The organism is Desulfovibrio sp. JY, assembly GCA_021730285.1.
In the GTDB taxonomy this organism is placed as follows: Bacteria; Desulfobacterota; Desulfovibrionia; order Desulfovibrionales; family Desulfovibrionaceae; genus Solidesulfovibrio.
On the sequence record CP082962.1, the window covers coordinates 930,001 to 1,045,343 of the forward strand.

Here is a 115,343-nt window from a genome sequence, read left to right on the forward strand (position 1 = left end):
TCAAGACCCGCTTAGCGCAGGCTCTTTTCAAACTCCTCGAATGTGCGCCGGGCCGTCTCGTCCCAGGAAAATTCCCGGGACCGCGCAAGCCCAAGCGCCCCCTTCTCCCGTCGCAAGGCGGCGTCGCCGGCCACCCGGGAAAGCACCCGGGCCATGCCCTCGGCGTCGGACGGATCGTCGAGATAGATCCCGGCCTCCCCCGCCACCTCGGGCAGACTCGAAAGCTTCGAGGTCACCACCGGACAGCCGCAGGCCATGGCCTCCAGCACCGGCAGGCCGAAGCCCTCGTAGATGCTGGGATACACCAGGGCCAACGCCTTGGTGTAGAGCGCGGCCAGGGTCGCGTCGTCGGTGTAGCCGAGTTCGATGGGCGGGACACCTTCCAGCCGTTCCCGGGACCAGCCCGTCCAGCCGGCCGTGACCAGGGGCACGTCCAGCCCCGACCGGGCCAAGGCCCGGGGGATCACATGCATGTTCTTGCGCGGGTCATAGGTGCCCACGAACAAAAAGTACCGCTCCGGCACCGCCGAGGGCAAGGGCGTCTCCAGCGGATGAAAGACCTCCGGCTCGTGGGCGTTCCAGGTCACCCGTATGCGGTCCCGGTCGATGCCGAGCACCCGGACCATCTCGTCCCGGGTAAAGCCCGACACGGCCAGAAACCGCGAAACCCAGGCCAGCCTGCGGAAGAAAAACATCCGGAAATAGCGCACCCGCTCGGCCGGATGATGCTCGGGAAAGGTCAGCAGGGACAGGTCATGCACGGTGAACACCGTCCTGACGCCCCTCGGGACCCGAAACGGGAAAAATGCCGCCTCATGATAGACGTCATAACCCCGGGCCGCCCGCCAGAATGCCCATTCCCGCTGATAATGCCGGGCCAGCCGCACCCCGAGCGCCACCGTCGGCGGCAGCTTCCAGAGCAGATCGGTCAACCGCGACCGGGCGGCCAGATTCTCCGGCGGCTTCGGCGGCTCCCGCAGAACCCGCTTGCCGTCAAAATAGCCGATCTCCAACCGGTCGCCATAGCCCCGCTCCAACGCCCCGTACAAACAGCGCAAATAGCGGCCAATGCCCGTATTCACCGTGGCCAACGGCACGGCGTTGACGATGACGCGTAGCTTTTTCATGCGGTGTGCTGAGGAACCGGGGGAGGGAACCCCTTTTTGCAAAAAGGGGTTCCCTCCCCCGGGCCCCCTCCCTCCCCAAAAACTCTTAAAGGTACCCGTTCTTCCATGCGGCGCTTCGCCGCTGGCGCACCTTGTCGCCGCAATCGCGTCCGGCGTCGAGGCGCAACGCGCCTCGTGCCGCCGGGCCGATTGCGGCGACAAACGTTCGAGCTCCCGCTCGCCCCCCCCACCTCCACCCGCCATCCCAAGCCGGGGAAGGGGGGTCCGGGGGGCCCGTGGCCTCCCGGCGGGGGCTGGGGGGCAGAGCCCCCGCTTCTGCCGGGTCCAGGGCCGCGCCCTGGCCTATCCCCGCCTCACGCCATCGACCACACGCCGCATCCGCTCGACGAAAACGCCTTCACCGAATGCCTTGGCCCGAGCTTCGCAGGCCGGGCGCATGGCCAGACACCGGGCCGCGTCCAGGGCCGCAATGCCTTGCACCACGTCGCGCGGGCCGGGGTCCGGGGGCAGCAGGATGCCGGTTTCGCCGTCGAGGACGGTTTCGGTCAGCCCGCCTTCGCGCACGCCGAGCACGGGTTTGCCGGCGGCCATGGATTCCACCGGGGAAATGCCGAAGTCCTCGTCGCGCGGGATGTAGATCGTGGCCAGACAGGAGCCGACGAGACGTTTCAGATCGTCGTCGGGCGTCCAGCCGAGGATGTCGATATTGGGGCAGCCGGCGGCGAGGGCGCGCACGCGGGAAAGTTCCGAGCCGCCCGAGACCACCACCAGCCGCTTGTCGGGCATATGGCGAAAGGCCTCGACAATGACGTCCACGCGTTTGAGCACGTCCACCCGGGCCGTGGACAGGTAGAAGGGTTCCTGGGCGAGGAACCGGAAGGCGGCCGTGTCCACGGGCGGGTGCACGACCGTGGCCGGCAGGTGCAGAAAGCGCTCGATGCGGCGGCGCACGGTCTCGGAATTGGCCACGATGGCGTCCATGGCCCGGGCCGCGCGTTCGTAGGCGCGGCGGTAGCGGGCCAAAAGCAGGGCATAGAGCGGCCGGCGCAGGGCGGATTGGCGGGACAGGTAAAATTCGCGGTGATCGTAGAGGATGCGCGGCGGCGTGTGGCAGTAGAGCACCTGCGGGGCGCGGATGCGGGCGTGGGCCAGGGGAGCCAGGGAGCCGCTGTGGATGGCGAAGGGCGTTTCGGCGCGAGCGAAATTCTCGAAGGCCAGGCACATGGCCAGGGTCTTGGAGATGCGCGCGGCCAGGGGATGGTTGCGGGCCGCGTCGAGGTTATGCGGCACGGCCGGGCCGAAATAGCCGTCGGGGAAGGCGGCCGGGGCATAGGCCCCCGTAAAAAGGCCCGCTTCAAAGGCCCGGGCCAGGGTCACGGCCACCTTTTCGCCGCCGCCGGGAAAGGCGAAGGCGTCGTGGAGAACAAGGGGGCTGGCGTCGACGGAATCGGGCATGGGCTTCCTTGGCGCGTTTGGCGCGGTCGGGTGGGGATAGCGTGGCCGGCGGCGTCTGGCAATGGGGGAAAATCTCCCGGCGCGCTTGTCAGAATCGCAAATTGTCTTACAAGAGACAAAAAGCGCCCTGTCGCGCCAAGGAGTTCTGCCATGGCTTTCAGTGAAACGGTGATTCTGGGCGGCGTGGAATGCGACTATGACCCCGAAACCCATATCGCCCTGGTCTACTGCTCCAACTGTTCCGAGCGCAATGAAGTGGAAGTGTACCTCGACGAGAACGGCGTGCCCGAATACGCCGGGTTCGTCTGCGCCAAGTGCGGCACTTTCAACAGTCCGGAAGGCTGAGCCGATGTTGCCGCTCGCGCCCGCCTCGGCTACACATCTTCCCAGAGGCGCATGGCAACGCGCCCGGGAGTTTTACCGCCATGGGAAACCTTGCCCATTATCTGGAAATGGTCAACAAAGCCCAAAGTTATCAAGATCTTGTCTTTCTGCGCAACAGGATTTTCGACGCTATGGAAGCGGAGTTGACCGAAGACGAAGTGGAGACGATCAAACGGACCTGGACCGACCGGGCCAAGGATGAAAGCGTGCCCGTGGTGCCCGCTGGCCAGATTCGGGAAAGGTGAAGTCAGTGCGAGAGGGGCACCCCTTTTGAAAAAGGGGTGCCCCTCTCGCGCTCTCCCCTCCCTAAAACTTTCAACGGTTACGGGTGATGTAACGGTATCGCCCCGTAACTATCGAAAGTCTTTGGAAGGGGGGCCGGGGGGAGAACCTTTCTGCAAGAAAGGTTTCCCCCCGGTTCTTCTTCTAAAACAGACCGCGCCTCACGAACCGGGGCGGCGCTTCAAGACGAGGTTGAGCGCGGGGCCGGATTTGGGCGTGAAGACGGCGTGGGCCTCGTTGGGCCCGACAACGGTTCCCTTGAGCAGATGACCGCTGCCGTGCTGGGCGGCGAACTCGTCGCCGAGGACCACCCCGGCCACGTGGTAGGTATTGCTCCCGCCGCTGACGATATCCGGGATCACGATAACGCCCGAAATCATATCGCCCTGACGGGTAAAGCTGGCCGTGACTTCCTGGCCCAGCACCGAGGCCGTCCACTGGCCGGCGATCTCCTTCCCCCGGCCGGGAACGTCTTTTCCCGCCCGGGCCGGACCGGCGGACAGGGCCAAAAGGACCAGCAGACACCAGGCGGCCCGGACGGCCGAAAGCCGTAGAGCACCCATCACAACAACCCCTCGCGGCGCATGAAGCCCACGAATTTGGTCCGAATGTTTTTCAGTTCCAGCACGATTATTTCCAATTGATTATAGTGACTTGAAAACTTGACTGCCTGTTCCAGCTCACCCTGGCGCTTGGCCAGGCGCTGGCTGAGGTAATCCAAAAATGCCTGGGGCCCCTGCGGCCCGTCATGATCCATATTTTCCAAGGACTGCTCCTGATCGCCCGGCAACGCGGCTGTCACGAATTTTACACAGTTGCGGCCGGAGCCGCTGACCGGCTTTTAAGGCTATAATCAGGAATCGGCCGCTGTTCAAGGATGGCGGAGGGGCCGCGGCACAAAAAGCGGAAGCCGCCCAGGCCCAGGGAGTGGCCCAGACGGCTTCCTAAAAAGGCCGTGGTGGCGTGTTGGGGGAGGAGGCTAGGGGGTGGCCGCCACGGCCAGGTGATTTTGCGCGGTGTGGTTTCGGCTTTCGCCCACCGCTCTCGACTTGTTATTAGCAAATCCGGGGCCAACATCGCCTGCCACCCGCATTTGTTTTTATAGCTAAAAAAATCGGCATATTAACGCCAAGCGCCAGGGCAAAGCGGCCGGACCGGGCAAGATAGGCCTCGCGCCCCCCTTTTCTTTCGATTAGCTTTATTACAATCTTAATCGCGAGGGTCGCGGCCCACGGCCGCCGGCCAAGGCGGCCGCCGCTCCGGCCGGAAAGACGGGAGGACCGGGCACGGTGATTACGGTCAGCATCGACGACGTCAAAGACGGGATGATCGCCGCGGAAGACGTGCATGGGCAGGAGGGGTCCCTTGTCGTCCCCCAAGGCGCCGCGCTTGACCAGGAGCATATCCGGGCCATGCGGGCTTACGGCGTGCGCGACGTGCCCATCGTATCGGACGAAGCCCAGCCGGAGGATACGGCGTCGCAGTTCGCGGCGGTCGAAGCGCGCTGCCGGGAATTGCTGCGGCCGCGCTTTTCCGCTTTCGACCTCGATACGCCCTTTGGCCGAACGGTCTTCGATCTGGCCGCGGAGCGGGCCGCCACCCAGACCCTCGACGCCGGGGCCGAATGGGATGCGCTCCAATCCGCCGCCTGCCTGCTCGGGCCGCCGCCCGAACAACAACTTTTTTCCGCCTCGGCCGTCGATCCGGCCAGCCTTGTCTCGGACGAGGTGGAACTGGCCACCCTGCCCGAGGTGCACGCCCGCCTGCTCGACGCCCTGCAATCCGAAACGACCTCAAGCCAGGAGCTGGCCGCCTGCATCGGCAGCGATCCGGGACTGACGGCCAAGCTGCTGCGCCTCGTCAACAGCCCCCACTACGGCTCGCGCACCCCCATCGACTCCATCAGCCGGGCCGCGTCCATGGTCGGGCTCAATGAGCTGACCACCCTGGCCATGGGGCTGGCGGCGGTCAGCGCCTTCGACGACATCGACCCCGAACTCTGGGACATGCGCGCCTTCTGGCGGCACGCCGCCGCCTGCGGGGTGTACGCCTCGCTTCTGGCCGCGGAATGCCCGGGGACCTCGCCGGAGCGGGTTTTCGTTGGCGGCCTGCTGGCCGACATCGGCCAGCTCGTGATCCTGCGCAAGCTGCCGGCCGCCGCCGGCCGGGCCCTTTTACTGTCCCGGGTGGAAGGCCTGCCCATCGCCGTCGCGGAAGGCGTGGTGCTCGGCTTCGACCATACGGCCGTGGGCCGGGCGCTTTTGACGCGCTGGCATTTTCCCCAGGCGCTCACCGCCATGGTCGCCGACCATCTGCGGCCCGACGGGCGGCCCGAAACACGCGAAACCGCCCTTGTCCACGTTGCCGACATCCTGGCCACGGCCTGGGCCTGGCCGGCCTTTTCCGGCGAACCCGTTTCCGCCCTGTCCGAGGCGGCCTGGTTTTCCCTGGGCATCGCCGAAGAGACGCTGGAACAGGTTGCCGAGGACGGCGACGCCCGCATCCGGGGCATCGAATCCGTCTTTTTCGCTGCCGCACCTTTGCCACGCCAATAACACCACGGAGGTTCCGGGCTATGAAACCCGATACCCAGCCCACTGTTTCCCGCCGCAACCTCGTCCGCGCCCTGCTCGGCCGGGACACCTCCCCCGCCCCCCAGGCCCCGGATGCGGCCGCCGCCGCAGACCGCCATGCCACCGGGGACGCGGCCTATGCCGCCGGAGACTTTACGGCCGCCGTCGCCGCCTACCGCGCCTCGACCCGGGGCGACCTGTCCAATGCGCCGGTGCGCCTGCGCCTGGGCTACGCCCTGTACGCCCTGGGACAATACATCCAGGCCAGGGTGGAGTTCGAGCACGTGCTGCGCCTGACCGGCGGCGGCGAACCTTTGGCCCGCCTGTGTCTGGGGCTGACCCTGCTTGCGCTCGGCAAGTCGGAACGGGCGGCCACGACACTCGCCGCCTTCACCGATTCCGAACGGCCCGAGCTGGAAAAAATGACCGGGGAAGCGGCGCGACTGCTCGCCGCCGGCGAGGCGGTCGATCCGCAGTCGCTGCGACACGGCATCGAAAGCGCGGCCCGGGCAACGGCCTTTTTGCCCGAAATCGTGTCGGCGTAACGGGAAAAAGCACCGGAAACATTGCCACGATCCCCCGTGCACTGTATGGTGCACGAACTATGGCGCCCCATTCTTTCGGCGAACACCTTCGCCGCAGACGGCTGGCCCTTCTGGCCGAGGACCCTCGTTATTCCCTGCGCCGCCTGGCCGCGCGCCTGGGCATCCAGCCGTCCTACCTAAGCCGCCTGGAACGCGGCGCGGTCCCGAGCCTGTCCGAAAAGCACATCCTGGCCCTGGCCGGGGAGTTGGGCGAAAACCCCGACGCCCTGCTTGCCCTGGCCGGCAAGATCGCCTCGGACGTGCGGGAAGCCCTGCTCGCCCGGCCCGAGGCCTTTGCCAGCCTCATCCGGCGGTTGCGCGCCCGCCCCGACGCGGACGTCGCCGCCTGCGCCAACGCGGACGCGCTTTTGACCTCGTTTCGCGAAACCCAGCGCCTGGGGCGGGTGGGCAGCTTCAGCCGGGACCTCGTCACCGACGAGGCCTTCTGGTCCGAGGAATGCTTCCGCATTTTCGGCCTGCCACCGAACGGAGCGTCCTTAAGCTACGCCGACTTCCTGGCCCTGGTCCATCCCGAGGACCGGGGCAAGGTGGAGGCCGCGCGCCGACGGCTGCAAGCCAAGAGTTCCCAACTGCACTACACCTACCGCTTTCGGCGCGCCGACGGCCTGTGGCGGCATGCCCGGACCGTAGCCCGCTCCGAGGTCGATGCCGCGGGAAAGGTGGCGCGCTACCACGGCACCGTCCAGGACGTGACCACCGAACAACAGGCCCAGGAACATCTGCGTTCCATGGCCCGCTTCCCCGAGGATAACCCCTTTCCCGTCATGCGCGTGGGCCGCGACGGGCACCTTGCCTACGCCAACGCCGCCAGCGCCCCGCTGCTCGACGCCCTGGGCATGGCCGTGGGCCGGCCCGTGACGGCGGAACTCGCCGCCTGTGTGGCCAGGGCCCGGGAGACGGGGGCGCGCCAGGAACTCGACGTACCCGTCGGCGAAAATATTTTCGCCATCGTCGTGTCGCCCTCCCCGCTTTGGGGTGAGGCCAACTGCTACGGCCGCGACGTCACGGTGGAACGGCGGGTCGCCTCAGGCGCCGCCGACGGCGAGGGCTGTTGCCGGCAGCTGTTCGACGCCGCGCCCATCGGCATTTTCCGGGCTTTGGTCTCTGGCCGGCTGCTCACCGCCAACCCGGCCATGGCCACGATGTTCGGCTACGGCTCGCCAAAGGACATGTACGCCCACCTCGGGCACAACGCCGGGCTGTGCTACCGCGACCCGAAACGTCGTGACGAGATCGTGCGCCGGCTGTCCCGGGACGGCACAATCGGCAGTTTCGAGAACCCCTATCTGCGCAAGGACGGGACGGAATTCACCGGCAACCTGCACGCCCGGCTGACCGTTTCCGAGACGGGCGAGCCCGTGGTCGAGGGGTTTGTGGAGGACGCCACGGCCCGCAAGCTGGCGCGGCAGGAACTGGCGGAACGCGAGGAGCGCCTGCAAAACCACCTGCGCAACTTTCCCCTGCCCACCCTGACCTTTCGGCTGCGCGACCGGGAGCTGGTGCTCTCAAGCGCCAACAAGGCGGCCGAAGCCCTTTTCAAGGGGCGAATCGGTTCCTGTATGGAAGCACCGGCCGGGGCCATTTTCGACGAGGCCCCGGAGGTCTACCTGGCCCTTTGGAGCGCCCTGGAATCGCGCACGACCGAAAGCCGGCAACTTCTTTTCCGGCCGCCGGGCGCGACCGAGCCGGGGCTTTTCGCCATGACCTTCGTTGCCGCCGCCCCGGACACGGTCATGCTCCACGCCGAGGAAATCACCGCCCTGGCCCGCACACGCGAGGCCCTGCGGCGCGTCAACGACCAGTTGCGCGGCATTTTGGACCACGTGCCCTGCGCCGTCTATTTCAAGGACCCGCAAGGGCGCTGCATCATGGTCAACCGGGCCATGGAAGAGCTGTTCGGCCGGCCGGCCGCAGACATCGTCGGACATCCGCCCGGGCACGTGCACGTCCCGGAGGTGGCGGCGCGCATCGGCGAGGACGACCGGCGGGTCATGGAGACGGGACAGGCGCTTACTTTCGAGGAGGAAATCATCGCTAAGGGGGAGACCCGGACATTTCTCACCACCAAGGCCCCGCTTTGCGACGCCTCGGGACGGCCCTACGGGCTGTGCGGCATATCGCTGGACATCACGGCGGCCAAGGCGCTCGAACGGGACATTAATGCCGAACGCGACACCCTGGATTCGGTGCTGGCCTACGTGCCCTACGCCGCGAGCCTGGTCGGGGCCGACGGACGCACGCTTTTTCTCAACCAGCGCTTCATCGATCTGGTGGGCTACGATCTGGAAGACATTCCGGACGCGCGGGCCTGGATGCGCAAGGCCTACCCCGACCCGACGCTGCGGGCAAAGGTGGTTGCCGATTGGCAGGGGGAACTCGGCTCGAATTCCCGGCGGGTCTATCCGGTCCGTTGCGGCGACGGCGTCACCCGCAACCTCGATTTCAACGTCGTGGCCCTGCCGGACGGCCGCATGCTGCTCACCATAAACAAGGCCGAAGGCCCGGGAACGACGGAGGAAGACCAGCCTAGGCGATCCGGTTGAGCACGTCCGTGGCCGAGGCAAAATCGGCTCCGGCCGCGCGCATGGCGGTAATGGCCCGGTCGCAGTCCCCGGGCGTACTCTCCACGCCGGCGATGGCGTCGGTCACCACGGTCACGGCGAATCCCCTTTCCAGCGCGCCGAGCACGGCTTCCCTGACGCAGTACTCCGTGGCCACCCCGGCCACGTACAGGCGACCGCCGCCGGCAACCAGGCTGCGCAGCAGGACCTCGGCATGGCTGTGGGCGAAAAGCGACAGGGAATCCTTGTTGAAGACAATGTCTCCCGGGCCGGGGGTCAGAGCGTCGACCACGCGGGCCCCAGGCGTGCCCATGACGCAGTGCGACGGCCAGGTCGCGAACTCTTCGGAATCCTCGGGATGGGCGTCGTTGTCGTAGACCACGGCCTCGCCGTCGGCGCGAAAGGCGTTGCGCAAGGCGACAATGGGCGCGGTCACCGCCTGCCCCTTGGGGAAAGAAAGCTTTCCTTCCGGCAAAATGAAATCGTTGAGCATGTCGACGATAAGCAGCACGTTATCCATGACGGGTCCTTCCTTACTCCGGATTCCGCGAAAAAACGGCCTCATGACCGCCGGCGGCCGCCGGCGCGGGCGCGAGGATGGCCTTTTGCAAGAGCCCGGCCATCTCGGCGTTGAGCTTCACATTGGCGTGGGTGTCCACGCTGTTGACCACCATGTCCCCGGGATCGCGGCCGGCGAGAATCGGCGTCAGGTCCACGGTTTCCACGCCCTTGCCCTTGAAATACGCGGCCACGCGGGCGGTCATGGGCGCGGTGCCGGCCACGTCGGCAAGGCTCGGGATGATCAGCGCGATCAGCCGGACGTGGCGCAGCCGGCACCAGTCCACGATGGAGTCGAGCTCACGGGCATGCTCGTTCCAGACCGCCGGATCGGCGTAGGCCGCGCGCAGTCGGTCCCAGAACGTCCTGGCCGCGTCCTCCACATTGCCCATGCGCGCCAGCCGCCAGTAGACGAAATTGGCCAGGGCGAAATGGTCCACCAGGTACTTGGTCACCGTCCCCCTGGGAAATTGCACGGTAAACGGCAACGGGAATTTGGTTTTTTCCGCCGCCCGGTAGATGTCGTTGACGAAATAGGCCAGCACCACCACGTCCGGGGTCTGGGGATAGCTTTCCAGGGCCTTGTCCTCGTCCACGGTGTCCCAGCCGATCTTGGAGGCGTTGGCCACGCGCCAGCCCGCCCCGAGGTCCCGGCCCAGCACGTCGCCGAAGCGGTCGGCGACGTTGTCGATGCCGTGCCCGGCGGCAAAGGAATCCCCCACCACCAGCACCAGCTTTTCGCCGGGAGCCTTGGGACGCGGTTCGGCGTCACGATAGCCGAGGCTGTTGACCGGATGCCAATGGCGCGCGAACCAGTTGCGGCTGGACATGGTGATGTTGAAGCCGTCGGACTGGGCGAAAAAAAGGGCCATGGCCACTTCGAGGACAAGCAAGGCCGCCAGCATGGCGTCCAGGGCGACGAGCACGCCCATGCCGCCGGTGCGGGCGCGGCCGCGCCGCAGGCGCGAAAGCCCCCACATGACGACAAGGTTCAACGCGCAAAGCGCGACAACAGCATAAAGGATGTACATCATGGGCGTCCGGCGGGGTTAACGGCTCTTACGCCAGGACTTTTCCTGCCCGGCCACCAGCCGGGAGATGTTCTCGCGATGCTTGACGATGACCAGCACCGCCACGACCAGGGCGGCGAAGGTCAACGCGCAGGGACCAAGCCAATACAGAAGCACCGGCAGGCACACGGCCAACGTCAGCGAACCGGCGGAGACGAACCCCGTGGCCCAGATGACCAGCACGCAGGCCGCCACGGACACAAGCGCCGCAACCGGAGCCGCGCCCAGAAACACACCGATGGTGGTGGCCACGCCCTTGCCGCCCTTGCCGTACAAAAAGACCGAATACATGTGGCCGACCACGGCCACGACGATGACCAGGGTCATAAAGACCGCGCCGCCGTGCATGGCCCGGGCCACCAGCACCGGCAACAGCCCCTTGAGCAGGTCCAGGACCAGGGTCAGCACGCCGTAGCGCGTGCCGCAAAGCCGCGCCACATTGGTGGCCCCGGTGTTGCGGCTGCCGGCAAGCCTGGGGTCCACACCGCAAGAGGCCTTGGCCACGGCCAGACCGAAGGGAAAGGCCGCGACAAGGTAGGTCAGCACGAGGAAAGCAACATGCGCAATGCCCATTTCAAACTCCATCATCTCCCCAGGAAGGGAGGTTCGGTGGAAATTTCCCCAATGGGGTGGTCAAGGAGGGAGCAAAGCCCCCTTTAAAAAGTTTTTGAAGGGGATCCGGGGGAAACTTTTTTCAAAAAGTTTCCCCCGGCCGCCGGAGGCATTTCTTCCCCTCTACCTACCCTTCGGCACCCATGAAAAACGCCTCGGCGCCCTCGGGCAGCCGGGCCGGAATCTCCTCCGCGCCAAAGACGCGCAGCTCGTTCGTCAACGGATCGATCCTGCCCAGGCGTAGCGCATAGCGCTGGCCGATGTAAATCGTGTCGCCCAGGGTGTCCTTCGTGGCCCGGACATACATCTGCATGTCGGGCAGGGCCAGGGACACGAATCCGCCGCCGCCGAGATCCACCACGATGCCCTCGAAGGTGCGCTCGCGGCAGTTGCATTGCAGGTACAACAGCTTCCAGTAGCGCGGCCGGAACCGCTGCACCCGGCCCACGGCCTCGAGGCGCGACGTCAGCTCGGGCAGCCGGGCCTCAAGTTCCCCCCGGCTCCAGCGCGGCGCGCCGGTGCGCAGCAGGCTTTCGAGCTGGGCCAGGTTGATGAGGTCGCCGTAACGCCGCAGGGGCGAGGTGACCGGGGCATAGGCCGAGGCGGCCAGGGTGGCGTGGGGCCTGGGATCGGGTTCGGTCAGGGTCGGGGGCAACTCGCGCACCACCCGCTGGATCGAGGGCGGATCGCCGTGCACGCCCCGGACCTCCGGAGAAAGGGTCGCGTCCTGGGTGCGAAACAGCATGGCCGCGCCATGCGACACCGCATACTCGGCGGCGGCGGTATTGCCGAGAATCATGAACTCGCTGACCATGAGCTGGGACTTGGGATAGCTCGGGCACAGCCCCATCTCCACGGTCACGTTGTCGGGATAGCCCGAAAGCATAATGTCCGGATCGGGCCGCTCGATGATCACCGCCCCGCGCTCCAGGCGCTTTTGCCGCAGCGCGACGGCCAGGGCATGGCCCAACTTGTAGGACTGCGGCGCATCGCCGGCGTCGAGGGCCGCTTCCACGGCGGCATAGGTGGTGTTTTCGGCCAGGCGGACGAAGGTCTTGCGCATGGCGAAACCAAGCACGTCGCCTTCCTCGGAAAACTCCCACTCCATGACGAGCGAAGGCCGCACCTCGCCGGCAAGCAGGCTGTAAAGCCCGGTGCCGAGCGCCTCGGGCAGCATGTGGCTGACCCCCTCGGGCAGATAGAGGCTCGAGGCCCGGTAGGCCACAGCCCTATCGAGGGGGCCGTCGAATTCCCAGTCCAGGGCCGGATCGGCCAGGGCCAGGACCAGCCGGATGCCGCCGCCCGGGCGGGGCTCGGCGTAAAAGGCGTCGTCGATGTCGCGGGTGGTCGGGGAATCGACGCTGACAAAGGGAATGGGCTCGGGCTCCTGGCACAGGGCCGAAAGCCCGGCCCGACGCGCCTCCACCTCGGCGGCAAGCGGTTGCCACCAGTCGTCCCCGGCGGCGTAATCGGCCTGATCGAGCAGATAATTGTAGTGCGGCGGGACAATGCCCCACTGTGTGGCCAGGATGTAGGCCTGGAACGGATGATCGGGCAGGCCCTTTTTCAGCATGGCCCACAGGGTGGCGGACTCGGGGTCTTCGGCGTCGGCCATGAGCCTGTGCAGCAGTTTCTTAAGCTTCTCCGCCGCATCGGGATCGAGCTTGGCGGCCAGATTCGCACCCTTCTTGCGGTCGCCGGAAAGCCAGCCCTGCCAGAGCTCCTTGAAAAACGTCTGGCCGGCCACCACCACCTTTTCGCGTTCCTCGGCCAGGGCGGCTTCGGCCATGCGCCGCTCCACCAGCTCGGCCGGGAACACCTCGAACTTGGGCGGATGGAACTTGAAATGCGTCTTGCAGCCCAAAAGCGCCCGGCCCATGGCCGCCACGGCGTCCACGTCCGGGTCCTCGCCCACAAGCCCGGCGAACCACTCGGCCGACTCCTCGCGCACCTCGCCCTGGGCCAGCTCCCACAGCTCCAGCGGGGCAATGGCCTTGGCCGCGGCCTCGCGCCTGGCCTGATGCGCGGCCAGGATCTCCAGCATCTCGCTGCGGTCCCTGGTCCCGTCATAGCGCGGCCCCATCCAGGGCAGCACCCGGGAGGCAGCCAGCTTCTCCTCACGCTTGGTCAACGTGTAAAGCCGCAAACGGCCCGAAGATTCCTCCAACACCCAGGCGACCTGAGGCTGGTTGCCCTGCATGAACTCCACCAGGCACCCCGGCCCGGCATACCGTTCCAACGCCATGTTGTGTGTATATCCTTATTAGAGAAGAGATGAGGAACCGGGGGAGGGAACCCTTTTTTGCAAAAAAGGGTTCCCTCCCCCGGACCCCCACCCTCCCCAAAAACTTCAATGGGGGCTCTGCGTCCCCTCCTTCACGTTCTTTACATGCGGCGCTTCGCCGCCGGCGCACCTTGTCGCCGCAATTGCGTCCGGCGTCGAGGCGCAACGCGCCTCGTGCCGCCGGGCCGATTGCGGCGACAAACGTTCGAGCCTCCGCCAACCTGCCACACGCCCGCTTCGCCAAAGCCGAATCGGGGGGTCCGGGGGGCCCGTGGCCTCCCGGCGGGTCCAGGGCAGCGCCCTGGCAGGGTCCGGGGCAGCGCCCCGGCTCTCCCGGTTCCCCCGGCTCCTGCCGCTCCTGCCGCTAGTGCCGAAACGACCGCTGGCCGGTGAAGACCATGGCCACTTGCGGCGTGGCCTCGTTGCAGGCGGCGACGACTTCGGTGTCGCGGATGGAGCCGCCGGGCTGGGCGATGGCGGTCACGCCCGCGCCGATGCACAGGTCCACGCCGTCGCGGAAGGGGAAAAAGCCGTCGGACACCAGCACCGAGCCGATAAGCCCGCCGTTCGTGGCCTCGGTGCGCTTGTCGATATCTTCGAGAAGTTTGGCCGCCTCGGGATCGGTCTTGGCCTTGAGCTTCAGTTCGTAGAGCGACATTTTGCAGGCGGCGAAGGCCAGTCCGTCGGCGTACTTGGTCTTGGCCTTGTGGATGGTGAGCTCCACCACGCCGACGCGGTCCTGTTCGCCGGTGCCGATGCCCACGGTCGCGCCGTTCTTGACGAAGATGACGGAATTGGAGGTCACGCCGGCTTCCACGGCCCAGGCGAAGAGCAGGTCTTCGGCCTCGGCCGGGCTCGGAGCCCGGGCGGTGACGGTGGTGCCGGCCTTGTCGGTCGCCGTGGCCGGCAGGAAGTCCCCGGCGGCAAGGATGCGGTTGCGGAAGGAGAACTGAAGCACCATGCCGCCGTCGGCCAGGCATTTGACGTCGAGGAACGGCTGGCCCACGAGCTTTTCCAGCTGGGCCAGCCCCGGCAGCTTGAAGATGCGCAGATTCTTTTTGGACTTGAGGATTTCCAACGCCTTGGGCTCGTAGTCCGGGGCGGCCACCACTTCGAAATAAACGGCATTGATTTTTTCCGCCGTGGCCACGTCGAGGGTGCGGTTGACCACGATGGCCCCGCCGAAGGCGGCGATGCGGTCCGCGTGGAAGGCGGCCTCGAAAGCCGGGCACAACCCGTCGTCGGACCAGGCCGCGCCGCAGGGATTGTTGTGCTTCAAAATGACGGCGGCGGGCTTTCGGGTCAGGTACTGCAGGATGTTGACCCCGTTGTCCACGTCGGTCAGGTTGGTCTTGCCGGGATGTTTGCCCGATTGCAGCAGGTGCTCCTCGGTGGCGGCGCAGACAAGCCCGTCGCCCGGCCCCCGGAAGGTCACGCCGCCAAGGGTCAGCCGGCCTTCAGTCGGTGCGTAGAGGGCGGCCGGCTGGTCGGGATTTTCCCCGTAACGCAGGCCCTTTTCCTGGCCGTCGATGGTCCAGGTCCTTTTGGCGAAGGTCAGTTCGGCATCGCCCAGACGGATGACCAGTTCGGCCGGAAAAGGATCCTCCACCATAGTGGTGTACATTTTCTTCAAGTCACTCATATCGTGGCCGCTCCTTGCGCGTTATCTGCGAGCGCATGCCTAGCACAGCCGGGAAGCGGCGGCAAATTGCATTTGGAAGGCCCGGCCAATTCTGCTACGAAGGCCTGTCCGCCCGGTAAGGACGGCCGCATTTCGGGGTTAGAGGTACGATCGTGGAACAGGTTCTCTTGAAATTGGCCCGGCAGCTTCGCGCCTTCGACGAGGCATCGCTCATGGCCCTTTGGGACAAGTACGCCGAGGCGGTGAGCCACTTCGAACCGTCGCAGCGTTGGGAAGAGTCGGTCCTGGTCCTGGCCATGATCCAGGGGATGCGTTTCAAAAACCAGCTATTCAACCATCATTGGGCCGAAGGCCGCCAGCCTGGGCACCAGCCCGAGCCGGCCACGGCCGAGGCCGTGCCCACCGTCGCCACGCCCGGCGCTCCCGCCGCGACGCCGCAGACGGACACGACGCCTGCCGCCAAGCCGCGCCGGGGCAAGGTCCTGGAATTTCGACCCAAGGATGCAGGGGAGTCTTAAGGATATGGCCGAGCAGCGCAACCAGCAGGCCTCCGGCACCGGCCGGGGCATCGTCATTCACGGCGCGCAGTGGGGAGACGAGGGCAAGGGCAAGATCGTCGACCTGCTCACCGAATCCGCCAAGGCCGTAGTCCGCTTCCAGGGCGGCAACAACGCCGGCCACACCCTGGTCGTCGGCGGCGAGAAAACCATCGTCCACCTCATGCCCTCGGGTATTCTCCACCCCGGCACCGTCTGCCTCATCGGCAACGGCGTGGTGCTCGACCCCGAGGTGCTGTGCCGCGAAATGGACACCCTGGGCGAAAAGGGCGTGCACGTCACCCCCGAGCGACTGGTCATCTCCAAAAAGACCCAGATCATCATGCCCTACCACCGGCTGCTCGACGGCGCGCGCGAAACCCTGCGCGCCGGAAGCAAGATCGGCACCACCGGCCGCGGCATCGGCCCCTGCTACGAGGACAAGATGGCCCGCATCGGCATCCGCGCCGGCGACTTCGCCGACCCGGAACTGCTGGCCAAAAAGATCGCCCAGGCCCTGATCGAAAAGAACACGCTTTTCACCAAGCTCTACAACATGCCCGCCCTGGACCCCGGCGTGGTGGCCGAAGGACTGGCCCCGGTGGCGGGACGCCTGCTGCCGTACCTCGGCGACGTGTCCACGGTCATCCAGAAGACCCTGGCCGGGGGCGGCGACGTACTCTTCGAAGGCGCGCAGGGCACCCACCTCGACATCGACCACGGCACCTACCCCTTCGTCACCTCGTCCAATACCGTGGCCGGGCAGGCCGCCGCCGGCAGCGGCTGCTCGACCGCCGTTCTCGGCCGCGTCGTGGCCGTGGTCAAAGCCTACACCACCCGCGTGGGCTCGGGCCCCTTCCCCACCGAACTCTTCGGTACCATCGGCGACTACCTCCAGGAAAAAGGCGGCGAATACGGAGCCACCACCGGTCGCAAGCGCCGCTGCGGCTGGCTCGACCTGGCGCTTTTGCGCGAATCCGCCCGCCTGTCCGGCCCCACCGACATCGCGCTGACCAAGCTCGACGTCCTAAGCGGCCTCTACGAAGTCAAACTCTGCATCGGCTACCGCTACAAAGGCAAAATCCACGAGTACCCGCCCCAGGAAGAAGGCGCGCTCGAACACGTGGAGCCGATCTACGAGACCATGCCCGGCTGGGAAGAGGACATCTCCGGCATCACCGCCTGGGAGGACCTGCCCCTGGCTGCCCGCGAATACGTGTCGCGCATCGAACAGTCGCTCAAAACCACCTGTTCCATCATCTCCGTCGGCCCCGACCGCCGGCAGACGATCCTCAGAGGGTAGCCGGAGCGCCGCCCCGGCGGGCGGGGGAAAAGCCCCCGCCCGCCATGACATCCCACCATGTCCATACCCACATCCGCCTCCGCCTTCGGCGTCACCGAACGCCAAGCCCACGTGCTGGTCGGCGTCGACGCCCTGGCGCGGGCCATGCCCCAGGCGGTGATCCTCGAGGGCGGTTCGGCCGGGGAACGGGCGGCCGTGGCGCTCTACCTGGCGGCGCGGCTCAACTGCGAGGCGGCCATGCCGCCGTGCGGGGGTTGCGCCACCTGCCGGCAGATCCTGGACAAGGTTTTTTTGGATTTGCAGTATTTCGACGGCGCGGCGGAGACGATCAAGGTGGACGCCATGCGCGAGGTGCGCCGGCTGGTGGGCGAGCCGCCGCGCGGACCGGGCAAGCGTGTGATCATCCTGGCCGAGGCCCAGGGACTCACCGAAGAGGCGGCCAATGCGCTGTTAAAGGCCATGGAGGAGCCGCGCCCGGGCAATGTGTTCGTGCTGCTGACGCCCCAGCGCGAACGACTTTTTCTGACCCTGGTGTCGCGGTCGTTCACGCTGACCCTGGCCTGGCCGGACACGGCCGTGCCCTTGCCGGCCGGCGGCGAGGATGACCCGTGGCCGCTTCTGGACGCGCTCCATGGGTTCTGGCGCAGCGGCCGAGGCTGGTTTCCGGCGAACAAGGGACGGCCGTCGCGGCTTTGCGCCGAACGCGTCGTGACGGAGCTTTCGCGGGAACTGGCGGCGTTTTTTTCCGGGCGCACCGACACGGACCTGGCCAATCTGCTTTCCGGCTGCCGGGACCCGGACATTCCCCGCCGGCTGGACCTGCTGCTCTCGGAGTGCCAGGAAGCGTTGGTCCTCTCCCCCACTCCCGTCAATCCGGCCCTGGTGCTCGACCGGCTGGCGACGCGCGCCTATCTGTGGCTGCGCGGCTGACCTTCCCTCAGGAAGCCTCCTCGGCCGGATAGCAGACGACCTCGAAGCGCCGCCACGGCGGGTCGAGGGATTCCTCGAAAATCCGCGCCTCGTTGCGCAGTTCCAGCTTCAGATAGACCTCGCGCGCGGGATTCTCCCGCAAATCGATTTCAGACAATCGGCTCGTCTCGAAAGATTCGGGCGCGGCCACGTCCTTTTCCGAAGCGAATTGCAGCGTGGTGTAGCCACCGTCGCGACGCGACCAGGAAAGCTGGACGTAGCCGTTGATCGGCGGCGCGAGTTTTCGAAAAAACGTCACGGAGACCTGCGCCAGGGGCTTTTCCGATTCCACCCGCAGTATGAGCTCGCCGTTCGGGCGGCGCGTTACATCCGGTCGCAGGCCGGTTATCCGGTTGCGGCCATGTCCGATATCGATGGCCCAGGGCACGAGGTTGTCGCAACGCACGGCAGTGATGCGCACCGGGCTGTTTTGGGCCGGCAGAACGCCCTGGGGACCGAACTTCAGGCGCAGACGGACCGGATCGGCGTAATCAAACGCCTGCTGCGCCGGGGAGATCGTCACGTGCGGCCCATCGGCGGATCGCGTCACATGGATGGCGTTGGCCACGGCCATGGCCATCACGGTGTTGCCGTCGGCGCTCAGGTGGCCGTTTCGCGGCAGCAGGTAATAACGATCGACCGCCTCCCCTGACATGGCGCGCAGTTGCCGGGCCATATCGATGATGGGGATGCCGTTTTCCCGGCAAAACGGCACCAGGGCCAATGCCGGCTGATCGAGGTCCTCCCGGACCTGGGTCGCATCCGGGGCCAGGACGAAAAGAAACCGGGCGCCCGCTTCCTCAACCGCATCGCGCAGGGCCAGGAGCCCTCGGCGATAATTGTCCCACAGCCGTGAACGGGCAACATCGGGGTCGGCCGTCAGCAGGCGGCGACGATTCCCGATCAAGGCAAGTTCCGCGTCGGTCGGACGCACGTGGTACGCGGCAAACTGTCCCGTTTCGGCTCGCGAAGGACCGGAGGGAGGAAGCCCGCTTTGGACGAACCGCGCCACTTCCGGGAAATATCGCGTGAACCACCTGTTGAGACTGCGTTCCACGGATTCGCGGCCGGTTGCCCGCTCCAGCGGATTGTACCGGCCGCCCTGGCGGACCAGCAGGTCCTCGCGGAAAAACGAACCGGCCATTGCCTCAAGATCGTTGATGAAAAACTGAACGACCACGATGTCTGGCTTGAGCTTCGAACCTTTTTCGCGGAAATACGACAGTTCATCGAAGATGTCGTAAAACGGCACCCCGGCGTTTACTACCTGGACGCCCTGCTGGGGCAGTCGGCGCCGCAACAAATCCTCGAGAATCGCGGGATACGCCGCGTCGTCGTCGACGCCGACGCCGTAGGTAAACGAATCCCCCAGGCACAGCACGCGCAACGTGCCCGCCGGCTTGACGGCCGTGACCGATTCCTGCCCCCGAAATCCCTGGTCATTGGTGGTCACCGTGTAGGGCAGTCCCGCGATTTCGCGCTCCGTCACCCGAAGCCGCGGCTCCATGTCGCCAAGGACATTTACGTAGCCGCGCGGCTCGACCCGGACGGCAGGGTGGGAACCGGTGAAGGCCCAATACAGAATGATGGCAAAATGCGAGCCCAGGCACAGGCAAAAGACGAGAGAACCGGCCAAGGAGATCAAACGCCTCGCCCCCCAGGGAGCGTTGTCGTAAAGCATGCCGCCGCATAGCGGGCTTTCGGGGAAATGACAAACGCCCGCCGTCGGAAAACCGACGGCGGGCGTTTACGCTTGCGATCAGGCTGTTGCCGCTATTCGGTCGCGGCCTCTTCCTTTTTCTTCTTCTTGGGCACGCCCTGCAGGAAGATCGTCTCGTGCTCGGTGGTCACGGGACGATGCTCCTTGGTCATGGACAGGCAGCTTGTGGGGCACACCTCCACGCAGATGCCGCAGTAGACGCAGGCCATGGGATCACAGGTCCAGGTCCCGGCCTTGTTGTCCACGGTGATGCACTGGGACGGGCATTTGATCTGGCAGGTGCGGCAGAAGATGCACTCGTCGATGTTGTTGACGAGGGTGCCGCGAAACCCCTCGAAATGGCCCCGCACGGTAAACGGATACAGTCGCGTGGAGCTTTTGGTCAGCAGGTTGGCGACAACGTTTTTGGTCATGTTGAACATGGAACGCGCTCCTTTTTTACCGTTCGGTGCAGCTGATGCAGGGGTCGATGGACAGCACGAGGACCGGCACGTCGGCCAGCTCGCACCCCGGCAGCATGGCCAGAAGCGGCGGGATGTTGGCGAACGTCGGAGTGCGGATGCGCACACGGTCCATGTATTTGGAACCATTGCCCTTGAGGTAGTAGAGCAGTTCGCCGCGCGGCTGTTCCACGCGGGTAACGGCCTCGCCGTCGGGCTTGCCCTTGACCTTGACGGACACCAGCCCGCTGGGGAGGTCGAGGTTTGGCGGCGGCGCGGCCACGGTGCGGCGGCGCTTGTCACGCTTGTAGGCCTGCATCATGTCGCCGCGTTCGCCGGAGACGGGCTGCGGCGTGTCGTCGCCCATGACCCCTTCGATGTTGGTCGCGGTTTCGCCGGCGGGCATGCGGGCGATGGCCAGGCGCACGATGTCGATGGACTGGAGCGTCTCCCGGAAGCGCACGGCCGAGCGGGCGTAGGAGTCGCCGTCGTATTCGACGATGGGGTCGAAGCCGAGCTCGTCAAAGGCGGCGTAGCCGGTCTGGCGGGCGTCCTGGGCCCAGCCCGAACCGCGCAGGGTCGGGCCGACGGCGCCCAGCTGGTAGGCCTGCTCCTTGGTCAGCACGCCCTTGCCCACGGTGCGCTTTTTCACGGTATAGTCGTTTAAGATGGTGCTCGTCAGCTGCTTGAGCTCCTTTTCGGAGATGGCCAGCTGCTGTTCGATCCACTGACACTGCTCGGGGCTGAGGTCGCGGCGCGTGCCGCCGATGACATTGACCGAAACCACCACGCGGTTGCCGCAGGTGGCTTCCATGATGTCCATGATGCGCTCGCGAATCCGCCAGAACTGCATGAAAAGGCTCTCGAAGCCGAAGGCGTCGGCAAAAAGGCCCAGCCACAGCAGGTGGGAATGCATCCGGTGCAGCTCGCCCCAGATGGTGCGCAGGTACTTGGCGCGCGGCGGCACTTCGACGCCCATGATCTGTTCGACGCCCTCGCAGTAACACAGGGCGTGCAGACAGGAGCAGATGCCGCACACGCGTTCGACGATCTGGATCATCTGGTTGAAATCACGGATTTCGCACAGCTTTTCCAGGCCGCGGTGGACGTAGCCCAGGGTCGGCAGGGCCTCGACCACCGTCTCGTCCTCGATGGTGAGCTTCAAGTGCAGTGGTTCCGGCAAAACCGGATGCTGCGGTCCGAAAGGCAGTATGGTACGGGCCATAGGATTCCCTCTTTAGCTCTGTTTTTGAGCCACGCTGACCTTGCAAAAGGGCATGGCGCGCACTTCTTTTTCAAGGTACAGGGCTCCATCGAAATCGAGCACGATATCGCTGAAGCAGATGCCGAACTGGTCGCGAATCTCGTTTTCCACGAGCAAGGCGGCGAAGTAGACCGGAGAGATGCTCGGGATCACGGTGTCTTTCGGGATGGACAGCCGGTAATGCTTCATTACCAGGTCCTTGTCGTAGTGATAGATGACGTCGAAGCCGTCGTCGCCGGTCTGCACGGCGGACATGGTGACGAACCGCCAGCCGTCGTCAAGGCATTCCTTGGCGACGCCCTGCACGGCGTCACAGGTAACGGGTATGGTTTCCAGCACGGTCGTATCCTCGGATACGGGGCGATCGCACGCCCCGGTTGCATCGTTCGAACAGCGCCCTAGGCGGTCATGCCGAGCATGGTCTTGACCTTTTCCAACGCGGCCACGACGCCGTCGATGATGGCCTCGGGGCGGGCCGGGCAGCCCGGGACGTAGACGTCCACCGGGATGACCTTGTCCACGCCGCCGACCACGTTGTAGGCCTCGCGGAACACGCCGCCCGTACAGCCGCAGGCGCCGATGGCGATGACGGCCTTGGGTCCGGGCATCTGGTCGTAGATGTTTTTGAGCACGTGCTTGTTGCGTTGGTTGACGGTGCCGGTCACCAGCAGCACGTCGGCATGCTTGGGGTTGCCGACGTTTATGATGCCGAAGCGTTCGATATCGTACAGGGGCGTCAGGCAGGCCAGCGTTTCGATGTCGCAGCCGTTGCAACTGCCGCAGTCGAAGTGGACCACCCACGGGGACTTGATGCGTCCTTTATTGATCATGTTGCCGAACATGGATGCGCTCTCTTTGGTGATGGGTCGTTTTTATTGGGCGTAAAGCCACAGCATGTTGATCACGGTCAGGACCACGCCCATGCCCACGGCGGACTTGAGCATCCAGCGCCAGGTCAGGCGGGCCGTGACGTTGTCCACGATGATCTCGGCCAGATAGGTCAGAGCCACCAGGATGATCATGCCGACGACGCTCGTCGACCAAAAAAGCGCGCACAGTCCGAGAATCAGGATCACTTCGTACCAGTGGGCGATTTCAATCATGGCCAGATAGGGGCCGGAGTACTCGGTGTACACGCCGCGCACCAGTTCCTGGTGGGCATGGTGGCAGGCCGAGATGTCGAAGGGCGATTTGCGCAGCTTGATGGTGAGCGCATAGCCCAGCACGATGAACATCAGCGGGATGTCATAGAGCAGGGGGTGGTCGAGGGCGAACACGGCGCTGACCTTGAAGCTGCCGGTGACCATGGCGATGGCCGCGAAGACGAGGATCAAAAGCGGCTCGTAGGCCAGCATCTGGAGCAGTTCGCGCTGGCCGCCCACCTGGCTGTAGGGCGAGGGGGAGGCCAGGGCGCCCATGACCAGGAACACCGCGCCGACCGTCAGGACGAAGAAGATGAGCAGCAGATCGGAGCCCATGAAGAGCAGCATCACGGACAGGGCCGCGCCGGTCACGTAGACGTAGGCGCAGATGACCTGCCAGGTGTTGGTGACCATGGGCTCCTTGCCGAGCAGTTTGAACACGTCATAGATCGGCTGGAGGATGGGAGGCCCGTACCGGGACTGCAGCCAGGCGGTGACGCGACGATCCACGCCGGAAATCAGCGCTCCGGCGATGGGAGCCAGAACAAGGGCCGCAATAGCGATGATGATTTTGATGATCACAGGGCGCCTCCGAAAAGCATGATCACGAGCACGGCCAGTGCGACCACGTTGATCCACTTGGACAGCACGGCCTCGCCGAAGAACTGGTCAAGATAGTAGTTGCTGGCGGTGGCGGCCACGGGCAGGCCCAGGGGACCGAGGAAGCCGGGCTTGCCGTCGACCTTGAGCTGCTCGCCGCACATGTAGGGCGCGGCGACCTCGGCAGCGGTCACCTTGCGCGCCTGCTTGACGGCGAAGTACAGGCCCAGGCCAAGAAGGATAAAGAGCGGATAGATGATGAACACGCCCGTTGGCGAATCCAGGTTGCCCAGGTGCACGACGTAGGCCGTGCTATGGTAGTACATGGCCACGACCGGGGCCACCAGGCCGGTGTAGATCAGCGGGGAGAGCAGGCTCGCCCCGAGGGCCATGGCGGCCAGGATGACCAGCGGCAGGCGCACGGAGGGGAGCTGGACCTCGGGCTTGGGCCGGCCGAAGGGCACGGACAGCATGGTGCCGGCCCAGCGGGCCCAGAAGAGCACGGTCAGGGCCGAGCCCAGAACCAGCATGATCATGATCAGGAACTGCCCCGTGGCGGACTCGATGGCCATCCACTTGGCCATGAGCATGCCGAAAGGCGGCAGCATCAGGGTCGCGATAGCCAGGATCATGATCAGCGCCGTGCGGGGCATGACGCCATAGAGCCCGCGCATGTCCTCGATGTCACGCGAACCGATCTTCTGCTCCACCGTGCCCACGCACAAAAAGAGCAGGGCCTTGGAGATGGCGTGGAAGATGATGAGCAGGATGGCGGCGGTGATGGCCGCCGGGGTGTTGATGCCGGCGCAGGCGATGATGAGCCCCAGGTTGGAGATCGTGGAATAGGCCAGGATCTTCTTGCCGTTGGACTGCCCCACGGCCAGGGCGGCCATGCCCAGGAAGACCACCGCGCCAAAAAGCGCGATGAAGTTGCTCAAGTAGGTTCCGACGTAGATCGGGGCCAGGCGCACGATGAGGTACACGCCGGCCTTGACCATGGTCGAGGAGTGCAGCAACGCCGAGACCGGGGTCGGGGCGACCATGGCACCGGTCAGCCAGCTCTGGAACGGGGCCTGGGCGGCCTTGGTCATGCCGGCGAAGACCAGCAGGAACATGGGCACCAGGATGGCGCCGCCGGCCACGGCCAGTTCCGGCCCGCGGGCCAGGAGATCCTGGAGCGACAGGGTGCCGGTGGTCTGCTGCAACACGATGAGCGCGAAGAGGAAGGCCGCGCCGCCGAGCACGTTCATCCACAGGGCGCGTTCGGAGTTCTTGCGGGCGATCTCGGTGTCGTCATGGCCGATGAGCATGAACGAACACAGGGTGGTGCACTCCCAGAAGAAGTACATCCACAGCAGGTTGTTGGCCAGAACCAGGCCGTTCATGGCGCCCAGGAACAGCACGATGAAGAAGAAAAAGCGCGGCTGCCTGGACTTGGCCAGATGCAGGTGCTCCTCGTGCTCCTTCATGTAGCCGATGCCGTAGATGGCGATCAGCGAGCCGATGATGGAGACGATGCACACCATGATCAGGCTCAGGTCGTCGGCGAAAAAGGCCGGCGTTTTTCCATGGCCGTGGACCATGAAGAAGTCGAGCCAGAAAAGGCCGACGATCTGGGCGGCGGTGAGCCAGATGATGATCTGGTTCTTGCGTTTGAGACCCACAAACAGCACCACGAAGAGTATGACGAAGTCGCCAAGAGTGACGAGGGAGTCATACAGTGGGGCTGGCGACAGGATGAATGCTCCGCCGCGCAGCATGGCCACGGAGGCGAGGATGAGCACCCCCCCCATAACCACCAGGATGACCTTGCGCACGTTTTGCTCACGCAAAACGAGCAACATGGCTGCGACCAGAAATGGCAGCAGCACCGTCGCAAACACCAACGTGTCGAGCATAGGCACCTCGGAAAAAAGTTTAGGGACCGCCATGGACTTAACGCTCCGCCCCCGCCGCGAGGCAAGCTATCCACAAGCATTTCGGCCGCCTGCTTTGGAAAAACTCTAGGCCCCATGAGGGAGAGCGTCAAGTTTAGGCGTCTTATAAGAAATTGCCACCTTGCGCAACAGCGTGATCTGTTTCACAAGGGTCCTTTTCCAGAAAAAAAAGCCCAAGCTACAGAGGCTTGGGCTTTCCCGTCACATTTCTCCCGGTCCCTGCCGTGTCGGGGCTCGGACGCGGCGGCTCACCGCATGTGCGTGTCCAGGAAGTCCAACACCCGCCCCGTATTCTCCGGCGTCGTGAATTGTTCGCCCAAATGATCCGCGCCCTTGAGGATGTCGAGGGTTACGCCGCCCGTCCCGGCCCCTTGGCGCAGCGCCTCGGCGAAGGGAACGGGCGGGACGACGTCTTTTTTTGCCCCGCAACTCGTTTTTTTCACTCCCGCCCCTTGCCTTTCGCCGTGATGTGGTTAGATAGATTTCCGCCCGCCGCTAGCACTCGGACCAAGTGAGTGCCAGCGGCGGGTCCAACTTGCCAAACACTACTGGAGGTCATTAGGTATGAAGCTCAAACCCTTAGGCGATCGCGTGCTTGTCAAACGGCTGGAACAGGAGGAAGTCACGAAGGGTGGCATCATCATCCCCGACTCCGCCAAGGAAAAGCCCATGAAAGGCGAGGTCATCGCCGTCGGTCCGGGCAAGCTCGACGACAAGGGCTCCCACATGAAGATGCATGTCGAAAAGGGCAATCTGGTCCTTTTCAACAAGTACGCCGGCACCGAGATCAAGATCGACGACGACGAGCTCCTCGTGATGCGCGAGGACGACATCCTGGCCGTCATCGAGGCCTAAGGCCGATTGATCCCCATCTTCCGAATTTCCATTCTTAATTGAAGGAGAGCATACATGGCTGCCAAAGAGATTCTGTTCGATTCCAAAGCGCGCGAAAAGCTGAAACATGGTGTTGACAAGCTGGCCAACGCCGTAAAGGTCACCCTGGGACCCAAGGGCCGCAACGTGGTCATCGAGAAGTCCTTCGGTTCCCCGATCATCACCAAGGACGGCGTGACCGTGGCCAAGGAAGTCGAGCTTGAGGACAAGTTCGAGAACATGGGCGCCCAGATGGTCAAGGAAGTCGCTTCCAAGACCTCCGACATCGCCGGCGACGGCACCACCACCGCCACCATCCTGGCCCAGGCCATTTTCACCGAGGGCGTCAAGCTCGTGGCCGCCGGCCGCAATCCCATGGCCATCAAGCGCGGCATCGACAAGGCGGTCGCCTCCGTCGTCGCCGAGCTCGAGACCCTGGCCAAGCCCACCCGCGACCAGAAGGAAATCGCCCAGGTCGGCACGATTTCCGCCAACTCCGACGCCACCATCGGCAACATCATCGCCGAGGCCATGAACAAGGTCGGCAAGGAAGGCGTCATCACCGTCGAGGAAGCCAAGGGCATGGAAACCACCCTTGACGTCGTCGAAGGCATGCAGTTCGACCGCGGCTATCTCTCCCCCTACTTCGTCACCGATCCCGAGCGGATGGTTTGCGAGCTCGACGAGCCGCTGATCCTCATCAACGAGAAGAAAATCGCCGCCATGAAGGACCTGCTGCCTGTTCTCGAGCAGGTCGCCAAGATGTCCCGTCCCCTGCTGATCGTGGCCGAGGATATCGAGGGTGAGGCCCTGGCCACCCTGGTCGTCAACAAGCTGCGCGGCACCCTGCAGGTTTGCGCCGTCAAGGCCCCGGGCTTCGGCGACCGCCGCAAGGCCATGCTGGAAGACATCGCCATCCTCACCGGCGGCCAGGCCGTCTCCGAGGACCTCGGCGTCAAGCTGGAAAACATCACCCTGGTCGACCTCGGCAAGGCCAAGCGCGTGCTCGTCGACAAGGAAAACACCACCATCGTCGACGGCTCCGGCGACGCCGACAAGATCAAGGCCCGGGTCAAGCAGATCCGCGCCCAGATCGATGAGACCACCTCCAGCTACGACAAGGAAAAGCTCCAGGAGCGCCTGGCCAAGATCGTCGGCGGCGTTGCCGTCATCAATGTCGGCGCGGCCACCGAGACCGAGATGAAAGAGAAGAAGGCCCGCGTCGAAGACGCCCTGAACGCCACCCGCGCGGCCGTCGAGGAAGGCATCGTGCCTGGCGGCGGCGTCGCCCTGGTGCGCTGCGTCAAGAACCTGCCCGACCTCAAGCCGGCCGACGACGACGAGCGTGCCGGCATCGATATCGTGCTGCGCGCCATCGAAGAGCCGCTGCGCCAGATCGCCGGCAATGCCGGCTTCGAGGGCTCCATCGTCGTGGCCAAGGTGCGCGACGGCAAGGAAGGCTTCGGCTTCAACGCCGCCACCGGCGAGTACGAGGACCTGATCAAGGCCGGCGTCATCGACCCCAAAAAGGTCACCCGCATCGCCTTGCAGAACTCCTCCTCCGTGGCCGGCCTGCTCCTGACCACCGAGGCGGCCATCTGCGAAAAGCCCGAGCCCAAGAAAGATATGCCCCCGATGCCCGGCGGCGGCATGGGCGGCATGGGCGGCATGTACTAGGCCGACCGCTTCCATATCGTTACCGCCAAGGGGGCCGGACATCCGTCCGGCCCCCTTTTATTTGCCCGGGCAAGGCCGGCGCCCGCGTTGACCGGCCGCCCCGGCCGCGCTATCTGATGGCAGCCTCAAACCAAGGAGACTTCATGCCGGAATCCGCGCCCAAGGCCGACACGGTCCACGACGCCCCGCCCTACGACCTCAACAATCCCCAGGTGCTTCTGGCCTGGCAGCGCAACCACCTGGCCAACGAACGCACCTTCTTGGCCTGGTGCCGCACGGGGCTGGCCCTTTTCGGCTTCAGCTTCGTCATCGAGCGCTTCGACTTCTTCATCCGGCAGATCCAAAACGTGCCAATGTTCGCCGGCATGGCCCAGAAACACTTCCACACCGAGGCCATAACGCTTTCCACCTTCGCCGTGGGCGTGCTGGTCATGGTCGTGGCCACCTGGCGTTTCTGGTACATCCGGCGTTGCATCAACAAGGGGGCCAAGACCTTTTCCGTCACCCCGGACATCATTTTCACCGCCGCCGTGGTCGGCATCATCATCGGCCTTTTTTCCGTGTTCTGGCATCTGATCGTCCAAAAATGACGCGCCCCAAACCGGAGGCTGCCCTATGCGCCCTGCCATGGGTCTTTTTCCCGTCTGGTTCCTTATCGTCCTGCTGGCCGCCCTGCCCGCCCGGGCGGCCGATACCAAGCCCCTGGCCCGGGCCGTGATCCTGGAGGCCGCCGGCCGCCTCGACAGCCAGCTCGCGGCCGTTGCCGGCAGCGCCAGGGCCCTTGGCGCGGCCTATGCCGCCGTGTGGCGCGACACCCCGGCCCCGCCGCCGGAAGTGCGGGCCAAATACCTGCAAAGCTACGCCGTCAAGGACGGCGTGGTGGCCTTTCGCGACGCCACAGGGCCGTGCGGCGCCAATCCGCAAGCCATGGCCCCCTGCCAGGCGCTGCTTTTCTACGACGGCGAAAACTTCACCGACGAGACCTTCCGAACGCTTGCGGCCATGACCAGACTGGCCCCGGCCATGGCCGCCGCCCATGACGCCCTGCCCTTTTCCTGGGTCTACCTGACAACGCCGGGCCAGAACTTCGCCATCTACCCCTACCTGCCCCTCTCCCGCGCCCTGGAAAACTACCAGCCCACCCAGAAAGGCTTCTACACGGCCGCCGATTTCGAGAAGAAGGCCTGCGGCTGGGAATCGCCCTACCTCGATCTGGCCGGGGCCGGCATGATGGTCACGGCCTCGTGCCCGATCTACGACGGCGACAGGCTTCTCGGCGTGGCCTCGCGCGACGTGACCCTGGCCCAGTTGTCCAAGGACGTCATGGCCGATCTGGCCGCCATTCCCGGCGCGCAGGCCATCATCATGAACCGGCGCGGCAAGGCCATCGCGGCAAGCGACCCCAAGGTGGCGGAGTTTATCGTCTCCGAAAACGCCAAGGCCGGCGACGCGGTAGTCTACTTCCGGGCCGACCGGGGGCTGGCGGCCCTTGGCAAGGAGAAAAACGTGGAAAGCCCCGAGAGCGGGCTCAACGACGCGGCCGAAACGGTCATCGAGCGGGCCGAAACGCAACGCCAATGGCCCATCGAACTCTCCAGGGCCAAGGACACGGTGCTGGCCGCGCGGCTCAACACCACAGGCTGGTACCTGGTGCTGGTGTTGCCCCACAAGGTGGCCAAATGAGCGAGTCCTTTCCCCACGGCGGCAACCTCCGCGCCCTGGCCGAGGCCGCCGGGCGCGATCCGGCCGACATCCTCGACGCCTCGGCCAGCATCAATCCCCTCGGTCCGCCGCCCTGGCTGCGCCAGGTCCTAAGCGCCGCCACGGGCGAGCTTGTCCATTACCCGGACCCGGACGCGACCGCGCTCATCACGGCAGCCTGCGAACGCTACGGCGCGCCGGCCTCCCATTTCGTGGCCGGCGGCGGCACGAGCGAGATCCTCTACGCCCTGCCCCGCGCGACCGGCCTGGCCCGGGCCGTGATCCCCACGCCCTGCTACGCCGACTACGCCACGGCCGCCCACAAATCCGGCATGGACATCCGCCGGGTGCCGGCCGTGGAATTCGACGACTTCGCCGTCCACCTCGACCGGGTGGAAGGCGTGTTGCGCTCGCCCTCCCTGATCATCCTCGGCAGCCCCGGCAACCCCACCGGAAAGGTCATCCCCGCTGACGCCATCGTGGACATGGCCTCGCGCCATCCCCAGTGCCTGTTCCTGGTGGACGAGGCCTTCGCCGACTTCGTGCCCGGCTTCGCCTCCCTGGCCGGCGCGGACCGGCCGTACAACGTGGCCGTGCTCCTGTCGCTGACCAAATCCTTCGCCATCCCCGGCCTGCGCCTGGGGCTCCTCGCCGCCAGCCCCGACCTGGCCGGCTGGGTCCGCAGCAAGCTGCCGCCCTGGTCGGTCAACACCCTGGCCCAGGCTGTTGGCGCGCGGGGACTGGCCGATACCGAATACATGGAAGCGACCCGGCAGGCCCTGCCCGGCCTGCGCCAGCGCCTTGCCGATGGACTCACGAAACTGGGGTTTACGGTCCTGCCCGGCGCGGCCAATTTCCTTTTGGCGAGACTCCCGGCCGAAGCCTCCCCCTCGGGCGAAGTCTGCCGCCGGGTCCTGGCCGAGCACGGCGTGGCGCTTCGCGACTGCGCCAACTTCCATGCCCTGTCCGACCGCTTCATCCGGGTGGCCGTGCGCCGGGAGGACGAAACCGACCGCATCCTGGCCGCCCTGGCCGGAGTGCTCGATTCCCCCCTGGCCCCGTCCTTTGCCCCCAGGCGAGGGACGCCGGCGCTGATGGTCCAGGGGACGGCCTCCAATGCCGGCAAATCCGTGCTCTGCGCCGGGCTGTGCCGGCTGCTTGCCCGCCGGGGACTTCGGGTCGCGCCGTTTAAGTCCCAGAACATGTCGCTCAATTCCGGGGTCACGGCCGACGGGCTGGAGATGGGCCGGGCGCAGATCGTCCAGGCCCGGGCCTGCCGCCTCGCCCCGGACGTGCGCATGAACCCGGTGCTTTTAAAACCCACCTCCGACGTCGGCTCCCAGGTCATCGTGCTCGGCAAGCCCGTCGGCGTCATGCGGGTGGGCGAATACATCAACTATAAGCCCCAGGCCTTCACCGCGGCCAAGGAGGCCTACGACGCCCTGGCCGCCGAAGTGGACGTGATGGTGCTGGAGGGAGCCGGCAGCCCGGCCGAGGTCAATTTACAGGCCCACGACATGGTCAACATGGCCATGGCCGCCCATGCCGGGGCGAAGGTGCTGCTCGCGGCGGACATCGACCGGGGCGGGGCCTACGCGGCGCTGCTCGGCACCATGGAGTGCCTGGCCGAGGCGGACCGCGACCGGGTGGCCGGCTACCTGCTCAACCGCTTCCGGGGCGATCCGTCGCTGCTGTCCCCGGCCAACGATTTTTTGCGCCGGGCCACGGGCAGGGACGTCCTCGGCGTCGTGCCCTGGATCGACAACCTCGGCCTGCCGGAAGAGGATTCCGTCACCTTCAAGGACGGGGGAACGCTGCCGACCGCGCTTCCCGACGACCCGGACGTTCTCGACATCGCGGTCGTCGATCTGCCGCGCGTGTCCAACTTCACCGACCTGGACGCCCTGGCCGTGGAGCCGGATGTCCGCCTGCGCCGGGTGCGAAACGCCGGCGAGCTGGGACAGCCGGACGCCCTGATCCTGCCTGGCAGCAAGAACACCCTGGCCGATCTGGCCTGGCTTGGCGAAACGGGACTGGCCGCGGCGATCATCGCCCTGGCCGGGGAAGAAAAAACGGAGATCGTGGGGATTTGCGCCGGCCTGCAGATGCTCGGCACGGCCGTGGCCGATCCGCTGGGGCTGGAATCGGGCCGGAAACGCGAGGATGGACTGGGACTCCTTGGGATCAGCACGGAACTGGCAGCCGCCAAGACCCTGGCCGCCACCCGGGCCGTGTACGCGGACTCGGACCTGGCCCTTAACGGCTACGAGATCCACCACGGCCTGACCGTGCCCGACAACGCCGCCCCGCCCCGCATCGTCGTCACGCGTGAGGACGGCTCGCCCATGGGCTATGCCCGGCCGGACGGACGCGTCTGGGGGGCGTATCTGCACGGCATCTTCGACGCCGACGCCTTCCGACGCCATTTCCTCAATGCCCTGCGCGCACGCCGAAACCTCGCCCCCATCGCCCACGCCACGCCCTACGACCTGGAGCCGGCCCTCGACCGGCTGGCCGACGTGCTGGAGGCGCACCTCAACCTCCCCGCCCTGCTACGGCGACTCGGCCTGTAAGATTTTGAAAAGGAACCGGGGGGAAACCTTTCTTGCAGAAAGGTTCTCCCCCCGGGCCCCCTTTCCAAAGACTCTTAACAGTTACGAGGCACCACAGGCTATCCAGTTGTAACCGCTAAAAGTTTTGGGGAGGGGAGAGCGCGAGAGGGGAACCCTTTTTTCAAAAAGGGTTCCCCTCTCGCACCTTCCTCGCATCTCCTCAAAACCGCGCCGCGTCAGGAAGCGGCGCTGGAGCTTGCGGTCGAGGCGCAGGAGGAACAACCTCCGGAAGGCGCCTTGGCGCAGGAAGCGGCATCGGAAGTGGTGGTCGTGGAGGATGCGGCGGAAGAGGAGTCCCCGGAGGAGGCGTCCGCGGACTTGGCGTCATGGGCCTTGCCGCCGTTGGCGGCCTCGCCGGCGGCGCTACACCCGCCGTTACCCTTGTAATCGGTCACATACCAGCCCGTGCCCTTGAGCACGAACGAGGTGTTGGACATGATGCGATGGGCCTGCGCGCCGCACGCCTCGCAGGGCGCTTCGTCCACGTCGAAATGTTTCTGCAAGATCTCGGAAATCTTGCCGCACTTGTCGCATTTGTATTCATAGATGGGCATCGTACACTCCCCTTGAGGCCGCATTCGGCCCCGTGATCGGCCGCAACAAGTCATCTTTCGGCCCTTTTTTGTCAAGGGCCGTTCGATCGGCCGCCGCGCGGCTCGGCAGCACTCGACGAGGTCGAGCGCCAAAAAAGTAATCGGTTCCGCAGGGCAGTCAAGGGGGGCAGGCGGGGAAAAACCGCCATGGGCACGCCGCGGGCAATCCCACGGCGGCCCATGGCCAAGCGGCTCCTATCCGGCCGGCCGCCGCGTCCACAGCTGCATCTCCCGCATCTTCTTGCGCCGTTCCCGTTGCAGGGCCTTGCACACAAGCGGCATGCCCTTGGGATAGCCCCATTTCACCCGATACTCGTCCGGTGTAAGCCCGAATTTGGCCAGATGACGCTTGGTGATTATCTTGTACGGTTTGCCGGATTCCATGCACATGATGGTGCGTTCCTTGACAGCCTTCTTCGGATCGAGCGGCGTATCGCCGGACACCAGTGCACGCGCCCCGCCACCCGCAATATCGATGGATTTAATACTCCCGGCCAGTTTCGACATCATGGCCGTTATTTCATCTTCCGTCATATTGCGCACCTTGGCCTGCGCCTTCACGATATCCAGAGCAAGAGATAAATAGGTATCCATGGGACGTCTCCTCCAAACAGGAATTTTACGCCTGTTGTCACGAAAAAAGACAACGCGTCAGGTTGTCAAGTCGCGCAAACCCGGAAAAAGGTTGCACCCTATGGAAAGAGTAAATATCCCTTGGGAAAATCCACACACAAAGGAACACTCATGCCGGGAAAATCGCCCCTGCCCGCCCTGTCCCGACTGCTTGCCGTCGTTGCAATGATTCTGACCGGTTGCAGCCACGCCTACGTCAACCCCAATATCGCCAACCCGGCCGACGCCAAAAAACAATTCGCCGCCGATTCCGCCATCTGCACCCAGGAAGCCAACCAGGACGTGCCCCCGACCTACGGCATGGACCGCTTCTACTTCGACCCCACGCCAATCGCCGAAACCGAAAAATGGATGGGAAACGTGGTCGAAGACGACGACAACCTCGACGCCTACAGCGCCTGCATGCACCGCCGTGGCTGGCGCTTCAAAAAGAAGTAGACGGAGATAATCCGGCAGAAAAGGGGGGCTCTGCCCCCCAGCCCCCGCCGGGATGCCACGGGCCCCCCGGGCCCCCCATCCGGTGCGCTTTGGCCGCGCGGGAGCGGGGTTGGCTGGCGGTCAGGCGCAGGGGTGAAGATGCAGGCGGCATTTGTCGGGACGCTGCATGTCGCTTCGCGACAAGCTCGTCCCGGCAAATGCCGCCTGCACCACGCCGTCGCCCCTTCGGGGCGAAAAAAGAAAGAATGTACTGAACCGCGTTAAGTAAAGGCGTCGCGCCCCGTCACAGCTCCCCTATGAAAGTTTTTGGGGAGGGAGGGGGTCCGGGGGAGGGGACCCTTTTTTTCAAAAAAGGGTCCCCTCCCCCGGCAAACACATCGTCCTAGTGCACGGTGCCGCTGGTGGAGCCGGACGGGTTGCCGGTCGAGGCGAGGTTGGCGCTGAAGCGCTGCACGGCCGGGTCCTTGCGCCATTCGGAAAAGAGGTTGTCCCAGTCCGAGAACGACATGGTTTCCTGGTCGAGCTGGCCCTCGTGGCCGGACATCCAGACCGAGAAAAGCTGCATGAGCAGGGCCAGCGGCTTGCTGTCGAAGGCCTTGGCCACGGTGCCTATGGGGTAGTTGCCGCCTTCCATGGTCTTGAACACGAATTCTCCAACCGACCGGCGGGAGCTTTCCATATCGATGGGCTGGCCGTTGACCTCGGCGATGAAGCCGGCCAGATCCGGATGCTCCGTCCGCAAGGCCGTCAGCTCCTCTTGCGGCACATCGAGGTAGACGACGCCATCCTGCTCCACGGCGAAGTAGAACCGGGCCCAGTGTTCGACCATAAACACGCGGAAGATTTCCTCGGCGGCTTTTTCCATAACATCCATGTGGTATGCTCCTTATGTCGCGACGCGGGGGCAGCGCACGAAATGCCCCGGCGCGACCTGAGTCAGTTCGGGTTCGTCGGCGGCGCACTCGGGCACGGCCAGCGCGCAGCGGGGATGAAAGCGGCAGCCGTGGAGCGGCGCGGCCGGGTCCGGCGGATCACCGCTTATGGGAACCGGAAGCCGGTGCGCCGGATCGATGATCGGGGCCGCCGCCAGAAGCGCCCTTGTATACGGATGCAGCGGCGCGTCGTAAAGCGCCTTAGCCGGGGCCAATTCCACCACCCGGCCGAGGTACATGACGGCCACCCGGTCGCTTAAGTGCCCCACCACGGCCAGGTCGTGGGAAATGAACAAATAGGCCAGACCCAGCCGCTCCTTGAGGTCGGCCAAGAGGTTTATGACCTGGGCCTGGACCGAGACGTCGAGGGCGGAAACGGGCTCGTCGCACACGAGCAGCCGGGGCGAAAGGGCCAGCCCCCGGGCCACGGCCACCCTCTGGCGCTGGCCGCCGGAGAACTGGTGGGGAAAACGTCTGGCGTGCTCGGGCAAGAGTCCGACCAGGGAAAGCAGCTCCAGCACGCGCTCGCGGCGTTTGGCCCGGCCCATGCCCGCCGCCCGCAGCCCTTCGGCCACGGACCAGCCGATGGGGAGCCGGGGATTGAGCGAGGCGAACGGGTCCTGGAAAATCATCTGCACCAGGCCGGGGAGCTGTCGACGCGTCTCGCGGCCGCCCGCCCAGGGATCACGGCCGGCCAGGCGCACACTGCCGACGCTTGGCGGCTCGAGCCCGACGGCCAGCCGGGCCAGCGTCGACTTGCCGCAGCCCGACTCGCCCACAAGGCCCAGCGTCTCGCCCGGGGCCACGGTCAGGTCCACCCCGTCCACGGCCTTGACAGTGCGGGTCGCGGACGAAAAAAAGCCCTGGCGCGACACATAGTGCCGCCGCACGCCGGCAAGCTCCAGTACGGGGGCGGCCTCTTGGGACTTCGCGTCCTGTCCTTGAAGCGCATCCATGACAACGTCTGCCTATAACCAAGTTAACCCATTAAAAAGTTTAGGAAGGGGAGAGCGCGAGAGGGGAGAACCCTTTTCAAAGGGTTTCCCCTCTCGCACTGTCTTCTCATAATATTTACCCATACAGCCAACACCGCGCGCGGCGGCCGTTGTCCAGGGTGAAAAAGGGCGGTGCTTCGTGGGCGCACGGCGCGAAGGCCCTGGGGCAGCGGGGATGAAAATGGCAGCCCGTCGGCAGGGCGGACAGGCTCGGCACCGTGCCGGCGATGGGCGTCAGCCGGCCCCGGTCAGACAGGCGCGGCAGCGAGGCCAGAAGCCCCTGGCTGTAGGGATGGGCCGGACCGTCGAAAAAAGCCCGCACCCCGGCATATTCCACCACCCGGCCGGAATACATCACGGCCACGGCGTCGGCGGTCTGGGCCACCACGCCGAGGTTGTGGGTGATAAGCGCGATGGCCGTGCCGGAATCCCTGGTCAGGCCCAGCATGAGGTCGAGGATCTGGCGCTGCACCGTGACGTCGAGCGCCGTGGTCGGCTCGTCGGCGATGAGCAGCTCCGGGGAAAGGATGAGCGCCATGGCGATCATGACCCGCTGGCGCTGGCCGCCGGAAAGTTCGTGGGGATAGGCGGAAAGCCGTTTCGAGACGTCCGGCAGGCCCACCCGGACCAGCATGGCGGCGGCGGCGTCCTTGGCTTCCCGGCGGGAAGCTTTGCGGTGGATGCGCACCGGCTCCGACACCTGGTCGCCGATGGTGAGCACCGGATTGAGCGAGGTCATGGGCTCCTGGAAGATCATGGAGGCCCGGCTGCCGCGAATGGCCCGACGTTCCCGCTCGGGCAGGGCCAGGATGTCCCGGCCGTCGAAGATCGCCTTGCCTGTCGTCACCCGCCCCGGAGGCGGCACGAGCCCCAGCACCGAAAGGGACAGCACCGTTTTGCCGCAACCCGACTCCCCGACCACGGCCATGACCTCGCCGCGCCCGATGGCGAGATCCACGCCGTCGACGGCCGTAAGCGGCCCTCCGGGGGAGTCGAAAACCGTGGTCAGGTTTTCAACGGATAAAAGGGCTTGCTGCATGGTCATGGCGTCCTGCCCCTTCCTACCGGCTTTGCCGGTCCCCAGCAAGGCGGGGGCCGACACCAGCAGCCATTTGTTTCTTGGCAATAAACGGCAAAACCGTTAGACACGCGGCATGTCTTTCCCCCCAGGTCTGCCGCATCTCCCCTGCCCCGCCACTGCGGGCTTTCGCAGCCGCATTGGTGCATGCATCCGAACGCCACGCGCGCGGGGATTCCTCTCTCTGGCCATCGCCGTCATGCTGGTGATCGCCTGCTGTATCGGCACGGCGCACGCCACAACACCGCAAACAACAGACAGTATCACCTACAACACGCCTATTCTGTCCCTTTGGCGCGATCCGAACGCCTTTTTCGCCATTCAGACCCCCTACGGAGAATTCCATTATATCGGCGAAGCCACTGTCCATTCCGATGATGGTCAACAAACCCTGCGCTTAAACGATCCGGGCGCCGCGCTCCTCAAGGCTGTCTTCCGCGCCGCCGATGGCAACCTCGTTCGGATTCGCGTCAGCACCGTAGCCAAAGGCGTGCTCGTGGGCATCGACGACGTCTCCGCCACCCTGGAACCACTTTCCCCGGCCGCGCCGGCAAAATCCGCCCCGTGAAAACCTCCTCCACTCGCTCGCAAAATGCTTTTGCCGACTGGCCGTTATGGCTCGTACTGCTGCTTGCCGCGGCAATCCGCCTGTCGTTTCTCGACGCCATGGAACTGTGGTGGGACGAATTCGTGACGCTTGGCCGGTCGCTGCCCGCCATCCCCGCCCTGCTGTCGGGGCTTATGTACCAAAGCCCCTCGGCGGTCAGCACGGATTGCAGCCCGCCGCTGCACCACCTGCTCGTGCACGCGGCGCTCCAGTTCGGCCGGGAGGGGGCGATCATCCGGCTGCCGAGCGTTGTTTTCGGCTGCTTGTCCATCGCCAGCCTGATGGGACTGTGCAAGCGCATGTACGGCCGACGCTGCGCCTTTGCCGGCGGTCTTTTTTGCGCGCTTGCCCTCTTTCACGTCTATTACTCACGGGATATTCGCTGGTACGGCGTCTATTTCGGCTGCGCGCTGACCGCGCTTTACGCCCTGTACCGGGCAGTCACCGAAGACAAAACGTGGCAGTGGGGGCTCTTCTCCCTGGCCAGCGCCGCCGGTCTCTACGCTTCCTATGTGGCCGCTCCGGCGCTGGCCGGCGAAGGACTTTTCGTCGCCGGCATCGTGGCCGGGCAATTCGCCCGGGGGGAACGTCGCGAGGCCAAACGCCTGCTGTTGCGGGCCCTCGCCGCCTTTGGGCTGACCTTCCTGCTGTACGCGCCCTGGCTGCCGGCCCAGTATTACGCGTACCTTTCCTTTCACGGCAACGGCCGGACCAATTCCTTCGTGCTGTCGGAATTCATGCGCAATATGCGTTTTTTCCTGGAATACTTCTATCAGGGGGGCTTCAATCGGCTGGTCTTCGCCCTGCCCCTGGCGGCCGTCGGCTATCTTTTCGCCTTGCGCCGGGAAGGCAAAACCGGCGCCTGGATGATCCTGGCCTGGGGACTGCCGCCCATTGCCGCGGCCTATGTGGTCAAAACGGATTTCTCCGTCTCGCCCAAATACGTCATGAGCGGATTTTATCTGCTCGCCTTCAGCCTGGCCTTCGGGGCCGAAGCGATCGCCCGGCTGCTGGAAAAGGCCCTGGCCTTGGCCAAGCCGCGCCTTCGGGCCACGGCAGGCTGGGGCGCCGTCCTGGCCCTCATCTTGACGGCCGCCGCCGCCAATTTCCATTATACCACGTTTTACCAAGGGAAAATGGCCACGGACAAAGGCCCGCTCCGGCAGGTCGCCCTGGCACGCAACGATATCAATGCCGTGCTCTACGATAACGAGCACAATTTCGCCTTTGTCGGAAACTGGTACCTGGGCGATATCTTTCCCCAGGCCAGCGGGCGCTTCGGCCGCGCCTACAAGCGCTATTATCTGCTGAGCGTCGGCCATCTCTCCCCGGCCTGGGCCCGGCCGCTTTTCAAGACCCAATCCTTCGACGTCCTGGTCGGCGGGCTGGTCAACCGCGCCCCCATACCCGTCATCCCCGACACGGCCGGGCATTTCCGCTATGCCGACGATTTCCGCGATTTCACGCTCTTTCACGACGCCTTCGCCACGGACAACGTCACGGCCGATCTCGGCGGCGGCGGGCTGGTGCCGGCGGACATGACCCGGCCGGGGACCATCCTGTACGCCTTTTCCCTGGCCGACGCCCCCGGGGCCACGGCAGCGCGGGTCAGCCTCACGGCGTATTGCCTCAAGCGCAACGCGTTTTTCCCCGACGCTTCGGCCACGGTCCTGGCCGGAAGCGATCCCGACCACCTGTCGCCCATCGGCCGGCTGGACGCCCTGTCCCCGCCCGGGCCGCCGCAAGAAAGCGCCGGCTGGCACGGCACCTACACCCGTACGGCATCCTACGAGATCCCGGCGCGGGACCTTGGCGGCCCAATCGTCTACGTGGCCGTGACCGTTTCCGACGGCACCCGGGAAGGAATGGTCAAGACCACCGATATGGCCATCGAAATCGACTGTGCAGGACCGCCGCCCGATCCGACGACGGTCCTGCGCCGACAGTGGCGCACGATCCTGGCCAACCTCGCCCCGGACCAGCGACCGGCCGGCGGCACGGCCGTAAGCCCCGGACGGCTCGCCGCCTTTTCCCGCAATACCGACGTGTTTCCCCCGGATGCCGCTTCGGGCCTGGGGGGGCCTGACGCCCGCCAGGCCTTTCTGGCCGCCCATCCCGGACTTTCACCGGTCCACGTCATCCGCGATGCCGCCGGCGCGCCTCTCTTGGAGCTTTACGATCCCTGGCTTGCCGATCCGTACCTGCATCTGGCCGGCGACGCCCGCATGACCGTTTCGCTTCCGGCCCCCCCTCCGGGCTACAAGGCCCCGGGCGACATGCAGCCAACCCTGGCCACGCTTGACGGCACCCCCCTGCCCCTGTCCTGCGGCCTGCCGTCACAGGCCACGGCCGTCTACGCACGGCAGGGACAAAGCTCCATCATCGCCAGGGAACTTTTCGATGTCGGCCACTTCACTCCCGGCGACTTTTACGCCATGCGCGACGTGCGGATTTTGCCCGACGTGGCGTCACTGACCTGCATGGGCAAAAAAGACTGCCAGGCCACCTACCGCTTCACCGCCCCCTACCCCATGAAACGGCTGGTGGTGACGAGTTTCCCCTCCGTGTTCGGCGACGCCGCACGGCGAAACCGCTGCCACCTCTCCGTATCGGCAAACGGCGGCCCCTTCGAAACGGTCTTCACCCTGCGCAGCCAAGGCAGCGGCACATGGGAAAACGCGGGGAACCATCCCTTTGTGGATGCCGTGCCCCTGCCGCCCGGGACCACCGATGTCCGCGTCAGGCTGGGCATGGTCACCGACGGCAGCCAGTGGCAATCCAGCCCGGAGCTGCCCATGACCTTCGAGATGTCCCTGGACACCGCCGGCATGCCGCCCCTGCCCCCGGCAACCGGCACACTCGTCAACGCCACGCCCGACAACAGGCCGGCGGCACTGCTTTTTTGCGACACGCCACCCAAGACCTTCGACAGCCTGCGGCCCGGGCTGACCGTCACGCCCTGGATGCGCCCTTTTTTCAGGTGAACCGCCACCCCTTGCCTCACGCATTGCCACGCGTTATAAGCCATAAAGGACTGTTCGTCTTTCCCTAAGGAGGAAACCACATGAGCTATCCGTATCGCTCGATGCCGACGACCCAGTCGCGCGTTGAGGTTTTAAATGCCTTCATGCGTGGCGTATACGGCTGGATGTGCATGGGCCTGCTCGTCACGGCCGCCGCGTCCGCCTTCGTCGTGTCGAGCCCGGCCATCATGCAGGCCGTCTTCACCAATCAGTTGATCTACATCGGCCTGATCATCGTCGAACTCGGCATGGTCGTGGGCCTGGCCGCCGCCATCAACCGCCTGTCCGCCACCGCCGCCACGAGCATGTTCCTGCTCTACAGCGCGCTTAATGGCGTCACGCTCTCGGTCATCTTCGTCATCTACGCCAAGGCCGTCATCATCAACGCCTTCCTGGTCTCGGCCGGCATGTTCGGGGCCATGAGCCTCTACGGCCTGCTGACCAAGCGCGACCTGACCTCCCTTGGCAGCTTCATGTTCATGGGCCTTATCGGCGTCATCATCGCCTCCATCGTCAACATCTTCACCAAGAGCGCCATGATGGACTTCATCATCTCGTGCGTGGGCGTGCTGGTGTTCATTGGCCTTACCGCCTACGACACCCAGAAGCTCAAGGTGATGGGCGACATGGCTCCGGCCGACGACGCCACGGCCGTACGCCGGGGGACGATCCTCGGCGCACTGACCCTCTACCTCGACTTCATCAACCTCTTCCTTATGATGCTGCGCCTTTTCAGCGGCTCCAACCGCAACTAACAGGACAGCTTCCCGGACACGACCGCCCCGGCCGCCGGCGCTTTTGCCGCGTCGACGACCGGGGCGGACACGCTTTTTCCGTTCCCCCCCAGGCCCGCTATGATCCCTTTCCCCATGCCCACACACCACCCCGCTCGCCTTAGCCACGCCCCAAGAAGGGCCTGCCGTGCGCAACGTCCGTAAACGGCAGCCAGGGCATACCCGGCCCAATGCCATGCTTTCCCGGCTGCCCGGGAAAACCGATCTGGCCGTCGCGGCCCTGTCCGCCCTGCTTGTGCCGCCCTCGAGGCTTTGGGCCCTTGGCCGACGCCTCAAGGCGAAGCTTCACGCCATGGGCCTGTGCCGGACCTGCCGGCCCAAGGCGCTTTCGGTTGGCGTCGGCGGCATGGCGGCCGAAAGCCGGGGCCGGGTGCTTCTGACCTCGTGGCTCCTCGGCTGGGCCAGGGCCAGGGATGTGGCCGTGGCCCTGTCCGCTTCCCCGGGCGACGGCCGACCGCCGGTCGTGCCCTACCAGCTCACCCCCGGCGACGACTGCGACGTCACCGGCATCGAGGCGGCGCTGATCGCCAGTTATGCGCCGGATGCGCGCCTGATCCTCGATACCGATCCCATCCGGGCGGCCAGAACCGCCGAGCGCACCTTCGCCCCGGAAATGCTGGTGCTCCAGGACGCCCTGGCCGATCCGCGCCTGAAAAAGGACATCGAACTGGCCATCCTGACCGCCGACGATCTGGGGGCGGGCTGGGACCGGGTGTTTCCGGCCGGCCATTGGCGGCGCGACGCCTCGGCCCTGGCCCAGGCCGACGCCTTTTGCGTCTTCGCCGGTCCCCTGGGCCAGCATGCCGCCCTGGAAGCGGCAAAAAAAACGGCTGGCCCCGTTTGACAAGCCCGTCTTCGGCCTGTCCTTTAACATCTGGCGCTGGCATGGTCCGGAAAAGGCCGTGGCCGGGGAGGAACTCGCCGGCGCGCCCTATGTCGCGGTGCTGGCCGAATCCGACCGCGAATTGCTGCCGGAGATGCTGCGACGCCAGATCGGCGTCGCGCCCCGCATCATCTTCTTCGTCCACGACCGGCATCGCTTCAGCCTCCAGGATTTCGAAAACCTGCGCGCCGACGCCGCCCGGTTCAAGGCCAGAAACATCCTGACCGCGCCGCGGCTGGCCCTGAAGCTGGCCCAGCATGGCGGCGTCCTGGACGGATACGCCATGTGGACCTATGATCCAGAGGTCGTCTTCGGGCCATCCCTGACCGACGGCACCCCGTTTCTCACCTGGTGGGAGGAGGCGTTCGAGCAGGCCGCCCGCAAGCGGAACACGCCGTAAGGTCCATTCACGAACAACACAGGATGGGAAAAACTTGTCTGACGAAAGCTTCTTCCCGGTCCCCTTCCCCGTCATTTTCTTCCTGAAAAAGGAAGGGAGATCCCTGTGCCCCCATTAAAAAATTTAGGAAAGGGAGAGCGCGAGAGGGGAGAACCCTTTTCAAAGGGTTTCCCCTCTCGCATCGCCTTGCTCCCCCTTCTCCTCCTCCTATTTCTTCTCCTCACCATCGCCTGTAGCCGGGAAAAGGGGCCCGAGGTGCGCCTGGGCTTTATCGCCACCTTCAGCGGCGACGATTTCCGCACCGGCCGCGACACCCTGGAGGCGGCCCGCTTCGCGGTGGACCAGGCCAACAAGAACGGGTTCCCGACCATCGACGGCAAGCCCTGCCGCGTGACCCTGTTCGTGGCCGACGACAAGGCCACGCCCGAGCAGGCGGCAACGGCCGTGCGCGATCTGGTCGGCAAAGACCACGTCATGGCCATCATCGGCCCCTACGCCAGCGAAACGGCCAATGCCGCCGCCCTGGCCGCCGACGCGGCCGGCGTACCCCTGATCGCACCCTCGGCCACGGCCGCCGTGGTCACGGCCGGCCGGCCCCACATCTTTCGCATCGCCTTCACCGACGCCTTCCAGGGACAGGTCCTCGGCCGGCTGGCCCACAACAGCCTTGGCCTCGCCAGCGTCTCGGTCATCGCCAACCGCGACAACCTGTCGAGCATGTCCCTGACCGACGCGTTCATGCGGGCGTTTACGGCCTGTGGCGGCACGGCGCGCGTTTTTTACTACGAGGACCGCACCCGGGACTTCGGCGGCATCGTGAAACAGGCCCTGACCGACGGGCCCCAAGGCGTCTTCCTGCCCAATTCCAGCAAGGAATCGATGCTGACCGCCCTGGCGCTGCGCCGGGCCGGCTTTACGGGCACCCTTTTCGGCGGCGACGCCTGGAACGGGCCGGAAGTGTCCAGCCTCGCCGCCTTCGACGGCTCCTTTTTCGTGGACCACTGGCGCGAAGACTGCCCGCGCCCGGCCTCCAAGACCTACGCCGAGGCCTTTCGCAGCGCACGCCGCCACCCGCCCACGGAACTCGGGGCGCTGACCCAGGACGCCGTGGACGTGGTGCTGGCCGCCGTGACCCAGGCCCACTCCGTCGATCCCGAGGCCGTGACCAAGGCGCTCATGGCCCTGCCGCCACACAAGGGCGTCACCGGCACCTTCGACTTCGTGGACGACGGCAATCCGTCCAAATCCCTGCTCATCACCAAAGTCATCGGCAACGGCCAGACCAAAACCCAGGATCTTCCGCCGCCCGGGCCATGCCCCAGGCAGTGAGACGGGACAGGGAAGAAAAGGCGCCTCCGGCGGCCAGGGGGAAACTTTTTGAAAAAAGTTTCCCCCTGGACCCCCTTCAAAAACTTTCAAGGGTGATGCGGGGGGAGGGCCTCGGTGCCGAAGAAAATCTCTTCCACACGGGTGCGCAGAGAGCACGGCTTTCGACCATCCGCGTTCCTCGCAGAGATCGTTTCGAGCATGGAGTGGAGGCCTGGAATGAAGGGCTGATGCCTCTCGCATCGTTGCCAGGCATGGGACATACCTCCCGGCCGGCATGGGACGTACCTCCCAAGGGCAGCATGCGATGTACCTCCAAGGCCGGATATGGGACGTACTTCCCAAAACCGGCATGAGACACATCTCCAAGGCCGGCGGGGGGCGGGGCGGACGCGAAGGCGTATTCTTCAAATATGCGCCGCGCGCGGCTGTCCCGCCCCCCGCCGGCCAACCAGCCGAATAGCGAGCCTAAGCCTCGCGCAAGGTTACCTTCCCAATCTCATGACGCGGCCGCGTCGTCCTGCCCACAGTCCAAATCGACATACCCCGCTTCGCCCATGGCCCGCAGCAAGGCCATGCCCCCGCATTGGCGGCTGACGGCGGTCGGCGACCAGACATGGTCGGCCACGTATTTCCCGGAGGTGTAGGCCGTGGTGAAGCTCCACAGGTAGGGGCTCGGCACGCTCGGCCGACGCAGCCGATAGCCGAAGCCGTTGTAGCGCTCCAGCACATAGGCCGTGCCCGGCACCGACCAGTCATCCCAGGCGTCGAGATGCTGCAGGCAAAGCGCGTCGACGGCGCTTTCCTCCCAGGTAAATGGCGGCTCCCCGGCCGCCGGGCGGCCGCGCGGCACGCGCACCGTGCGCGAGGTCAGGGCATCACCGTTGTGCAGATGACGGTTGAAATCCTGGCCGGATTCCAGGCTGTGCAGGATGCCGACCACGTGGGCGGGAACCCCGGTCGCCGCCGACACGGCCCGGTAGCGGGCCATGGGAGCCTCGGCCCAGATGCGCGACGCCAGCCGGGAAACCAGGGCGGCCCGTTCGGGGCGGATGGCGGCCTTTGTGAAGATTGTCCGATATTCCCGAGACAATTGGTCGGTAAAAGCCGGATGCGACATGAAAACCTCTCCGGTTGCGGGTTGTGCACTGCTTCCGCAAGCCTATGAGTCCATGCCCGGGGCGCGGCGTCAAGAGGGCACAGGCGAACCTTGCCGCGAAGGACGGGGGGGAGAGCGGACAGACCGGAGAAACAGGAAAAGGAGGGAGCGGGGGAAGCCCGGGGCGGGGCTACACCGCCCAGGCGGCGCTGGCCCGGCGGCCGGCGGAAAAACGCATGGCCATCTCATAGGCCACGTTGACGTCCTTCATGGCCTCCTCGTCGCCGCCGAGGTCGGGATGGTAAATGCGGGCCATGTGGCGGTAGGCAACTTTGATCTCGTCCACGGAGCAGGGATAATCCAGGCACAGGATGTCGTAGGCGCACTTGAGGTTCATGCCGCCCCGGCGGGCCAGCGCCCTGGCCCTGGACTGCCGGTCCTCGTCCAGGCGAAATCCCTGGTTCGATCGTCTGGAGGTGGCGGCGCGGCCGGCCTGCGCCCGGCCCGGACCGGACTGGGCGGAAGCACCCGAGGCGCCGAAGCGGGTTTCGCGCCGTTCGCCGCCGTTGCCGCCCGCGGATGTGGTCCGATGGGCATTCTCGGCCCGGGGACGCTCCCGGAAGGACTCCCCGGCCGTGCCCTGGGTCCGCGAGGAAGCGGAACCGTTGCGCGACGACCAGCGGCTCTCGCCGGCCCGATCCTTGGCGTCCGAGGCGGCGGAAGCGCGAAACCGGGAGTGGGAGGCCCCGGCCTCGCTTCCGGCGCTGGCGCGGAAGGATCTTCCCTGGCCGGCCTCGGCCTTCGTTTCGCCGGCACCGGGGCGGGACCAGGAACGAAAACGCTCGGAACCGGCCGACGTGGCCCCGGCGTGGGGCTTTCCCGATGCCCCGGGGGAACCGGCCGGGCCGGACTGGCCGGGACCGGTCGCCGCGCCGGAAGCGGCGGTACGGCCATTCCCGCCCGGAGCCTTGTGTCCACCGCCGGCTGCCGCGCCCTGGGCGCGAAACGTCTGCTGCTGGGCCCTGGCCCGGGACTCGTGATGCCCGTCGCCGCCGGTCGCGCCGGCATGGGGCCGGCCGCCGTTGCGGGCCATTTTCAGATTGCGCAGGACTTCCTGCAGATGGACGAGGATTTCCTGGAGGATGGTGCGCGTGCGGTTGAGCTGCAGTTCCAGGGCCTGCCAGTCCGTGCCGCCCGGCGCGGCCCCGGCCCTGTAACTTGTCTGACCTTGCGTCTCTCTGTACATGATTGCCGCCCGCACCCCTTCGCAAATTCCGCCAACGCGCTCCGAACATTCGCATCAGGAACACGCAACGACTTGGTATATCAGATTATCCTGAATAAAAACAACAAGGTTCCCTAGTATTCCTACGCAATAGCCGCTGCCAGCGCAAGGCGTATTTCCCAGGCCTTTCGGTCACCCCGCCCGCTAGTGACAGGCGGCTTGGTTTTGAGGTAAGGCCTTACGCGATACGACATAAGCCGCCTCGCCGGCCGACAGGCCCCGCGAGCAATTCGAGGAAGCCCATGAAACCGACCGATGCCGAAGTCGCCAAGCCGTTCGTCGACGCCACCAAGCACGTCCTGACCATGATGGCCCAGCTCGACCCCAAAGCCGGCAAGCCCTATGTCAAAAAAGCCGATGCCGCGGCCGGAGACGTCTCCGCCGTGGTCGGTCTGACAGGCGATCGCAACGGCAGTATTTCCATCAGCTTCTCCAAAAAATGCGCCATTGCCGTAGTCAAGAACATGCTCGGCGACGACATCGCCGACATCATCCAGGACGCCAAGGACGCCGTGGGCGAGATCACCAACATGATCTCGGGCCAGGCCAGGGCGGGCCTCAGCCAGCTCGGCCTCAACCTGTCCTCGTCCACGCCGACCGTCATTTTCGGCGACAACCACACCATCAGCCACATCACCTCCGGACCGGTGGTGGCCATTCCGTTCACAACGGAACACGGGGATTTCACCCTGGAGTTCTGTTTCGAGTGACCCTGCCCGGCTGCCGCGCCCATCCGGCCACCCGGTCGGCAAGGCGGCCGAAGGTCGACGCCATGGTCGTCCCCGCATACGTACCGCCCAGGACACGGGCCGCGCGTCCCCTCTTCCCCACCATCATGCGTGCAAGCAAAATACGGACCCTTTTAGGCCTCCTTCTGCTGCTCTCCTGGCTGCCGTTTACGGCCGCGACAGGCCGGGCCGCCCTGCCCGATGCGGCCAAGCCCGCCGACGACCTGCTCCCGGCCAGCCTTGAAACCGCGCTCTACCGCCTGCCCAAGGACGATCCCTCCGGCAAGGTGCTGGCCGTGCTGACCCTCGTCTCCGCCCCGGGCTGGCATGCCTACGCCGTGGGTCCGGCGGCCTCCGGGCAGTCGGCCCAGGCCTCGCTTCGGGCCGGGGATGCCGCGGCCGTGGCGCTTTTCCCGCCGGGGACGCCGCAGCCCGACGCCCTGGAGCCGGATAAAAACGTGCTCGTCTACGAGGGCAGGACGTCCATCTTCGTGCCGATTTCCGAGGCCATGTTCCGCGCCCCGGCCCTGACCGGCACCATGCGGGTCTTTTCCTGCTCGGCCACGAGCTGCTGGCCGTCCACGCTGCCGGTTTCCATCCCGCTTTCCGGGCGCGACGTGGCGGCCTTGCCCCCGGCCGAATCCGCGCCCTGGTGGCCGCTGTTCTCGGCCCTGCGCAGCGCGGCCCTGGCCATGCCCTCGGCAGCCTGTCCCGAACCGTCCCATCCGGGCATCCCCAGGCACGACGCCCGCCAGGACACCACCGGGAACGCCGGCGCATCACCGAACGTCACGGATCTGACGCCGCGTTTTTTCACCCCGGCCCTGGAAGTGACGGGATTGCTCAAGGCCGCCATGCTGGCCTTTTTGGCCGGGCTCATCCTCAACTTCATGCCCTGCGTGCTGCCCGTGGTCAGCCTCAAGCTGTCGGGACTGCTGGCCATCAGCGGCGAAGAGGGCAAGGCCGAACGCCGGCGCATCCTGCGTGAGCACAATTTCTATTTCGCCCTCGGCATCGTGCTCTATTTCCTGCTCCTGAGCCTGGTGCTCGGCGCGTTCGGCCTGGCCTGGGGCGAGATGTTCCAGTCCCCGGCCCTGGCCGTGGTGGTGGCGGCGGTGCTTTTCGCCCTGTCCCTAAGCCTTTTCGGGGTGTTCCACCTGCCGGTGGTGGACCTCAAAATTTCCTCGGGCGGACGGGGGCATACCCGGCGCGGCGCGTTTCTCACCGGCATGCTGACCACGCTTCTGGCCACGCCGTGCAGCGGCCCCTTTCTGGGCGGCGTTCTGGCCTGGACCCTGCTCCAGCCGCTGCCGGTGGTCATGACCGTCTTCGCCGCCATCGGCCTTGGCATGGCCTCGCCGTACGGCGTGCTGGCCATCTGGCCCCGGCTGGTGCGCTTTCTGCCCCGGCCCGGGGCGTGGATGCAGGGGTTGGAAAAGGGCATGGCCTTTCTTCTGGCCGCGACCTGCCTGTATTTCCTGGCCCTGCTCCCGTCGCACCGCATCCTGCCGGCCCTGCTCGCGCTGTGGGCCACGGGCCTTGGCGCGTTCATCTTCGGCAAAAGCGGCCACCTGGCCCGGGGACGCCTGCAACACCTGGGCATGATCGCCGCCGCCCTGGTCATTGCCGGCGGCGGGCTGACCTTCGCCCTGACCTACACCCCGGCCTCGCAGGCCCAGTGGGTGGAGTACACGCCCGAGGCCTTTGCCGAACGCCTGGGCAAGGACAACCTGATCCTGGATTTCACCGCCGACTGGTGCCCGACCTGCAAGCTTCTGGAGCGCACGGTGCTGACGCCGGACCGGCTCACCTCGTGGTCGACCCAGAGCAAGGCGGTCTTCATGAAGGTGGACCTCACGCGCCAGACGCCGCCGGCCATGGCCCTGCTGCGGGCGCTCGGCAGCCAGTCCATCCCCGTGGCCGCCTTCTTCCCGGCCGGCAGCGACGCCAAATCGCCGCTGGTGCTGCGCGACCTCTACACGGTCCGGCAGTTCGAGCAGGCCCTGGACGAGGCTTTCGGCAATCTGACGGGGAAACGGCTCGAAGCGAAAAATCCCTGACCCGACGCGCCCCGGCGCATTTCCGCTTGCGCCCCAAGCCCCTGGCGAGGGGGCGCAATACCCAGGAAAGGCAACTCGTCTCTTTACTCCCTCGGCGTGGATCCCCTGGCGGCCCCGCCTGTGGCCTGTACCTGGGGCATGTCGCGCAAACCGATGGGGGATTGATTGTGGGCAACCAGGCGTTGGTTGGCCACAGTTTCATTGGGACAGCCATGACCGAATGCACTTTTGACAAGGATGCCTATGAAAACGCCCAATTCGACAATGTCGATCTGGCCAATGGATGCCTAGAGGATACGTACTTTTACGGCTGCTCTTTTTCGAAGTCTTTGTTGCAATCCGCTCTTTTGCAGAACTGCGTTTTCGAGAAGTGCTCCTTCGAAAGATGCAACCTGTCTCTGGCCGACATCGCCGGCTCAAAATTTATCGACACGACTTTTAACGACTCGAAGTTGTTGGGTATCAATTGGAGCAACCGAAGCGGCATCTTCAGCGTCAACTTTGCAGCCTGCATGCTCGACAACAATGTCTTTGTCGACATGAACTTAAATAAATACAAGTTCGACACATGTACTCTTGTGGATGCGTCTTTTATAAATACAAAACTGAAATACGCTCTTTTTGAAAATTGCGATCTCGAAAGATGTCAATTCAATAATGTTGATTTAAGCTTTGCGGATTTTTCGACATCCAAAAATTATTACATCAATACCACGGGCAACAAGCTGCACAAAACCGTTTTTACACTTCCGGAAGCGGCTTCCCTTCTTGCCAATTTTGATATCACCTTAAAAGAATAAGTTCTTTTTCTGAAAGACCATCCGAAGGACTGTCGTCCGCGAGAGGGGACCTGGCTTCCCCCGGCATCCCTCGCCGTCTCCCCCGGAAGTCATTACAGGCGCTTCTTGAAGCCGGCGGATTCGAAATACCCCCCGGCCGTGTAAAACGCCTGCGCATCCTCCCGACCGGGTCCGGACACGAGCATCAGGTAGAAGCAATCCCGCGCCCTGGCCCGGCGCTCGATTTCCGCAAGCAAACGCCGTCCCACGCCCCGACGCCTGTGCCGCGCGGCCACGATCACGTTTTCCACCACCATGAACGGCCGGCACGGGCCGACCACGTCCAGGCAGACCACGCCCATGAGCGCGCCCACGAGTACGCCCTCTCCGGAGACGGCCCCGAGCAGATGGTAATCGGGGCTCGCCTCCATGCGGGAGAAGACGGCGGCCATATGCGTCGTATCCTGGGGCAGCCGCGACAGGGTTTCATAAAGTCCGGCCAACGCCGGCAGTTGCTCGACAGTGATGTCCGCCACGCGCATGACAGGCCTCCGCAGGGTTTGTCCAAGGAGACCACAGCACGGGCCGAAAAAAAAGGGGAACGCCCGAAGCGTTCCCCAAAATCGTCCGGTCCGTAACCGAAATGTCTACGGCTGCGCCTGAGAGGCAGGAAGCGGCGCGGGGGTGGCGGCCAGGACCTTGGAGTCCTTGGAGGATTTCTGGGCGGTCACGATCTTGAAGCCCTTGTCCAGGAGCTTGGACGTCTCGCGCAGGCGGACGCCGGCGGTGCGCGAACCGAGAACCACCGCGATCAGCCGGGTGTCGCCGCGCTTGGCCGTGGCGACGATGTTGTAGCCCGAAGCGCACACGAACCCGGTCTTGAGGCCGTCCGCGCCCTCGTAGCGGCCGAGCAGCGCGTTGGCGTTGTGGCGCTGGCGGTTGTTGTGGGTGAAAAACTGCATGGAATGGATGGTGAGCGCCTTGGGAAACTGCTCCAGGTAGGCGCTGGCCAGGCGCAGCATATCCCGGGCCGTGGTGACCTGCCCGTCGGCCGGCAGGCCGTTGGGGTTCATGAACCGGGAACGGGTCATGCCCAGGCGCTGGGCCGAGTCGTTCATGAGGTTGACGAAGGCGTCGGCATTGCCGTTTTCCAGGTGCTCGGCCATGGCCATGCAGGCGTCGTTGGCCGAGGCCACGGCGATGCCCGTTATGAGCTCCGTGACCTTGACGGATTCGCCGGCGCGCAGGTGCATGTTGGAGCCGCCCTGGGATGCGGCGCGCTGCGACACCTCGACCACGTCCCAGGGACGCAGCTTGCCCTGACGGATGGCGTCGAAGATGATGTAGAGGGTGAGGATCTTGGTCAGGGACGCCGGGGGAATCTGGACGTCGGGATTTTGCTCGTAGAGCAGTCCGCCGGTATTCATGTCCCACAGCATGGCCGATTTGACGGTCAGCCGCGGCACGGTGCACACGCCGATGTCGCCTTCCTCGTTCTTGGATTCGCGCACGGCGGGAGCTGCGGCCTTTTTGGCCCGGCGGGATTTCTTCGATCTTTTTGTGGATACCTTGGCCGACTTCGCCGGCTTGCCGTCCTTATGCGCGGCATGGGAAGCCTGCTTGGCCAGAGCCTGGCCATCGCCGCAAAGCGGTGCGGCCACCAGGGACAGGACGGCCGCGAGGATCACCAGGAAGGTGCGAAACGAATGCTGCATGCGACGCAAGTCCTCTTAATACGCCCTGGCGCGGCCGGCGCGCCCCGGGCGCAGGGCAACACGGCAATCACGGCAGGCATAGCGTTCGCGCCTTCTACCCGCGCCGGTTTCGAATGTCAAAAGTCCGCTGCTCGGCCGTTGCGCCCGGAGCGCGCTTGCCGTAGTATCAATGGATGGCGGGGGCGAGGTCCTGACCGCGATCCGCAACCACCTGGAGCCCCGACATGGTTCGTCCGACGATTCTCCTGATTCTTTCGGCCCTTTGCCTCCTGAGCGCCTGCGCGGGGACGCAAAAGGCCTCCACCCTGGAAGTGCGTACCACGGGAGATGCCCGCATCTATGGCGTCTACACGAGCGGCTCGTACGGCGGAGCCCGGCGCTAAAAACAGACACATGACCGATCATTCCGACTTTCCCGATATCCAGGAACGCCTGCAAAAGCTCGAAGAAGCCTTTGCCGACCACAATTCCTACCAGTTTCGGAAAACCCTGGCCGAACTGCGCCGGGCAACCAAGATGCGGGCCAACGCCGTGGCCCTGTCCCGGGCCGAACTGCTGGAGGCCCACAAGGAAAACGAACGCAACCGCAAGCAGTGCGTGGACCTGCAAAACAAGCTCAAGACCGTGGTCGACCGCTTCGAGGGCAGCTTTACCGCCTTCGAGAAGTTCCGCAAGGCCATCCGCGTGGTGGAGCTCATGCGCAGCCACGAGGACCTGCCCGCCATCCTGGACCGCATCCAGGACCTCTTCGGCCTGCGGGCGGTCAGCCTCATCCTCGATGCAGCCGAATTCGCCCCCTACGACCCGCCCGGTGCCCGGCTGGCCGAACTGGACGCCATGCGCGAAGCCCTCGCCGGGCTCATGCCCGGGGTCGCCACGCCCGGCCCCTGCATGTGCTCCATACGCGCCGTGCCGGACCCGGAATTCTTCTTCGGCCGGGGATTTTGCGCCGAACGCAAGGTGCTCCTGCTCGGCTCCTGCTTCATCTCGCCCCTGCGCGACAAGTTCGGCCCCCAGCGCCTCATCGGCATCCTGAGCTTCTTCGATTCCAACCCCGACCGCTACACCAGCGAAAAAGGCTCGGAATTCGCCTCCCATTTCGCCGACATCCTCGGCTACACCATCGTCGACATCACGGACCGCAAGAAAGCCGAACGGCTGCGCGAGGACGTGGAGCGCATGACCCGCCACGACCTCAAATCGCCGCTGACCGCCGTGCTCACCCTGCCCCAACTCCTGCGCCGCGACGGCAACCTGACCGAGCGGCAGACCGACATGTTAAGCCTCATGCAGCACGCCGGCTACCGCATGCTCAACATGATCAACCAGTCCCTGGACCTCTACCGCATGGAAAGCGGCGCCTACGAGCTGACGCCGCAAAAGGTGGACCTGCTCCCCATCCTCGACAACATCATCGGGGAACTTCACAGCGTCATCGAGGAGCACGGCCTGACCCTGGACATCCTGGTGCGCGGCGAGGCGCGGGCCACCGGCGACACCTTCGTGGTGCGCGGCGAGGAAATGCTCCTGTACACCATGCTCTCGAACCTGGTGAAAAACGCCCTGGAAGCCTCCCCGCCGGAAGAACGCGTGACCGTGGAACTGACCGAGGGCAGGACACTTGCCGTGGCGATCAAAAACGCCGGCATGGTGCCGCCGCAGATCCGCTCCACCTTTTTCGAGAAATACGCCACCGCCGGGAAAAAAGACGGCACAGGCCTTGGCACCTACGGCGCGCGGCTCATCGCCGAGACCCACGGCGGCAAAATCACCATGACCACGTCCGAAGCCGCCGGCACCGTCGTCACCGTCGCGTTCCCCAAGCCCCGCATCGCCAAGGCTCCGGCCGCGCCCGCCCCCCCCACCGCCGTCAACGCCGGCGATTAGGGAGTTGTTTGGAAGAAGGAACCGGGGGGAAACCTTTCTTGCAGAAAGGTTCTCCCCCCGGCCCCCCTTTCCAAAGACTTTCAATAGTTACAGAGTACTGCCGTCACATCACCCCTAACCGTTAAAAGTTTTGGGGAGGGGAGAACGCGAGAGGGGAACCCTTTTTTCAAAAAGGGTTCCCCTCTCGCACTTTCGTTTCAGAGAAATATTCGCGCACTCACGCCTGGGCGGTGAGCATGGGAGCGGGGCGGGAGGCGGTGGTTTCGCCGTTTCGGGCGTAGGCCCGCAAGGCGCGGGTCTGGACGGTGCCGGATGTGCCCCGATCCGACGCGGACGTGGCGTTCGTGGGGGAGGCTATGTCCGCCGAAGCGGTCAGGCTCACGGCCACGGCGGCCTGGCGGGCCAGGGTCTGCCCCTGTCCGGCGAAATCGCGTCCGCCCGTGGATGCGCCGTCCTGTGAGGCATCGCCGGCCGATACCGGCCCGCTGCCGACGGCGGCGGCTTCCTGGACAGGCGGTACGGCCGCGACGGCCTGTCCGGCATCGGCTCCGGTCGCAGAGCCCGTAGCCGAGGTCGCCCGAACCGGCGGATCGGGCACGACCGGAGCCTGGGCCGCGTAAAGCCCCAGTACCCCGTAGCCGCCGCTGTCCACCGCATCGATCATGGCATTCTCCGTAAGAGGTCCGCATTACGGACGGACCAATCCTTATCCAAGGATCTTATCGGCCGCCCGCGCAATCTTCTTTAGCCCCGCCGCAAAAAAGCGTATGTGCCTCCCATGCCGCAATCGCGACCGGCCGTGTATGCCGTCACCCGAAAAGGGGCCGCCCTCGGCCGCCTTCTGGCCGCAAAACTTGACGCCGATCTTTTCGTCCCCGACCGCCTGGCCGACGAGGCCGGGGCGACGGGCTATGCCGCCCTGGGCGAGCTTGTGGCCGCAAACTTCCAGGTGCGCCCGGCCCATGTGTTCGTGTGCGCCTGCGGCATTGCCGTGCGGGCCATCGCCCCGCACCTCGGCGACAAATACAGCGATCCGGCGGTAGTCTGCCTGGACGACGCCGGCCGTTTCGCCATAAGCCTGCTGGCCGGGCATTACGGCGGGGCCAATGCCCTGGCCCGGGACGTGGCCGCCTGGGTCGGGGCCGTGCCGGTCGTCACCACGGCCACGGACGCCGCCGGCGCGCCGGCCGTGGAGATGCTGGCCCGGGAACGCGGCTTTGGCCTGGACAATCCGCAGGCCACCCGCCGCGTCAATGCCGTATTGGCGGCCGGCGGCACGGTGGCCGTGTTCGATCCGCTGGGGCTTTTTCCCGTGGACGATCCGGAAAAGGCCCGGTTTTTCGTCTGGGTGGCCGCGCCCGAGCCGCCCGAACCGGGAACGCCGCTGGTGGTCGTGGACTGGCGGCAGGGACGACCGGCTCCCGACCGGCTTTACCTGCGGCCAAGGGTGCTGGCGGTCGGGGTGGGCTGCCGGCGGGGAACCCCGGCGACCGAAATTCTTGAGCTTATCGAACGGGTGTGCCGGGAACGAAGCATTTCCCCGGCCAGCATCGGGGCGATCGCCTCCATCGAGGCCAAGCGCGACGAGGCGGGCATTCTCCAGGCCGCCGCCACGCTTGGGGCGCGGACGATTTTTTACGAAGCGGACGAACTGGCCGCCGTGGCCGTACCGCATCCGTCGGCCACGGTGGCGAAACACATGGGAACGGGAAGCGTATGCGAAGCGGCGGCGATACTGGCCTCGGGCGGGGGCAGGCTTGTGGCCCCCAAGACGGCGACGAAGCGCGCCACGGCGGCCGTGGCCGTCTGACGGTGATCGGGCTTGGCCCGGGCGACGCGGCCCTGCTCGCGCCCATGGCGGCCGAGGCCCTCGGGGCGGCCGAAATGGTGGCAGGATACGCCACCTACATCGACCTCGTGCCGCCGGAGCTGCTGGCCGGCAAGGAAGTGACGGCAACGGGCATGACCGGCGAGGTGGCCCGCTGCCGGGCGGCCCTGGAAGCGGCGGCGGCCGGCAAACGCGTGGCCCTGGTCTCGAGCGGCGACGCCGGCGTCTACGGCATGGCCGGGCTGGCCCTCGAAATGCTCGACGCCATGGGGCTGGCCGACCGGATGGATTTCGACGTCGTGCCGGGCATCCCGGCCGTGTGCGCGGCGGCGGCCCTGCTCGGCGCGCCGCTTACCCACGACTTCGCCGTGGTCAGCCTGTCGGACCTGCTCACGCCCCTGGAAGTCATCCGCCGCCGGCTGGACGCGGCCCTGGCCGCCGATTTCGTGCTGGCCCTCTACAATCCCCGCTCCCGGCGGCGCGCCGGCTACCTGGACGAGGCGCTCGGCCTGGCGGGGCGACATCGCGACCCGCAAACACCCGTCGGTATGGTCAAAAACGCCTTTCGCCCGGGCCAGGAAATCCGCGTCACCTCCCTGGCCGCAGCCGACCCGGAATTTGCCGACATGCTGACCCTGGTGGTCATCGGCAACGCCGCCACGCGCATGGCGGCCGAGCGTATGCTCACCCCGCGCGGCTATGCTGAAAAGTACACCCTGGAGGCCTAAGTTCCCTACCTTTTCGGACTGAAATCTTCCGTCTTTTCCGGGCGATGCACCTTGACAGGCTGTCGGGGCTGGTCGTACACACCCTATGTGAAAAATTATTCTTGGAAGGAGGTGTGAGGGATGAGAAAGGCGTTGTTTACGATTCTCGCTTGCATGGCGTTGGTCGGCTTCGTGGGCCTGCCCATGCTGCAAGCCGTGGAAGCTCCGGCGGACATGAAGATCAAGGCACCGGAAGGCTACGACAAAGTCACCAAGACCGAAGTGGCTTTCTCCCACAAGGGCCATGCCAAAATCGACTGCAAGATGTGCCACCACAAGGGTGAAGCCAACCAGAAGTGCTCCGCCGCCGGCTGCCACGACAGCAAGGACAGCAAGGACAAGACCAGCGAGCATTCCTTCTACAAGGCTTTTCACGACATGAAGAGCCCGCACAGCTGCATCGGCTGCCACAAGAAGGAAGCCAAGGGCCCGACCAAGTGCCCCGAGTGCCATCCGAAGGCGTAATTGTGCCTTGGCGAGGCTGGGCGCCTATCCCCCGGCCTCGCTTTCATATTTCTGACGCCGCATCAGGCCGAGGTACCCCATGCCGACCGACAAACCCCTTCCCGAAAACGACGACGACATCATCGATCTGACCGACCTCGTCGAAGAGGGGAGCGTCGGCGGCGACGCCGATAACGACGCCCCCGTGGACATGAGCTTCGAGCAGGAGCTCGAGGACCTGTTCGGCGACGCCGATCCCACCCCGACCAAACCCGCCGCGCCGGCCGCGGAAACTTCCATGGCCGCAGACGCCACCACCGCCGCCGACGACGCCATCGACCTCTCCGGCCTCGAAGTCGACGAAGCGCCCACGGCAGCGCCCGAAAAACCGGCGGCCCCCGAGGAAGCGGACGACGCCTTCGATCTCGCCGGCCTGGGCCTGGATGAACCCGAGGAGCCCGCCGCCGCGCCCGCGGCCGACGACGCCATGGCCGACCTCTTCGGCGACGATGAGGCCAAGGCCGAAGGCGATGATCTCCTGGCCCAGTTCGATGCCGAGCAGGAGCCCGTCGCCCAGGTGCCCAAAGCGTCCGGTACGGACGAAGCCCCGGCGGCCCCCGAGGAAGCCGACGACGCCCTGGATCTTTCCGACATGAGCCTGTCCGCGTTCGAGCCCGAAGCGCCGCAGTCCCAGGCCGCCGACGAAGGGCCAGGGCGCGAACCGAGCATGGACGACCTGCTCGGCGACCTGCCCCCGGCTCCGGACGAAGCCCCGGCCACGACCGGCGGCCCCGATCTGGCGGAACTCGCCGCCATCGAGGAAACGCCGGAGGCTCCGGCCGCCGCGCCCCTTGCGGCCGCAACCGCCGGAGCCATCGATCTGGCCGCCCTGGACAAGCTCATCGACACGGCCAAGGGACCGGCCCCGGAAGCCGCGAACGAGGAAGCCGCCGACACCGGCCGCATGGACGCCCTGGCCGCCCGCATCGACGCCTTGGAAACCTCCACCGCCACCCTGTGCGACAAGATCGAATCCCTGCCCACGGCCGGCGACGGCGATGCCTTGGCCGACGCCCTGTCGGTACGACTGGAAGACGCCCTGTCCGAACGCCTGGATGCTATTCTGGCCGGCCAGCCGCAGGGGCCGGACCACGAGACCCTCAAGGCCGAGATTCTCGAAGCCGCCGAGGAAAGGGCTGGAGCGGCCCGGGATGCGCTGCTGGCCGAGGTGCGCCAGTCCCTGGCCCGACTGGAATCCCTCACCCAGGATCAGCAGGGACAATTCACGGATTTCACCGCCACCATGGAAACCCGGCTGGACGCGATCACCCGCGAGCTGCCGCAGCCGGATGCCTTCGCCACCAAGGACAGCCTTGCCGCCAGCCTGGAGACGCTTGGGGAGACGCTTTCCCGCGACATCGCCGGCAAGCTCGACGAACGCCTGACCGAGTTGCGCCGGGAGCTGCGCGAGACGCTCAGCACCGAACTGGCGTCGACCCTGGACGAACGCCTGACCGAGGCCATGGAATCGGCCAAGCAGACGGCCCGGCAAGAGGTCGAGGCCCTCGGCGGTGTGCTGACCGGCCGCATCGAAACCCTGGAATCCGAACGCCAGGACTCCGAAAAGCTCGTCGCCGCCATCACCGACGACGTGACCAGCCAGGTGCGCGACGCCCTCGCCCCTTCCCTGGCCGCGCTCGAAGCCAAACCGGACCGCGCGGACATCGACGCGGCCCTGGCTCCCGCCCTCGAAGCCCTTGCGACCAAAGTGGACAAGGCGGACCTCGATGCCGCCCTGGAGCGACTCGACGCGAAACCGGATCGGGCGGACCTTGACGCGGCCGTCGACGCCGCCATCGCTCCCGCCTTGGAGGGCCTTGCGGCCAAACTGGACAGGACGGAGCTCGACACGGCCATAAACGCCCTGCGCGAGGAACTGGCGGACGAGATCAAAAAACTCGTGCCCAAGGCCGCCGCCGACGTGATCCGCGAGGAAATCACCGCCCTGGCCAAAGAATTGCTGTAGAGAAGAAAGAAAGAAGCAGGAAGCGATGCGAGAGGGGGACCCTTTTTGAAAAAAGGGTCCCCCTCTCGCGCTCTCCCCTCCCAAAAACTTTTAACGATTACATTATGTTATCATTAACAGCCTGTCACCGTTAAAAGTCTTTCCTATGTGGCCCGAAGTCAAGCCGGCTGACGCAGTCTAACCGCCCGTTTCCTATTCGCGCCCGAAGCGCCAAGTACCGATTCGGTAGTTTTCGGATTTTCGCCATTTGAGAAACGCCGCCATGCGGCCAGACTTTTCCGCGACCAATCCGAAAAATTGTTGGCTGTTAGGCTTTCAGTCTTCCCCGTTCGTTGCCACAGGTCCTTGTTGGCGCTGCAATACCCTCTTGGCGGGCGAGGAGCACGGGGCTTCCCAGAGCCGGCGTGATCCTCGCCCGCCGCCGTTTCACGCCATAACCGCCTCAAATCGGTACGCTCGTTTCTCCAGGCTCAGCCGCCACAAAATGATGGCCAGTTTTCGAGCTAAGGCTGTGATGGCCTTTTGGGCCAGGCCGCTTTTCCCCAGCAACTTGTGATACCAGGCCTGAGCCTTCGGATCGTGTGCGCGCCATTTCCAGGCCGCCTCCACTAAAAGACTTCGCAGTTTGGTCTGCCCCACGGGCCGTAACCTGGCCCGGCCCTTGCTCTCGCCGCTCTGGCGCACCATGGGCGCAAGTCCCAGATAGCTTGTCACCTCTTCGGCCCGGCTGAAACGTTCCGGCTGAAACAACTCCAGACGGAAGGTCGCGGCGATGAGCGGCCCCACACCGGGCACGGTGCGCAGGCACTTGATGACTTTGTCATGCTCTCCCTGGCGGCAAATTGTCTCAAGTTGCTGTTCAACGAGGGACAATTCGCTGGTGATGGCATGCATCTCCCGCACAAAACTTTCCAGCGTATACCGGGCAGCCTGATGCATGGGCAGTTTAAGCAGGGATGCTACAGCGACCTTGCTCCAGTATTTCAGATTGGGTGGTTCGGTAAGGCCCAAAAAAAGCAGATGGGAATGGATGCGCAGTTTCACACGACGCAGGTCGTCGGCCAGATCGTGTCGTCGGCGCTCCAGGCTCCTCTGGGCTTCTTGCTCCTCGGTCGGCACGGCGATGGGACGCAGCATCCCCTTGGCGGCGTAATCGGCCAGTTTGACGCAATCGAGCCGGTCTGTTTTTGCGCCCCAGACCACGGGGCGGGGAATCCGACTGGGAGCCGCCACGAGATTGGGAATCCCTGCCTTTGTGAGCGCTCTGGACAGGGTGAATCCGGTCGGCCCGGATTCACTGGCCGCCATGGCCACGGTGACGCCCACCGCGGCCAATTTGTCGATCAGAGCCTGCGGGCTCGCCGACATCACCAAGGTGTGGACGACTCCATCAAACCGACGTAACGCAACAAAATAACTATTTTTATGGACATCCAATCCGACAAAAAAAGATCGACCTTGTGAAGCCTCCACAAACGCTTGAAGTTGGGATAACGCTTGTCCTGCCATGTTGGTCTCCTCGCCTCGTTTGTGTCTACGAGCACATTTACTGGCACTATCAGCCAGTTTGAGGGTCGAGGCCAACATGGTATTTGAAAGGGGGTCCGGGGGGAAAATTTTCTACAGAAAAGTTTCCCCCCGGCTCTTTTCTCCCTCCCCTACACCTACACCACGAATCCCAAAGCGCCGGCCAGAGTGGCTGTGGAGCCGGCGAAAGGGCGGCATTCCCACAGCGCGTTCTGGGCGGCCCACCAGTCGGGGTGCAGGTCGAGGTCGGCGGTCCGGGCGACCAGCCGGGCCAGCTTGCGGCAGTCCGGGTCCGGCTCGGCCACGCGCCGGGCGGTTTCGGCCGCAAGCCGCGCCTCCAGGGCCGCCTTGACCGGCGAATTGCGTCCGGCCTCGATCAGAAAAAGCCGCAGCAGCGCCTCGCGCTTTGCCGGCAGCGGCAGATCGAACACCTCGTGCCACAAGAGCCCCGGCCACAGATGCAGCCACAGCGGCGCCAGATTGAGCGTATTCTGGGCTTCCTGCAGTTCGGTGACGAGTTTCCTTGCCGTCGCGGCCTGGGTCAGCATGGCGGCAAAAAAGGCGTCCTCGGCGTGGCGGGCGAAGGCGTCGGCCAGGGCTTGCCGCTTGTTGACGGGAAGGCCCACGTCGCGGAAGCACACCCCCTCCTCGGCCCCGCCCCCGGCCGGGACCATGGTCACGCAGCCGTCAAAGGGATCGGCGGTCGGGGCCGGGCGGAAGCTGATGGCGAAATCCTCGGTAGCGGTTTCCAGGTGGTAGCGGATGGAGGCCTTGCCGGGGCGCGCGCCGCCCTCGGGATCGTCCAGGCGCACGGTCACCGCCACGCCCGGCCAGCGGGCCTCGGCGCTCCCGTCGCCTGTCGGCAGGCGCTCTTCCAGGCCGAGGGTGAGCAGGACCTGGGTGACGAGGGTCTTGGGCGTTTCGCGCCTGGGCCGGACCATGTTTTCCCATATATCGCGGCCCGAACCCATTTCCGGGTCGTTGGAGCGCGCCTTGGCCAGGATATCCGTGACCTCGGGCTCGGGGTCGGCCATGCCCGTGGCCCGGGCCAATTCCGCGGCCCGCAGGGCGAAGGTCAGGCCATTTACCGGCTCGAGCCGTGAGATCTCGTCGAAAAACCAGGCGCAGCTGGCAAAGGAAGCCAGCCCCCAGGCCTGCATGGACAGTAGTTTCCAGGCCGTGCCCCGGGCCGCTTCCGGCAGTTTCGGCGCGAAATGCGCGGCCTCGAAAGCGGCCGGGGCCATGCTTGCGGCCAGGACCTTCCCGTAGGCCGCAAGCGCCCGGCGGGGATCGGCGAAAAGGGGCTTGCCGGCGGCGAAGAAATGGGCGTCCAACCGGGATTTGAGGCGGTTTAAGGCCTCGCGCAGCGGCGCGCGCCATTTCTGGTTGTAGCCGGGATGCCCGCCGTTGGTGCAACCGCAGTCCGAGCGCCAGCGCTCGACGCCGTGGGCGCAGCTCCAGGCCGAGGCCTCGCGGATACGCACAAACCGTTTGGGTGGATCGGTCTCCAGAAACGTCGCGTAATTGGTGAGCGTCAGCCCATCGCGGCCGGAGCGCGCCTGATCGAGCACGTAGGCCAGGGCCATCTCGCCGAAGGTGAAGTGGTGGCCGTAGGTCTCGCCGTCGGTGGCCAGCGACAAGAGCCCCTCCCCGGCCGCGCCGGAAAGACGGCGGAAAAACTGCTCGCCATCGGCCAGCAGGCGCTCGAAGGCCACGGCCTGGGACAGGGGTCCGTGGTAGAAAAAGACGGCCATGGGCCTGCCCGACGGCAAAAGCACCTTGTGGGGCCGGCGGATGTCCAGGGAGCCGGCGTCCACGCCATGCCAGTTTTCGCCGTCGTCGCTGACGGCCGTGGCCTGGGACGGGGCCAGGATGGTGAAGCGGATGCCGGCGGCGGCCAGGGCTTCGAGGGTCGGCGTGTCCACGGCGGTTTCGGACAGCCACATGCCTTCCGGATCGCGGCCGAAGCGGGCCCGGAAATCGTCCACCGCCCAGGCCACCTCGAGCTCCTTGTCCAGGTCCGAGGCCAGGGGCATGATGACATGGTGGTAGATCTGGGCCAGGGCGTTGCCGTGGCCCAGGCGCTTGACGCTTTCGCGGTCGGCCTCGAGCATGCGGGCGTAGGTGTCCGGGGCCGAACGGGCCATCCAGGCAAGCAGCGTCGGTCCGGCGTTGAAGCTCATCCACTCGTAGCAGTTGAGCAGTTCCACGATGCGGCCCGAGCCGTCCAGCCGCCTGGCCCTGGCCATGGGCGCGTAGGATTCGCGGCAGATGCGCTCGTTCCAATGGCGGCTCGGGGCGGCGCTGCCTTCGGGCAAAATGAGCCCGAGCCAGGGATCCTCGCGGGGGGGCTGGTAGAAATGGCCGTGGATGCAAAGGGCGCGGTCCATAGGCGGGCTTACTCCTGTCCGGGTTTGCGTTCGATGTCCTCGCCGGCGGCGTCCGGCGCGGCAAAAATCTTCTTGTCCAGAGCGTCCAGGGCCTTGGCGGCGATGCGGCCCTCGCGGTGGCGCAAGAGCGAAGCGTCCACGTAATGCACCTCCATGGGGCCGAGCTTGGGCCGCACCAGGGCGATGGACAGGCCCGGCCACGACCATTGGTGGATGACGCCGCCGTCATCGGCCGACCGCGTGTCCGGGGAACCGTATTTGGCGCTGTAGGCGGCCAGCACGCGGTTGTAGTCCGAATCCGGGCCGTCGCCGGAGGCGGCGATGGTCAGCGTCACCCCGGCCAGCCGGTCCTGGTCGTAGCCGTACAGCACGCTTGTGAGGGGAATGTCGCCGAGGCGGAGCCGTTCATCGCCGCGACGGTAATATTTGCGGCCGCGGTGGGTGTAGAGGTATTCGCCGGCTGGCAGGGCCTGGGGCGGGGAGCCGAAGGCCGCGCCGCGAAACGAGCGCGGCGGATCGCCCGGGGAAAACAGGCGGAAGCCCCCGGAAAGCGACGGCGGCGCGCCGGCGGCCGTCTCGGCGGCGTCCATGGCGGCGAGCAGCTTGGCGTCGGCGTAGCGGATGGTCACGCCGCCGGCCTCCACGTCGCGGGAAAGCGCGATCTGGGCCTCGGGCCAGCTCCAGACCAGTTCCTCCTCCAAGGTGGCGGCGATGGCGCGCGGCGGCCCGTATTTGGCGATGTAGGCCCGGCGCAGGGCCTCGAAATCCCCGCCCTCGCCGACCCGCATGACCACGGCGAAAAGCTTGCCCCGGAAAAAGCCGTACAGAATGTCGGTCAACCGCAGGTCGCCAAGTTCCAGGCTGTCCCCGGGCCGGCGGTAATAGGCGGCCGCGCCTTCGCGGTAGGCCTGGGCCAAACCGGGAATGCCGGAAATATCCCGACCGAAGCGCAGGCCCCGAAAGCCGATGGGCCCGCGCCGACGGATATCCTCGACGCTTTGCCAGACCTCGCGCTCGTCGGCGGTCAGCTCCGGCAGGTAGACGTAATCGACCACGGTCTTTCCGTCCCGGGCGAAATGGGACAGGGACACGGTGAGAAGCGGCCGCCGCCAGACCAGCCGCAAGAACCCCGGCGCGCCCTCGCGGACGGGTCGGCCGTACTTGGCGGTATAGGCGGCCACGAGATCGCCCAGGCCCTCGCAGCCCGTAAGCGTCATGCGCACGAAAAAAAGCGCCCCCCGCGAAAAGCCGTAGCGGATGTCCGTGGCGCAGGCCGCGCCCAAAAGCGGCTTTTCCTCGGACCGGCGGTAAAAGGCCGTGTCGCCGAAGCGGACCACAAGCTCCATGCCCGGCATGGAGGCCACGGGCGCGCCAAAGGACAGGCCGCGAAATCCCGGCGGGTTGGCGGATTGGGCAAAGGCCCCGGCGCAACAGCCGAGCCCCAGCAGGACGCACAAGAAACAGGCCAGACGCCGACAAGCCATGACGCGCCCTCAGCGGGCCAGGCGCCGCCCCAAGCGCCGGGCCATTTCGGTCAGGCTCGCGGCCAGTCCGCCGACCTCGTCATGGCTGCGGACATTCAGGGTCGCGGTCAGCCGGCCCTCGGCCAGATCACGGGCAAAGGCGGCGCAGCGGCGCACCGGCAAGCCGAGCAGCGCGGCCATGGCCACGGCAAAGGCCAGCCCGAAAAGCAAAATGCCCCAGCCGGCGGCGCCGAGAACAAGCCGCAAGGCGCGAAGCGATCCGGCCAGCCGGCCAGCCTCACCCGCCACCTCGGCCAAAGACGCCCCGCCCAACCGGGCGGCCCCGGCCAGGGCGGCGTGTTCGGCCTCGAGAATCTTGCGCCCCGTCTCCCGCAGCACCTTCCAGTCGGTAAGGACCGCCGTCACGGCCTGACGGTAGTCGGCCAGGGCGGCAAACACCGGGGCAAGCCGTCTGGCATCGTCGTCGGAACCGGCCCTGGCGTCGCGAAGGGCTGCCTCGGCCGCGTCGAAACGGGCCTCGGCCTCGGACAGCCGGGCCGGGTCGCGTTCGCCCCGGGCCTCACCGGCCGCGGTGGCAACATCCCGGCCGGCACGCTGCGCGACCTGGGCCAGCTTCAGGCGCCGGGCATGCTGGCGCAAGGCCTCGGGAGCCGGATAGCGGGCGGCCAGCTCCTTGTCCCACTGGGCGGTTTTCTGCCCGATGTAGTCGTCCACGGCCGCGTCATAGGCTGTGGCTGCCTCGGCCAGCCGCGCCCGGCTGGCGCCGAGCCGTTCGTTGGCCACGACCGACGATTCGGCGGCCTTTTTGTAGGCGTCCAGAAAAAAACCGATCTTGCCGGCCTCGGCGGCCAAGTCCTTCAGCTCCGGACGGGAGGCGGCCTCCTGGGCGGCATGCAGCACGTCGGCGGCCTTGGCCAGATTCCTTTTGGCCCGTTCCAGGGATTCGCGGTCGGAACTGAGGGCATAGTCCCGGATGGACTGGGAGGCCAAAAGCAACTGGCGTTCCACGGCCACGGCCAGATCGGCCCGGGGCAGGCGCGTCGTCTCCAGGGCCTTGAACCGGCCGGACAGGGTGTCGAGACGGGACACGGCAAAAAGCCCGAGGAGCAAGGCGGCCACGGCCACAACGCCGATGGCGGCGGCGATCTTGAGCGGAAAAAGAGGAAACCTCATGCCGGTGCGTCCTTTGTTGGTTACGGATGCGGCACGGGGGCGGCGGGATACGGCGGACCAGGCTCCCGAGCTATTGCCCGATCCATAGCGGGTATTGGCGCGAAATCAAAGGGGGGCGTCCGCCCCCCATCGCATCGCCTCCTGACGGAGCGGCCTTGACTCCCCGGCCGGCATCAGCCGAAGCGACCGGTGATGTAGTCCTCGGTCTGCTTCTGGGCCGGGCGGGTGAAGATGGTTTCGGTGGCGTCCACCTCGACCAGCTTGCCCATGTAGAAAAAGGCGGTGCGGTCCGAGACGCGGGCCGCCTGCTGCATGCTGTGGGTGACGATGATGATGGTGAAATTGCGTTTGAGCTCGTGGATGAGCTCTTCGATCTTCTGGGTGGCGATGGGGTCAAGCGCCGAGGCCGGCTCGTCCATGAGCAGCACTTCCGGTTCGATGGCCAGGGCCCGGGCGATGCACAGGCGCTGCTGCTGGCCGCCGGAAAGGCCCAGGGCCGAGTCGTGGATGCGATCCTTGACCTCGTCGAACAGCGCCGCGCCCTTGAGGCTTTTTTCCACCTGCTGGGAAATGTAGGTGTTGTCCCGCACCCCGCCCACGCGCAGGCCGTAGGCCACGTTTTCGAAAATGGTCTTGGGAAAGGGGTTGGGCTTCTGGAAGACCATGCCCACCCGGCGGCGCAGTTCCACCACGTCCAGGCTGGAGGCGTAGACGTTTTCGCCGTCCAGGGTGAGCTCCCCCTCCACCCGGGTGCCGGGGATGAGGTCGTTCATACGATTCAGGCAGCGCAGGAAGGTGGACTTGCCGCAGCCCGAGGGGCCGATCAGCGCCGTGACCTGCTGCTCGTAGACGGTCAGATTGATGTCCTGGAGCGCCTTGAACCGGCCGTAGTAGAAGTTGAGGCCCTTGGCGGCCATTTTCACGGTGTCGGGCATGGGAGATTCCTTTTCGTTCGGTTACGGATGCGCGGGGAAAGCCGTGCGCGCAGCCTGCATCCCAGGTGTGGAAGTTTCATGACGATTGGGTCGACGGTCCAAGACAAACCGTTGCCTGCGCCGCCTCGGCCCCGGGGCGCGCGAAAACGGGCAGGGTGAAATAAAAAGCGGCCCCGGTCATCTCGCCCCGTCCCCGGTCGGCCCATATCCTGCCGCCGTGCCGTTCCACGATATGCTTGACGATGGCCAGGCCAAGGCCGGTGCTGCCCTGGGTCTTGGAGCGGTGGCGCTCCACCCGGTAGAAGCGCTCGAACACGCGCTGGCGCTCCTCGGGGGGGATGCCCGGGCCCTGGTCCAGCACGCCGAAGGTGACGGTCTGGCCCTCGGCGTCCGGGCAGGCGGTCATGACGATGCGCGAGCCCTCGGGCGCGAACCGGGTGGCGTTTTCGAGCAGGTTGCGCCAGACCTGGGTCAACTGGCCGCCGTCGCAGCGCACGAGGAGTTCCGCCTCGGGCAGCTGGTTGTCGAAGGAAAGTTTTCTGGCGTCGGCCAGGGGCTGGCATTCGCGCACGGCGTCGGCCAGGGCGGCGGCGGCGTCGATCTTGGGCTCGGGCCGGTCGCTGGCCCGGTCATCGCCCACGCCCGGCTGTTCCTCCAGACGGGCCAGGGTGAGAATATCGTCAACCATCTTGGACATGTGGTTGGCATTTCTGAGGATCACGTCGAGGAACCGGCGTTTTTCCGGGGCCAGCTCCGGCGCGGCGGCCAGCAGGGTCTCGGCGTAGCCCTTGATGGAGGTCAGGGGGGTGCGCATCTCGTGGGTGACGTTGGCCGCGAAATCCCGCCGCACCCGGGACAGCCGCCGGGTCTCGGACACGTCGTGAAAAACCAGCACCGCGCCGTGCTCGCGCCGCCCGCCGGCAGGATCGAGCCCGAGGCGCACCAGGGACACCTCGTAATAACGCCCCGGTCCCAGCTCGATCTCCAGGGTCGAGGCCGCGGGCAGGTCCTCGCCCGCCTCGCCGAGCAGCGTGTCGCAGGCCATTTGCAGTTCCGGGCTCGGCGCGACCTCGATGGGCCGGCGGCCGACCACGTCCCCCGTCACCGGGGCGATGCGCCTCAGCGCCGGATTGGCCACCCGCACCTTGCCCGCCGCGTCGAGCACCATCACGCCTTCGCGCATGCCGTCGAGGATGGCTTCGAGCTGGGTCTTCTGGTCGGTGATGGTGCCGATGTGGGATTCGATGCGCCGGGCCATGTGATTGACGGCCTCGGCCAGGGCGGAAAATTCCCCGCCCGGGGACAGGTGGATGCGGTGGCGGTAGTCGCCGTCGCCGATGGCCCGGGCCACGGCGATGACCTCGGCCAGGGAACGCGACAGACGCCGGCCGACCAGCCAATAGACGCCGCCGGCCGCGAGAAGCGCCCCGCCGTAGGCGAACAGGCGTTCGGGCCGGGTCAGCGTGGCGGGCAAAAGGGAAAGCGCCGCCAGACAGGCGGCGGTCACGGTCAGGCAAAGCGCCGCCGCGCGCAGGCCCAAGGTGTCGGAAGCGGCCACTCCCTTACTCCTTGAACCGGTAGCCCACACCCCGGACGGTTTCGATCATGCGGGCGCAGGACCCAAGCTTCTGGCGCAACCGGCGGATGTGGGTGTCGACCGTGCGGGCATAGCCTTCAAATTCGTAGCCCCACACGGAGTTGAGCAGCCGATCGCGGGTGAGCACCCGGCCCGTGCTCTGGAACAGTTCGGCCAGCAGCCGAAATTCCGTGGCCGTCAGCGCCACTTCCTCGCCGTCGAGGGTCACCCGGTGGGCGCCGAGGTCCACGGACAGGCCGTCGCGCGAAAGCACCTGCCGGCGCTCCTGCTCCGGGGCATGGCGCTTGAGCACCGCCCGCAGGCGCAAGATGAGCTCCCTTGGGGAGAACGGCTTGACCACGTAATCGTCGGCCCCGAGCTCCAACCCCACGATGCGGTCGACTTCCTCGCCCCGGGCGGTCAGCATGATGATCGGCGCGGCGGCGGTCTTGGGATCGCGCTTGAGCTCCTTGCAGACCTCGAAACCGTCGAGTCCGGGCAGCATGAGGTCCAAAATGATGCCGGCCGGCGGCGCGCGCCGGGCCTTGGTCAGGGCGTCGTAGCCGTCCTTGGCCGTTTCGGTGGCGAAACCGGCGCTTTGCAGGTTGAAGGCGAGCAATTCGACGATATCGTCGTCATCTTCAACTATCAGGATGGAATCCTTGGACATGCGTCACCTCGGAGTTTTCGTCGCTCGAAAGAACATGACGGCTTGACGCGCGGATGAATGACGCGTGACGATTGTGTGACACCGGACACGCAATGCCGCGAAATCGCACCTCCCCCATCGCGCCCGTCTGGCGCAATCGCCCGCCAGGGCCCACACAGCGGGCCGGGTGCTCCGCCGTTGTCGTGGTTTGACGCTTGCTGCAAAACTGCCTAGAAGGCTGGTAAGCGTCAAATAAAAAACCCGGCGAAATCAAGCCAAAGGATCGGGATGATGGCGGGCAGGTTACGCACGTTCGCTTGCGCCGCCCTGATGATGGCGGGGCTTTTCCATTTCGCGGCTCCGCCCTGCCTTGCCGCCGGTGAAAAACCGTCACCCATCAGGATCGGCCTTACCGCCGGCTTCTCGGGTCCGACCCGGGCCATGGCCCTGGAACTCTACCGGGGAGCCCTGGCCGCTTTCGCGCACCGCAACCGGGAAGGCGGCATCGACGGCCACACCGTGGAACTGCTCGCCGCCGACGACCACTACGAACCCGACCCGGCCATCGAAAACATCGTCCGGTTCCTGGTCAGGGACAAGGTGCTGACCCTTTTTTCGTCCCTCGGCACGCCGACAGTCAGCCGGGAGCTGCCGGTGCTGCGGGCCCATGCCAAGCAGGGTGCGCGTCTTTTCTTCCCGGTTTCCGGGCTCCAGGCCTCCCGCGTGCCGCCCTACGTCCGCTACGTCTACAATCTGCGCGCCTCCTACCGCCAGGAGATCGAAGGGCTCGTCGCGGCCTTTGTCGCCCAGGGGCGCAGCCGTATCGCCATCTGCCACCAGGCCGACGCCTTCGGCCGCAGCGGCTGGGACGGCGCGCGACGCGCCCTGGGCAAACGCGGTCTGTCGATCTGCGGCGAAGCCACCTTCGCCCGGCTGGTCGGCGCAGGTGAGGACATGGCGCGACAGGTCGCCCTGCTCGCCGACTGCCACCCCGACGCGGTGCTCATCGTCGGCCCGGCCCCGGCCTGCGCCGCCCTGATCCGGGACATGCGCGGCCAGGGGCTGACCATGCCGGTCGGCGTGGTCTCCTTCGCCGGCGGGGAAATCCTGTTGCGCGTCCTGGCCCGCGAGGGGGAACGTTGCGGCCGAAACCTCGAGGACGGACTGGTGCTGTCCCAGGTGGCCCCGGACTGGCGCGATCCGCAACTTCCCGCCTCCCGCGACTACAGGCGCGACTTGGCCGCCCTGGCCGACGCGCCGGCCCCGCCGGGGGGATGGGACAAGCATCCGCTCGAAGGCAGCGCCACGGGATTCGAGGGCTACCTCAACGCCCGGCTGCTCATGAAGGTGCTTTCGGCCATGGCCGATCCCCTGGACCGGGGCGGGCTGGACGCGGCCGTGATCTCCCTGGGCCCCGTGGACCTCGGCATCGACGTGCCGGTCGTCCTGACCGGCCCCCACCACCAGGGCCTCGACATGGTCTATTTGTCCACCGCTTCGCGCGGCAGGCTCGTGCCGCTGACGTCCATGCGGATCGCCGCCGGAGACTGACGCCCGTGTCGAAAATATTTCGCAGAACCCTGATCGCCGTCATCCTCGTCTTCGGCGTGGCGGCCAATGCCACGGCCCTGCTTTCGGCCTGGCTCCTGCACCGTCACCTGACCGACGAATACGTCACCAAGGGGCGGGCCATCGCCATGGCCATCGCCGCCGCCAGCCCCGACGCCCTGGTGGCCGGCGACGTCGCCGCCGTCCAGGCCATGATCGACGAATTCCTGCACATCGACGGCGTGGGTTACATTTTCGTGGCCGACCAAAAGGGCACGGTGGTGGCCCATACCTTCGTCCCGGCCATGCCCAAGGCGCTGCTCAAGGCGAAAAGCGGTTCCGTCACCCAGACCCATCTGGACGGCATCGGCGACTACATCCAGGTGACCGCGCCGATCCTGGCCGGGGAGGCGGGCCATGTCGGCGTCGGCATGGACAAGGTCGGCATCTGGCGCGTCATGCGCGGGGCCGTCATGCGGCAGGAAGGGCTCATGCTGGCCATGCTGGCCGTGGCCGTGCTGGTTTTTTACGCCCTGGTCGGCAGCATCACCCGCCCCCTGGTGCAACTGGCCGGCTATGCGGTCAAGATCAGGGACCACGACTTTTCGGCCAAGCCCCCCGAAACCGGCGACGACGAGGTCGGCGTCCTGGCCCGGGCCATGGAGTCCATGGCCGCCCAGCTCTCCCTGCTCGTGTCCGACCTCAAACGGGCCGTGGCCGACACTACCCGGGACCTGGAAGATTCCCTGGCCCACACCCGGGCCATCATCGACAATCTGGCCGACGGGCTGGTGGTGCTCGACGCCGACGCCCGCATCACCCTTTTCAATCCGGCCCTTCTGGCCATGTTCGGCAAAAAGGCCGAGGAGGTGGCCGACAAGCCAGCGGCCGAAGCCTTCCCGCAAGCCCTGGCCGCCCTGGCCGGAGCCTGCCCGGCCGAAAGCCAGGTGACAGCAGCCGAAGTCCGGCTGGCCGACGGCGGCACGGGCAAGGCCGTGGCCACCGGCGTGCGCCTGGCCGGCGAGGAACGCCGCGCCACCATCATCCTGGTGCGCGACATCACCGTGGAAAAAGAGGTGGACCGGATGAAGACCGAGTTCATCTCCACCGTATCCCACGAGTTGCGCACGCCCCTGACTTCGGTCCTCGGCTTCGCCAAGATCATCCGGCGCAAGTTCGCCGACGTGGTGGCGCCGGCCCTGACCGAAGCCACGCCGAAAACCTGGCGCGGCGCGCAGCAGATCCGGGAAAACCTGGACATCATCGTGGCCGAGGGGCAGCGGCTGACCGAGCTGGTCGACGACGTGCTCGACATCGCCAAGATGGAATCCGGGCGCTGCGAATGGAACATGGTCCCGGTATCCCTGGCCGAGACGGCGGCCCACGCCGTGCGGGCCGTGGCCGGTCTGGCCGCGCGCAAGGGGCTCACCCTCGAAAACACGCTGTCCCCGAGCCTGCCCCGCATCCTGGGCGACCGGGACAGGCTGATCCAGGTGTTCGTCAACCTCCTCGGCAACGCCGTGAAATTCACCGAACAGGGGGCCATTGTCGTGGAAGGCTCCGTCGACGGCCCGGAGATCCGCGTCGCGGTGCGCGACTCCGGCTCCGGCATCGCGCCGGCGGACCTGGAGCGCATCTTCGAAAAATTCAAGCAGGCCGGCGACACCCTGACCGAAAAGCCCAAGGGCACCGGCCTCGGCCTGCCGATCTGCCGCCAGATCGTGGAGCGCCACGGCGGACACATCTGGGCCGAAAGCGAACCCGGCCAGGGCAGCGTGTTCCGCTTCACCCTACCGGTCCTGGCGGAAGCCGGCGTCACGCCGCCCGAGCCTGTCTGCCAGCCGGTCAAGGCGGCCGGTGACCTCGCGCCGACGGGCACGCGGCACATCCTGGTCGTCGACGACGACACGTCGGTGCGGCGCTACCTGGAAACACTTTTCACCGACGCCGGCTATATCGTGGCCACGGCCGTCGACGGGGCCGAAGCACTGTCTTTGGCCGCGCGCTGGCAACCCGAGTGCATCACCATGGACATGCGCATGCCGGGCATGGGCGGCAAGGAATGCATCCGCCGCCTGCGCCAGGATCCGGCCACCCGGCATATCCCGGTGGTGGTGGTGTCCGTGGTCTCCAGCCGCGAGCGGGCCGAATCCGGCGCGGACGCGACGCTGGTCAAGCCCGTGGACCAGGAGGCGCTGCTTGCCACCGTGCGCGGACTGCTCGAAGGCCAGGATTCGGGCAATACCCGGCCCTGCCTGGTCCTTTCCCGCAACGGCGGGCGCGAGGTCAGCCGACGGTTCTTCATGTGCCCGGGCGAAACCACGATTCTGGGCCAGGAAGCCGAACTGTGGCAGGCCGTGGAAGGCGGCTTCCAGGGAACGGTCTTCCTGCCCGCCTCGCTCGGCCACGCCATGGACCTCGAACGCCTGCTCGGCTTCCCGGGCCTGCATGTCATTCTCATTCCTGATTAAGGTGGGGAAGAGACTGGGGGAAACCCTTTCTGAAGAAAGGGTTTCCCCCAGACCCCCATCCCAAAGACTTTTGGCGGCAACGAATAACCACTCGTTACCTACGTATATTATTAAAAAATTTAGGAAGGGGAGAGCGCGAGAGGGGAGAACCCTTTTTAAAGGGTTTCCCCTCTCGCATTTCCTTTCCTTCAATAAATCATGATTCCACTGACGATGCTCAATTCGTACCGGGTCGCGGCGCAGGCGGCCTGTTGCCTGTTTCCCCGGACGGCGGCGGAGCTGGCCCGGGCGCTTCAGCCTGGGGGTGGGCAGGCCGTGCATGTGCTTGGCCACGGCTGCAACGTGATCCTGTCGCGGCCGTATTACGACGCCACGCACCGGTTCGTGTGCCTGCGGGATCTGGAAACGGTCATTGTCGTGGACGGGGAGCGGGTGCGGGCCGGGGCCGGGGCACGGCTGCGCGACCTGTGCCGGGCGGCGGCCAGAGCCGGGTTGTCGGGCCTGGAGAACCTGTGGGACATTCCGGGAAGCGTGGGGGGCGCGGCCTGCATGAACGCCGGGGCCTACGGGACGTCGTTTTACGATGCGGTCACGGCCGTGGAAGCGCTTTTTCCGGGTCGTGAGGGTGTGACGATGCTCTCCCGGGAGGATTGCGCGCCCGCCTATCGCACCACAGCCTTCCAGAGCGGACCGGGCGTGATCGCGGCCGTGCATCTGCGGCTTTCGCCAGACGATCCGGCCCGGATCATGGCGGCCATGGGACGCATCGGCAAGCTGCGCCGGAGCAGGCTCCCCTACGACCTGCCGAGCGCGGGCAGCGTTTTTCGCCGCCCCGAGGGCGCACCGCCGGTCGGGGTCATCATGGAGGAGGCCGGGCTCAAGGGATTTGGCATCGGCGGGGCGCGCATCTCCCGCCGCCACGCGGGGTTCATCGTCAATGCCGGCGGCGCGACCGGGGCCGACATCCTGGCCGTCGTCGAGGTCATGCGGGCCGCCGCCAGGGAACGCTACGGCGTGGAACTGAAGCTGGAGCAGGTGGTGATCTGAGCGCGCGCTATTGCAGCACCACCCACTTCTCGCCGACCTTGGTGAGCCGCAGCGTCATCTGCTTGGCCCCGCCAACGGACAGGGGACCAATGGTGGCGTCGGAAACGATGGTCACGGTCGCCCTGTAGACCCCGTCCTTGCCCTTTTCCATTTTATCCACCTGGAAGCCCTGGATATGGACGGTCTGCGACAAAAGGCCCATGAAATCGTTGCGGGCCATGGCCTCGCGAAACGCCTGCTCCACTTCGGCGTTGGTCGGACCCCTGGAACATCCCGCCGCCACGAACAAAAAAACTGCCATGATCAAGGTGACAAGGACTCGCATAATATCCCCCGCCTCCGAGGAATTGCCACAACCGCGCTGAAAATAAAAGATACCGGGGGAGAACCTTTTTGAAAAAAGGTTCTCCCCCGGCCCCCCACTCCAAAAACTTTCAACGGTTACGGAGTGTCCTCGTTACATGGTCATATTATTATAAAATTGAGGAAGGGGAGAGCGCGAGAGGGGAGAACCCTTTTTAAAGGGTTTCCCCTCTCGCACCCTCTTTTCCCCCTCCCTTCCTACTCAAACCATTCGTCGTCTTCGTCGATGGGCGTGAAGCCGCGGCGGATGGTGTTTTCCGTCACCACGCGCGGCTCCATGAATTGCAGCAGGTAATCCGGGCCGCCGGACTTGGAGCCGACGCCCGACATCCTGGAGCCGCCGAACGGCTGGCGGCCGACCATGGCCCCCACGCAGTTGCGGTTGAGGTAGAGGTTGCCCACGCGGAATTCCCGGCGCGCCTTTTCCAGGTGTCTGGGGCTGCGGGAATAGACGCCGCCGGTCAGGGCGAAGCGGGTGCTTGTGGCCCACTCCACGGCCTGATCGAAGCTTTCGGCCTTCATGACGGCAAGGATCGGCCCGAAGACCTCTTCCTGGGCCAGCCGATGCTCGGGCCGGATGCCGGCGACCACGACCAGCGGGGCGTAGTAGCCCGGTCCCGAGGTCTGCCGCTCCACCAGCACCTGTCCTTCCTCATGGGCGACTTGCAAGTATTCCTGGACCTTTTTCTGCTGGGCCGGATCGACCACCGGACCCATGGCGTTTTCCGGGTCCTCGGAGGGGCCGGTGCGCAGCGAACCGCAGGCCTCGGTCAGGCGCGAGACGAACTTGTCGTAGATGGAATCGACCACGATGACCCGGGAGCAGGCCGAGCACTTCTGGCCCTGGAAGCCGAAGGCCGAATAGACCACGCCCAGGATCGCCTCGTCGAGGTCGGCGTCGTCGTCGATGATGATGGCGTTCTTGCCGCCCATCTCGGCGATGACCTTCTTGCAGTAGGCCTGGCCGGGCTGCACCTTGGCCGCCTTTTCCTGGATGCGCAGCCCGGTTTCCATGGAGCCGGTAAAGGCGATGGTGCTGACTTTCGGATGTTCGACCAGATGGTCGCCCATGACCGAGCCCCGGCCGGGGCAGTAGTTGAAGACGCCGTCCGGCAGCCCGGCTTCCCTGAAGATTTCCGCCATGCCGTAGCCGGTGAGCGACGACAGGCTCGAGGGCTTGTAGACCACCGTGTTGCCGGCCACGATGGCGGCGGCGGTCATGCCCACGGAAATGGCCAGGGGGAAGTTCCAGGGCGCGATGACGGCGGTGACGCCTTTGGGCTCGTAGAAGAGGTGGTTTTTCTCGCCGGGCTCCCGGCCCATGCGCTTGGGGCTGCCCAGGCGCACGGCTTCGCGGGCGTAGTATTCCAGGAAGTCGATGGCCTCGCCCACGTCGTTGTAGGCCTGCCCCCACTGCTTGCCGACCTCGAGCACCTGGGTCGCGGACAGGGCCACGATGTCGCGTCGGGCAATGGCGGCGGCCTTCAGGATGATCGCGGCGCGCTCCTTGGCCGACGTGTCGCGCCAGGCCGGAAACGCGGCCTCGGCGGCGTCGATGGCCGCGTCCACTTCGTCCGTGCCGGCCTGGCAGACGCTCGCCAGGACCTCGCCCGGATCGGCCGGGTTGACGGTGGGGATGCGGTCGTCGGTCTCCACGGACTTGCCGCCGATGCGAAGCGGCAGCAGGCGGCCGGCTTCGCCGCGCACCTGGGCGATGGCCTCGGGGAAGGCCTTTCGCAGCTCGGCCACGGTGAAGTCGGCCAGGGGTTCGTTGCGGAAGGCGGTCAGGCCGTCGATGGGCGCCTGCTCGGCGGGCTTTGGCGGTGCGGCCGCCAGTTCGCGCTCCAGGGTCAGCTGGGGATTTTCCAGCAGCCGGTCCTCGGCCTCGCCGTCGGCGAAGCTCAAGCGCAGGAAGGACTCGTTGGCCGTGTTTTCCAGCAGCCGGCGCACCAGATAGGCCATGCCCGGCAGCAGTTCGCCGTAGGGACAGTAGAGCCGCACCCGGCCGGCCACCTTGAGCAGCCCCTTGCGCACGGGCTCGGCCATGCCGTAGAGCGCCTGGAATTCATAGCGGTTTTCCGGGACCTGCAACTCCGCCGCCGTCTCCATGACGTTGGAGATGGTGCGGATGTTGTGGGAGGCGCACTGGAAATAGACGAGGTCGCTGTTTTCGAGGATCAGCCGGGCGAGCTTTTCGTGGGCGATGTCGGACTCGGGTTTGCGCGTCCAGACCGGCACCGGCCAGCCCATCTGCTTGGCGATGACCGTCTCGTAGTCCCAGTACGCGCCCTTGACCAGCCGCATGCCGAACGGCAGGCCCTCGGCCCGGCCCCAGGCGATGAGGTCCTTGATGTCGTGCTCGGTCTCGCGCATGTAGGCCTGGAGCACGATGGAAAGATAGGGATAATCGCGAAATTCAGCCTCGCTGCGCAAGCGCTTGAACAGCTCGATGGTGATGTCCTTGTACTTGAGCTGCTCCATGTCGATGCACATGGCCCCGCCCATGGCCATGATCTTGCGGTAGACCGGCCGCATGCGGGCCAGGATGCCTTCCACCGAGCCCTCGAAATCCATGGGGCTGGCCTGGGAAAAAAGGGCCGACGGCTTGATCGAGGCGTTGACCTTGGGCGCGCTGCCCCAATCGAGGCCCTCCGTGCCCGCGCCGAAAGGCTTCCAGGACTTCTGCTCGGCGGCAATGGCGTCGAGGACTTCCAGATAGCCGTCGCGGTAGGCGTCGGATTCCAACTCCGAGACCGTGGCCTCGCCGAGCAGGTCCACGGTGAAGGCGAAGCCGTCCTTGCGGATTTTGCTTAAATTCTTGACCGCTTCCTTGGTCTGCTCGCCCACGATGAACTGGCGGGCCATGCCCTCGATGTTGGAGCGGATGGCCTTGCCCATGAGCTTGGCCGCGACGCCGCCGAACAGGCCGGACTTTTCCGCGCCCCACTTGAGCACGGCCGGAATGTCCCCGGCCTCGCCCCCGGCGAAATATTCCTCGATGTGGCGCGACAGGTTTCCGGAAGTGGTCAGGTAGGGCAGGACGTCCACGAACCGGAACAACTGCACCTTGAAGCCTTCGTTCTTCATGGCCCAGTCCATGACCTTGCCGGTCCAGAAGCCCTTGTTGAAGATCGAAGGCGACTCGCCGCGGATGCTGGCGAAAAAGGCCTTGCCGCGCTGGCGAATGGCCTCGTCGAGTTGGGGATTCATTTTTCCTCTCCGGATGCGGGTGGGTTGGCAAGGGGCAGCGCCCCGGTTTCCTTGACGGTTTGCAGCACCACCGTGGTATTGGTGTCGCGCACGGTGGAAAGCCTGCCGATGACCTTGAGCAACTCGGCCAGGGAGCGGGTGTCCGGAGCCCGGACCTTGATCAGGTAGGCGGCCGTGCCGGCCACGTAGTGGACTTCCTGGACCCCGGGCACGGCGGCCAGCTGCTGGCCGGTGTCGATGGCGCCCACGGGTTCGTCGGTCTTGACGAAGGTGAACGCCGTAAGGTCCAAATCCACGGCGGAAGGATCGATGCGGGCCTCGTAGCCGATGATGACGCCCTTGCGCTCGAGCTTGCGCACCCGCTCCAGCACCGCCGAGGGGGCCATGGAAACGGCCCGGGCAATGTCGGCGTTGGAGGTGCGGGCGTTGTCCTGAAGGATCATCAAAATTCGGCGGTCGATTTCGTCGATCATTCTCGTCTTCTCCTGATGTGAAGTAAAAAATTCGATTTGACCATGTCTGTCAAGCGGTTTCTTCGGTTTTTCATCCAACGAGGGCCATTACAAGGAGGAAAGGAAAACATGACGCCATTGCGACGGGTTGCGGCCTTTCTGGCCGTCACGATGTTCTGGGCCGGACTGGCCTTTGCCGGCGGGGATTTCGCGCTGACCATCCTGCACACCAACGACATCCACGCCCACCTGGCCTCGTTCGACGCGTTGGGGGCGTTTTGCTCCAAGGAGAAGGATGCGGCCGGCAAGTGCCAGGGCGGCGCGGCCCGGCTGGCCACGGCCGTCGCCCGGGAGCGCGCCAAGGGGGGCAATACGCTGCTGCTCGACGCCGGCGACCAGTTCCAGGGCACGCTCTTTTTCACCAAGTACAAGGGACAGGCCTGCGCCTTTTTCATGGACCGGCTCGGCTATGACGCCATGGCCGTGGGCAACCATGAATTCGACGACGGCCCGGCCACTTTGGCGAATTTTATTCGGGCGCTCAAGTTCCCGATTCTGGCCGCCAATGTCGACGCCACACGTTCGCCGCAACTAAAGGGACTTATCGCGCCGTACGTCGTTCGGGAGGTGGCCGGCCGCAGGATCGGCATCATCGGCGTCACCCAGCCCAAGGCGGCCCAGATTTCCAGCCCCGGACCGGACATCGCCTTTCCGGCCATCGTGCCGGCCGTCAAAAACGCCGTGGCCGCCTTGCGGGAAAAAGGCGTGGACATCGTGATCCTGCTGTCCCACGCCGGGCTTGCCGGCGACAAGAAGCTCGCGGCCAAGGTGGCCGGGCTCGACGTCATCGTCGGCGGCCACAGCCACGTGCTCCTCGGCAACGGCTATCCCGAGGCCGTGGGGCCGTGCCCCCTGGTCATCGACGCCCCGGACGGCGGCAAGACGTACATCGTCACTGCCGGCTACTGGGGCCGCTATCTCGGCGTGCTGCATGTGGATTTCGACGCGGCCGGAAAGGTGACCCGGGCGGCGGGCAACCCGGTGCGCCTGGACGCGGCCGTGCCCGAGGACCCGGCCACCCTGGCCGAGGTCGACCGCTTCGGCAAACCCCTCGAAGCGTTTCGGGCCAAGGTGCTGGGCAAAAGCGACAGGCCCATCGGCGCGGCCATGTGCCGCCAGGAGGAATGCGTCGGCGGCGACCTCATGGCCGAGGCCATGCTTGCCGGCGGGCGCTCACGCGGGGCCGTGGCCGCGATTTTCAACGGCGGCGGCGTGCGGGCCGGCATGGACGCGGGAGAGATCACCCTGGGCGATCTGCTCACCGCCTACCCCTTCCCCAACACCCTGGTCGTGCTCACCCTGACCGGCGAGGACCTGCTCGCCGTGCTGGAACACGGCGTGTCGGCCGTGGGGTTTAACGCGGGCAGCGGCCGCTTTCCCCAGGTGGCCGGCATCCGCTTCGCGCTCGACATCGCAAAGCCCGCCGGCAAACGCATCAGCGCCGTGTCCGTGGCCGACGCCACCGGACATTTCGCGCCACTCGATCCCAAGGCCGCATACCGGCTGGCGATCAGCGACTACATGGCCCGGGGCGGCGACAGCTACAGCACCTTCAAGACAAAGGGCCAGGACGTGGACGGCGACGGCGATCCGCTGGCCGACCTGCTGGCCCGCTACATCACCACCCACTCGCCCCTGTCCCTCAAACCCGACGGCCGTATTGGCCAGGGGAAGTAAGAAGAGGGGAGAAGAGGGTGCGAGAGGGGAAACCCTTTAAAAAGGGTTCTCCCCTCTCGCGCTCTCCCCTTCCTAAATTTTATAATAATATAACGAGGTAACGGGCAGCAGTCCGTTACCGTTAACAGTCTTTGGAAGGGGGGTCCGGGGGGAGAACCTTTCTTCAGAAAGGTTTCCCCCCGGGTTCCTATTTACTATCCACGCAACTTCTTGGTGATCTCGGCGGTATGGCGGCCCTGGAACCGGGCGGCGTCCAGCTCGTTTTCCGTGGGCATGCGGGAACCGTCGCCGGCGGCGATGGTGGACGCGCCATAGGGCGTGCCGCCCGTGATCTCGTCCACGCGCATCTGCCCGGCGTAGGCATAGGGCAGGCCCACCACGATCATGCCCTGGTGGAGCAGCGTCTGGATAAACGACATCAGCGTGGTTTCCTGGCCGCCATGCTGGGTGGCGGTGGAACAGAACACGCCACCCGGCTTGCCGACCAGACCGCCGCGCATCCAGATCTGGCCCGTGGCGTCGAGAAACTGGCGCATCTGGCCGCACATATTGCCGAAACGGGTCGGCGTACCGAACATGATGGCGTCGGCCTGCTCCAACTCCTCCAGGGTGCACACCGGCACGGTGGACAGGGTTTTCTGGGCATCGACGGCGTGCATTTTCTCGATGACCTCGGCCGTCAAGGTTTCCGGCACCCGGCGCAACGTGGCCGTCACGCCCTCCACCTGATGCACGCCCTCGGCCACGGCCTGGGCCATGGCCGCCACGTGGCCGTACAATGAATAGTAAACGATCAGCACGTTCATACTGCAGTGCTCCGTTTGCGGGTTGATGACGGTCCATTTTCTACGTCGACCGACGGAAAAGGGCAAGGGATCGAAGCGCCCGCCGCGGGCCTTGCCGCCCACCCGGATTTGCCCTAAGGGTCGGGAACCGGGACGTTTCGCATTTTCGACAAGCCAACAGGCCGCATTCACGGGCTTTTTCAATCACCTTCAGGCCCCGTCCCGGAACACCGGCTCATGCAGACAGCACTGACCTGCCTTCGCGCCGTGGCCGACGCCTACGGCCTGCCCTTCGACGCGGCCGGCGCGGCGGACCGCTTTGGCCTTGGCGATGCCGAACCGGGCACGGACACCCTGCTGGCCATGGCCGCCTCGGTGGGGCTTCGCGCCTGGGCCGCCGCCATGGACGTGGCGGAAATGGCCGCGCTGGCCCGGTTTCCCCTCATCGCCCGGCTGGGCAACGGCAATTCCGTGGTGGTGCTCGGCGTGCGCGAGGGTGAGGACGGGCCGCTCGTGCGCGTGGCCGATCCGCTGGCCCGCACGGCCGGCTCCTTCGAGGTGGACGCGGCGAGCTTCGACCGCAGCCACGGCGGCGAGGTGATCCTGGCCGAACCGCGCCTGGCCCAATCCGGGCTTCGCGGGCTGGCCATGATCGCCCGGCACCACGGCCTGGCCCTTTCCCATGACGGACTGGCCCATACCCATGGAGGCTCCGACGCCGAGCCCGATCCGCAGGCGCTTGTGGCCATCGCGGTCAAGGAAGGGCTCAAGGCCGAACTGCGCACCCTTTCCCCGGACGAATTTCTCGAACTCGGCGGCGCGTTTCCGCTCCTGGCTGTCCGGCGCGACGGGTCCATGGTGGTAGTAGCCGGCTGCCGGCGCGACGCCTCGGGACCCCTTGTGGACGTGGTCGACCCGACCCGGCTGCCGGTTGCGCGCGAGGCCGTGCCGCTTGGCCGGTTCGCCGAGGACTTCGACGGCCGCGTCATCCTCGTCAAACGCCCCCACAAGCTCACCGACGAAAACCAGCCCTTCGGCTTCGGCTGGTTCGTGCCGGAGATCCTGCGCCAGCGAAAGGAATTCACCGACGCGATCATCGCGGCGGTCATGCTCTACATCCTGGCCCTGGCCATGCCGATCTATTTCCAGATCGTCATCGACAAGGTGCTCACCCATCGGGGCATGGCCACGCTCCAGGTCTTAAGCTGCGGTATGCTGGCGGCGTTGGCTTTCGAGGCGGGCTTCACCTACCTGCGGGGCATTTTAGTGCTCCATGCGGCGGCGCGCATCGACGTGCGGGTGGCTTCGCGCACGTTTGCCAAACTCACCTCCCTGCCGCTGCGTTTTTTTCGGCCAAAGCCGGGTGGGCGTGCTCATCCAGCACATGCAGCAGGCCGACAAAATTCGGGAATTTCTAAGCGGCAAGCTGTTTTTCACCCTGCTCGACGGGCTGGCCCTGGTCGTCTTCATCCCGGTCCTTTTTTTCTACAGCGTGGAGCTGACCTTTCTGGTGCTGGGCTTAAGCATCGCCCTCGGCATCTTTCTGGCCGTTATCATCCCGGTGCTGCGCCGTCGGCTGCTGACGCTCTACAAGGCCGAGGGCGAGCGGCAATCGTTTCTAGTGGAGACGATCCGGGGCATGGAGACGGTCAAGGCGCTTTCCCTCGAACCCACACGGCGCCGGGGGTTCGAGGACGCGGCGGCCAGGGCCGTGGCCATGCGCTTCACCGTGGGGCGCATCGGCAACGCGGCCACGGCCGGGGTCGGGTTCCTGGAAAAAGTCATGATGCTGTGCATCCCCTGGATCGGCGTCTACCTCGTTTTCGACGGCAGCCTGACGGTCGGGGCGCTCATCGCCTTCCAGATGCTGTCCGGCCGCGTCACCCAGCCGCTGGTGCAGATCGTTTCCCTGCTCCAGGAGTACCAGGAAAAGGGGCTGGCCGTGCGGATGCTGGCCGCCATCATGAACGAGCCGCCGGAGCGGACCGGCTCGGGCGAGGGCGTGCGGCCGCGCCTGGCCGGCGAGGTGGTGTTCGACGCTGTGACCTTCCGCTACGGCTTCGACGCCGCCGCTCCGGCCGCCCTGACCAATGTCAGCGTGCGCTTCCCGGCCGGGCGCATCATCGGCGTGGCCGGGCGCAGCGGCTCGGGCAAATCGACCCTGGCCCGGCTGATCCAGGGACTTTACGCGCCAAGCGAAGGCGGCATCCGCCTGGACGGCCACGACATGCGCGAGCTCGATCTGGCCCACGCGCGCCGGCAGATCGGGGTGGTGCTCCAGGACAGCTTTCTTTTTACGGGCACGGTGCGCGACAACATCGCCATGGCCAAGTCGTCGGCCAGCATGGACGAGGTGGTCTGGGCGGCGCGGCTGTCCGGAGCCGAGGAATTCATCCGCAAGCTGCCGCGCGGCTACGACACCGAACTCGAGGAAAACGGCACCAACCTGTCCGGCGGCCAGAAGCAGCGACTGGCCATCGCCCGGGCGCTTTTGACCAACCCGCGCATCCTGATCCTGGACGAGGCGACATCCGCCCTGGACGCGGAGTCGGAAGCCATCGTGCAGGACAACATGGCGCGCATCGGCCGCGACCGCACCACCATCGTCATCAGCCACCGGCTGTCGATGCTGGCCGGGGCGGACGCTATTTTGGTGCTCGACGCGGGCAAGGTGGCCGATTATGGAACCCACGGCGAGCTGCTTTCCCGGTGCGCCATCTACCGCGACCTGTGGAACAGCCAGAACCGGCATGTCATGCACATGCCCGCCACCAAATAACCCTTGACCCTTTTGAAAAGTTTTCGGGAGGGAGGGGCGCGGGGAGGGGACCCCTTTTTCAAAAGGGGTCCCCTCCCCGCATCCTTCCCCCCGCTCTCGGAGCCTTACTCATGCCTATAGCCATCATCGGCGGCGGACTGGCCGGGTGCGAGTGCGCGTTGGCGCTCGCCCGGGCCGGCGTCGCGTCCACGATTTTCGAATGCAAGCCGGCGCATTTTTCTCCGGCCCATGTGAGCCCCGGCCTGGCCGAGCTGGTCTGTTCCAATTCCCTGCGCTCCGACGAGCCGGTCACGGCGGTCGGGCTGCTCAAGGTCGAGATGGCGGCCCTCGGCAGCGCCGTGATCGAGGTGGCGCGCGAGACGGCCGTGCCGGCGGGCAAGGCGCTGGCCGTGGACCGGGAACACTTCTCGGCGGCCATGACCGCGCGCATCGAAAACGAGCCGCTTGTGACGCTCACGCGCCGCGAGATCATGAGCCTGTCCGATCCGGCCCTGGCCGGATTCGAGAAGGTGGTGGTCGCGGCCGGGCCCCTGGCCACGGACCGGCTGGCCACGAGCCTTTGCGAGACGATCGGCCAGGAGAGCCTGTATTTTTACGACGCCATCGCGCCGATCGTGACCACCGAATCCGTGGACATGGAACAGGCGTTCTGGCAGTCGCGCTGGCAGGAGGGCGAAGGGGACTACTGCAACTGCCCCCTCGACGAGGCCCAGTACAAGGCGTTCGTGGCCGAGCTTGTGGCCGCGCGCAAGGTGCCGAGCCGCGAGTTCGAAAAGGAGCTGCATTTCGAGGGCTGCCTGCCCATCGAGGCCATGGCCGAGCGCGGCGAGCGCACCCTGGCCTTCGGCCCCATGAAGCCGATCGGGCTGACCGACCCGAAAACGGGCCGGCGACCCTATGCCGTGGTGCAGTTGCGCCCGGAAAACGTGGCCAAGAGCACCCTGAATCTGGTCGGGTTCCAGACCAAGCTGGTCTACGGCGAGCAGGAGCGGATCTTTCGCCTGATCCCGGCGCTCCATGCGGCCGAATTCACCCGGCTCGGCAGCATCCACCGCAACACCTTCGTCAACGCGCCGCGCGTCTTGAACGACCGGCTGGAGCTGCTCGCCCGGCCGGGAACGTATCTGGCCGGCCAGATCACGGGGGTGGAGGGCTATGTGGAGTCGGCGGCCTGCGGCCTGTGGCTTGGGGTGCAGCTTGGGGCGCGGCTCGGCCGGGGCGTGGAGATTTCGCCGCCGCCGGTGGTGACGGCGCTTGGGGCGCTTCTCGGGCATCTGCGCACGCCGGTCAAAAAATTCCAGCCGAGCAACGTCAATTTCGGGCTCACGCCGCCGCTCGAGGAGCGCATGAAGAAGGCGAATCGGAAGCTGGCCTATCCCCAGCGGGCCGGGGAGGCGTGGGAGCAGTGGCGTGAGCGTTTTTCTTCAATTTATTCTGACCTCCAAATTTTATAGGCAACACAATTGACAAAGACTGATATTCCGGCCAACATTGCGCCAAATAAATATGTTAATGCCGTTGAAATTTAAAAACAAAACGTTTCTGCCAAGTTATACTAGTACAATTTAATATAGAATGTAGTGTTTGCTGACACCATAGCAACAGCTTAGATCCGGCTATTTACAATGCCACTCTAAACGCGAATAATTCATAATAGGATAAACGCCATGGCTTATCGAAACGGGAATTATTCAGCTTTTTATGTTTCCGAACCATTTAATGAAAGCAACCTCAACGCGCATGCGACAAAGGATTTTGTATATTACAACTTATTGCGAGCGTGGAAAGCCAACGACGATTCCTTCCCTTTTATCGACTCACACAACAAGACGTATAGCGTACGAGACAGTAGTGACTGGGAAAAAACTTTAAAGCCACGGATACACGAACGCTTAAAAAACTCCAAAAATATTATTCTATTCCTAAGCTCGTTTACAAAAAACAGCCGCGCCCTACGAGAAGAGCTTGCCTTTGGAATTAGCACATGCGGACTACCTGTAATAGTTGTCTATCCTGAATACAAAGAAAAAAGTGACATCGCAGATTATCATTCAGGGGCAATAAAAAAGGATGTCATGGACCTATGGGAAGTACTCCCAGCCTTTCGAGATACAATGAACAGTATTCCAACACTCCATGTCCCGTATCAAAAAGAACTAATAATGAGTGCCCTAAATGATCCAGCCTTTGTGGTCAATGAAAAATGTGCGGCCGGCACCTATTTTTACAAAAAATAAACACTCTATTCCGAATTTATTATGAAGTATTTTTTCAATACTATTCTTAGCAAAACCTACTGGCAATATTTACTACTCTCAAGAACAGGAATCGAATTAATTCTTTCAATCTTTGGAGGTCTTTACTTATTTGTAGAAGCGCTCGATTTTTTTAAGATATATTCAAGAGATAAATACGCACCATACGCATTCATAATCATCCTCTTAACTTCTATTATTGGTTCCATTTTACTTAGAAGGCCAATCAACTCAATCTCCGTCCAAATTCCAAATCTTGACATTATTATTGAAGTAAAAATTGCAAATTTATTTGATAGTTGCGGTGCTATCATGATAAGCACCAACACAAAATTTGAAGCCGATGTAGCGGGTGGGAAAATAGACCCCCACAGCCTACAGGGGCAATTTACCGCTATGTATTTTACAGGAAATCAAACAGGGTTAATCGAGAAAATTAATTCTGCCCTTAAAAAATTCAACAGTCCGGCCCCGTTTCCTATGGGAACAACCATCCCAATTAATACTCATGGGAGGACATTTTATTTTACTGCCATGTCCAGCTTAAACGCACAAGGCAATGCAGAAACAACCATTGACGATCTTATATTATCACTAGAAGGTCTTTGGCAATACATAAAAGATGCAGGTGACCTACAAGAGCTTGCTATTCCAGTCATTGGAACGGGCAGAGGCCGTCTAAAACAATCAAGAAAAAAAGTTATCGCCATCATAGCAGAATCTTTTATGAAAGCTTCGGAACAAAAGAAGTTCACCGACAAACTTACAATTGTAATTTGGCCAAAAGATGCACATAATTTTGGGGTCAATTTATACGATATAAAAGACAACCTTCGTCAAATATTATATTCATAGCGCTCCACTAGCACTAAATCCTCTCACCAAGGCATCCTCACATTTCATTAAAACGTATCGCACCCACTTAACATATCCAGCCAATAATTCTGCACAATATAGATTAACAACATCTATACGACCCACTCAAGCTGAACATTTTCAATCACAAACTTAATAATCCCCATTAGCTTTACGGCAAAACAGTACTACTACGCTATATTCTTGTATCTTTGCATCCCTAACCCGACCAAAATCAGCACCAGCCCGACGAGAGTGGACGGCAAAATCTCCTCGCCCACGAAGAAATGGATGAGAATCAGCGAGCAAAAGGGCGAGAGAAAAATAAGGTTGGCCACCCGGGCGGCGTTGGCGGCGCATTTGAGCGCCGTGAGCCACGTCACAAAAGCCAGCCCCATCTCGAAAACGCCCACGTAGGCCGCGCCGCCAAGCCCGGCCAGCGATCCCGGAAACGGATCGGAAAAACACAAAACAGCCAGAAGCGTCAGCGGCAGGCTGCACAGGAAATTGGCGAGCAGCCCCACCACCGGGTCCCGGTCGTCCCTGGTCCCGGCGATCCAATAGAGCGCCCAGATGACCGTGGAGGCGAGCGCCAGGACCACCCCGGAGGGGCTGGCGAAACGCATTCCCAGAATGTCGCCGTGGGTGGAGATGACCACCACGCCGCTGTAGCTCACCACCAGCGCCAGCAGATCCCGGCCCCGCAGCTTCTGGCCAAGCAGCGGCACGGCCAGAAGCGACAGCGTGATGGCCCAGGTGTAGTTGAGCGGCTGGGCCTCCTGGGCCGGCAGCAGGTCATAGGCGGCGAAAAGAATCGTATAATAGAGAAAGGGATTGAGCGCCCCCAGGGCGAAGGACCGCCGCCACTGGGCCCGCGAAAGCCGCGCAAGCCCCCCGAGACGCCCCTGGACGGCCAGGGTCGCGGCCAGGACCAAGCAGGAGGACAGGCTGGCGTAAAGCAGCAGTTGCAGCGGGTCGAGGTGGGCCAGGGACAGCTTGAAGGCCGTGGCCACCGTGGACCACATGGCGACCGTGGCCAGGCCGTATCGGGTGGCTTTTTTCTGATCGGGCATGCCTTGTCCTTTGTCCGCGCAGGGTACGGGTGTCGCGGCCGCGGTCGGGAAAGACGCTTTTTTTTGACGCCAACAGGCTGAAATGAATATTTTTCGAGTGAGCCATAGCAAGGCCGGCCGGGAAAACCAAGGTCTTTCCGACCACTACAGTTGACAATTCTCCCAAAGCCCGTATTTTGAGGTGTTGGCGTTAGCCGGCCTAGAGGTGATGTCCCTGACGACGTGGAGAACGCTGCAAGCCCGTCGCCCCATTTTCCGGACGCTCCCCCCGGCCGCCCCCGCCACTTGCCCCGATCTTCCGATCCAGACGCGGCCCGCAGCCCCCGTTTCTCGATTCCATGATCGCCGCCGCGCGACATTCTCGGCGTGGCTACACGTTATTGCCAAAGGATATCCTTTTGAGCTTCGACTCTTTTTGCCTGCACCCGACGCTTTGCGCCAACATCGCCCGCATAGGTTACGAAACCCCGACCCCCATCCAGACCGAAGCCATTCCCCACGTGGCCGCCGGTCGTGACCTCATGGGCCTGGCGCAGACCGGCACCGGCAAGACCGCTGCCTTCCTGCTGCCCATCATCCACCGGCTCATGACCACCAAGCCGGAAAAACGGGGCGTGCGCGCGCTCATCCTCGCCCCCACCCGCGAGCTGGCCGAACAGATCTACCGCGCCGGCGTCGACCTCGGCCGGGGCACCCGCCTGCGCGCTGCCGTCATCTACGGCGGCGTGGGCATGTTCCCCCAGGTCCGCGCCCTGCGCCAGGGCCTGGACCTCGTGGTGGCCTGCCCCGGACGCCTGCTCGACCATATGAACCAGGGCAACGTCCGCTTCGACGCCCTGGAAACCCTCGTCCTCGACGAAGCCGACCACATGTTCGACATGGGCTTTCTGCCCGACCTGCGACGCATCCTGGCCGCGGTGCCGGAAAAGCGGCAGACCCTGCTCTTTTCGGCCACCATGCCCGCGGCCATCGCCGGACTGGCCGGCGAGACCCTGACCGACCCGGTCACCGTGCGCATCGGCCACCTGGCCCCGCTCTCCACGGTGGAGCACGCCATCTACCCCGTGTCCTCCGCCCAGAAGACGCCGCTTTTGCTCCATCTGCTCGGCCAGGCCGGCAAGGAGTCGGTGATCGTCTTCACCCGCACCAAGCACCGGGCCAAAAACCTGGCCCAGCAGCTGTGCCGCGCCGGACACAAGGCCACCTGCCTCCAGGGGAACCTGTCCCAGCGCCAGCGCCAGATCGCCATGGACGGCTTCCGCCGCGGCACCTTCCAGGTGCTCGTGGCCACGGACATCGCCGCCCGGGGCATCGACGTGTCCCAGGTGTCCCACGTGGTCAACTACGACATCCCGGACACCCCCGAGGCCTATACCCACCGCATCGGCCGCACCGGCCGCGCCGAACGCGACGGACAGGCCCACACCTTCGTCACCGGCGAGGACATGAGCATGGTGCGCGCCATCGAGCGCCACATGAAAAAGCCCCTGCCCCGGCGCTCGGTGGAAGGCTTCGAGCCCGATCCCAATGAGTTTCGCCGTCCGTCCGCGCCCGCGCGCTCGCCCTACCGGGGCCGCCAGGGCGGTTTCGGCGGCGCGTCCCGCTATGCCGGCTCGGGTCCCCGCCGCCAGGGCGACGGCCCCCGCTCCGATCGCCGCACGGATGGACGCGGCAACACCGAACGTCCCCGCGACGACCGCCCGCGTGCCGCCCAGCCGCGTCAGGGCGCAAGCGGCGGCCAGCCTCGTTTCAACTACGACGCGCCGGCCACTGACGCCCCGCGTCAGGGCGACCACCGCCCCCGCCGCCACGTCCAGGCCGACGCCACGGCGGCGTAGGCAGGAGGGAGCCGGCGCCTCCGGCGGCCAGGGGGAAACTTTTTGAAAAAAGTTTCCCCCTGGACCCCCTTCAAAAACTTTTCAAGGGGGGTAAGGGGAATTCCTTCGTTCTGTTGGAACAAGGACAAACGCCCTTATCGAGCCGGAAAGGACTTTCGCCATGGGCCGCGTGCCCGTAGAATGGGGAGTTGTTCCGGAGAGGAAAAACTTCCGCCGCTATGGGCCGGGTGACCTGGGCCGGGGGGAAGGGGAGCGGACGCGAAGGCGTATTCTTCAAATATGCGCCGCGCGCGGCCGCTCCCCTTCCCCCCGGCCGACTCCCAAATCCGCTCGAAAAAATCTCGAGCTGCGCGTGCAACAAGCGATTACACGCCGTCCCGGTTTCCCGGGGCGGCGTTTTTTCGTGTCAATCATGGACATCGGGCGGCGGCTGCGGCACATCCCATGGACCGGGCCAAGGCCCGGGACTATGAGGGGAAGATGCGGGAAAGTCGGCCATGAGCAGCCACAAACAGTATCGCCTGAACCTCGATCGCATCGAGGCGTCGCTGCGCGACGTGATGGCCAACTTCGACGAGGTCAACGAAACGCTGCTCATGCGGCGCGAACCGCTCACCGAGCAACACATCGGCAACCTGCTCGAGGGCTATTCCTACGTGGACTGGCTGCTGGAGGAAGGGCAGGAGCTTTTCTCGCCCAGCGGCCTCGACCATATCCTGGAACTCAACCACATCGTCTTGTGCGGCATCGACGACCGGGTGCGCATGGAATACGGCCCGCATCTGCTCGAAACACGCCGCCGCTTCGCCGAGGGCATCGACGAGATCGCCAGCTGGTACGAGCGCAAGCGCCACAAGTCCGCCTACAAGCGGGCCGCCGGCGTGTACGTGCTCTCGGTCAGCCAGCCCCAGCTTTTCCTCGAAGGCAACCACCGCACCGGGGCCCTGGTCGCCAGCTACATCCTGGTCCAGGAGGGGTTGCCGCCGTTCGTGCTGACCCGAGACAACGCCACGGCCTACTTCAACCCCTCCACCCTGATCAAATACCGGCACAAGGAAAAATTCCTGGATCGCCAGTATTACCTCAAGAAGTACCGCAAGGAGCTTCAGAAGTTCTTCGAAGAGACGCTGGACAAGCGTTTCCGCCTGGCCATCCGCCTGGACAAGGACGGGAAGGAGTAGCCGAAGACGCCGGGGGAAAACCTTGGCTTGCGAAAAGTTTTCCCCCAGACCCCCTTCCTAAAGGGTTTCCCCGCGCGCATCGCCTTGCTCCACATGCCCGGCGGCCGGCTTGGGGGCAGCCACTTGCGGCGTCACATCCCGTGCTTCCATGGCGGACCGGAAATCCCGCACCGCCTTGCCCAGGTCGTGTCCCACGTTGGCCAGTTTGCCCGGCCCGAAGATGATAAGGACCACGCCGAGGATAAGCAGCAAATGGATGGGTTCGAACAGCCCTGCGAACATGATGACGCCTCCTTTTTTCTTTTCATACCATAAAAGTCTCCTCCCAACCTTTCCCGTCCATGACAATCCGGCAAGCCGGGGGGAGATCATGGCGGCAATAGCCCGGATCCGCCGTCCGCGTCTGTCGCCTCTCCGACCCGCCATGCCGCGAAACGGACAAATCGCCGCCACGCCGAACCTCTGGCCGGAACCCGCCGATTGCGGTAGAAAGCCCCCCTATGGACGCGACATCTTCCGCCCCGGTGCTCGAGGTGACCGGGGCACGAAAGCATTTCGGCGAGTTCACGGCCGTCGACGGGGTAAGCTTTTCCGTGGCCCACGGCGAATGCTTCGGCCTGCTCGGGCCAAACGGCGCGGGCAAGACCACCACCATCCGCATGATCTACGGATTCTCGCCCTTAAGCGGCGGGTCCATCCGCGTCTTCGGCCTGGATGTGGCCACGGCCTTTCGGCGCATCCGGGCCCGCCTCGGCGTGTGCCAGCAGGCCAACACCCTGGACCCGGACTTAAGCGTGCTCGAAAACCTGCTCGTTTTCGCCGCCTACTTCCGCATCCCCAAAGGGGAGGCGCTTTCCCGGGCCGAATCGCTGCTGGCCTTTTTCGCCCTGGAAGGAAAAAAGCGCCTCAGCTACGAGGAGCTTTCCGGCGGCATGGCCAGACGGCTCATGCTCGCCCGGGCCATCATCAACAAGCCGGACCTGCTCATCCTCGACGAACCGACCACCGGCCTTGACCCCCAGTCGCGCAACACCCTCTGGGACCGGCTACTCGACCTCAAGCGCCAGGGGCTCACCATTTTGCTGACCACCCACGCCATGGAGGAGGCCGAGCGCTTCTGCGACCGGCTGTGCATCGTCGACCACGGCCGGGTGACGACCGAGGGCGATCCGCGCGGCCTCATCCTCGCCCACGCCGGCCGGCAGGTGCTGGAAGTGGAATCGCCCGGCGAGGATTTTATCGCTGCCATGACCGGCGAGGGCTGGCGCTTCGACCGTTCGGGCCGCCGGCTTTTGGTTTACGGCGAGGACCGGGCCGCCCTGCTCGCCTTGCGCGAGCGTTTTTGCCCGGAGCTGGGCATGTTGCGCCCGGCCACCCTTGAGGACGTGTTTTTGCGCCTGACCGGCAGGGAGCTTCGGGAATGACGGCCGACGCCCGCTTCACAAGCCTTTTTTGGACGGTCTGGCGGCGCAATCTGCTGGTCTATCGCCGCATCTGGGCGATAAACTTCCTGCCGCCGCTGCTGGAGCCGCTTTTTTACCTGCTCGCCTTCGGCGTCGGCTTCGCCGGGCTGGTGACCGACGTGACCTGGCACGGGGAACCCCTGGGCTTCATCCGGTTCTTCGCCCCGGCGCTCATTGCGGCCACGGCCATGTGGCAGGCCTTCATGGAAACGACCTACTCCTCGTTCGTGCGCATGTTCTACCAGAAGACCTACGACGCGCTGCTGGCCACGCCGCTGTCCCTGGAGGAGATCATCGTGGCCGAGATCGTCTGGGGCGCGACCCGTTCGCTCATCGCCGCCACGCTCATGCTCGCGGTGGTGGCCGGACTCGGCTACGCCCCGAGCTGGCAAGCCCTGGTCTCCCTGCCCGTCGCCGTCCTCGGCGGCCTGGCCTTCGGGGCCATGGGCATGGCCGTAACCAGCGTCACGGGCTCCATCGACATGTTCAACATTCCGATCTTCCTGGTCATCACGCCCATGTTCCTTTTTTCCGGCACCTTTTTCCCCGTCGACGCCCTGCCCGCCTGGGCCGCCCATATCGCCGCCGTCCTGCCGCTCTATCATCTGGCCGAGCTGGTCCGGGCCGCCTGCCTGGGCCGATTAAACGCCGCCTCCCTGGTCCACGCCCTGGTCCTAGCCGCGTTCTTCCTGGCCTTCCTGCCCCTGGCCCTGGCCGGCATGCGCCGCCGGCTCGTTCGATAGTGTTCCCGGGGGGAGGCCGCCCCGTCTGGACCTCCCCATCAGGACCATCGCCCCTGGGCCCCAGGCCGTGGGGAATGCTTCCCCCTTCAGCGGGGACACAATAAAAATTCGTTGCGACATGTAACCAAACGGACGGACCAGACGTCTTATTTATCAAGAGGTGAATTGCAATCTCTTCACTGTAAGACGCATGCAACAGAGCGAAGCATGCGTCTTTTTTTATACGGCTCAAAAGGGGTTGACGCAGAATAGAGTGAAAAGATACATTGAAATCCAAGAAAAATAAAAAATATTATTGTGTGAATTACCCTAAATATACGGAACTGACGACCGATAGGAGGCGAAACAAAGGAGATTGCTATGGCAGCCATCGACTCCATGTCCGTGTATTCCAATACGACGTCGTCGCTGACGACTTTCAACCTTACCGCCGCATCCAAGACGTCCGGCAACGGGACCGCCGCCTCCGGCTCTTCCGGGGACACCGTCAGCATCTCCGAAGAAGGCAAGGCCCTGGCCTACTCCCTCTCCTCCTCCGCCGCGACGGCCAGCAATGCCGCCACGGCCGACGCCGGGGCCGTGACCGCCACGTCCGAGACCTCGGGCACCGACACCGGGGAAACGGCCACCACGAAGACCGCCGACGCCACGTCCCAGTCGGCCTCCACCAGCGCCAACCAGGCCGCCGGCGGCACCATGTCCGCCGGTTCGAGCTCCTCTTCGTCCGACGACGACGATTCCGAGAGCACCGCCGACAACCTCAAGCAGCAGATCCAACAGTTGCAGCAGCAAATCCAGAAGCTCCAGGCCGAGGAGATGCCCGACGACGAGAAGAAGACCCAGGAGATGCAGCTGCAAAGCGAACTGAGCGAGCTCCAGACCGAATACGCCCAGGCGCTGCAGGACGAAAACTCCTCGTCGTCCTCGACCAGCGGCACCGGCGGCAACACGGCGTCCACCACCTACGGCGCTGCGGGTTGATCCCCTCCGGCGCGGCGATGCTGCAAAGACCAAGGGGCGGTCGCGATCCGGGCCCGGCGGCCCCTCCGGTTGTCCTCCAACCGGCTCATGCCGACCCGATGATACGTTGTCCGCCACGCGCCTCGTACTCTTCGCGTCGACCATCCGATGACGCCGATACCGCCGACGCCACCCTCAAGCAGCTCAAGGAGCTTCAGGCCGCATCCGCTCCCGACGGAAAGAACCAGGCCCGGCAAAGGCTGCTCGAAACCCGGCGGACCCAGCTCAAGCTCGAATACGCCGAGGCGAAAAACAAAACGGGCGATGCGGGGTCAGGCGGCGACGACGTCGCCGGCATCTGCGACGCGGCGGTCCAGGCCCTTTCGGCCCGGATCGGTTGACAAGCGCCCCGGGGGAGCTTACAGCCGAACCAACACGGAAACCCTTTTGAGGAAAAAATGGACGACCCGTACAGTAGTTGTCGCAATAACCATACGGTGTTGCAGATTCTTTTGAGATAACGTCTCCCGCCGACTCGGTCCGCGCCGACGCCTGCCCTCCCGTCCGGGAACAGGTCGCCTCCGCCAGCCCCGCCGGATGGGCGGCGGCAAAGGAGGCGCCCGATGAAAGCATCCTTCATCCGGTCACGTCAAATCGCCTCGCGGCCTCGTTACCGCGCCTGCCATCTCGGGTACGCGCAGCTCTTTCCCTGTTCCCGCAGGCTGTGCGCCGTTTCCGGCGGCGCCGCTTTGGAACCTCCCTCATCAAGCCCCCAGCCCTCCGCGTAGGGCCTTGGGCGAACATCGCCCGCTGACAGATTCCCTCATCCGCGCATCATGTCCGCCGGCCGCGTGCCGCCGGGCATAAAAAGGCATGCGTCGCGCCCGTTGCGCACGCGTGCTGCCCATGAGGAGGCTTGCCATGAGCGAAGTCTACATCAGCTCCATGCTGGGGCGTCCCGTCATCGATCCGACCGGCGCGGCCCTCGGCCGCCTGGACGACTTGCGCCTGGTCCCGGGCGACTCCCTGCCCGTGGTCACCGGGCTTTTCATCCGCGAAGGCCATGAACGCCGCTTCGTGCCCTGGAGCGCGGTCAACCTCTTCACCCCGGTGGTGGTCTCGGCCGACCCGGACGTGGCCGGCCATGCCGACGACCATCTGGCCGATTCCCCGGACATCCGCCTGCGCCGCGACATCCTCGACCGTCAGATCGTGGACGTGGACGGGGCCAAGGTGGTGCGGGTCAACGACCTGAAACTCGTCACCCGCGGCGCGAACCTGCTCTTGGCCGCCGTGGACGTGGGCCTTCGCGGCATGGCCAGAAGGCTCGGCATGCTGCGCTTCTGGAATCGGCTGGCCGGATTTTTCGGCACGAGCCTGCCCGTGCGCGAGATCGACTGGCGCTACGTGGCCCAGCTCGACCCCAATGCCGACCGGCTCACCCTGACCGTGGCCCGCGAGCGCCTAACCGACATGCACCCGGCCGACATCGCCGAGATCCTGGCCCAGCTCCCCCACAAGGAAGCCGGGGCCATGCTCGAATCCCTCGACCCCGAGACCCTGGGCGAGACCATGGGCGAACTCGACACCGAGTTGGGGGTTCGGGTCATAAGCCAGCTCGACAGCGAGCGGGCCTCGGACATCCTGGAGGAGATGGAGCCCCATGAGGCGGCCGACCTGCTCGGCGACCTGCCCGAGGAAAAGGCCAGGGAACTGCTCGAGCTCATGGACGCCGAGGACGCCGAGATGGTCCAGGAGCTCCTGGAGCACGAGGAGGACACGGCCGGCGGCCTCATGAACAACCTCTTCGCCTCCGTGCCCCCGGCCATGACCGCCGAAGAGGCCATCAACTACGTCCGGCTCGTCGGGGCCGAAGTCGACAACGTCTACTACGTCTACGTCATCCGGGGCGACGAGACCCCGCTTGGCGTGGTCACCCTCAAGCGGCTGCTTCTGGCCCCGCCCAAGACCCCCGTGGCCGAGATCATGACCGTGGGGCTCAAGGCCGTCACGGTCGACGCCACGCCCCATGACGTCATGGAGATCATCGCCAAGTACAACCTGCTCGCCGTGCCCGTGCTCGACGACGCCGGGCACATGGCCGGCATCGTGCCGGCCGACGACGTGCTGGAGATGTTTCTGCCCGAATCCGTGACCCGGAAGCGTTTCGCCGCGCTGTAGGCCGCGGCCGCCCAAGAGGATCGCATCATGACCGCTTCCGATATCGTCTCGCCGTTCAAGAAACTCTCTCGCCGCAACATATTGATGTTTCTGGCTATTCTCGGACCTGGCATCATCACGGCCAATGTGGACAACGATGCCGGCGGCATCACCACCTATTCCCTGGCCGGCGCCCAGTACGGCTACTCGCTTTTGTGGATGCTCATCCCCACCACCATCTCGCTGGTGGTGGTGCAGGAGATGTGCGCCCGCATGGGCGCGGTCACGGGCAAGGGACTCTCCGACCTCATCCGGGAGTCGTTTGGCCTGCGCATCACGTTTTACATCATGATCGCGCTGTTTCTGACCAACCTCGGCAACACCATCTCGGAATTCGCCGGCATCGCCGCCGGCATGGAGATTTTCGGCGTCTCCAAGTTCATTTCCGTGCCCATCGCCGCGGTCCTGGTCTGGCTGCTCATCGTCAAGGGCTCGTACCGCATCGTGGAGCGCGTCTTTCTGGTCGCCTGCGTGATCTACCTGGCCTATCCCCTGGCGGCGCTTTCCGCCGACGTGCCCTGGCTCGAGGTGGCCAAGGCGTCGGTGACACCGAGCTTCCGGGCCGACGGCGGCTACGTGGCCATGATGATCGGCCTGGTCGGCACGACCATCGCCCCCTGGATGCAGTTCTACCAGCAGGCGGCCGTGGTGGAAAAAGGGATCACCGCCGAGAAATACGGCTACACGCGCCTGGACGTCATTTTCGGCTGCCTGTTCGCCGTGGCCGTGGCCCTTTTCATCGTGGTGTCCTGCGCCGCCTCGATCTTCGGCCAGGGGCTGCCCATCGAGACCGCCGCCGACGCGGCCAAGGCCCTGGAGCCGCTGGTCGGCAAGTACGCCTCGGGACTCTTCGCGGTGGGGCTCATCAACGCCTCGCTTTTCGCCGCCGGCGTCCTGCCGCTGTCCACGGCCTACTACATCTGCGAGGCCATGGGCTGGGAACTCGGCATCGACAAGGACTTCCGCAAGGCGCCGCAGTTCTTCTGGCTTTTCACCCTCAGCATCGTGATCGGGGCGCTGACCATCCTCATCCCGGGCATGCCGCTTCTGGCCGTGATGTACGTCTCGCAGGTCATAAACGGCGTGGTGCTGCCCTTCGTGCTCATCCTGATGCTGCTTCTGGTCAACGACAAGCGGCTGATGGGAAAATTCGTCAACGGCCCGGTCTTCAACACCGTGGCCTGGGTGACGGTGGCCGGTCTGATCGGGCTTACGGCCCTGATGACCCTGGATACGGTCATCCCCGGGGCCATCGCCTCCATGGTGAAGCTCGTGACGTGGTAGAGAAGAGCTGGGGGGAACCCTTTCTGAAGAAAGGGTTCCCCCCAGGCCCCCCTCCTAAAGACTTTTAACGGGTAGATGGCGTTATCGTCACCGCACCTGTCACCGTTAAAAGTTTTGGGGAGGGGAGAGCGCGAGAGGGGGACCCTTTTTTCAAAAAGGGTCCCCCTCTCGCATCTTCTCCATCCCTCCCCTCAGTCCGTACCGGCCAGGGAGTCGATGGCGGCGAGCAGGGTGTCGAACGAGGACAGGCTGAAGATGATCAGGACCTCGCCCTCGATGAGGTGGTCCTTGATGCTGAACTGGGTACGGGCCACGAGGATCATGCTCGATTTTTCGCCGATGATGCCGGCAATGTCGGCCTCGACGAAATCCGGCGGGGCGAAGCGCAACGGCTCCTTGAGGATATTGGCGATGGAGCCCATGACGCCGTTTAAAACGATATTGCCCACTTCCTGGAGCGTGCCGCACCGCATGGCCTCGTCGCAGCCCATGCCTTCCTTGCCGAGCACCACGGCCACCAGCTTGGAGGCAGATTCCGGCGGGAAGATCAGGGCGCTTACGCCGGCGAACCCACCGGAAAAATGCAGCTGCACCGCGGAAAAAAGGGTGTTTTGCCGGTCGGCGTACATGGCGGCCAACTCGGCGGCGGAAAGCACCCTGAGCACCGGCACCTGCAACTGGATGTGGGTGTTGACCATCTGGTTGAGCATGCCGGCGGCACGCCCAACGCCGATGTTGATGAGTTCCTGCAGGATATCGAGCTGCAAAGGGGAAAGGGGCATGGTCGTCCGGCGCCGTTCCGGCGTCATTTGAGCAAGGAGCCGAGCGCGCGCGTCAGGTCCGAGGCATCCAGGGGTTTGTTGAGAAAGCACTTGGCCCCCAGCTCCAGGCAGCGGCTCCGTGTGGTTTCCTGAATATCCGCCGTGACCACGGCGACGACGATGTCCGGCAGCTCGCGCGCCAGGATCTCCATGACGGCCAGACCGCCGGGGTCGGGCATGTTGAGGTCGAGCAACAGCGCCTGGGGCCGGTGCTCGTGGGCCAGGCGCAGGCATTCCGCGCCGTCCTTGGCCTCGAGCACGTCGAATCCGGCCTCCCGGGCGACCTTGGCCGCCTGAAAACGCTGGAACATGGAGTCATCGGCAATGAGCAATGTCGGCATTTGTGGTTTCCCATGCCAGCCCCTCGGGGCTGCTGATTGACAGGTTCCTTGTACTCTCACCTGCGTCTGGCTGCGTCAAGACCGACTGGCCGCGACCACAGCCTTAAGCGCCCGGCCAAGCCGCGCCAACAGATCGGCAAGCGCCGGCGGCGCCGCCTCCAGGGCGGCCCGTTCCAGGGTGACGGTCAGCCCCAGGCAATCGCCCGCGCCCATGGTGGCGGCGATGGACTTGAGGGTATGGGCGTGCAGCCGCACCCTGTCCCTGTCGCCATCGGCCAAGGCCTTGCCGGCCGCCTCCAGGCGACTTTGAAACTCGCCCAGGGAGGTGTCCAGGATCGGGGTGAACAATTCCCGATCGATGCCCAGGCGCCGCAAGGCCCACTCCACGTCCAGCACGCCCTGCGGCCCGTTGGGGACCTGGCCCGCGGCCATGTCCCTGTCCGGCGGGCCAGCCCGGGACGCCAGACGGTCGATCGTATGGGCCAGCTCATCCAGATTGACGGGCTTGCCCACATAATCGTCCATGCCGGCCGCCACGCAGGCTTGGCGCGCCTCGGGCGTGACATGGGCCGTCACCGCGATGATGGGGATATTTTTCTGGTCGATGGGCTCCGTGGCGGTCCCGCCGGACCGGATGGCCCTGGCGGCGGTCAGGCCGTCCATGGACGGCATCTCGACATCCATGAGCACCAGATCGAAGCGCCCGGCGGATAAAAGCGACAGCGCCGCTTCGCCGGAGGTGGCCACCACGGCCTCGTGCCCAAGCTTCTTGAGATGGATGGACATGAGCTTGATGTTGACCGGGTTGTCCTCGGCCACCAATACCCGCAAGGGCCGGCGGGACGTGGCGATGTCGCTTTCGGCGGGACGCCCGGAGTCGGGCCGGACCTCGCCGGGCAGGAAGGCGGTGGTGAAGGTGAACAGGCTGCCGGAGCCCGGCGTCGAGCGCACGCGGATATCGCCGCCCATGAGGCGGGCCAGCTCCCGGCTGATGGCCAGGCCCAGGCCCGTGCCGCCGAAGCGGCGGGCCGTGGAATTGTCGGCCTGCCGAAAGCTCTCGAAAACGGCCTCGCACATTTCGGTCGGGATACCGATGCCCGTGTCGGCCACCTCCACGCGCAAAAGCGGCACAGCAGCGGCCTGCTCGCCGCCGCCATCGGGCATGGTCAGGGCGGCCCGGACCGTCACGCCCCCGGTCTCGGTGAATTTCACGGCGTTGCCGATGAGGTTGACGAGCACCTGCCGGACCTTGCCCGGATCGCCGCGCACGTTTCGCGGCACGCCGACGTCGACGTCCAGGGTGAGCCACAGACCCTTGTCCCGGGCCGCGCCGCCAAGGGTCCTGACGACCCGGCGCAACAGATCGTGCAAATCGTAGTCCACCACGTCGACGGTCATCTGGCGGGCCTCGATCTTGGAAAAGTCCAGGATATCGTTGAGGATGTCGAGCAGATGACAGGCCGCGTCGCGCACCGTGTCGATGTAGTCGCGCTGCTCGCCCGAAAGCTGCGTGCGCAGCGTCACTTCCGTCAGTCCCATGATCGCGTTCATGGGCGTGCGGATTTCATGGCTCATGTTGGCCAGAAACCGACTCTTGGCCTCGTTGGCCCGGTCGGCCTCCTCCTTGGCGGCGCACAACGCGTCGAGGGTGCGGCGACGCTCCACGCCAAGGGCCAGCTGCTCGGCCACGGACAACAGCAGCTCGGCCTCCTTGCGGCCATAGCGCGTCGCATCGGAATAATGCATGACGGCCATGACCCCGAGCACTTCCTGGCGCACCCGGATGGGCACCCCGAGCCAGACCGCGGGGGTGCGCGGGGAACAGACGATGCCGGAAAGGCGCATGCCCCGGCGGGTGACGCGCAGGGGATGGGCCGTGCGCATCACCTCGATACGCGCGTCCACGCCCTTGAACTCGTTGAAATTGTCGCGGGTCAGCGGGGTGACCAGGCTTTTGAGCCCTTCCAGCGGCGGCGGCGGCGGATCGACGGCGCTGACGTGGTACACGTATTCCAGGCGGTCATGCTTCTGGTCGACCAGGCTGATGAAAAATTCCCTGGCGTCGATGACCTCGCCGAGGATGCCGTGGATGGTGCGAAAAAGGACCTGCATGTCCTCTTCCGAAGCCACGGCGTTGGAAACGCGATAGAGGATGGAGGTGGTCTTCTCGCTTTCGCGCAATTCCTCCACCGCCAGCCGGGTCTCGGTCATGTCCCTGATGCTGACCACCACGCAGGGCTTGCCCGCTTCCTCCAGCCAGGGGGCGAAATGCAGGCTGAGGAAGCGCCGGCCCAGGGCCGGCAGTTCGGTCCAGACCTCGTACATGACCGGCGTGCCGGCCAGGCACCTGGCCAGTTGCGGCGCGACCTTCGCCTCGTAGAAGTCGTGCCCCAGGAAATCCCCGATCCGACGGCCGATCATCTCTTCGCGCTTGCGGCCGAACGCCGCGACATAGGCGTCGTTGACGAACAGGTATCGACCGTCCGGGTCGATAAGCGCCACCATGTCCGACGAGGCGGCGATGATGCGGACGTAGCGGCGCAGGTACTGGCCGACATTGTCCAGGTCCGTGACGTCCTGCACGAAGCCTTCGTAATAGAGCACCCCGCCGTCGGCGTCGGTCACGGCCCGCACGTCGCGCCGGGTGGGCACCAGGCTTCCGTCGCGGCGACGCACGGTCGCCTCGAACCCGCTGACATGCCCCTGTTCGGCCAGCAGCCGGGCCATGTCCTCCCGCTGCGCCGGGTCGCCGTATAGCTGCCGGGGGATATCCCTGACCCGGCGGCGCAGGGCATCGGGGCTGTCGTAGCCGTAAAGCGTGGCCAACGCCTGGTTGGCGTCCAGATAGCTGCCTTCCGGCGTGGAGTGGAACATGCCCAGGGGGGCGTTTTGGAAGCTGCCCCGGTAGCGGCGCTCCCGCGCCTCCGCCTCGGCCTTCTCCCGGCGCAACCGCTCCACCGTGCGCTCCAGGCGGGCGGAGCGTTCCCGCACCCGGCGATCGATCAGGGCCGCTTCGCCGCGCACCAGCCGCCGCAGCCGCAGCGTTTCGGAAGTATCGACCACCACGCCGACGCCGCCCCGCCGGCCGCCCCGCTCCTCGGCGAAAAGCTCGAGGGTCAGCGTGCCCTGGCGCATTTCGCCGTCGCGCCGGCGAAAACGCGGCGCAAGCGTCTGGCGGTCGCCGGGCTTTTCCAGGGCGGCAAAGGCGGCCAGGGCCTCCTCGACGTCCAGGGGGAACAGGGCTTCGAAAAAAGCGGCCGGCGGCTCCTGCCTCCCGTGCCCGGTCTGACCGAGCAGGCGGCGCAGGGACGGCGCGGCCCGGATCAGCCCCGTGTCCGGACGCCAGGTGAAAAGCCCGAGGCGGGACGAGGAACCGGCGCAGGGGCGGACTTCCGCCTCGGCTGGGCCTTCCCCGGGGAAAAGAAACAACGAGGCCGGCTCCACGCCAAGGGCCAGCTGCAGGGACTCGACGGCGGCAAGCGATGGCGCGGCCGCGCCGCGTTCGATCTTGTTGAGATGTTCCAGGGAAACGCCGGACCGTCCGGCCAGCGCGGCCTGGGTCAGGCCGGCCAACCGGCGCAAATGGCGCAGTCTGCGGCCAAAAGCGGTGGCGAATCCGGATCGTTTCATAATAGCGTCAAGGGGCGTTCCCCTCGCGGGAACGCATACAAACACGTAACCATATTACGTGTAAAGACGCTTTTTTCCTTTTCCGCCTTTTCTTTTTTATCGTTCTAACTAATTGATTTATTATGCTATTTGTCTTGACAAACAGCCTATACGGTCACCATTCCATTCTTTTCGGAACAATACGCGGCGGACACCGCCCCGCCCGCATCGCTTGGCCAGGGCTTCGCCCCGCAAGTCCGCCAGAAGGGCTTCAGGCCCTGCGAAGCGCTCGTTGCCGGGTCGGGATGGCGGATGAAAATGCGCGCGACCGCGTCACCGCAGGTGCGGTGATGCCATTCGGCGGGGACGGGGGGAGGCAGGGAGGCCGGGCCTCCCTGTCGGGGTCAGGGGCGGCGCTCCTGTCTGTCGCCAGAGCCGCAGACAAGGCTGCCGACGTCCTTGCGGATGAGCCGGTGGGCGGCGTCCTTGTCCAGGGGGCGGGAGAACATGAATCCCTGGGCCTTGTCGCAATCGGCCAGACGCAGCCGGTCGAGCTGATCGGGGCATTCCACGCCTTCGGCGACCACGGTCAGTCCCAGACTGCGGGCCAGGGAGATGATGGACTTGACGATTTCCTGGCTTTCGCCGTTGCATTCCTGGCCGCTGATAAAGGAGCGGTCGATCTTGAGCTGATCGATGGGCAGCTGGCGCAGGTAGGACAGGGAGGAGTAGCCGGTGCCGAAATCGTCGATGGCGATCTTGACGCCCAGGGCCTTGAGGCGTTCGAGCTCCCGGGCGGTGATCCGGGCGTCGTGCATGAGCACGGATTCGGTAATTTCGAGCTTGAGGCAGGAGGGGGGCAGCCCGGTTTCGGCCAGCACGTCGGCCACGTGTTCGACCAGACCGTCCTTGACGAACTGGCGGCAGGAAACATTGACGCTGACGGTGAGGTGGGCGGCCTTGGGCATTTCCAGTTGCCAGGCGCGCAGTTGCCGGCAGGCCTCGTCGATGACGTAGCGTCCGAGCGGCACGATGAGCCCGGTTTCCTCGGCCAGGGGAATAAATTTTCCCGGCGGCACGAGGCCCCGGCTCGGGTGGTCCCAGCGCACCAGGGCCTCGAAGCCCACGATGTCGCTGCTCCTGACGTCCACGATGGGCTGGTAGTGCAGCAGCAGCTGGCCCTTTTCAAGGGCCTGGCGCAGGTCGACTTCCATCGTTATGGCCTCGAGGATCTCCTGATGCATCTGGCGGTCGAAAATCATGGACAGCCGGCCCTGCTCCTTGGCCCGGTACATGGCGATGTCCGCGTCGCGCAGCACGTCTTCGGCCTCGGCGTAATCCCGGGTGTGCAGCACGATGCCGATGCTCGCCCCGGGCGAAACCGTGGTGCCGCACAGGCAAAAGGGCTGCGCGATGGCCGCGCCGATGCGGTCGACCACGGCCATGACTTCCTTGTGCGACTTGAGCTCCTCCAGGACAATGGCGAACTCGTCGCCGCCGAGCCTGGCCACCGTATCCATGGAGCGCACGCAGCCGGACAGGCGGCGGCCCACCTCCCGCAGGAGCAGGTCGCCGGCCGCGTGGCCCATGGTGTCGTTTATCCCCTTGAACTTGTTGAGGTCGAGCATGAGCACCGCGTACCGGTAGTCGTCGCGGCGCCTCGCGCGCGTCAGCGCCCGCTCCAGCCGGTCGGCGAACAGGCTGCGGTTGGGGAGCCCGGTCAGGGCGTCGTGGAAGGCCTGATGGGTGATCTGGGCCTCGAAGGCCTTGCGCTCGGAGATGTCCTGGTAAATGTAGACGAGGCCCTGGGTCTCGCCGCCGATGCGGATGGGGAAGCCGATCATGGACACGGGGATGAGCCGGCCGTCCTGGTGGCGGCGGGAGGTCTCGCGCACGACCGATTTGCCGGCCAGGATGGCGGCGCGGACGTTTTCGCATTCGGTAAGCAGGGACTCGGGCACGATGAAAGCGCGCATGCCGAAGCCCTTGAGGTCCGCCGCCCGGAAACCGAAGAGGTCCTCGAAGGCCGCGTTGACGTCCACGATGTTGCGATGCATGTCGATAAGCGAAATGGCCTGGGGGGAATTGGCGAAAAGCTGGGAAAAGTAGGCGCGCTGGGCGGCGGCGCTCTCCTCGGCCCGCTTGCGGTCGGTGATGTCGACCACGGTGCCTTCGTAATAGGCCGGTTTGCCGTCGGCCTCGCGCACCACCCGGGCATTTTCGGAAATCCAGATGACGGAGCCGTCCTTTATGCGGATCTGGGATTCGAAATCGCGCACCTGATCATGGGCGGACAGCTCGCGCACGAAGTCGTCGCGCCGGCCCGGATCGACGTAGAGCTGGCTTCTGATGTCGCGGAAATGCCCCGTCATCTCGGCCACGGAGGCGAAGCCGTAAATGCGGGCCAGGGTCCGATTGGCCTCCAGATAGCGGCCTTCGGGCGTGGTCTGGAAGATGCCCTCCACGGCGTTTTCGAAAATGGAGCGGTACTTGCGCTCGGCGGCCCGCAGCTTCTCCTCGGCCCGCCGCCGCGTGGAAATGTCCCGGAACAGCATGCAGGACACGGGCCGGCCGTCCACGACCCCCACGGTGAAATTGGAGACGCTGACGTCCACGACCCCGTTTTCCCCGGCGCTCCAGCGCGTGAAGCGCAGAAATGCCGCGCCGCACAGGTTCCAGGTCTCCCCTTCCGGCCGGTCGGCGCCCGCGTCCACGGGCCGCACCACGTCGCGCAGGTCCGCGCCCACGACCTCGCCCGCCTCCACGCCGAAAAGCGCCTCAAAGGCCGTGTTGACGGCCAGGATCACGCCGTCGGCATCCCGCACCAGCGCGGCATTGGGGGAACATGAAAACAAGCGCCGGAAGGCGTCGATCGGGACATCGGGGCACAGGCCCGGGGAATGCATGGCCATTATTGTCGCCTCGGGAAAAGATGGCCAAAGCTTTGCAGTATGAGACCTTGAATGTCAACCTACTGAAATAATACGATTAAGCATGGGCTATCCACACATAATATTACATTACTGTTAATAATGGCGACATGTTAGATCAGCCAGGCCCCGCCGAAAACACCGCCGGGCGGGGATCCGCGGAAATCGGCGTTGACGGCCCCCAATAAGGGGGTATGGTAGCAATATTGTGGGTTCCTCCCTTTACGGGAAGCGGAAAACCACCACGGCCGCGCCCGGATCAGCGGCGCGCCAGCCGGCCGACCGGCGCGGCGAAACAGGCAGGAGGTTTTTTATCGTGAAGACCAATCTCGCCTTTCGGATGTTTACCCTCGCAGTCTTTTCCGGCTTGCTCCTGGCTTTTGCCGCCCTGGCCCAGGCCCAGGGCATGCAGCCGGCCGCGGCGACGGCCCCCATGGGCATGAGCTCGCAGCAGCAGGCCATCCTGGCCGAGACCTGGACCCTGACCCCGCAGGCCACGGCCCGGGCCGGCATGCCCGACCTGCCGCTGCGCATCTGCGAAGGGCTCTATTGCGGCATCCTGGCCAAAATGCCCCTCGGCACCCAGGTCGACATCCTGCTCAACGACCGCGAGGGCTGGGCCCTGGTCCATGTGCCGAGCCGCAGCATGTATGGCTGGGTCAACACCAACAACATCCTCTTCTAGGATTCCACCTCTGCGTCGCGCCCGGGAAATGCCGGCCTGACCCGCTGGCCATTTCCCGGGCGCCGTCAACGTCGCCCGCCCCATTTGACCGTCTGCGGCTTTTGCCCTATTTTTCACGCTTCTTGCGGCCGCGCCGGCCGCCGCATTCCTTATCAAAGCAACGAGGCACAGCCATGACCGCACGCGACGCGGAAGCCAAGGACGTAGCCGGGGCCGCCCCGGCCCGGGATTTCATCCGCCAGATCATCGACGAGGACATGCGCACCGGCAAATGGGCCGGTCGCGTCCATACCCGCTTCCCGCCGGAGCCCAACGGCTACCTGCACATCGGCCACGCCAAGTCCATCTGCCTCAATTTCGGCCTGGCCAAGGAATTTTCCGGCCAGTGCAACCTGCGTTTCGACGACACCAACCCGGCCAAGGAAGAGGTGGAATACGTCGACGCGATCAAAGAGGACGTGCACTGGCTGGGCTTCGACTGGGAAGACAGGCTCTTTTACGCCTCGAACTATTTCGACCGGCTCTACGCCTTTGCCGAGATGCTGATCGAAAAGGGCCTGGCCTATGTCGACGACCTGTCCCAGGAGGAGATCCGGGCCTACCGGGGCACGCTGACCGAACCGGGCAAGGACAGCCCGTACCGTGATCGCACGCCCGAGGAAAACCTCGGGCTTTTCCGCCGCATGCGCGCCGGCGAGTTTCCGGACGGGGCCAAGGTGCTGCGGGCGAAAATCGACATGCAAAGCCCCAACGTGGTCCTGCGCGACCCGGTGCTCTACCGCATCAAGCACGTCGCCCACCACCGCACCGGCGACGCGTGGTGCATCTACCCGATGTACGACTACACCCACTGCATTTCCGATGCGCTGGAAGGGGTGACCCATTCCCTGTGCTCGCTGGAATTCGAGAACAACCGGCCGCTCTACGACTGGGTGCTCGACAACCTGCCCGTGCCCCAGCATCCCCAGCAGATCGAATTCGCGCGCTTAAACCTTTCCTATACGGTCTTAAGCAAGCGCAAGCTCATCCAGCTGGTCACGGAAAAATGCGTATCCGGCTGGGACGACCCGCGCCTGCCGACCTTAAGCGGCATCCGCCGCCGGGGCTACACCCCGGAGGCCATCCGCGACTTCTGCGAGCGCATCGGCATCTCCAAGGCCGACAACATGGTGGACATGGCCCTTTTGGAGCACTGCCTGCGCGAGGACTTAAACCGCCGGGCCAAGCGGGTCATGGCCGTGCTGCGGCCGCTCAAGGTCGTCATCGAGAACTACCCCGAGGGCCAGACGGAGACGTTCGACTGCCCCTACCACCCCGAGGACCCGTCCCAGGGCTCGCGGCCGGTGCCTTTTTCCCGGGAAATCTACGTCGAGCGCGACGACTTCATGGAGACCCCGGCCAAGAAATGGTTCCGTCTGGCCCCCGGGGCCGAGGTGCGGCTGCGCTACGCCTACTACGTCACCTGCACCGGCGTCATAAAGGACCCGGCCACGGGCGAGCTCGTCGAATTGCGCTGCGCCTACGATCCGGCCACGCGCGGCGGCTGGTCCAACGACGGACGCAAGGTCAAGGGCACGCTGCACTGGGTGTCCGCCGCCCACGCCAAACCGGCCGAGGTGCGCCTCTACGACCGCCTGTTCACCAAGGAAAATCCCTCCGAGGGCAAGGGCGACTTCAAGGACTGGCTCAATCCCGAGTCCCTGGACGTGATCGCGGATGCCCTGATCGAACCGGCGCTGGCCGACGTCCAGGCCGGGGAGAACGTGCAGTTCGAGCGGTTGGGCTATTTTTGCGCCGACAAGGACGGCACGCCGCAAAAGCCGGTCTTCAACCGGTCGGTGGCGCTGCGGGATTCGTGGGCCAAGGCGGCCGGTCGGTAGACGCGGTCAAAGGAATTGTACGCCTTCGGGCGACGGGGCGGCTGGCCGCGCAGGTCCGGGATTTCCCGGTCGCGCGGCCGGCCGCCCTTTTTTTTCACCACAGCGGCCGATCGCGGGCACAGGCCGTCGCGGCGTCAGGGAAGCGGCCACAAATGAAAAAGGACTTTCGGGTCGCCATCCCGGAAGTCCTTTTTCTAAATTCTTGTTCTTGGAGGAAGGATATTTTTTAATAAGCAAGGATGGGGCCAACGCGCCCGTTTCTTCAAAATAAAAAATTTATTCTAGAATAACAAAGTATTACACAGCACAGTACAGGGGGACTTCCAGGCCGGGACAGCCGTTTCGGGTACAGAATCCTTGACCGGGCCAGCCAACCCCGGGACAGCCGGTACAAGGTTTTGTACCCGGCCCTTTCCCGCCGCAACCGGGCCGGCCCCCCTTCCCAACGCGCGGGCAAACAGTGTACCGTACCGGGCGGCGGGGTCCGCGACCAGGACTTGGACAATCCGAGGCAGGGCTCCGAAAAGGAAGGAACCCATGAAAAGACCTTTGGCACTCGCACTGGCCCTGCTCACCCTCACCATCGGGCTCGCCGCCTGCAGCATTTCCCGGCCCCTGACCGACTCCGAATTCCGGGGCTTTTGCTACACCTCCATCGGCCGGCGCGCCTCCTGCGACACCATTTCCATCTGCAACGATTTCGACACGAACGTGCTCTCGGTCAAACACGCCTCCCGGGAGGCCTGCGTCAAGGCCTGCCAGGACGTCTACAACCGCCTGTACGTCCCCAACGAGTTCGACGGCTGCGTGCCCACGGTGATGATGGCCAACAACTGGTGCGCGAAATACTGCAATACGAACTACCCGAAGTGAGCCCGATCCGCGTTTGACAAACACAGACGCCAGGCGCGCGGTTGTTTGCGTTGGTGAAACGGGTTTGGGCGGCTGCGACAGGAGAAATTTCTCCATTATTTTATTATATACCAATATGATGTAGCCATTTTATGGAGTCGCATGAAAAGAGGTGGCATGGCCTTTGCTTTTCCCCGGGATATGCTCAGGGAGGGGCAGCCATGTCACTGCAAAGCGCCAAGGAATTCGTCAACCGGCTCCGCGAGGACCAGAACTTTCGCTGGGCTCTTGGAGAATGCAAAAACAAATGGGAGCGCCGCCGCTTCGTCATCGTCAACGGCTACCGCTTTTCGCCGGCCGAGCTCGTCTGCGCCACCAGCCCCGGCGGGTTCGCCTGCGACGACCGCACGGCCGTGATCGAACGGGTGCGCCGCCAGCACGGCCGCAGCGCCTACGCCTTCATGTAGCCGCGATATCGGGCCGGGCCGGGCTGCTGTCGGCCGCCCTGCTCGGCCTCCCGGCCACGGCCTCGGCCGGGACCGACCTTTCCCATACCACAATCGACATCCTGTTCGGCCTGGCCCTTCTCGCCGCCCTGGTCCTGGCCTTGTGGCGCAACCGCCGTCTGCGGGCCGAAACCGTCCGTCGCCAGAAAGCCGAACGGGCCCTGCGCGCCCATCACGACCTGCTCGAAACGGTCTTCGACGCCACCAGCGACGCCATCCTGGTCCTCGACCAGGATTTCCGGGTGCTCACGGCCAACCGCACCGCAGCGGCGCGGTTCGGCCGGGACGTCGCCTCCATGCGTGGCCGGATCGTCCTGGACCTGACCGAACCCGCCGTCGCCGCCGCCCGCCGGCGGCATTACACGCAGGCCATGACCACGGGCCGCACCGTATGCTTCCGGGATATCCGCAGCGGACGCACCTACGACAACGTCCTGTACCGCCTGCCGGGACTGGCCGACGGCCTGGTCCGGCTGGCCATCTACGCCAGGGACGTGACCGAGGAACTCGAAGCCGAGGAGCTGTTGCGGGAAAGTCGCGAACGGCTGGACAAGATTTTCCACCTCACCCCCGCCGTCATCGCCATCACCACCTGGGAGGACGGACGCTACCTCGACGTCAACAAGACCTTCACCGACATGACCGGCTACACCCGGGAGGACGTCATCGGCCGCAGCAACGACTCCCTGGGCATCTGGCTCGATCCCGACGACCAGCAACGGGTCGTCCAGGCCATCGATGACGAGGGCGTCGTGCGCAACATGGAGTTGCGCGTGCGTCTCAAGGATGGCCGAAACGCCACCGGCCTGCTTTCCTGCATCCCCCTCGACGCCTACGGCGAGCCCTGCCTCCTTGCCGTCATGATGGACATCTCCGAGCGCAAGGCCATGGAGCGCGAATTGCGTCTGGCCAAGGAGGCGGCCGAGGCGGCGAGTCAGGCCAAAACGCGGTTTCTGTCCGTCATGAGCCACGAGGTCCGCACGCCCATGAACACCATCCTCGGCATGGTGGACGTGCTGCGCGACAGCGGGCTTACCGGCCGCCAGCCGGCATTTCTGACCGCCCTCGAACAGGCCGCCGAGTCGCTTTTGGCCCAGCTCGAGGATGTCCTGACCATTTCGCGTCTCGACGCCGGGACCTTGCAATTGCGAACCAGGACATACGACCCCGCCGCCCTGGCCCGGCAGGCCGCCGAAGCCTGCGCCCCCCGGGCCGCGGCCAAGGGCCTGGGCTTTACCGTGTCCGTGGACCCGGACGTGCCGGCCGAAGCGCATGGCGATCCCGAAAAAATCCGGCAGGTGCTCGACCATCTCCTCGACAACGCCGTCAAGTTCACGGCCACGGGCGGAGTCCGCCTGGAACTGGCCCGGTCCTCGGAGGACGCGGACCGGGACGTGTTGCGCTTTGGCATCATCGATACCGGCATGGGCATTCCGCCGGAAAAACGGCAAGCCGTTTTCACCCCCTTCACCCTGCTCGACGCCTCGACCACCCGTGGCCAGGGCGGAGCCGGGCTGGGGCTGGCGCTGTGCGCCCTGCTGGCCAAGGGCATGGACGGCCGCATCGTCCTTCGCGGCGAACCGGAACAAGGCAGCGCGTTTCATTTTTTCCTGCCCCTGGCGGCCGGGGCGCCGCCCCGGGACACCGAGGCCCCCACGGACGACGAAGCCCGGACATGGACAAGGACGCCCCTTACGGACTAGCGTGCGGGACAGTGGACAAAGCCTGTTGCCAGGAGGAACGCCATGCCGAGGAAAACCGCCTATACCGACCAGGCCTCCGAGGAACTGCGGGAAATCGTGCGCCACGCCGGAGCCCTGCTCGACGCCACGGCCGGCGAGGCCGACGAGCACATCCAAAAGGCCCGGCAACGCCTTGAGGAACGCCTCGAGGCCGCCAAGGACAAATACGCCGACATCGAGGGGCTCCTCGACGAGACCGTGGCCACGGCCGACCGGATGGTGCGCGACAAACCCTACCACGTCGTGGGCGGCTCCTTTCTGCTGGGGCTGTTTCTCGGCTGGTTCATGAGCAGGAAGTAGCGTGGCCTCCGGGCTTGGCCCCCTCGACGAAGCCCTGGCCGCCGGCGGCCGGCTGTGCGGCATCTGCCTGGAGATCCTGGCCGACCGGCTGGAACTCCTGGGACTGGAGGCCAGGGCGGCCAAGGTGCGTCTGGTCCAGTGCCTGATTCTGGCCTGCGCGGGCGCGGCGTTTCTGGTCGTGGGGCTGGGGCTGGCCGGCGTGGCCGTGCTGCTGGCCGTACCGCCGCCGTGGCGGGTGGCCGTGGCCGCGGGCGTGGCCGTCGTCTGTCTGGTCGCGGGGGCGGGAGCCTTTTGGCGCCTGCGACGCCGGTTGTCCCGGCTGCCCCGGGTCTTTTCCCAGACCGCCGCCGAGTTGCGAAAGGATCGGGAATGTTTCTAGACGGACAATTGCGCGAACTCGAGGCCGAGAAAAAACGACTGGCCCTTCGCGGCGACATCAACCGGCGGCTTTTGGGCCTGGAATGGGGAATGGCCCGGGCATCCCTGCGCCACGGCATAGCCGACCTGACGGTGGGGCTGACCCTGGCCCGACGCCTGTTGTCCTTTCTCGGCAGGCGCTGACACGGCGAAGCCTGCCTGCGGGCGGCGCGGGAGACGGCATGTGAAAATCCGCTGGACACTCTCCATCCGGGGCGGACTCGTCTTGCTGGCCCTTTTGGCCGTGCTGCCGGCGTTGGGCTTGCAAGTCTACGACGGCGTCATGCAGCGACGCCACTTGGTCGAGGACGCCACCATGGAGGCGCGGCGCTCGACCGCCACCTTCGCCCAGGTCCAGGCCCGCATCACCGACAGCACCCGGCTGCTCCTCACCACCCTGGCCGCCATGCCCGAAGTGCGCCGCCTGGACACCACGGCCTGCGACGCGCTCTTCGCCTCCCTGCTCCAACAAAACCCCATCTATATCAACATCCTCGTCGTCAACCGGCAGGGCGACATCGTCGCCTCGGGCCTGCCCTACGGCCGGGTCAACCTGGCCGACCGCAAGCACTTCCGGGACGCCATGACCACGGGCCGTTTTTCCGCCGGCGAATACATCGTCAGCCGCACGGGCTTCGACCCCGCCTTCCCCTTTGCCCTGCCCTTCCGCGACGCCGCCGGCAACACGGCCGGCGTGCTCATCGCCGCGGTCAAGCTCGCCAGCTACGACGCCGCCTTCGACAAGCTGCTCCTGCCGCCGGGATCGATGTTCGGCATCACCGACAACAAGGGCGTACGGCTCTACTACCGACCCAAGACCGAAACCAATCCGCTGGGCCGACCGGTCAAGGCGGCGGTATGGGAAGAAGTCTCCAAAGGCGGCGAGGAAGGCTCGTTCCCGCAAACCGGCTCCGACGGACGCCGCCGGTTCCTGGCCTACCAGAAGCTTTCCCTGGCTCCAGGCCAGACGCCGTACATGACTTTCGTGGTGGGACTGCCCGAATCCGTGGTGCTGGCCCCGGCCAGAAAGGCCCTGGCCACGAACCTGATTCTTCTGGCCGCCGCCGCCGTCCTGGCCATTGGCGTGGCCTGGTTTTTCGGCGGCGCGGTCATTGCCAGGCGGCTCGACCGGGTCGCCGCCACCGCCGACCGCGTCGGCCGGGGCGACCTGACCGCCCGCACGGACCTGCCTTACGGCGAGAGCGGCATCGGCAAGGTGGCCAAAACCCTGGACGCCATGACGGAACTGCTCGCCCGGCAGGAGACGGCCCGCGAAAACGCCTTGGCCGCCCTGCGCCGCAACCAGGAACGCATGGCCCATATCACCGCCAGCATGGCCGACTGGATATGGGAGACCGACGCCGACGCCCGCTACGTCTACGTCAGCGCCAAGGTGCGCCAATCCATGGGCTACGCCCCCGAGGCGCTTCTCGGCAAATCCTTTTTCGACTTCCTGGCTCCGGGCGAAGAGGCCCGGGTCCGGCCGGTCTTCGACGCGGCCAGGGACGCGGACGAACCCCTGCGCGAGTGCATCCACTGGCGCGTGGCCAAGGACGGCCTGCGGCGCTCCATCAGCACGAGCGGCGTTCCCTGGCGCGACGAATCCGGCGCGTTTAAGGGCTACCGGGGCGTGGACAAGGACGTCACCGAGCGCATGCAGGCCGAAAACGAGCTGCGCGAGTCCCTGGCCGAAAAGGACACCTTGCTCAAGGAAATCCACCACCGGGTCAAAAACAACCTCCAGATCATTTCCGGCCTGCTCTATCTCCAGGAAGAGCAGGTCCACGATCCGGTGGCGCTGGAAAGCTTCCGCGAAAGCCGCAACCGCATCGCCTCCATGGCCCTTGTCCACGAGGAACTCTACCGCGCGACCAGTCTGTCGCGCATCCGCCTCGACGACTACATCCGGGAACTGTTGCCGCGCCTTTTCGGCCATGCCCAGAAAACGCCCCGCCTGACCTTCGATTGCCGTCTCGATCCGGTCGGCGTGCCCATCGAGCAAGCGGTGCCGGCCGGGCTCGTCCTCAACGAACTTTTCACCAACGCCTACAAGCACGCCTTTGCCGGGCGCGAGGCCGGACTGTTGCGCGTGGAGCTGCGCGAGGAAGAAAAAGACGTGGTCATCGTGGTCAGCGACGACGGCCCCGGCCTCCCCAAGGACTTTGCCCCGGAGGGCGGCGCCACCCTCGGCATGCAGCTCGTCGTCAACCTGACCCGGCAGCTTGGCGGGAGCCTCGACGTCCGCAACCACGACGGCGCGGCCTTCACCCTGCGCTTTCCCCAATGATCGAAAATTGCCGCCCGCGCGCCCTTTGCCGCCGGCCGGCAAAATGATAGGGCTTGTCGCGGGGCGAATGTCCCCCCAGGAGGCGTTATGACGGCCGAATGGATCAGGCACGACGACAGCACACACTACATCAACCTCGGCAAGGCCCTGCTCGTGGCCGTCATCCATGAACGCATGGGCGCGCCGGGCTGGAAGATCCAGGTCGGCAAACGCTCGCTCAAGGACAAGATACCCAACCTCGAGGACGCCAAGAAAGTGGCCCTGGCCTATGCCGAACGCGTGGCCAAGGACATCCGGGCCGACCTCGACGCCCTGCACCCCGCCGAGACGCCAAAGGATCCCTCATGATCGATCGCACGACGGCCGTGACGCTCATCGCGGCCCAGAATCCCCATCCCGGACTGGTGGCCCACGGCCGCGAAACCGAAGTCGTCATGCGGGCCATGGCGGCCCGGCTCGGGGAAGATCCCGAACTTTGGGGCATAACCGGCCTGCTCCACGACCTGGATTACCCCCAGACCGCCGAGGCCCCCGAGCGCCACGGCCTCGCCCTGGCCGAACTGCTGCCCGAAGGCGCGCTTCCCTCCGAGGCCCTGCACGCCATCGCCGCCCACAACGACGAGCATACGGGAGTTGCGCCCCAGACCCCCTTCGACTTCGCCCTGCGGGCCGCCGAGACCGTCACCGGCATCATCTCCGCCGCCGCCCTGGTGCGGCCGGACAAGATGATCGGCATGAAGCCCAAGAGCATCAAAAAGAAGATGAAGGACAAGGCCTTTGCCGCCAACGTGCGCCGGGCCAACATCCTGGAATGCGACAAGGCCGGCGTGCCCCTGGACGAATTTCTGGCCCTGGCCATCGCCGCCATCACCGACGTCGCCGCCGAAACCGGACTGGCCTGATCGCCCCGCATGGGCCGCCTTATCGCGCTGGGGGCCATGGCCGCCCTGTTTTTCAGCAGCACCTTCGTGCTCAACCGGGCCATGAGCCTGGAGGGCGGGCACTGGGTGTGGTCGGCCAGCCTGCGCTACGCCTTCATGCTGCCGATCCTCCTGGCCTGGACGCTGGCTTCCGGCGGCCCCCGGGCGCTTAAGGAAGCCTTCGCGCTTTTCGGCCGCAACCCCGTGTTCTGGACCCTGGCCGGCTCGGTCGGCTTCGGCGTCTTCTACGCCGGCGTCACCCTGGCCGCCGCCTTTTCCCCGGGCTGGGTGGTGGCCACGACCTGGCAGTCCACCATCCTGGCCACGCCGCTGGTGTTGGCGCTTCTCGGGCGCAAGGTGCCGCGCAAGGGGCTGGCGTTTACCGGGCTCATCTTCTGCGGCATCGTGCTGGTCAACCTCGAACAGGCGCGCGGCGCGACCGACCTGGGGAGGCTTTGGGGCGTGGTCGCCGTGCTGGTCGCCGCCCTGGCCTACCCCCTCGGCAACCAGCTCGTCTGGGAAGCCCGCCACGGCGGCGGCAAACGCATCCCGCGCATCGACCAGCCGGCGCTCGACGCCGGGCGCACGCCCACCCTGCTCCTCACCATCGGCTCGATTCCCTTCTGGCTGATCCTGGTCGCGGTCACCCACCCGCCGGCCCCGTCCCAGGGACAGGTCGTCCAGACCGCCCTGGTGGCGCTTTTTGCCGGCGTCATCGCCACTTCGCTCTTCCTGCGGGCCCGCAGCCGGGCCAGGACCGCCTACGAACTGGCCGCGACAGATGCCACCCAGTCCCTGGAAGTCGTCTTCTCCCTGCTCGGCGAGACCCTGCTTTTGGCCGGCCCCTGGCCCGGCCCCATTGGCGCGGCCGGCATCACCCTTGCCGTCGTCGGCCTGGTGCTCTACGTCTGCCGGCAGGTGTAAGCGAACCGGCTTTTTTACGAAGCCCCGTCGCTTTTCACGCCAAGGCTTTCAAGCAGCAGTTCCGGATAGCTCATCACCCGAATCCTGCCGCTTCCGGCCTGCCGTATGGCCACATTGCAGCCCGAACAGGCGCAGACCATGGCATCGACGCCTTCCTCCAAGGCCATTTCGACGATTCTATCCGACTTGACCTTGCAGCACAGCGTGCGCGGCAAATCAACCACCCGCAGTTTGTCGACCTTCTCCAGAAATGCGCGGTACCGCTCCCAATCGAGGGCAACCTGCGGCAACTGCCCGGCATAGGAGGTATGGCAACCGCCGAAATACGCCACCCGCATCGGCGTCACGGCAAGCGCCCTGGTCGATAGTGCATCGAGCAACAGGTCGAGAATGTATTTATTGCCTTCCCGCCTGTCTTCCTGAATGCCCTTGGCCGCATGGGCGCAACCCGCGCAACAGTAAACGAGCTGTTTTGCCCCCTTGGCCTCGGCCAACTCCCAATTGCCCCGCATAAACCCTTGGATCGCGCCGACAACGGCCTGGCGCTCTTCTCCCGCGGCCTGATGCAGCAGGGGCAGGCCGCAGCAGTACTCCTTGTCCAGCCAGGTGTATTCGACATCGAGCAAGTCAAGGAGACGGATCACATCACGCACGATATACGGCGTGCTAAACGGCCTGTAACACCCGAACAGCAAGGCGTTCGCCGCCGTGTCCCGGGCCTTTCCAACCCCGCTTGCGGCCAGGGCCATGGCCCGAAGCACGGGGATCGCCCCGTGGTTGCCGCAGTTTTCTATGTCCCGGGTCTGTTCCTCGCGACTGCGCCCGCAGGCGACCTTGGCCACCCACGCGTTTCCGGCTTTTTCCGCCATGCGTCCTCCGTGTTG

99 protein-coding genes and 2 pseudogenes are annotated in these 115,343 nt (G+C 65.4%); 56 read left to right on the forward strand and 45 right to left on the reverse strand.

The features are described 5' to 3' along the window. Positions 1–11 precede the first annotated feature (11 nt). Positions 12–1,127: a glycosyltransferase family 4 protein gene (locus K9F62_04185; GenBank protein ID UJX41899.1), complete on the reverse strand. Its 1,116-nt coding sequence runs from the start codon at positions 1,125–1,127 to the stop codon at positions 12–14. Positions 1,128–1,469: 342 nt separating this feature from the next. Further along, entirely contained in the window at positions 1,470–2,582 is a 1,113-nt protein-coding gene (locus tag K9F62_04190) for a glycosyltransferase (GenBank protein UJX41900.1), read from the reverse strand. 150 nt (positions 2,583–2,732) lie between these two features. Here K9F62_04190 and K9F62_04195 point away from each other — a divergent pair, with 150 nt between their 5' ends. After that, positions 2,733–2,927 (forward strand): hypothetical protein, encoded by a 195-nt coding sequence (locus K9F62_04195; protein UJX41901.1) that lies wholly within the window; start codon positions 2,733–2,735, stop codon positions 2,925–2,927. An 80-nt stretch (positions 2,928–3,007) separates the two neighbouring features. Further along, positions 3,008–3,211 (forward strand): hypothetical protein, encoded by a 204-nt coding sequence (locus K9F62_04200; GenBank protein ID UJX41902.1) that lies wholly within the window; start codon positions 3,008–3,010, stop codon positions 3,209–3,211. A 198-nt stretch (positions 3,212–3,409) separates the two neighbouring features. Here the strand turns inward: K9F62_04200 and K9F62_04205 are convergent, their stop codons facing one another. Next, positions 3,410–3,814 (reverse strand): hypothetical protein, encoded by a 405-nt coding sequence (locus K9F62_04205; protein UJX41903.1) that lies wholly within the window; start codon positions 3,812–3,814, stop codon positions 3,410–3,412. After that, entirely contained in the window at positions 3,811–4,005 is a 195-nt protein-coding gene (locus K9F62_04210; protein ID UJX43121.1) for a hypothetical protein, read from the reverse strand. The genes K9F62_04205 and K9F62_04210 overlap by 4 nt, the downstream gene beginning before the upstream one ends. Positions 4,006–4,537: 532 nt before the next feature. Here K9F62_04210 and K9F62_04215 point away from each other — a divergent pair. From K9F62_04215 to K9F62_04225, 3 genes are read left to right on the forward strand one after another with little or no spacing between them, the layout of a single operon-like run. After that, positions 4,538–5,803 (forward strand): HDOD domain-containing protein, encoded by a 1,266-nt coding sequence (locus K9F62_04215; protein ID UJX41904.1) that lies wholly within the window; start codon positions 4,538–4,540, stop codon positions 5,801–5,803. A gap of 20 nt (positions 5,804–5,823) precedes the next feature. Then, entirely contained in the window at positions 5,824–6,366 is a 543-nt protein-coding gene (locus K9F62_04220; protein ID UJX41905.1) for a tetratricopeptide repeat protein, read from the forward strand. Positions 6,367–6,425: 59 nt separating this feature from the next. Then, on the forward strand, positions 6,426–8,969 hold the full coding sequence (locus K9F62_04225; protein ID UJX41906.1) for a PAS domain S-box protein: 2,544 nt from the start codon (positions 6,426–6,428) through the stop codon (positions 8,967–8,969). Here the strand turns inward: K9F62_04225 and K9F62_04230 are convergent. The 5 genes from K9F62_04230 to K9F62_04250 all read right to left on the reverse strand — a co-directional run bounded on the left by K9F62_04230 (position 8,953) and on the right by K9F62_04250 (position 15,153). Continuing rightward, positions 8,953–9,507, reverse strand: a complete 555-nt coding sequence (locus K9F62_04230; protein ID UJX41907.1) for a cysteine hydrolase — start codon at positions 9,505–9,507, stop codon at positions 8,953–8,955. The two genes, K9F62_04225 and K9F62_04230, sit on opposite strands and share 17 nt — an antisense overlap. 13 nt (positions 9,508–9,520) lie before the next feature. Next, positions 9,521–10,579: an SGNH/GDSL hydrolase family protein gene (locus K9F62_04235; GenBank protein UJX41908.1), complete on the reverse strand. Its 1,059-nt coding sequence runs from the start codon at positions 10,577–10,579 to the stop codon at positions 9,521–9,523. A 15-nt stretch (positions 10,580–10,594) separates the two neighbouring features. Next, a complete protein-coding gene (plsY, locus tag K9F62_04240) occupies positions 10,595–11,182 on the reverse strand; it encodes a glycerol-3-phosphate 1-O-acyltransferase PlsY (protein UJX43122.1) in 588 nt (195 codons plus the stop codon). Positions 11,183–11,354: 172 nt separating this feature from the next. Then, positions 11,355–13,472, reverse strand: coding sequence for an RNB domain-containing ribonuclease (locus tag K9F62_04245; protein UJX41909.1), 2,118 nt, complete (start codon positions 13,470–13,472; stop codon positions 11,355–11,357). 403 nt (positions 13,473–13,875) lie between these two features. Continuing rightward, positions 13,876–15,153 carry an IMP cyclohydrolase gene (locus tag K9F62_04250; GenBank protein UJX41910.1) on the reverse strand — a complete coding sequence of 426 codons (1,278 nt, stop codon included), beginning with the start codon at positions 15,151–15,153 and terminating at the stop codon, positions 13,876–13,878. Positions 15,154–15,305: 152 nt separating this feature from the next. Here K9F62_04250 and K9F62_04255 point away from each other — a divergent pair, with 152 nt between their 5' ends. From K9F62_04255 to K9F62_04265, 3 genes are read left to right on the forward strand one after another with little or no spacing between them, the layout of a single operon-like run. Beyond that, positions 15,306–15,671: a hypothetical protein gene (locus K9F62_04255; protein ID UJX41911.1), complete on the forward strand. Its 366-nt coding sequence runs from the start codon at positions 15,306–15,308 to the stop codon at positions 15,669–15,671. Positions 15,672–15,675: 4 nt separating this feature from the next. Next, a complete protein-coding gene (locus K9F62_04260; protein ID UJX41912.1) occupies positions 15,676–16,992 on the forward strand; it encodes an adenylosuccinate synthase in 1,317 nt (438 codons plus the stop codon). A 57-nt stretch (positions 16,993–17,049) separates the two neighbouring features. Then, positions 17,050–17,922 carry a DNA polymerase III subunit delta' gene (locus K9F62_04265; protein ID UJX41913.1) on the forward strand — a complete coding sequence of 291 codons (873 nt, stop codon included), beginning with the start codon at positions 17,050–17,052 and terminating at the stop codon, positions 17,920–17,922. A gap of 7 nt (positions 17,923–17,929) precedes the next feature. Here the strand turns inward: K9F62_04265 and K9F62_04270 are convergent, their stop codons facing one another. The 8 genes from K9F62_04270 to K9F62_04305 all read right to left on the reverse strand — a co-directional run bounded on the left by K9F62_04270 (position 17,930) and on the right by K9F62_04305 (position 25,507). After that, the gene (locus tag K9F62_04270) at positions 17,930–19,597 is read right to left on the reverse strand and encodes a hypothetical protein (protein UJX41914.1); all 1,668 of its coding nucleotides are present in this window, start codon (positions 19,595–19,597) and stop codon (positions 17,930–17,932) included. A 137-nt stretch (positions 19,598–19,734) separates the two neighbouring features. Next, a complete protein-coding gene (locus K9F62_04275) occupies positions 19,735–20,103 on the reverse strand; it encodes a 4Fe-4S binding protein (GenBank protein UJX41915.1) in 369 nt (122 codons plus the stop codon). Between the two features lie 16 nt (positions 20,104–20,119). Further along, a complete protein-coding gene (locus tag K9F62_04280) occupies positions 20,120–21,346 on the reverse strand; it encodes a nickel-dependent hydrogenase large subunit (protein ID UJX41916.1) in 1,227 nt (408 codons plus the stop codon). A 12-nt stretch (positions 21,347–21,358) separates the two neighbouring features. Next, positions 21,359–21,724 carry an NADH-quinone oxidoreductase subunit C gene (locus K9F62_04285; GenBank protein ID UJX41917.1) on the reverse strand — a complete coding sequence of 122 codons (366 nt, stop codon included), beginning with the start codon at positions 21,722–21,724 and terminating at the stop codon, positions 21,359–21,361. Positions 21,725–21,783: 59 nt separating this feature from the next. Then, complete coding sequence (locus K9F62_04290) at positions 21,784–22,227, reverse strand: NADH-quinone oxidoreductase subunit B family protein (GenBank protein UJX41918.1); 444 nt, start codon at positions 22,225–22,227, stop codon at positions 21,784–21,786. 30 nt (positions 22,228–22,257) lie between these two features. Continuing rightward, positions 22,258–23,106 (reverse strand): NADH-quinone oxidoreductase subunit H, encoded by an 849-nt coding sequence (locus K9F62_04295; protein ID UJX43123.1) that lies wholly within the window; start codon positions 23,104–23,106, stop codon positions 22,258–22,260. Beyond that, positions 23,106–25,025: an NADH-quinone oxidoreductase subunit L gene (locus K9F62_04300; protein UJX43124.1), complete on the reverse strand. Its 1,920-nt coding sequence runs from the start codon at positions 25,023–25,025 to the stop codon at positions 23,106–23,108. Before K9F62_04300 ends, K9F62_04295 begins: the two co-directional genes overlap by 1 nt. Before the next feature lie 287 nt (positions 25,026–25,312). Further along, positions 25,313–25,507 (reverse strand): hypothetical protein, encoded by a 195-nt coding sequence (locus K9F62_04305; GenBank protein UJX41919.1) that lies wholly within the window; start codon positions 25,505–25,507, stop codon positions 25,313–25,315. Between the two features lie 121 nt (positions 25,508–25,628). Between K9F62_04305 and groES the strand changes: the two genes are divergently transcribed. The 5 genes from groES to K9F62_04330 all read left to right on the forward strand — a co-directional run bounded on the left by groES (position 25,629) and on the right by K9F62_04330 (position 31,888). Continuing rightward, entirely contained in the window at positions 25,629–25,919 is a 291-nt protein-coding gene (groES, locus tag K9F62_04310) for a co-chaperone GroES (protein UJX41920.1), read from the forward strand. A gap of 54 nt (positions 25,920–25,973) precedes the next feature. Then, positions 25,974–27,614, forward strand: a complete 1,641-nt coding sequence (groL, locus tag K9F62_04315) for a chaperonin GroEL (GenBank protein UJX41921.1) — start codon at positions 25,974–25,976, stop codon at positions 27,612–27,614. A 143-nt stretch (positions 27,615–27,757) separates the two neighbouring features. Continuing rightward, positions 27,758–28,204 carry a DUF202 domain-containing protein gene (locus K9F62_04320; protein ID UJX41922.1) on the forward strand — a complete coding sequence of 149 codons (447 nt, stop codon included), beginning with the start codon at positions 27,758–27,760 and terminating at the stop codon, positions 28,202–28,204. Between the two features lie 25 nt (positions 28,205–28,229). After that, positions 28,230–29,297 carry a histidine kinase gene (locus K9F62_04325; GenBank protein UJX41923.1) on the forward strand — a complete coding sequence of 356 codons (1,068 nt, stop codon included), beginning with the start codon at positions 28,230–28,232 and terminating at the stop codon, positions 29,295–29,297. Beyond that, on the forward strand, positions 29,294–31,888 hold the full coding sequence (locus tag K9F62_04330; GenBank protein ID UJX41924.1) for a cobyric acid synthase: 2,595 nt from the start codon (positions 29,294–29,296) through the stop codon (positions 31,886–31,888). The genes K9F62_04325 and K9F62_04330 overlap by 4 nt, the downstream gene beginning before the upstream one ends. A gap of 215 nt (positions 31,889–32,103) precedes the next feature. Here K9F62_04330 and K9F62_04335 read toward each other — a convergent pair whose 3' ends face one another. Next, a complete protein-coding gene (locus tag K9F62_04335; protein ID UJX41925.1) occupies positions 32,104–32,481 on the reverse strand; it encodes a transcriptional regulator in 378 nt (125 codons plus the stop codon). A gap of 234 nt (positions 32,482–32,715) precedes the next feature. Beyond that, positions 32,716–33,114, reverse strand: a complete 399-nt coding sequence (locus K9F62_04340; protein UJX41926.1) for a MucR family transcriptional regulator — start codon at positions 33,112–33,114, stop codon at positions 32,716–32,718. 150 nt (positions 33,115–33,264) lie between these two features. Here K9F62_04340 and K9F62_04345 point away from each other — a divergent pair, with 150 nt between their 5' ends. Continuing rightward, positions 33,265–33,591, forward strand: coding sequence for a hypothetical protein (locus K9F62_04345; protein UJX41927.1), 327 nt, complete (start codon positions 33,265–33,267; stop codon positions 33,589–33,591). Positions 33,592–33,973: 382 nt separating this feature from the next. Here K9F62_04345 and K9F62_04350 read toward each other — a convergent pair whose 3' ends face one another. The 3 genes from K9F62_04350 to K9F62_04360 form a co-directional block, all read right to left on the reverse strand. After that, positions 33,974–34,465 carry a hypothetical protein gene (locus K9F62_04350; protein ID UJX41928.1) on the reverse strand — a complete coding sequence of 164 codons (492 nt, stop codon included), beginning with the start codon at positions 34,463–34,465 and terminating at the stop codon, positions 33,974–33,976. A 12-nt stretch (positions 34,466–34,477) separates the two neighbouring features. After that, positions 34,478–35,479 carry an ATP-binding cassette domain-containing protein gene (locus K9F62_04355; GenBank protein UJX41929.1) on the reverse strand — a complete coding sequence of 334 codons (1,002 nt, stop codon included), beginning with the start codon at positions 35,477–35,479 and terminating at the stop codon, positions 34,478–34,480. Between the two features lie 115 nt (positions 35,480–35,594). After that, entirely contained in the window at positions 35,595–36,557 is a 963-nt protein-coding gene (locus K9F62_04360; GenBank protein UJX43125.1) for an ABC transporter ATP-binding protein, read from the reverse strand. 238 nt (positions 36,558–36,795) lie between these two features. Here K9F62_04360 and K9F62_04365 point away from each other — a divergent pair, with 238 nt between their 5' ends. From K9F62_04365 to K9F62_04385, 5 genes and pseudogenes are all read left to right on the forward strand, one after another. Next, positions 36,796–37,164, forward strand: coding sequence for a hypothetical protein (locus K9F62_04365; GenBank protein UJX41930.1), 369 nt, complete (start codon positions 36,796–36,798; stop codon positions 37,162–37,164). Continuing rightward, positions 37,161–40,187, forward strand: a complete 3,027-nt coding sequence (locus K9F62_04370; GenBank protein UJX41931.1) for a glycosyltransferase family 39 protein — start codon at positions 37,161–37,163, stop codon at positions 40,185–40,187. The genes K9F62_04365 and K9F62_04370 overlap by 4 nt, the downstream gene beginning before the upstream one ends. A gap of 80 nt (positions 40,188–40,267) precedes the next feature. Then, positions 40,268–40,981, forward strand: coding sequence for a Bax inhibitor-1/YccA family protein (locus K9F62_04375; GenBank protein UJX41932.1), 714 nt, complete (start codon positions 40,268–40,270; stop codon positions 40,979–40,981). 166 nt (positions 40,982–41,147) lie between these two features. Next, positions 41,148–42,303, forward strand: a pseudogene (locus K9F62_04380) (tetraacyldisaccharide 4'-kinase). Between the two features lie 99 nt (positions 42,304–42,402). Continuing rightward, the gene (locus K9F62_04385) at positions 42,403–43,632 is read left to right on the forward strand and encodes an ABC transporter substrate-binding protein (protein ID UJX43126.1); all 1,230 of its coding nucleotides are present in this window, start codon (positions 42,403–42,405) and stop codon (positions 43,630–43,632) included. A gap of 496 nt (positions 43,633–44,128) precedes the next feature. Here K9F62_04385 and K9F62_04390 read toward each other — a convergent pair whose 3' ends face one another. Further along, positions 44,129–44,749, reverse strand: coding sequence for a peptidoglycan-binding protein (locus K9F62_04390; protein ID UJX41933.1), 621 nt, complete (start codon positions 44,747–44,749; stop codon positions 44,129–44,131). 169 nt (positions 44,750–44,918) lie between these two features. Then, a complete protein-coding gene (locus K9F62_04395) occupies positions 44,919–45,974 on the reverse strand; it encodes a DnaJ domain-containing protein (GenBank protein ID UJX41934.1) in 1,056 nt (351 codons plus the stop codon). A gap of 281 nt (positions 45,975–46,255) precedes the next feature. Here K9F62_04395 and K9F62_04400 point away from each other — a divergent pair, with 281 nt between their 5' ends. From K9F62_04400 to K9F62_04410, 3 genes are all read left to right on the forward strand, one after another. Continuing rightward, complete coding sequence (locus K9F62_04400) at positions 46,256–46,723, forward strand: chemotaxis protein CheX (GenBank protein UJX41935.1); 468 nt, start codon at positions 46,256–46,258, stop codon at positions 46,721–46,723. A 125-nt stretch (positions 46,724–46,848) separates the two neighbouring features. Continuing rightward, positions 46,849–48,801, forward strand: a complete 1,953-nt coding sequence (locus tag K9F62_04405; protein ID UJX43127.1) for a thioredoxin family protein — start codon at positions 46,849–46,851, stop codon at positions 48,799–48,801. Positions 48,802–48,827: 26 nt separating this feature from the next. Then, positions 48,828–49,601, forward strand: coding sequence for a pentapeptide repeat-containing protein (locus K9F62_04410; GenBank protein UJX41936.1), 774 nt, complete (start codon positions 48,828–48,830; stop codon positions 49,599–49,601). Between the two features lie 92 nt (positions 49,602–49,693). On the opposite strand, the gene K9F62_04415 is transcribed toward K9F62_04410, so the two are convergent. Further along, positions 49,694–50,122, reverse strand: a complete 429-nt coding sequence (locus K9F62_04415) for a GNAT family N-acetyltransferase (protein UJX41937.1) — start codon at positions 50,120–50,122, stop codon at positions 49,694–49,696. A gap of 105 nt (positions 50,123–50,227) precedes the next feature. After that, positions 50,228–51,295: a D-alanyl-D-alanine carboxypeptidase gene (locus K9F62_04420; GenBank protein UJX41938.1), complete on the reverse strand. Its 1,068-nt coding sequence runs from the start codon at positions 51,293–51,295 to the stop codon at positions 50,228–50,230. Between the two features lie 224 nt (positions 51,296–51,519). Here K9F62_04420 and K9F62_04425 point away from each other — a divergent pair, with 224 nt between their 5' ends. Further along, on the forward strand, positions 51,520–51,678 hold the full coding sequence (locus tag K9F62_04425) for a hypothetical protein (protein UJX41939.1): 159 nt from the start codon (positions 51,520–51,522) through the stop codon (positions 51,676–51,678). A 10-nt stretch (positions 51,679–51,688) separates the two neighbouring features. Then, the gene (locus K9F62_04430) at positions 51,689–53,182 is read left to right on the forward strand and encodes a histidine kinase (protein ID UJX41940.1); all 1,494 of its coding nucleotides are present in this window, start codon (positions 51,689–51,691) and stop codon (positions 53,180–53,182) included. A gap of 217 nt (positions 53,183–53,399) precedes the next feature. Here K9F62_04430 and K9F62_04435 read toward each other — a convergent pair whose 3' ends face one another. Continuing rightward, positions 53,400–53,846, reverse strand: coding sequence for a hypothetical protein (locus K9F62_04435; GenBank protein UJX41941.1), 447 nt, complete (start codon positions 53,844–53,846; stop codon positions 53,400–53,402). Positions 53,847–53,960: 114 nt separating this feature from the next. On the opposite strand from K9F62_04435, the gene K9F62_04440 reads away from it, so the two are divergent. The 4 genes from K9F62_04440 to K9F62_04455 all read left to right on the forward strand — a co-directional run bounded on the left by K9F62_04440 (position 53,961) and on the right by K9F62_04455 (position 58,247). Next, positions 53,961–54,992 (forward strand): cobalt-precorrin 5A hydrolase, encoded by a 1,032-nt coding sequence (locus K9F62_04440; protein UJX41942.1) that lies wholly within the window; start codon positions 53,961–53,963, stop codon positions 54,990–54,992. A 2-nt stretch (positions 54,993–54,994) separates the two neighbouring features. Continuing rightward, positions 54,995–55,738 carry a precorrin-3B C(17)-methyltransferase gene (gene cobJ / locus K9F62_04445; protein ID UJX41943.1) on the forward strand — a complete coding sequence of 248 codons (744 nt, stop codon included), beginning with the start codon at positions 54,995–54,997 and terminating at the stop codon, positions 55,736–55,738. 120 nt (positions 55,739–55,858) lie between these two features. Then, positions 55,859–56,242: a cytochrome c3 family protein gene (locus tag K9F62_04450; protein ID UJX41944.1), complete on the forward strand. Its 384-nt coding sequence runs from the start codon at positions 55,859–55,861 to the stop codon at positions 56,240–56,242. Between the two features lie 79 nt (positions 56,243–56,321). Then, a complete protein-coding gene (locus K9F62_04455; protein UJX41945.1) occupies positions 56,322–58,247 on the forward strand; it encodes a hypothetical protein in 1,926 nt (641 codons plus the stop codon). Positions 58,248–58,673: 426 nt separating this feature from the next. Here K9F62_04455 and K9F62_04460 read toward each other — a convergent pair whose 3' ends face one another. The 7 genes from K9F62_04460 to K9F62_04490 all read right to left on the reverse strand — a co-directional run bounded on the left by K9F62_04460 (position 58,674) and on the right by K9F62_04490 (position 68,002). Next, complete coding sequence (locus K9F62_04460; protein UJX41946.1) at positions 58,674–59,756, reverse strand: IS110 family transposase; 1,083 nt, start codon at positions 59,754–59,756, stop codon at positions 58,674–58,676. 155 nt (positions 59,757–59,911) lie between these two features. Continuing rightward, the gene (locus tag K9F62_04465) at positions 59,912–62,164 is read right to left on the reverse strand and encodes a DUF3536 domain-containing protein (protein ID UJX41947.1); all 2,253 of its coding nucleotides are present in this window, start codon (positions 62,162–62,164) and stop codon (positions 59,912–59,914) included. Positions 62,165–62,172: 8 nt separating this feature from the next. Then, a complete protein-coding gene (locus K9F62_04470) occupies positions 62,173–63,648 on the reverse strand; it encodes a hypothetical protein (GenBank protein UJX41948.1) in 1,476 nt (491 codons plus the stop codon). Between the two features lie 9 nt (positions 63,649–63,657). Continuing rightward, positions 63,658–64,821 (reverse strand): HAMP domain-containing protein, encoded by a 1,164-nt coding sequence (locus tag K9F62_04475; protein ID UJX41949.1) that lies wholly within the window; start codon positions 64,819–64,821, stop codon positions 63,658–63,660. Positions 64,822–64,994: 173 nt separating this feature from the next. Continuing rightward, a complete protein-coding gene (gene pstB / locus K9F62_04480) occupies positions 64,995–65,756 on the reverse strand; it encodes a phosphate ABC transporter ATP-binding protein PstB (GenBank protein ID UJX41950.1) in 762 nt (253 codons plus the stop codon). A 76-nt stretch (positions 65,757–65,832) separates the two neighbouring features. After that, on the reverse strand, positions 65,833–67,314 hold the full coding sequence (locus K9F62_04485) for a HAMP domain-containing protein (protein ID UJX41951.1): 1,482 nt from the start codon (positions 67,312–67,314) through the stop codon (positions 65,833–65,835). A gap of 4 nt (positions 67,315–67,318) precedes the next feature. Next, entirely contained in the window at positions 67,319–68,002 is a 684-nt protein-coding gene (locus tag K9F62_04490; protein UJX41952.1) for a winged helix-turn-helix domain-containing protein, read from the reverse strand. A gap of 270 nt (positions 68,003–68,272) precedes the next feature. Here K9F62_04490 and K9F62_04495 point away from each other — a divergent pair, with 270 nt between their 5' ends. From K9F62_04495 to murB, 3 genes are all read left to right on the forward strand, one after another. Continuing rightward, complete coding sequence (locus tag K9F62_04495) at positions 68,273–69,532, forward strand: ABC transporter substrate-binding protein (protein ID UJX41953.1); 1,260 nt, start codon at positions 68,273–68,275, stop codon at positions 69,530–69,532. Between the two features lie 5 nt (positions 69,533–69,537). Beyond that, positions 69,538–72,000, forward strand: coding sequence for a response regulator (locus K9F62_04500; protein ID UJX41954.1), 2,463 nt, complete (start codon positions 69,538–69,540; stop codon positions 71,998–72,000). Between the two features lie 213 nt (positions 72,001–72,213). Next, on the forward strand, positions 72,214–73,047 hold the full coding sequence (murB, locus tag K9F62_04505; protein ID UJX43128.1) for a UDP-N-acetylmuramate dehydrogenase: 834 nt from the start codon (positions 72,214–72,216) through the stop codon (positions 73,045–73,047). 7 nt (positions 73,048–73,054) lie between these two features. Here the strand turns inward: murB and K9F62_04510 are convergent, their stop codons facing one another. The 3 genes from K9F62_04510 to K9F62_04520 all read right to left on the reverse strand — a co-directional run bounded on the left by K9F62_04510 (position 73,055) and on the right by K9F62_04520 (position 77,093). Further along, a complete protein-coding gene (locus K9F62_04510) occupies positions 73,055–73,372 on the reverse strand; it encodes a hypothetical protein (GenBank protein UJX41955.1) in 318 nt (105 codons plus the stop codon). Between the two features lie 236 nt (positions 73,373–73,608). Then, positions 73,609–76,620, reverse strand: coding sequence for an L-glutamate gamma-semialdehyde dehydrogenase (pruA, locus tag K9F62_04515; protein ID UJX41956.1), 3,012 nt, complete (start codon positions 76,618–76,620; stop codon positions 73,609–73,611). Next, complete coding sequence (locus tag K9F62_04520; GenBank protein ID UJX41957.1) at positions 76,617–77,093, reverse strand: Lrp/AsnC family transcriptional regulator; 477 nt, start codon at positions 77,091–77,093, stop codon at positions 76,617–76,619. The genes pruA and K9F62_04520 overlap by 4 nt, the downstream gene beginning before the upstream one ends. A 108-nt stretch (positions 77,094–77,201) precedes the next feature. Here K9F62_04520 and K9F62_04525 point away from each other — a divergent pair, with 108 nt between their 5' ends. Beyond that, positions 77,202–78,809 (forward strand): 5'-nucleotidase/apyrase family protein, encoded by a 1,608-nt coding sequence (locus K9F62_04525; protein UJX41958.1) that lies wholly within the window; start codon positions 77,202–77,204, stop codon positions 78,807–78,809. Positions 78,810–79,003: 194 nt separating this feature from the next. Here the strand turns inward: K9F62_04525 and wrbA are convergent, their stop codons facing one another. Beyond that, a complete protein-coding gene (gene wrbA, locus K9F62_04530) occupies positions 79,004–79,615 on the reverse strand; it encodes an NAD(P)H:quinone oxidoreductase (protein UJX41959.1) in 612 nt (203 codons plus the stop codon). Between the two features lie 216 nt (positions 79,616–79,831). Between wrbA and K9F62_04535 the strand changes: the two are divergent. The 4 genes and pseudogenes from K9F62_04535 (at position 79,832) to K9F62_04550 (ending at position 85,483) form a co-directional block, all read left to right on the forward strand. Further along, a pseudogene (locus tag K9F62_04535) lies at positions 79,832–82,373 on the forward strand (ATP-binding cassette domain-containing protein). A gap of 110 nt (positions 82,374–82,483) precedes the next feature. Beyond that, entirely contained in the window at positions 82,484–83,827 is a 1,344-nt protein-coding gene (gene trmFO, locus K9F62_04540; GenBank protein ID UJX41960.1) for a methylenetetrahydrofolate--tRNA-(uracil(54)-C(5))-methyltransferase (FADH(2)-oxidizing) TrmFO, read from the forward strand. A gap of 213 nt (positions 83,828–84,040) precedes the next feature. Then, positions 84,041–84,610, forward strand: a complete 570-nt coding sequence (locus K9F62_04545; GenBank protein ID UJX41961.1) for a hypothetical protein — start codon at positions 84,041–84,043, stop codon at positions 84,608–84,610. A gap of 21 nt (positions 84,611–84,631) precedes the next feature. Next, entirely contained in the window at positions 84,632–85,483 is an 852-nt protein-coding gene (locus K9F62_04550; GenBank protein UJX41962.1) for a DUF6430 domain-containing protein, read from the forward strand. Positions 85,484–85,674: 191 nt separating this feature from the next. Here K9F62_04550 and K9F62_04555 read toward each other — a convergent pair whose 3' ends face one another. Beyond that, a complete protein-coding gene (locus K9F62_04555) occupies positions 85,675–86,556 on the reverse strand; it encodes a DMT family transporter (GenBank protein UJX41963.1) in 882 nt (293 codons plus the stop codon). Positions 86,557–86,954: 398 nt separating this feature from the next. Between K9F62_04555 and K9F62_04560 the strand changes: the two genes are divergently transcribed. Then, positions 86,955–88,394: a DEAD/DEAH box helicase gene (locus tag K9F62_04560; GenBank protein ID UJX41964.1), complete on the forward strand. Its 1,440-nt coding sequence runs from the start codon at positions 86,955–86,957 to the stop codon at positions 88,392–88,394. Between the two features lie 497 nt (positions 88,395–88,891). Continuing rightward, positions 88,892–89,575, forward strand: a complete 684-nt coding sequence (locus tag K9F62_04565; protein UJX41965.1) for a hypothetical protein — start codon at positions 88,892–88,894, stop codon at positions 89,573–89,575. Positions 89,576–89,632: 57 nt separating this feature from the next. Here the strand turns inward: K9F62_04565 and tatA are convergent, their stop codons facing one another. Continuing rightward, positions 89,633–89,857 (reverse strand): twin-arginine translocase TatA/TatE family subunit, encoded by a 225-nt coding sequence (gene tatA / locus K9F62_04570; protein UJX41966.1) that lies wholly within the window; start codon positions 89,855–89,857, stop codon positions 89,633–89,635. 218 nt (positions 89,858–90,075) lie between these two features. Here tatA and K9F62_04575 point away from each other — a divergent pair, with 218 nt between their 5' ends. The 6 genes from K9F62_04575 (at position 90,076) to K9F62_04600 (ending at position 96,245) form a co-directional block, all read left to right on the forward strand. Continuing rightward, positions 90,076–90,999 (forward strand): ATP-binding cassette domain-containing protein, encoded by a 924-nt coding sequence (locus K9F62_04575; GenBank protein ID UJX41967.1) that lies wholly within the window; start codon positions 90,076–90,078, stop codon positions 90,997–90,999. Then, positions 90,996–91,781, forward strand: a complete 786-nt coding sequence (locus K9F62_04580) for an ABC transporter permease (protein ID UJX41968.1) — start codon at positions 90,996–90,998, stop codon at positions 91,779–91,781. Before K9F62_04575 ends, K9F62_04580 begins: the two co-directional genes overlap by 4 nt. 360 nt (positions 91,782–92,141) lie before the next feature. Next, the gene (locus K9F62_04585) at positions 92,142–92,762 is read left to right on the forward strand and encodes a hypothetical protein (GenBank protein UJX41969.1); all 621 of its coding nucleotides are present in this window, start codon (positions 92,142–92,144) and stop codon (positions 92,760–92,762) included. Positions 92,763–92,860: 98 nt separating this feature from the next. After that, complete coding sequence (locus tag K9F62_04590; GenBank protein ID UJX41970.1) at positions 92,861–93,142, forward strand: hypothetical protein; 282 nt, start codon at positions 92,861–92,863, stop codon at positions 93,140–93,142. Positions 93,143–93,662: 520 nt separating this feature from the next. Continuing rightward, the gene (locus K9F62_04595) at positions 93,663–94,922 is read left to right on the forward strand and encodes a CBS domain-containing protein (GenBank protein UJX41971.1); all 1,260 of its coding nucleotides are present in this window, start codon (positions 93,663–93,665) and stop codon (positions 94,920–94,922) included. Between the two features lie 27 nt (positions 94,923–94,949). Next, entirely contained in the window at positions 94,950–96,245 is a 1,296-nt protein-coding gene (locus K9F62_04600) for an Nramp family divalent metal transporter (GenBank protein UJX41972.1), read from the forward strand. 191 nt (positions 96,246–96,436) lie between these two features. Here K9F62_04600 and K9F62_04605 read toward each other — a convergent pair whose 3' ends face one another. The 4 genes from K9F62_04605 to K9F62_04620 all read right to left on the reverse strand — a co-directional run bounded on the left by K9F62_04605 (position 96,437) and on the right by K9F62_04620 (position 103,928). Further along, positions 96,437–97,027 carry a chemotaxis protein CheC gene (locus K9F62_04605; GenBank protein UJX41973.1) on the reverse strand — a complete coding sequence of 197 codons (591 nt, stop codon included), beginning with the start codon at positions 97,025–97,027 and terminating at the stop codon, positions 96,437–96,439. Between the two features lie 23 nt (positions 97,028–97,050). After that, positions 97,051–97,407 carry a response regulator gene (locus tag K9F62_04610; GenBank protein UJX41974.1) on the reverse strand — a complete coding sequence of 119 codons (357 nt, stop codon included), beginning with the start codon at positions 97,405–97,407 and terminating at the stop codon, positions 97,051–97,053. A 75-nt stretch (positions 97,408–97,482) separates the two neighbouring features. Continuing rightward, a complete protein-coding gene (locus K9F62_04615; protein ID UJX41975.1) occupies positions 97,483–101,037 on the reverse strand; it encodes a PAS domain S-box protein in 3,555 nt (1,184 codons plus the stop codon). 383 nt (positions 101,038–101,420) lie between these two features. After that, the gene (locus K9F62_04620) at positions 101,421–103,928 is read right to left on the reverse strand and encodes an EAL domain-containing protein (protein ID UJX41976.1); all 2,508 of its coding nucleotides are present in this window, start codon (positions 103,926–103,928) and stop codon (positions 101,421–101,423) included. 358 nt (positions 103,929–104,286) lie between these two features. Between K9F62_04620 and K9F62_04625 the strand changes: the two genes are divergently transcribed. From K9F62_04625 to K9F62_04680, 12 genes are all read left to right on the forward strand, one after another. After that, positions 104,287–104,631, forward strand: a complete 345-nt coding sequence (locus K9F62_04625; protein UJX43129.1) for an SH3 domain-containing protein — start codon at positions 104,287–104,289, stop codon at positions 104,629–104,631. A gap of 173 nt (positions 104,632–104,804) precedes the next feature. After that, a complete protein-coding gene (locus K9F62_04630; GenBank protein UJX41977.1) occupies positions 104,805–106,511 on the forward strand; it encodes a glutamine--tRNA ligase/YqeY domain fusion protein in 1,707 nt (568 codons plus the stop codon). A gap of 537 nt (positions 106,512–107,048) precedes the next feature. Then, complete coding sequence (locus K9F62_04635; GenBank protein UJX41978.1) at positions 107,049–107,384, forward strand: hypothetical protein; 336 nt, start codon at positions 107,049–107,051, stop codon at positions 107,382–107,384. 200 nt (positions 107,385–107,584) lie between these two features. Next, complete coding sequence (locus K9F62_04640) at positions 107,585–107,830, forward strand: Nif11-like leader peptide family natural product precursor (protein ID UJX41979.1); 246 nt, start codon at positions 107,585–107,587, stop codon at positions 107,828–107,830. Between the two features lie 140 nt (positions 107,831–107,970). After that, entirely contained in the window at positions 107,971–109,572 is a 1,602-nt protein-coding gene (locus tag K9F62_04645) for a PAS domain S-box protein (protein ID UJX41980.1), read from the forward strand. A gap of 42 nt (positions 109,573–109,614) precedes the next feature. Continuing rightward, the gene (locus K9F62_04650) at positions 109,615–109,911 is read left to right on the forward strand and encodes a DUF883 family protein (protein ID UJX41981.1); all 297 of its coding nucleotides are present in this window, start codon (positions 109,615–109,617) and stop codon (positions 109,909–109,911) included. Between the two features lies 1 nt (position 109,912). After that, entirely contained in the window at positions 109,913–110,290 is a 378-nt protein-coding gene (locus tag K9F62_04655; GenBank protein UJX41982.1) for a phage holin family protein, read from the forward strand. Further along, positions 110,281–110,472: a hypothetical protein gene (locus tag K9F62_04660; protein UJX41983.1), complete on the forward strand. Its 192-nt coding sequence runs from the start codon at positions 110,281–110,283 to the stop codon at positions 110,470–110,472. The genes K9F62_04655 and K9F62_04660 overlap by 10 nt, the downstream gene beginning before the upstream one ends. A gap of 40 nt (positions 110,473–110,512) precedes the next feature. Continuing rightward, positions 110,513–112,615: a PAS domain S-box protein gene (locus K9F62_04665; GenBank protein ID UJX41984.1), complete on the forward strand. Its 2,103-nt coding sequence runs from the start codon at positions 110,513–110,515 to the stop codon at positions 112,613–112,615. 87 nt (positions 112,616–112,702) lie between these two features. Next, entirely contained in the window at positions 112,703–112,963 is a 261-nt protein-coding gene (locus tag K9F62_04670; protein UJX41985.1) for a hypothetical protein, read from the forward strand. After that, positions 112,960–113,517 carry an HDIG domain-containing protein gene (locus K9F62_04675; protein ID UJX41986.1) on the forward strand — a complete coding sequence of 186 codons (558 nt, stop codon included), beginning with the start codon at positions 112,960–112,962 and terminating at the stop codon, positions 113,515–113,517. The genes K9F62_04670 and K9F62_04675 overlap by 4 nt, the downstream gene beginning before the upstream one ends. A 9-nt stretch (positions 113,518–113,526) precedes the next feature. Beyond that, positions 113,527–114,459, forward strand: a complete 933-nt coding sequence (locus tag K9F62_04680; GenBank protein ID UJX41987.1) for a multidrug resistance efflux transporter family protein — start codon at positions 113,527–113,529, stop codon at positions 114,457–114,459. Between the two features lie 14 nt (positions 114,460–114,473). Here the strand turns inward: K9F62_04680 and K9F62_04685 are convergent, their stop codons facing one another. After that, positions 114,474–115,328, reverse strand: a complete 855-nt coding sequence (locus tag K9F62_04685; protein UJX41988.1) for a (Fe-S)-binding protein — start codon at positions 115,326–115,328, stop codon at positions 114,474–114,476. Between the last annotated feature and the right edge of the window lie 15 nt (positions 115,329–115,343).

What these genes read in the sequence shown, in the direction of transcription:
- K9F62_04610 (UJX41974.1), bottom strand. Translation starts at nt 97,407, where the DNA reads ATGCCGACATTGCTCATTGCCGATGACTCCATGTTCCAGCGTTTTCAG.
- K9F62_04600 (UJX41972.1), top strand. Translation starts at nt 94,950, where the DNA reads ATGACCGCTTCCGATATCGTCTCGCCGTTCAAGAAACTCTCTCGCCGC.
- pstB (UJX41950.1), bottom strand. Translation starts at nt 65,756, where the DNA reads ATGCCCGACACCGTGAAAATGGCCGCCAAGGGCCTCAACTTCTACTAC.
- K9F62_04230 (UJX41907.1), bottom strand. Translation starts at nt 9,507, where the DNA reads ATGGATAACGTGCTGCTTATCGTCGACATGCTCAACGATTTCATTTTG.
- K9F62_04555 (UJX41963.1), bottom strand. Translation starts at nt 86,556, where the DNA reads ATGCCCGATCAGAAAAAAGCCACCCGATACGGCCTGGCCACGGTCGCC.
- K9F62_04415 (UJX41937.1), bottom strand. Translation starts at nt 50,122, where the DNA reads ATGCGCGTGGCGGACATCACTGTCGAGCAACTGCCGGCGTTGGCCGGA.
- K9F62_04400 (UJX41935.1), top strand. Translation starts at nt 46,256, where the DNA reads ATGAAACCGACCGATGCCGAAGTCGCCAAGCCGTTCGTCGACGCCACC.
- K9F62_04520 (UJX41957.1), bottom strand. Translation starts at nt 77,093, where the DNA reads ATGATCGACGAAATCGACCGCCGAATTTTGATGATCCTTCAGGACAAC.
- K9F62_04260 (UJX41912.1), top strand. Translation starts at nt 15,676, where the DNA reads ATGGCCGAGCAGCGCAACCAGCAGGCCTCCGGCACCGGCCGGGGCATC.
- trmFO (UJX41960.1), top strand. Translation starts at nt 82,484, where the DNA reads ATGCCTATAGCCATCATCGGCGGCGGACTGGCCGGGTGCGAGTGCGCG.
- K9F62_04475 (UJX41949.1), bottom strand. Translation starts at nt 64,821, where the DNA reads ATGAGGTTTCCTCTTTTTCCGCTCAAGATCGCCGCCGCCATCGGCGTT.
- K9F62_04575 (UJX41967.1), top strand. Translation starts at nt 90,076, where the DNA reads ATGGACGCGACATCTTCCGCCCCGGTGCTCGAGGTGACCGGGGCACGA.
- K9F62_04225 (UJX41906.1), top strand. Translation starts at nt 6,426, where the DNA reads ATGGCGCCCCATTCTTTCGGCGAACACCTTCGCCGCAGACGGCTGGCC.
- K9F62_04465 (UJX41947.1), bottom strand. Translation starts at nt 62,164, where the DNA reads ATGGACCGCGCCCTTTGCATCCACGGCCATTTCTACCAGCCCCCCCGC.
- K9F62_04620 (UJX41976.1), bottom strand. Translation starts at nt 103,928, where the DNA reads ATGGCCATGCATTCCCCGGGCCTGTGCCCCGATGTCCCGATCGACGCC.
- K9F62_04470 (UJX41948.1), bottom strand. Translation starts at nt 63,648, where the DNA reads ATGGCTTGTCGGCGTCTGGCCTGTTTCTTGTGCGTCCTGCTGGGGCTC.
- K9F62_04450 (UJX41944.1), top strand. Translation starts at nt 55,859, where the DNA reads ATGAGAAAGGCGTTGTTTACGATTCTCGCTTGCATGGCGTTGGTCGGC.
- K9F62_04595 (UJX41971.1), top strand. Translation starts at nt 93,663, where the DNA reads ATGAGCGAAGTCTACATCAGCTCCATGCTGGGGCGTCCCGTCATCGAT.
- K9F62_04235 (UJX41908.1), bottom strand. Translation starts at nt 10,579, where the DNA reads ATGATGTACATCCTTTATGCTGTTGTCGCGCTTTGCGCGTTGAACCTT.
- K9F62_04605 (UJX41973.1), bottom strand. Translation starts at nt 97,027, where the DNA reads ATGCCCCTTTCCCCTTTGCAGCTCGATATCCTGCAGGAACTCATCAAC.
- K9F62_04390 (UJX41933.1), bottom strand. Translation starts at nt 44,749, where the DNA reads ATGTCGCATCCGGCTTTTACCGACCAATTGTCTCGGGAATATCGGACA.
- K9F62_04630 (UJX41977.1), top strand. Translation starts at nt 104,805, where the DNA reads ATGACCGCACGCGACGCGGAAGCCAAGGACGTAGCCGGGGCCGCCCCG.
- K9F62_04340 (UJX41926.1), bottom strand. Translation starts at nt 33,114, where the DNA reads ATGGATACCTATTTATCTCTTGCTCTGGATATCGTGAAGGCGCAGGCC.
- K9F62_04680 (UJX41987.1), top strand. Translation starts at nt 113,527, where the DNA reads ATGGGCCGCCTTATCGCGCTGGGGGCCATGGCCGCCCTGTTTTTCAGC.
- K9F62_04360 (UJX43125.1), bottom strand. Translation starts at nt 36,557, where the DNA reads ATGCAGCAAGCCCTTTTATCCGTTGAAAACCTGACCACGGTTTTCGAC.
- K9F62_04430 (UJX41940.1), top strand. Translation starts at nt 51,689, where the DNA reads ATGACCGATCATTCCGACTTTCCCGATATCCAGGAACGCCTGCAAAAG.
- K9F62_04640 (UJX41979.1), top strand. Translation starts at nt 107,585, where the DNA reads ATGTCACTGCAAAGCGCCAAGGAATTCGTCAACCGGCTCCGCGAGGAC.
- K9F62_04565 (UJX41965.1), top strand. Translation starts at nt 88,892, where the DNA reads ATGAGCAGCCACAAACAGTATCGCCTGAACCTCGATCGCATCGAGGCG.
- K9F62_04330 (UJX41924.1), top strand. Translation starts at nt 29,294, where the DNA reads ATGAGCGAGTCCTTTCCCCACGGCGGCAACCTCCGCGCCCTGGCCGAG.
- K9F62_04545 (UJX41961.1), top strand. Translation starts at nt 84,041, where the DNA reads ATGGCTTATCGAAACGGGAATTATTCAGCTTTTTATGTTTCCGAACCA.
- K9F62_04185 (UJX41899.1), bottom strand. Translation starts at nt 1,127, where the DNA reads ATGAAAAAGCTACGCGTCATCGTCAACGCCGTGCCGTTGGCCACGGTG.
- K9F62_04525 (UJX41958.1), top strand. Translation starts at nt 77,202, where the DNA reads ATGACGCCATTGCGACGGGTTGCGGCCTTTCTGGCCGTCACGATGTTC.
- K9F62_04615 (UJX41975.1), bottom strand. Translation starts at nt 101,037, where the DNA reads ATGAAACGATCCGGATTCGCCACCGCTTTTGGCCGCAGACTGCGCCAT.
- K9F62_04200 (UJX41902.1), top strand. Translation starts at nt 3,008, where the DNA reads ATGGGAAACCTTGCCCATTATCTGGAAATGGTCAACAAAGCCCAAAGT.
- tatA (UJX41966.1), bottom strand. Translation starts at nt 89,857, where the DNA reads ATGTTCGCAGGGCTGTTCGAACCCATCCATTTGCTGCTTATCCTCGGC.
- K9F62_04280 (UJX41916.1), bottom strand. Translation starts at nt 21,346, where the DNA reads ATGGCCCGTACCATACTGCCTTTCGGACCGCAGCATCCGGTTTTGCCG.
- K9F62_04250 (UJX41910.1), bottom strand. Translation starts at nt 15,153, where the DNA reads ATGAGTGACTTGAAGAAAATGTACACCACTATGGTGGAGGATCCTTTT.
- K9F62_04435 (UJX41941.1), bottom strand. Translation starts at nt 53,846, where the DNA reads ATGATCGATGCGGTGGACAGCGGCGGCTACGGGGTACTGGGGCTTTAC.
- K9F62_04490 (UJX41952.1), bottom strand. Translation starts at nt 68,002, where the DNA reads ATGTCCAAGGATTCCATCCTGATAGTTGAAGATGACGACGATATCGTC.
- K9F62_04395 (UJX41934.1), bottom strand. Translation starts at nt 45,974, where the DNA reads ATGTACAGAGAGACGCAAGGTCAGACAAGTTACAGGGCCGGGGCCGCG.
- K9F62_04345 (UJX41927.1), top strand. Translation starts at nt 33,265, where the DNA reads ATGCCGGGAAAATCGCCCCTGCCCGCCCTGTCCCGACTGCTTGCCGTC.
- K9F62_04265 (UJX41913.1), top strand. Translation starts at nt 17,050, where the DNA reads ATGTCCATACCCACATCCGCCTCCGCCTTCGGCGTCACCGAACGCCAA.
- K9F62_04495 (UJX41953.1), top strand. Translation starts at nt 68,273, where the DNA reads ATGGCGGGCAGGTTACGCACGTTCGCTTGCGCCGCCCTGATGATGGCG.
- K9F62_04300 (UJX43124.1), bottom strand. Translation starts at nt 25,025, where the DNA reads ATGCTCGACACGTTGGTGTTTGCGACGGTGCTGCTGCCATTTCTGGTC.
- K9F62_04580 (UJX41968.1), top strand. Translation starts at nt 90,996, where the DNA reads ATGACGGCCGACGCCCGCTTCACAAGCCTTTTTTGGACGGTCTGGCGG.
- K9F62_04420 (UJX41938.1), bottom strand. Translation starts at nt 51,295, where the DNA reads ATGCAGCATTCGTTTCGCACCTTCCTGGTGATCCTCGCGGCCGTCCTG.
- K9F62_04355 (UJX41929.1), bottom strand. Translation starts at nt 35,479, where the DNA reads ATGGATGCGCTTCAAGGACAGGACGCGAAGTCCCAAGAGGCCGCCCCC.
- K9F62_04550 (UJX41962.1), top strand. Translation starts at nt 84,632, where the DNA reads ATGAAGTATTTTTTCAATACTATTCTTAGCAAAACCTACTGGCAATAT.
- K9F62_04320 (UJX41922.1), top strand. Translation starts at nt 27,758, where the DNA reads ATGCCGGAATCCGCGCCCAAGGCCGACACGGTCCACGACGCCCCGCCC.
- K9F62_04585 (UJX41969.1), top strand. Translation starts at nt 92,142, where the DNA reads ATGGCAGCCATCGACTCCATGTCCGTGTATTCCAATACGACGTCGTCG.
- K9F62_04335 (UJX41925.1), bottom strand. Translation starts at nt 32,481, where the DNA reads ATGCCCATCTATGAATACAAATGCGACAAGTGCGGCAAGATTTCCGAG.
- wrbA (UJX41959.1), bottom strand. Translation starts at nt 79,615, where the DNA reads ATGAACGTGCTGATCGTTTACTATTCATTGTACGGCCACGTGGCGGCC.
- K9F62_04275 (UJX41915.1), bottom strand. Translation starts at nt 20,103, where the DNA reads ATGTTCAACATGACCAAAAACGTTGTCGCCAACCTGCTGACCAAAAGC.
- pruA (UJX41956.1), bottom strand. Translation starts at nt 76,620, where the DNA reads ATGAATCCCCAACTCGACGAGGCCATTCGCCAGCGCGGCAAGGCCTTT.
- K9F62_04660 (UJX41983.1), top strand. Translation starts at nt 110,281, where the DNA reads ATGTTTCTAGACGGACAATTGCGCGAACTCGAGGCCGAGAAAAAACGA.
- K9F62_04350 (UJX41928.1), bottom strand. Translation starts at nt 34,465, where the DNA reads ATGGATGTTATGGAAAAAGCCGCCGAGGAAATCTTCCGCGTGTTTATG.
- K9F62_04455 (UJX41945.1), top strand. Translation starts at nt 56,322, where the DNA reads ATGCCGACCGACAAACCCCTTCCCGAAAACGACGACGACATCATCGAT.
- K9F62_04440 (UJX41942.1), top strand. Translation starts at nt 53,961, where the DNA reads ATGCCGCAATCGCGACCGGCCGTGTATGCCGTCACCCGAAAAGGGGCC.
- K9F62_04210 (UJX43121.1), bottom strand. Translation starts at nt 4,005, where the DNA reads ATGGATCATGACGGGCCGCAGGGGCCCCAGGCATTTTTGGATTACCTC.
- K9F62_04510 (UJX41955.1), bottom strand. Translation starts at nt 73,372, where the DNA reads ATGCGAGTCCTTGTCACCTTGATCATGGCAGTTTTTTTGTTCGTGGCG.
- K9F62_04670 (UJX41985.1), top strand. Translation starts at nt 112,703, where the DNA reads ATGACGGCCGAATGGATCAGGCACGACGACAGCACACACTACATCAAC.
- K9F62_04290 (UJX41918.1), bottom strand. Translation starts at nt 22,227, where the DNA reads ATGTTCGGCAACATGATCAATAAAGGACGCATCAAGTCCCCGTGGGTG.
- groES (UJX41920.1), top strand. Translation starts at nt 25,629, where the DNA reads ATGAAGCTCAAACCCTTAGGCGATCGCGTGCTTGTCAAACGGCTGGAA.
- K9F62_04425 (UJX41939.1), top strand. Translation starts at nt 51,520, where the DNA reads ATGGTTCGTCCGACGATTCTCCTGATTCTTTCGGCCCTTTGCCTCCTG.
- K9F62_04625 (UJX43129.1), top strand. Translation starts at nt 104,287, where the DNA reads ATGTTTACCCTCGCAGTCTTTTCCGGCTTGCTCCTGGCTTTTGCCGCC.
- groL (UJX41921.1), top strand. Translation starts at nt 25,974, where the DNA reads ATGGCTGCCAAAGAGATTCTGTTCGATTCCAAAGCGCGCGAAAAGCTG.
- K9F62_04375 (UJX41932.1), top strand. Translation starts at nt 40,268, where the DNA reads ATGAGCTATCCGTATCGCTCGATGCCGACGACCCAGTCGCGCGTTGAG.
- K9F62_04590 (UJX41970.1), top strand. Translation starts at nt 92,861, where the DNA reads ATGATACGTTGTCCGCCACGCGCCTCGTACTCTTCGCGTCGACCATCC.
- K9F62_04685 (UJX41988.1), bottom strand. Translation starts at nt 115,328, where the DNA reads ATGGCGGAAAAAGCCGGAAACGCGTGGGTGGCCAAGGTCGCCTGCGGG.
- K9F62_04460 (UJX41946.1), bottom strand. Translation starts at nt 59,756, where the DNA reads ATGGCAGGACAAGCGTTATCCCAACTTCAAGCGTTTGTGGAGGCTTCA.
- K9F62_04325 (UJX41923.1), top strand. Translation starts at nt 28,230, where the DNA reads ATGCGCCCTGCCATGGGTCTTTTTCCCGTCTGGTTCCTTATCGTCCTG.
- K9F62_04245 (UJX41909.1), bottom strand. Translation starts at nt 13,472, where the DNA reads ATGGCGTTGGAACGGTATGCCGGGCCGGGGTGCCTGGTGGAGTTCATG.
- K9F62_04195 (UJX41901.1), top strand. Translation starts at nt 2,733, where the DNA reads ATGGCTTTCAGTGAAACGGTGATTCTGGGCGGCGTGGAATGCGACTAT.
- K9F62_04650 (UJX41981.1), top strand. Translation starts at nt 109,615, where the DNA reads ATGCCGAGGAAAACCGCCTATACCGACCAGGCCTCCGAGGAACTGCGG.
- K9F62_04405 (UJX43127.1), top strand. Translation starts at nt 46,849, where the DNA reads ATGCGTGCAAGCAAAATACGGACCCTTTTAGGCCTCCTTCTGCTGCTC.
- K9F62_04675 (UJX41986.1), top strand. Translation starts at nt 112,960, where the DNA reads ATGATCGATCGCACGACGGCCGTGACGCTCATCGCGGCCCAGAATCCC.
- K9F62_04220 (UJX41905.1), top strand. Translation starts at nt 5,824, where the DNA reads ATGAAACCCGATACCCAGCCCACTGTTTCCCGCCGCAACCTCGTCCGC.
- murB (UJX43128.1), top strand. Translation starts at nt 72,214, where the DNA reads ATGCTCAATTCGTACCGGGTCGCGGCGCAGGCGGCCTGTTGCCTGTTT.
- K9F62_04635 (UJX41978.1), top strand. Translation starts at nt 107,049, where the DNA reads ATGAAAAGACCTTTGGCACTCGCACTGGCCCTGCTCACCCTCACCATC.
- K9F62_04365 (UJX41930.1), top strand. Translation starts at nt 36,796, where the DNA reads ATGCTGGTGATCGCCTGCTGTATCGGCACGGCGCACGCCACAACACCG.
- K9F62_04190 (UJX41900.1), bottom strand. Translation starts at nt 2,582, where the DNA reads ATGCCCGATTCCGTCGACGCCAGCCCCCTTGTTCTCCACGACGCCTTC.